We start from the raw sequence: 113329 nt of genomic DNA, 5'->3' as shown, positions 1-113329 counted from the left end.
ACGAGGGAACGGAGTTCCTGATTCACGTTCGTAACCTTGTCCGATCATGTCAATCAGGTAGCCCATAGGTCTGGTCTCGATACAGTTTCAGAGGGAGAAGTGCATGGGCCAACGCTTTTCTCACCGTAAATGCTTCTGGGGCCTCTGCCAGATATTGGGTGCTCCCGGTTTCCCGTGAATAGACGCCTGCCAAAGGCTCTTGGTCAGGGCGTAACACGGTCACGTTGTAACGGTCATCCATCCAGGCGTAGTAATCGTTAAACTGCATGATAGCCCGACCGGGTTCGTCCGGAAATATCACCAGATCACGGCCCACCATGGGGTGCTCACTGGCAATGCCCATGAGTGAAAGCAGCGTTGGTGCAAGGTCGATCTGGCTTGTAACCGTTTCAATGCGCCGGCTTTCAATATCTGCTCCGAGTATAAGCCCCGGAATCTGGAAATTCTTGACGGGAACCAGCTCATCGCCCCACACCCTGGCGTCATGATCCGCAACAATAAGGAACACGGTGTCTTTCCAATAGGCGCTGTTCTGCGCGGTGTCTATGAACTCGCCCAAGGCGTGATCTGCGTATTTGACGACGTTGTTGACGGTGTTTTTCTCTTCGTCGTACTGCTCAATTCTGTTGTCAGGATATTCAAACGGGGTGTGATTGGACGACGAGAAAACCAGGCGGAAAAAGGGTTCCCCTGAGGCATGGAGCTTCTGAAGGTCTTCATGGGTCTTTGCGAACAGATCTTCATCGCTGACACCCCAGCTCCCGGTAAAAGCGGGGTTGGTGTAGTCCTGTTGATCTGCGATTCCATCAAAGCCATTGCCGGTGAAAAAACTGCGCATATTGTCAAAGTGCGCTTCTCCACCGTAAATAAAGCCTGTGTCATAGCCTTTTTGTTTCAGCAGCTCACCCAGCGTAAAGAAACCGGTTTGAGACAGTGACAGTTTCAACACGCTGCGAGCAGGAGAGGGCAGGAACCCTGATACCACAGCCTCAATGCCTCGAACGGATCTTGTACCGGTTGCATAGAGATTCTCGAACCACCAGCCAGACTCCTTCAGAGCTTCCAGGCGCGGTGTGACCGGTGTGCCACCTAATGATTCAACAAAGGTAGCGCCCAGGCTTTCCTCAAGAATGATAACCAGATTATATGGGCGGGCTCTTGCTTGCATCGGAGTTTGGTGGTGCAGCGTCGGATATTTGCTGGATTCGAACTCGTAGTTACTGAGCCATGGCGCGCTCCTGACTTCATTCAGTATCTCCGACATTTCCATCTGGCCGTAGCTTTCGCTCGCACCCTCCTCATGCTTGAGATTGTAGATCGCAAACGAGACGGACCAGATTGAGTTGATAATCAGTGAGTTCACGAGGGCATCGGAAGTCAGCGCAAACATTGCCGGGTTAGCCGGGCGATGGCCCGTCGTGGAGCGAACGCTCATAAACACGGCGAGAGCAACGATTGGCCATACCAGAACCGCTTTACGGTAACTGCCTGGATTGGTCTCCCGTGACCAGGGGCGCATCAGCCAGGCGAACAGGGCGGTTAATGAAACGCAAAGAAAGACCCCCACGGCTACAGTAGGCAGATAACCCTCCCAAAGCATGCTCAGCACTTCCTTGGGATAATTCAGATATTCGATAAACAGGCGGTTGGGCCGGGTATCGTACTCGGCAATGAAGGTTGGCGTTGACAGCTCCATGAACAGAAAGACGAAAACGACAATCAGCGACCAGAGGCCTGCCAAGCTCTTCCAGGCCGTCCAGCTGAAACGATGGCCGAGAATCGGCAGAAGCAAAACCAGTGGTGCCACGGCCATGCCAGCCATGATGAGATCCACACGTAGCCCATGGAGGAAGATGCTTGGCCATACGGATGTCTCCGCCACTCGATCGAACTGCCATGCCACCAGCAGCGCTCGGGATAGGCTGCCGATGACAAGTATTGCTAAAAACAGCATCAATATTGGTGCGTAGGCGCCGGCCCAGCTGAACCACCGATACACCCGTTCGGGCAGTGAGTGATTCTGGGAGGAAAGGGATGAAGGCATGTATGTCTGCACTCGCAGTTTGAGAATTCGCAACCGAAGCGTTCGCTCGGGCGATTCATTAACGGGAGTGCAGAATAGGGGAGTCTGCGTCAGTAGCGGATCAAGAAAGTATCAAGGAATTGTCAAAGCCGTGACGGTCATTCGAACCCCCGTCCTTCGCCCACTTCCTCGTGGGTTACGCCGTCACGGATGTGATAAATGCGTTTGAACGTAGGAATGATTTTTTCGTCATGGGTGACAACGATGATGGCAGTTTCGAACTTGCGTGCCATTTCATTGAGGATCTTTATGACTGCCATGGCGCGCGGACTGTCAAGGGCGGCAGTGGGTTCGTCGGCCAGTATCACCGGCGGCTGGTTGACCAGCCCACGTGCGATCGCTACCCGCTGCTGTTCGCCTCCCGAAAGCTTCGATGGCATGGCCCGGGCACGGTGTTGCACGTCCAGCGCTGTGAGTAGTTCCAGCGCCTTCGCACGCGCCTCGCCATTGGGTATACCTCTCAACATAGGCAGCAGTGCAACGTTATCAGTGACATCAAGAAAAGGAATCAGATACGGCGCTTGAAAAACGTAACCGATTTTGTCACGTCGCAGAGCGCGCAGGTCGCGGACTTTCCAGCCATTGTCAAAGATGACTTCATCACCCAGGGTCATGCGTCCGGCGCTCGGGTTGATCACTGCACCAAGACATTTGAGCAAGGTGCTCTTGCCGGAGCCGGAAGGCCCAACCAGGCCAACAACTTCTCCCGGTGCAACCTGCATGTCCACATGCTTTAACGCATCAACGGCAGTATCGCCCTTGCCATAACGCTTGCTTAAGCCTTCAATACGGATGCCTTTTCCGCTCATGTTGTCACCCAATCGCTTCGGCCGGATCGACCTTTAGTGCTGCATAAATGGCGATAACGCTCGACAATACACAGATCAAAATAACCGCAATGAACCCGAATATTGAATCAAGGGGTTCGAGCAATACATATTTGGGAAATATCGGCGCCATAAACAGGGTGGCGACTATTTTCCCAACTACAAACCCGATGACTCCCAGCGCAATCGCCTGCTGCAGGATCATGCCGGCGATAGTGCGGTTTCGGGTGCCGATCAGTTTGAGCACCGCGATCTCGCGGATTTTGCCGAGTGTCAGTGTGTAAATAATAAAAGCCACGATCGCCGCACTGACCATCGAAAGAATCACCAGAAACATACCAATCTGTTTTGCCGAGGTGGCGATCAACTTGCCTACAAGGATCTCTTCCATTTGTGCACGGGTGTAGACCGTCAGACGTTTCCAGCGGCGGATGGATTCGGCTACATCCTCGTGGCTATAGCCGTTTTTTATCTGCACCAAAACCGCATTGACATAGGTGTTGGTGGTTTGCGAATGAATAACGGCATCAAGTAAGCCCGGATTGCCAGGCTTATTAAATGCCGGATTAGCCTCGGTTCGACGCCGGCTTTGCAAGATGGCGTCGTTGTCTTTCAGAAACTGCGCTTCTTGCGCATCTTTTAACGGAATAAAAATCATGGGGTCGCCACCGGAGGAGACCATGCGACGGGTCAGGCCGACTACCGTATATTGGTTGCGGCGTATCTGCAGGCGATCACCAAGCTTGAAACCGCTTGCGATGTCGGCGACGGCTTCATAATGGCTACGGGTGATCTGACGGCCGGCAACCAGATACGGGGGCCAGCCTGGCGTGCCGGGTTCGCCAGCCGTTATTCCGGCAATCATTGCCCGCACATCGCGCTGGCCCTGGCGCACCTGCATAGTGAGGTAGGTAACATTGGCGGTTCGCGCCACACCAGTCATGCCACGGATGCCGCGCCAGGTATCCTGGTAAATACTGGACGGTTCAGCATAGGGTCCCAAGGTATCCTTTTGCACTACCCAGAGATCTGCACTGCTGTTGTCCAGCAACACTTTGGCGTCATCTATCATGCCACGATAGATTCCGGCCATGGAGAGCGTCACGCCGATCAACAGCCCGAGACCCACACCGGTAAAAACGAATTTCCCCCAGGCTTGAAGAATGTCGCGGCCGGCCAGGCTAATCATCTGGACACCCCTGGAATGTGGTCAACCACATCTATGCGACTGCTCGATGTCAGCGCCTGTTCGCTGTAAAGCACGATTCGGTCTCCTTCCTTGATTCCCTTTTGTACCTGTATAGAGCCATCCAGATCCGCGACACCCAAGGTGACCGGAGTTAAACGCAACTCATCGTCAACGATTTGCCAAACGCCTACGCTATTGCCATCCCGTCGAATCGCAGCGTTGGAAATGGTCGGCGCGTAGGGAAGGGCAGGGAGATCAACCGTAACTTCGGCCAGCTCACCTAGCGGCGGCAGAGGCCGAGGTAGTTCATCGAAGACCACTTTGGCGAGCATTTCCTCGGTCACCGCGTCGGCTTTCAGTTCGATTCGCAACACACTACCATTCAGCGTTTGGCCGCTACGTGAACGCAAAACAATATGAGCAGGTAACTCTTTAGCCAGTCCCGCTGCGCTGACCTGGTCGAAGCGCACATTGACCCACAAACTCTCGGGATCGATGAGTTCCAGCACAGCCTGGCCGGCGACGACCGTCGTGCCCGGCTCTGCGTCTCGCGAGGCGACCACGCCATCGTGGGGTGCGATCAACCGTAGATTTTTCTGCTGAGTCACCAGAGCCTCTTGATCTGACCGAACACGTGCGAGGTCCTCCTGCGCAGCGGATAAGCCGGCCGCGGCTACATCCAATTCCTGTTGTTTGGTGTTGAGAGCTTCATTGCTTGTCGATCCCGCAGCGAACAACTTTCTATAGCGGCCCGCCTGGGTCTGTGCAAAGGTTTGCCGAGCCTCTGCCTCGCGCAATGCAGCTTGCGCCCGCCTGAAGGCCGCTTCCTGCGAACGCAGTTTGTCATCAAGATCGACCGGATCCATCTCGCCCAGAACCTGTCCGGCCTTGACTTGGTCGCCTACATGCACCTCCAGACGTTTGACACGCCCGGCGAACGTTGGCCCGATCTTGTAGGTGTAACGCGCTTCCACCGTGCCAATACCGAACAGCGCCGGCGTGAGCGCACGCGATTCCACGGTCACGACCGTCACAGCAACGGGAGCCAGTGGACCGGAGCGCAGGCCAACATAGACGAACAGTACAAGCAAAGGAACGATAACGGCCAGGAGCGCCAAAGTACGGCCCTGAAGAGGCAAGTACTTCATAAATTACTCCCGATACCACGGCGATAAATCGCAAATACCCGCGGGGCATCGTGGCGTATGCGTTGCACATCGCCACTCAATAGCGATTGCATAATCAGACCTTGGATCGTGCCAATGAAAAGCGTGCTCGCCGCGTCGTTATCCAGAGTGGAACTCAGTTCACCTCGCGATTTCCCATCATCAATCAGCTGATTCAGACGTTGCCCATAGCGTTGAAGCAGGGTCTGCACCATGCGCTTGGCCGGCGTTGATTCTGCACGCTGAAGTTCGCCAAACATCATCCGAGGTACGCCAGGGTGATCCGCCACGAATTCGACATGGGTCATGAATATCGCCTCCATGGCTGCCAAAGGCGATTCAATGCCCTGCGCAGAGCGGTCAATCCGATCCAGCAAGCGCTCCGCCACCCATCCCATGACGGCCTCCCAAATGGCCTCTTTGTTCGGGAAATGGCGAAATAGCGCACCTTGGGTCAAATTCATGTGCTTAGCGATAGCGGCCGTTGTTATCTCGCTAGGGTTTTGCGAACCAGCAAGCTGAATCACAGATTCGACGGTAGCGGATCGGCGCGCATCGGCTGAAAGGTTCTTTGGGCGTTTGTTCACGATAGCGCTCCACAAAAGGTAGTAATTGATTACTATCTTATCTGGCGAGAGTGAAACGTGCAATACAGACAGAAGGAACTTAACCATGCAGACTACTAACTATAATCAAGCCACACATAAGGAGCCCCTATGGGCGTTCCGGAGCCGAGGCAAGGATATGGTTGATGAATTCTACGAAGAAAAGGCGTTTTTGAGGTGGAAAGAGTCGTTGGTGGCAATACAAACCGATGCTCGACTGGGCATCGCACGCGCGCAACGTTTACTGGCAATGCGCTATCTGCGCGGTCGTGGCGTGCCTAAAGATGAGGCCAACGGTTTTTATTGGATGCAGCTTGCCGCGCAACAAGATTTTGCTTTGGCACAGCGCAGTCTGGGCGAGCTTTACGAAAATGGCTCGGGTATTGAGGCGGATATTGCTTTAGCGACTCGTTGGTATCGTCTCGCAGCACAACAAGGCGACCCCATTGCGATAAAACATTTACGGCGCTTAGTACCGCCAGGCGCCGGTTAAGATTGCAATAATCGTACGCAGCAAGTACCTATATTTTTCGTTCCCGCCCTTCAAAGCGTTTTCGCGCCTGATCTGAGTTCACGTATACAGACTCTGTAAAAGCCGCGCTGGCATGTCCCAGTTCTTCACTAATATGACGAATATCCGCACCAGACTCGATTGCCTGGCTGGCTCCAGTATGGCGCAGATAGTGGGTTTCGGATTTGATCGCTTCAAACTGGCTGGCCTCTTCTATAAAGCCCTGATCCCGCATTCGACCCGCAGTTAAAATCACTGCCTGTTCGTAGATTCGCTGAACCTGTCGTTTGCCGAGTGCATTGCCATGGCTAGAGGGAATAACCGGGTTGCGTTCGTTTTGGTCCGGCATGGTTCCGGGCAAACCAAGATGCGTACGCCAGCGCCGGAGGTAGGGCAGGTAGGCATCAGGAAGGGTTACAGAGCGTGCCTTGTCGCCTTTGCCAAATACAAAATACGACCAATATTCTTCACCCTGAATCACTTTGCGCCGGAAATCTCCGAACACCGGAATGCGCTCGGCACCATCTTCCAGTGGCCGTGGAGCCAGCTCTCCGACGCGTAAAAACAGTGACTTCATGGTGACGACAACAAAGAGGTGACGTTCATACTTGGGGCTCAGCGCTGCAGCTTCCGTTAGGGTTTCTAGCAGATAGGCCCATTGCCAGTCTGTCAGGCGGCGAACATCGGCTTCGACGTCGCTAGATAGCTGTGGCTTTGCTTTACGATCACGCTTGCGTACTTCATCAAGCGGGTTCGATAACAGGTATTGCTGTGAAACCAGGAACTTGAAGAAGGTTTGTAAGGCCGTTCGACTAGCATTCAAACTGGCTTGGCTGGCGCTGTAGGTTGGGTTGTCCTCCTTCGAACGCAAGGCAAAAGGCCGCCATGCTTGATTCGGCACACGCAAGGCGCCCGAATTTGTAAAAGCCGCAAATACGCCGCGGCTTATCCAGGACTTGGGCGGGTTTTTCAGGGTTTTAAAGTAGGCTGAAACCACATCGGAATCCGTTTGCGACAGTGTCCGCCCGGACGTTACCCACAAATAGTTGAGAAATCGCTGAACTTCGCTTCGAAATCGCATAAATGTGCCGGCAACATCGGAATACCGAAGCAGAAACTGGCGGCTAATTTCATAATCCTGGCGTAGCAGGTCGGTTGCCGGGTTAAGTGTGCCTAGGAAGTGCGGTATTGAGGGGTGGCAATGAAAATCAGCAAGATCCTCTAGATAGATGGCCGTATCGAACAGTGGATGACCCGTGAATGATCTGGACACGTTGAACCTTGATTGGTTGGCGATTTACAAGCAGGGTATATTCCCGTACCTAAAATGTCCAATACTCCTAAATATTGGACATATTGTAACCGACATCAGTCGACGGCAATGCCGAGTTCTATAAGGCGGTTCCTCAGTAACTCGACCCTGCGTCGATTCACGCCTAGATCGTAGAACCCAATGAGCGATTGAGATCTCACGTCCAGGTGTTGTTTGTCTGAATCAACTAACAGTTCGAAATAGTCGGGGAAACCGAACAAAGCGCTGTGGCAGGTGATGTCCGCATATCCAAATCGAGCACTGTTGAGCGAAGCGCCAGGCAATTCCATCGCTGTAGCTCTGATAAGCTCCCAAGAAGAAAGATCTAGAGGTTCGGCTAAACGGATAGGCTCCACAGCGTAGAGGCCAACGGTGGATGTACTCGACACACAGTTTAGAAACGGAGTGCAGCCGTCTAGGCTGAACTGGGTTCCTGAAGGCGGAACGTTACCCGTGGATGCGCATCCTGTGAGTAAGAGTATTGAGAGGGCCACAAAATAACGCATAGCTATGAGATGCTCCTTTAATGCACCAACTAGGAAGAGGCGCTTATACGCGCATCTTGCACTACTGGTTCCTGAATAAACAGATTCGTCCACACAACCTATACTGCGCATAATGTATATTATGTTAAATTCAGTACAAAATATGATTGAGCTCTAGACTAGTCCCGATCTACTGTAGAAGACACCAAAGAACAAGAGGTAAGAAAATGACCCCGAAAGAACTGGAAACGTTTCGTCAGCTGCTGTTGAAACTTCGCGAAGATCTGCTCTCAACCAGCGAAGTTCGTGATGAAACAAGCGGAACCGTTCACCTTGATCAGCAAAGCGTCGGTCGGCTCTCGCGGATGGATGCCCTGCAAAGTCAGGCAATGGCGAAAGCTGGTAAGCAACGTGCAGAACACCAGTTACGATTGACCCAAGCCGCTCTGCAACGCATCGACAACGATGAATACGGGGAGTGTATGGAATGCGGTGAGCCCATCAACCCTAAGCGGCTGGAGGTTGACCCTACCAGCCTCTGCTGCATTGATTGCGCGCGGTAAGCAGCGCTCTAACTTAAGAGCGGCTTGCGCCTCCATAAATAAAACAAGACCGGAATCACCAATAGCGCCAAGATGACCGCAGTGAGCATGCCGCCCACCATAGGCGCTGCAATTCGCCCCATCACCTCAGAGCCTGTTCCAGTGCCGACCATTATCGGAACCAGGCCACCGATGATGGCTGCCGCGGTCATCATCACTGGCCGCACTCGCATACCGGCACCATGAAGCACCGCATGACGGAGTGTTTCCCGCCTTGGCGTCAGGCCTTTCTGCTCGCAGGTTTCTAGCATTGCCTGGTAGGACTGGTTGAGGTACACCAGCATGATGACACCGATCTCCACGGCTACACCCGCCAAAGCAATGAAACCAACGCCAACGGCGACGGAGAAGTTATAACCCAACAGATACATCAGCCAAACAGCTCCGATCATTGCGAACGGAAGCGTGCCCATGATGATGCCAACCTCCGTAAAGTTCCTGAAGTTCAGAAACAGCAGGATAATGATAATCGCCAGTGTCAACGGAACCACGTAGGTCAGCTTTTCTTTAGCGCGAAGCATGTATTCATATTGGCCCGACCAGGCGATGGAGTAACCCGCCGGCAGGTCTAATTCTGCTTGCACGATCGCCATCGCCTGTTCAACGTAAGTGCCCACGTCTACACCCTCGATATCCACAAAGGTCCAACCGTTAAGACGAGCGTTCTCAGTTTTGATCGCCGGCGGCCCATCTTCTATCCGGATATCGGCGACATCAGCCAGCGCAATCCTCTGGCCCGTGGTCGTCACGATGGGAAGCTGTTCCAGTTTTTCGGGAGAATCCCGGTAGTCTTCCGGATAACGAAGGTTAATGGGGTAACGCTCAAGGCCTTCGATGGTTTCGGCGACATTGATTCCACCGATTGCTGTGGCAATCACTTGCTGTACGTCAGCGATATTCAGCCCATACCGCGCAGCGCGTTCGCGATTGATATCCACCTTGATATATCGACCACCTGCTACTCGTTCTGAATAAACCGACGCCGTGCCGGGTACGTCTGCCAGAATTCCCTCCAAGCGTTTCCCAACACCCTGGATGGTTTTAAGATCCGGGCCCGCTATTTTTATGCCTACGGGTGTTTTGATACCCGTTGCCAGCATGTCGATGCGGGTGATGATCGGCATTACCCAAGCATTGGTGACACCAGGAAATTGAATCAGTGTGTCGAGTTCCTCTTTGAGCTTGTCTGTGGTCATGCCCTCGCGCCATTGATCGCGGGGTTTGAGCTGAATGAAGGTTTCAATCATCGTTAAAGGTGCTGGATCGGTGGCCGTATCCGCGCGCCCTACTTTGCCGAACACGGTCTTCACTTCTGGCACCGTCGCAATCAATTTGTCCGTCTGCTGAAGTAACTGACGGGCTTTGCCGATTGAGATTCCAGGATAGGTCGTTGGCATGTACATCAAGTCCCCTTCGTCCAGCGGGGGTATGAATTCACTACCGATTTTTGTTGCGGGCCATAGGCCGACAGCCAATACCAGTATGGCAGCCAGCACCGTCGACATGGGAAACCTGAGCACCAACTTCAAGACCGGTATATAGGCACCGACCAACACCCGGTTTATGGGGTTCTTATGCTCGGGTAGCACCTTGCCCCGGATAAAGTAGCCCATCAGTACCGGAACCAGCGTCACAGCAAGGAATGCACTGGCCGCCATCGCGTAGGTTTTGGTGAACGCCAGTGGCGCAAACATTCGCCCCTCCTGCGCCTCAAGCGCAAACACCGGCACAAAACTGACCGTAATGATCAACAGAGAGAAAAACAGCGCCGGGCCGACTTCAGATGCAGACTTGGCGACAATCTCCCATCGGTTCTCAGGCGTAAGCGGCGTTCGCTCCATATGCTTGTGCATGTTTTCTATCATAACGATGGCGCCATCGATCATGGCGCCGATAGCAATGGCGATACCGCCGAGAGACATAATGTTGGCGTTGATGCCTTGCCAGTACATGACCGTAAATGCAGCCAGAATGCCCACAGGCAAGCTGATGATGGCCACCAACGAAGAGCGGACGTGAAACAGAAAGACCATACACACCAGGCCGACGACCAGAAACTCTTCCAGCAGCTTAAAAAAGAGATTGTTGACGGCGCGCTCAATCAGGCCCGAGCGATCGTAAACCGTGACCACTTCAACGCCATCGGGCAGGCTCGATTGCAATTCGCCCAGCTTGGCCTTCACGCCGTTAATTGTTTCCTGGGCATTTTCACCGAAGCGCATCACCACGATGCCACCAACGGCCTCCCCTTCCCCGTTAAGTTCGGCAATACCGCGCCTCATCTGTGGCCCGACTTCTACACTGGCCACATCTTTGAGCAGAACCGGTGTGCCGTTCACATCCAGGCCCAGCGGAATCACCATCAGGTCTTCCCGGGATTCAATGTAGCCGGAGGTACGTACCATGTATTCCGCTTCGGCCATTTCGATGACCGAAGCTCCGACTTCCTGATTACCCCGCTGAATCGCTGTTTGGATAAGAGACAGCGGGATTCCCAAGGCGCGGAGCTTTTCCGGGCTGACCTTGACCTGGTATTGCTTCACCATACCGCCGAGCGCAGCCACCTCCGATACCCCGGGCACGGTTTGTAATTCGTACTTGAGAAACCAGTCCTGGAGACTGCGCAACTGACTCAGGTCGTTCTGCCCTGTGCGATCAACCAACGCATAGAGATAAACCCAGCCGACACCGGTGGCGTCCGGACCCAATTGAGGCCGCGCTGAATCTGGCAGGTTGGGTGCCACTTGGGATAGGTACTCCAGAACTCTGGAACGAGCCCAATACATATCGGTATCTTCATCGAAAATCACGTAAACGTAAGAGTCGCCAAAAAACGAATAGCCACGCACGGTTTCCGCACCGGGAACCGACAGCATGGCGGTCGTCAACGGATAGGTGACTTGGTCTTCTACCACTTGTGGGGCTTGTCCCGGGAAGCTGGTTTTAATGATAACTTGCACATCGGACAGATCCGGAAGCGCATCGACCGGGGTTTTACTGAGTGAGTACAGGCCCAGCCCTGTTATTAATAAGCTCGCCAGCAACACCAGAAAACGGTTTCGAATGGACCAATAAATAATAGACGTAATCATCAGTTGACCCCCTCATGATCCATTTCTCCACGGTCCATTTTTGCGTGATCCATCGAACCAGAGGGCATGGCCGACATGCGTTGAAAATCCGAGGTCTTACTGGATTCGGAATCAATCAAGAACTGGGCGGATGTAACCACCGTATCGCCCGATACGACACCTCCGAGAATCTCGGCGTACTGATCGCCCATCCGTCCAACATCCACATTGACGGATTTGAATGCCCCGCCATCCAACGCAAGCACCAGTCGATCGCTCTGGCCCGTTCGAATAACCGATTCGCGAGGCACCAGCAGCTGCCGGTCTGCCCGTGCCCCCTGAATGTTTAACGCTACAAACATGCCCGGCAGCAAGGTGCCGTCGGCGTTGTCAAAACGCATTCTCACCCGGGCCGTACGGGTCTTGGGATTCACTTCCGGGTACACATAATCCACTTCGCCCGTCCATTGACGTCCGGGCATGTAGTCCAGAGTCATAACCACTCGATTTTTGGATGCCACGGTAGACAACTGACGTTCAAATACCTCCCCAATCACCCACACCTCATCCAGTGCTGCAATGGAGAGCACTCGATCCCCGGGTTTGATGAACATGCCTTCACGAACGTTGAGGTTGTTGATAACACCCGAGGTAGGCGCATACACCGTCAACGTGCGCTGTGTTTCGCGGGTTTTGGTTAGCTGACGTATGACGCTTTCCGGCACATTGAGAGCCGCGAGTCGCTCCTTGGCGGCATTGATCAAGCGCTCATTATCTCGGTTTAAAGCCAGTACTAACTCATCCTGAGCATTAACCAATGTGGGTGAGTAGAGTGTATACAGTGGCTTGCCCTTCTCGACCGGTTCGCCCTCTGCCTTCACATAGAGCGTCTCGATCCAGCCTTCAACCCGTGGATGGACATGGGCCATATCGTCTTCGTTGTATTGAACGTAGCCCACCGTTGTTATGTTATTCGGCAGCCGCCCCTGGACGACCGTGCCCGTTCTCACACCCAGGTTGTTAACCACGCTCGGTGATATGCGCACCGTTCCTGGCGCATCCTTACCGGATCCACTTTCTGCATAGACAGGGACCAGATCCATCCCCATGGGTGATTTACCCGGTTTGTCACTTTTGTAATTGGGATCCATGGGCGCTACCCAATGCGAGGGTTCCCTACTGACACTGCTCGTGGCCTCGGACAACGAGTCCTTTGTCGTGTCAGGGACAAGCCAATAGGTCGCTGCCGCTCCGGCTACGCTACCTAACAACAAAAAGCCCAATGGGCGCATAACATTTGCCATGAGTGTTAATCCTGGAAATTGTTCAGTGAAAACGAAGGGGAGCCAGAGGTACCAGCCGTGAGATAACGAAAGGTCGCCCAATTTTTGGCTCGTTCAGCCGTCATCTGTATATAGTCGACGTGTGCGTTGAGCTCTGCGATGCGCGCACGGACGGCTTCGGCAAAATCGCCATCATCGTTGTTGTAAGCTGAGAGCGCTGCATTGGCCTGCTCCGCTATTTGCGGAAGCAGCGTCTGTTGGTAAAGCATGATGCGGTCATCGAGCCGGTTAATTCGGGCGGCCGCTGCGCGAGCTTCGGCTTTTAGTCGCCGAACCTGCAGCATCCGATCAGACTTCGCCGCTTCCACGCGCGCGATTGCCGCGCTCACGGTGCGGTCTTGGCGATTGCCGGTAAAAAAAGGCAGGTCAAACCCGATCCCGATTGAAAAGAGATCCGCCCGATCCTGCCCGTTCGGGGCTTGATCCCGATACCCATACTGCGCGGACACAGTCCATTCAGGCTTATAAGCCTGACGAGCCAGCTCAACATCGATAGACCCGGCATCAATCAACTGGTCTGTGGCGCGAATTGAAGAGTGAGTGACTGCGGAGTTGTCGCTGGTATAAGGCGGCGTATCGATAAGCCTGGCTAGCAGATTCAGGGGGATACGTTCGCTTACCCGTAAACGAAACGTATCAGTACCTACCCACTCTCCCAGCTCTTCTTGGGCTGTTTCCAGCTGGGAGTGCAGCCCCGTTAAACGATCATCAAGACGAGTCAACTCCAGAGACGCACGGATGATGTCCTGCTGCCGTGAACCGGTCACAGCTGAGGTGTACCCGGCTTCAGCAACATCTGCCAGCTGCTCAAAAAGCCCTCGGTTGCTGTCAATCAATCGAATACTCTCTTGAGCTTTCCAAAGCTCAAGCCACAGGTAAGTTACCGATCTAACCACCCGTTCCTGTCGATTCTCCCGCTGAAACGACTGGGATTCCGCGAGCTCTTTCATTTTATCGCGGGCGAGAGACCGACTATCACCACGAGGAAACCGCTGGCTGAGGCCAATAGTGGCTTGCGTCATGCCCTCCTGGCCGGTATCGAATGTATCTGTGGGAAGGTTTGCGGCGCCTAGCGTAATACGTGGATCCGGTAAGGCCCCTGCTGCAACAGACTCGTCGAGAAGCGCGCTCTGCAGGTGAATGCTTTGCGCTGACCAGGGATCTTCTCGAATCGCAATATCAATGGCGTCTTCAAGGGCAAGTATCGGTTCCGCAGAAATACCAAGACTCGTCAGAAACAAGGCGCCTACTGCCGCTGTTTTACATACACGAAAAAAATCACTCACGTTTTGTTCTCCACTGAATTAGTCCGCAGTGAAGAATCATAGAGGCGCTATCTGAACTCAGGCTGAAATTTCATAACCTATTAGGTTATTTTGATCTGAGTCAATCGTTATTAATGACTGATAAATATCAATAAAAATTATTACGTTTATTTTATTACTTCTTTCAGGGTGAGTTCAGGAAGGGATGTTTAAATCGTTTCATCAACCAACCAGGAGGTACATTATGAAAACACCAATCGTATTTTTAACCGCAATCACTTTATCTACCGCAGTCTTTGCCGGCAACATGCAGCAAGACACTAAGAGCAGCGGTTCGATGCACGGCGATATGAGCTCAATGCACAGCAATATGACGTCAATGCACAAAAATATGAATTCGATGCACAGCGGCATGGATAAAGAAGCGACGCAGACCGAGGTGCTCAAGAACAAAGACATGCAACGCCTTCATAGAGAAATGACACGCAACGGAATGTCTGAAGGTGGTATGGAAGCTCGGCGGGATATGATGACGGAAAAAGGTAGAGCCTTCCATCAAGCGTTGGAGCAGGATCAAAAAAATACCGCAGGGTAAACCCCTGCGGTCAAATTAACTCGCAAAAGCCCAAGGGTCGTTGGCACTATTATTTCGCGCTAGCGGCACCTCGAGTAACGAGCAGTAAAACACACAAACCTGAAACCAAACTGAATTACGACGCGATTAACAGTAATTCAGAGCAAGGAGTTCAACATGAAAAAGATCATTATCGCGACTGCAATTACAGTTTTGTTCTCAATGGCCGCAAATGCCAACTCTGGTTTGGCAGATCGAATAAATGAGGCGCGAAGCTATCCAAACAAAACTGCTGACAACGTATTGGATGCGAGGACGTTAAGTAATCATCATAAACAGATGCACATGAAAATGAGTAAAGCTGAACTAAAGGACCATAAGGATTCGTCAAGCTAAAATATTTGAAACCCACGCCCTAAGATACAATGAGCACTGATACCATAAAATATATTAAGCCACGCTCCCCGGAACGGGGCTTAATATTTGTCTCTGAATATACTCTCAATGTACTTTTCCTCACGTTTCTAAACCAACCGCCCATCAGTGATCCCTCTTGAATCCTGAGTTCAAGTAATAAGTGCAGCACCACTTGTTTTGAGGGCGCCTGAGTACTCGCCCCAAAATATCTCTGCCGGTGTTCGATACCCCAGTCGTTTTCTGGGGCGATTATTGAGCGCTTCAACAACCTGATTGAGCTCTCGCTGACTGACCTTCGTGAAGTCCGTGCCCTTTGGGTAGTACTGGCGTATCAACCCGTTGGTGTTCTCATTGGTGCCGCGCTGGCCAGAGCAGTATGGATCACAAAAGTAGGCCTTCATACTAAGCGCCTCAGTCATTCTTTGGTGATCGGCGAACTCACTGCCGTTATCCAATGTCAGCGTCTTGACGGCGCCTCTGATCGGTCTCAGCAAACGAATCATGGCATTGGACGTCAATACGGCCTTTACCTTCGGTAGCTGACCCGCTAGGAGGTAGCCACTTCGGCGCTCAACCAAGGTCGCAATGCCGGATTGCTTATGGCCGTGGAGCACGGTGTCACCCTCCCAGTGGCCGATTGTAAGCCAGGTTTCAACCTCCGCCGGACGCTGCTCGATCCCGGTGCGGTTCGGGATTTTGCCGAGACCTGCACACTTCGCTTGTTGACGTTGATCTCGGCGCCGCTTCGGCTGGCGACAATAGGTCCAAAGGTCACCGCCGGCCATCCGATTACGTTGAATCAGCGCGTAGATCCACTGGCGGCTGACTCGAATGCGGCGGCCAATGCGCGCCATCACGCCCGCGATTTGATCTGGACTCCAGTACTTGCGGATCAGGTCACTGACCCAATGAATCAGTGATGACGCTCACTTATGCGCCTTGTAGGCTGACGTGCGCCGCCGTTCGCTACGGCGATGAGCCTGATCGGGGTCATACCCCATCGCATCGCTATTGCGCCGTATTTCTCGATTAATCGTCGTGTTGTGACAGCCCAGCGTGTCTGCAATCTGGCGCTGGCTTCGGCCTACGGTCAATAGAGCCGAAATCTGGTATCGTTGTGCCTGGGTCAGTTGTCGGGGTATCCCATGATTCTCTTAACTTTGGTCGGTAAAGCGAATGAGGGTACCGGCAACGACCCTCCTGCTTCTACCTCGTCATGCCAAAGTGCTGCGGTTATTATCTGAATTCAGGATAGGCGACAGCGTAAGAGCACGGCTTTAATAAGCCTTAATCGATATCTGATGACCTATACCTTCTAGCGGAATCTCATCAATCACTTTGAGGGACTCTGAGTCGAGCACCCAAAGCTTGCTCTTGGTGCGACTGGTAATCAGCAGCTGGCCATTCCGGGGGGATACAGCGAGGTGATAAGGTGCCGGCGCCAATGCCGCGCTTTGGCGCGTTCCGCTGGCCAGATCAATCCGAACGACCCGATTACTTCCCTTACTGGTTGCGTAAAGTACCTGGCCGTCTTCGCTCAAACCAACGCCATGAGGTTCCTCCCCCACTTCGTACGTTGCCGCCACCGTGCCGCTCGAAAGCTCGACGACAACAACTTGGCCGGATGTAACATTGTTGACATAAAGCCGCTCGTTGTCGGGGGCGAGCACCATATGTTCCGGACCACCACCAACCCGAAGGTTACGCTTGACGAACCAGTGCCCGGTGTCCACTTCGCTGATTGTGTCATTACCGCTATTGCTGACCAGAAGAGACTGACCGTCGTCCGTTTCCACCATGTAATTAGGGGCAGGTCCTGTCGCCACCGTTTTAACCAGCTCTCCGGAATCCAGATCAACAACACTGATACCGCCACCCACGGGATGAGTGGAAACGACATAGCGACCATCCGAGGTCACCAGAACATGATGCACCGGCCCTGGAACCTCCAGTTTGCGAACAATCGCATTCGTTTCAGTGTCCACCACATAGAGCAGTCCGGCATTCGATTCTTCCGATGTCGCAGCAGCGCCACCGCCATGATGGGACCAACTCACGAAACGGAAAAAATCGTACGCTAAGACCCTTGCCGGAGCCGTAATGGTCGGTACTTTCCTTGTTCGACCTGTTTGTCCTGCTGCCAGATATAGTCGCCGGTCAGATTGATGTGCTCCCACCCCAAGGGTGAAAGACGCAGCAGAAGCGTATCGTCCACATCCCGCCCGTCTTCGCAGCGCTTGAACAGCCCGCTCCATATAAACCGTATTCCAAAGGATAATGGCGCTGACGACGAGATTGTGTCCGCTCGCGCAATGCGATCGCGAGGCCGTTCTGACGCGGATAGCTCCCGAGCTTGCGCAGCATCAGTGATGCAGTCACGGTGCCTTGCTTGATTGATGCCGCCAAACGAAGGATTTCATCCCAATGCGTCCGAATGTATTTTACGTTGACGCGACCGCTGGCTTTGAAGTTCTGGCCATCCGATGATGACGTGGTGCCATCACCCCAGTATGTGGCGAACGGTTGGCGAGAATGGGCGTTGACCAAACTCCCCAAGCGAATCGCCAGCAGTTGCTCGAAGGCGCGGCGATGCTGATTGGTCAGTAGCGCGGTTAACGCTTCATGCACGTGCCGGGTGCCGCGCGTGAGCGCTTCGCTGCACATGCGTTCGATGACATCCAGCGGCGGCAAAATGATGCGCTGTTGTCTAAGCAACTTGACCAGCGCTTCAGCCAAAACGATGCCGCGATCCGTTTGTTGGGCCAGGTCCACGATCGAGTCAATGAACCGCCGGTAATCAGCGCCGCTGAGTGAAGACAGGTTCAACCAGGCCTGCAATTCGGCCAAGTGTTCACGTCGCGTTTCAGGCCTCTTGGCATAGCGCGGCCAAATCTCAGGCCCAGTGCCCAACTGTTGGCCGATGAGAGTTAGTAAGGAGACTGGTGGCTCGGATATAACCGATGCGGTGACCTTTCCCAATGCCTAACGTCCATTTAGGGTGTAGTCCAAACTGACATAAATTGCTGTCATCCGATCTGGAATAGAAGAATTGGTGTCGCGATGCACAGGAGAGCACTCACTCAGAATATCGCGCCGAAAAACAATACAATTGTCCGACGACAAGCCGCTGACTATTTAAGAACCGCCGTTCGGGCGTTACCTTCCCTACCTGTTGCACTAAAGTTACCGGTAGGTTTGCCGATAAACAAAAAACAAAGGCATTCGGAGATTCAAAGGATGAAAATCGACACACTGAACGCCCTTCAGGGACAGCAAAAAATCTTTGACAATGGCTCAGCCCGGGTCACGGAGGCCAAAGTCAATCCTAGCGAAAAAATCGCACAAGAGGTTATTTCTGCGATCTATCATAAAGACGATCCCGTGCTTCCCGCCAACCATGGCACTTATAACATACAAGGTGTCATCGATAAGAACATCGAGGATCCTGAAGTGATGACGGCCCGCTATAATCGCGTAATGGATCTCTTTGCCTTTGGCATTGGGGAGCGCGCCGTTGACTTGGAACTGGGCTATCAATCCGGTATTGAAAGTCTGTCCCCCGAGCTTAAAAATAAGGACTGGGGATTCTCCATCCAGGATGGCGAACTTGCAGTCATTGAAGGCTTTGACGAACTAACTAGCGATGAACGCTCTCAGATTGCCGGGACGCTCAAAGAGCGCGGGGTGGAATTTGCCGCGCAGTCCGTGGCCGATGCCGTGATTGAAATGATTGAACTTGAACGCGGTCCAAATGGCCTTAGCCGCAGCATCGGGCGGTTTGATGTTAACCAGTCCAATTTTGCGGATATCGTAGATTTGCGCGCGTTCATTGAGGACTATCAGCCAGGCGCTAAATACGCGAAAGGCCTAATTAATCCCAGCGATATCGAGAGTCGATATTCTTTTGCGGGTAGAGGGATAATAGATCAGGTGGCCGCCAAAGCCGATGAGGCATTTCTCTATAAGGGTTGATAGCTTTCAGACCTAGACGGGCCCGGCATGGCCGGGCCCGTGATGCACTTATTGAAGCGTCTGCTTACAGATGTGGCCTATGGCAACATTGGGATAGTGCTGCCCCCCCACCCCGACTTCATCAGGATTGGTGCCGTCTACTTTTATGTCCCAGGCTCCTTCATCAAACTTAGTGAACCAGGTATTTCCACCGCTAGTGTGAGTTACCCCATATTTGCCGCTGCAGTCCGGGAGGTTGACCGTTCCAGAGGCAATGCCCGTGGCTCCACTGATGGCTGTATCGGTCTGTGTGGGAATATTATCTGTTGCGTACCGGAAATTCACTACGGCCCCCTGCACTGGGTTGCCGTTTGAATCGAGCACGCGTAGCTGCCAGTTCATTTCGTTGTGGACTTGAGTTACCAGGAAAGGACTCCAATCACTCGATCCGATTCTGACTATGTTCTCGGTGGTATCGGCGTCAGACATATCCGAAGATGTCACTTGGGAACCTGCGGTTAATGCAAAGAAGTGGTCAGGGTTCACAGCAACGCTAGGATTCGGGGAGACTCGAACATGCAGCGTGAACGGCGTCGGTAAGCCTGAGAAGGTGTAGGTCTGATTTGCAGCGAAGGTAACCCAAGCTGTGCCAGTGAAATACTCTGCGCTCCATTCACCCTGACCGTACTCATCGTCCAGTCGCAACATCAGGTCTTGACCGTCAGTCGCCTCATAATGGAAATAGTCGATGTCTTGGGCGCTATCCATATTACCCTCAAGGCTAGACTGCCCCGCCGGAAAAGCTGTGGAAAGCCCCACGGTGTCATTGAGTTCGTTTGTATCAGCATTAGTATTTACGATTGCGCCAAACTGGAAGGCGGAACCATCCGAAGCATTGGCGTCCATTGACCAGTAGTAGTCACCGGGTTCGGTGAGTGCCAAGAGTCCTTCATCGGCATTCCCGGGTTGGTCCGATGTTCCCAGTGACGTTAGCGTACCGTCTGCCTCATGTCTCACCAGCGTCAACGCAAAGTCCGTATTGGCATTTTGTCCGATCAAGAACACCTGGGTTTTGGCGCGCTGCGTTATCTCGAAGTGATAGCAGTAAGAACCGCCCGTCTCGGTGCTGTCCAATGTATACGTGGTATCCGTGCTGAGCGTTGTACAGAGCGGAGTTATGGCGTTGGTCGTTACTTTTGCTTGAGTTTTTGAGACTGTCGCCGGTGAGTTACCAACGCGAGGTTGGTGCTCGGGGGAATTAACTGATCGGACTGGCACCCCTTCGAAATTGTAGTAGCTTTTTTCTAATTGGGTAGCCTTGTCGATTGTGTTCGCTGGCGCTTCGACCTTGGACAGCGCCTCTGGGGCCGGTGAAAGTGGAACAGGTGTCGCTGCCATGAGCGACGGCGAGGCAATGGCGCAAGCCACAACCCAGGCAAAGGAAATTGTTCTGTTTTTCTGCACGGTGTTCTCCTTTATCAATTACCGCATTCTCGTTAGCGCGACCGCCTAAATTATAGTAAGTCTTGAATGAAACTGTGTAACAATTTGTTTCGATTGTTTATTTTGTGAAAGCGCCGCAGGCAAGCGCTTCGCTGCAGCGGTCGGCGGAGGTTAGGCGATTTTTAACAGGGAACATGGAGGCGACACGGGCACATGAGTTAATGGAGCAAATGCGGGATGTCGGGCTGCCGATCTAGCCGAGGGCTTTATTCTCAAATAATGTGGGCCGAAGCGGGTGTTTGCAGTCTCATTGGCAGTTCCTGTGGTCTCATTCGCACGCAATATGGTCCCGGTTCAACGCTCATTGTCACGGAATGTGGTCTGGTGAAGCCAGATGTTTGCGGGTCCGAGGGATTATGTTTGCGGGCCGCTACAGCTACTCGTCGCAGATCAGCGCACTTCTATTCGCGCTTCACGAATTTTGTCTGCGGAGGCTTGGGGGCAATGTCATCAACGGTACCGGGAGTTTCTGACTAACGGAGAGAGATGATGAACGAATTGGCGTATTTCATGCTTTGGGCAGGAATCATCTTCCTGATGATGCGTTTTGGCTGTGGTGCTCACGTAATGGGCCATGGGCACGGTAAGGCCAAGCATGGCGAGGGAGCGCCAAAGGGACAGGCCACCGATGGTCTGCGCTGGATTCCGCCTGCCGACGACGTGGATCCTGTATGTGGCAAGACCGTCGACACTGAAAAGGCAAAGTCGAGTGTCCATGACGGCCATGTCTACTACTTTTGCTCGCGTGACTGCCGGGAAGGCTTCGAGGCCTCACCCGAGCAATACCTTTCCGGTGATGATGCCAAACACCCGTCCACTCAATCGGAGAACGAACATGACTGACGCCGAGACCGTTTCGAACACCAAATCTAAGCTGCGCTGTGGCACACCCCTACCGGTTCAGGCCGTGCCTCGAATACCCGTGATCGCCTTCGGGATGAGCCTCGGTCTGTTCCTTGCCGTGACCTTCATTCTTTGCGTCGGTTTCGACCTGTTGTTTCCAGACCACGCGATGTATGAGAGCTGGTTGCGTCTGCTGCCTGGCGTCACTTGGTTGAGCTGGTCAAGTTTTTTCCTGGGTCTGGCAGAAAGCTTTGGCTACGGCTGGTACGTGGCGTTAATTTTCGCCCCGCTCTACAACTTCTTTGCCGCTCGTATCAATCAGCGGAAATGAGCGGGGAACACGGTTAGCACGCAGCGGGTATCGTGCTGCCTCACGACTCAAGCAATACGCTTTCCTGCTTTGGAACTATGATAATCACCAGCAGCCCCACAACCGTGATCGCAATTCCGGTCATTTCCACGGTACTGAATGTCTCATCAAAAAATAGAGTTCCGATAAGTAAACCAAAGATCGGTGTCAGAAAAGTAAAAGGATTGAGCTTATTCAACGGTGCTCTGGCAAGAAGTGCATACCAGAGCACTACCATTAACGCCGTTGCGGGGACTGCAAGCACGAAGACAGCGCCGGCAAATGACCATGTCCAGTCAACCTCAAAGCCTTCACCCGCCAACAAAGAAGCCAGAAACAGAAATACCGCCCCCATTACGAGCTGGATCCCCATAGGCCAATACACATCCCCGTCGCCGGCCTGAAGTTTCAACAGAACATTCCCAATGGCCGTCCCAACGGCCCCGCCAAGTACATAGAGCGCGCCGATCGAACGATCTGCACCAACGTCAAAACCGGGTAGAGCGAGAATAACGACCCCGACAAAGCCAATGAACAAACCCAAATACAAACGAACAGTAATGACTTCCTTGAGCACAAAAAGCGACAGTATCGCGGCGAAAAGAGGTTGCGCATTCGCCAGTACAGTTGCGACCCCTGGCCCTACATCACTTGCTCCGAGGAACATACCGCCAAGCCCCATTCCGGTGTAACTGAAACCGATCAGCGCAAGCATCATCAAACCCCGAAACGAATAATGGGGCATTCGCCCCATTTTCATTCCTACAACAATTAAACACCCTCCCGCCAAAAGGGCTCTTATAGACGCGAACAGCAAGGGGGGCGCATCCGGTAAACCAACCGTTATGAACGGAAAGCAGATGGCCCAAAGAATCGCAACGACCACCATTCCGATGATGGTCTGTAATGAAAGTGATTGGTTTGCCATTGCGCTATTTTTTACCCTTAATCGATATCTGATGGCCTATACCTTCTAACGGAATCTCATCAATCACTTTGAGGGACTCTGAGTCGAGCACCCAAAGCTTGCTCTTGGTGCGACTGGTAATCAGCAGCTGGCCATTCCGGGGGGATACAGCGAGGTGATAAGGTGCCGGCGCCAATGCCGCGCTTTGGCGCGTTCCGCTGGCCAGATCAATCCGAACGACCCGATTACTTCCCTTACTGGTTGCGTAAAGTACCTGGCCGTCTTCGCTCAAACCAACGCCATGAGGTTCCTCCCCCACTTCGTACGTTGCCGCCACCGTGCCGCTCGAAAGCTCGACGACAACAACTTGGCCGGATGTAACATTGTTGACATAAAGCCGCTCGTTGTCGGGGGCGAGCACCATATGTTCCGGACCACCACCAACCCGAAGGTTACGCTTGACGAACCAGTGCCCGGTGTCCACTTCGCTGATTGTGTCATTACCGCTATTGCTGACCAGAAGCGACTGACCGTCGTCCGTTTCCACCATGTAATTGGGGGCAGGTCCCGTTGCTACCGTTTTAACCACCTTTCCGGAATCCAGATCAACAACACTGATACCGCCACCCATGGGGTGGGTGGAAACGGCATAGCGACCATCCGAGGTCACCAGAACATGATGCACCGGCCCTGGAACCTCCAGTTTGCGAACAATCGCATTCGTTTCAGTGTCCACCACATAGAGCAGTCCGGCATTCGATTCTTCCGATGTCGCAGCAGCGCCACCGCCATGATGGGCGGCGTGTTCGTCTTCGGTTACACCTTCCGGCCGGCTGACAGGCTCCTCGCTTTCATGGGCGGTCAGACTGCCTACAATCAGGTACCGCCCGTCTGGGGTCAGTGCGGAGCCATGGGTATTCACCGTTCCGGCAATTGACGACGTCATCTGACGACTTTCCAGATCAATAACGCCCACCGAATCGGCCACCCCCATGGGAACAAATGCCCGGCTAGTACCCGCAGCCGCCATCAGCGACAAACTCATCGTAATACTGGCGGCAAGCCCTACAAGCCAACGTTTGTAAAAATGATGTTTCATCGCGTCACCTTTCAGATTGGAAGATTTCAGTACAATTTCCCCGCCCGGCTGGCAAGGGTTCCGACCGTGCGTGGCCATTACCTGGCAGTCCAACACACAAAACTGATACAGGCCTGAAACAACTTTTTTTGTTTAGGGGATTCGGACAACCGCGTACCCCTGCATCTGATAGCCGATGACCGAGACGAAACCATTATCTACCGGGTCGATCTCCGGAATGATCGTCGCCTCATCTACACCCATCCCTTTCAAAGCGAAACGGCAAACTTCCAGCGTCACCCCGTCCTTCTTCATTTGTTTAAGAGTCGCCTGGAATTTCTGTACCTCGACCAGTTCTGCCTTATTAAACGGTGCGCTGTCAGTCGAGAGCAGTTTCACCACCGGCCCGTGAAAAACGATGGCGATGTTGGGATCTTTCGCAAGCGCCTGCACTTCAGGTGCTTCGTAGGAGTTCTTTATTACCATGAAAACGGGGTTAACGACCTTGGGATCACCTTGGCTCACCTCGTAAACAGCGTCATAGTTTTTAACGCCCTTCAGAGCATTGTCGTACCCGGCTGCTCCTGCAGGTAGAGACATCAGGGCCATATAGACGGCCGCAAAGAAGATGCGGGGAATTCGGCGAAATATGCTTCTATAATTGATGATCATGACAAATCTCCTTGAGGGATAGGAACTTGTTTTTTGTTAACCAACTCATAAAAATCCTCCAAAATCTAAAATACTTTCTCCAAACTAATACAGGTACGATATATCTTAAATGGTTCAGTTTAGAGCAAGTTGGGTTCTAGCAGTCCAACACACGAAGCTGAAATAGACCTGAAAAAAGTTGCCAAATATCTACTTGTTTGACGAGGATCAAGGCCGAAACTACAGTCCGAACAACTTACTTACACTACGGGCTCCAAATGGAAGACGTGACTCAGGAAAACCAACGAATCACCAATACTCGCGCAGACCAGCTCAACCGACAGTGCTACTGCGTCACTCTTGACCGCAAAGCTCTCAACGAGAATCTCCAAAATCAATTTGTGGGCGCTGGAAACGATCTATCAGCGGTTCCCGAACTCCAGCATCTTTTTTCAAACACGCCCGTTTTCATCCCCCAGACCGACGTAGAGACGATGGAACGGATCGTTCAGGCGATCGAATCAGCCACCGAACTTCCGTTGTATCGGGAGCGCGCACTGTCCTGGGCGCCGGAAATCGCCAGCTTCGATCCAGGCCCCATAGGGGCCTTCATGGGCTATGACTTTCACCTGGGCCCAGACGGCCCTCAGCTGATTGAGATCAATACCAATGCCGGCGGTGCGTTTCTCAACGTTGTGCTGGCTCGGGCTCAACATCGATGCTGTGACCCATCGCAACAGACCGCAGCGACCAAGCAGGCGCTGGATGGGTTTGAGGACGCGGTGTTAGATATGTTTCAACAGGAGTGGCAGAGGCAACGCACTGACTCGATGCCCAGCCGCTTGGCCATTGTGGACGATGCCCCGGAGACCCAGTTCATGTTCCCTGAATTCCAGCTGGCCCAACAGCTACTTCAGGCCAGAGGCATTGATACCTTGATACTCGACCCGTCAGAGCTTGAATACGTCGGTGGTGCCTTGACCGCAAAGGGCAAACGCATCGATATGGTGTACAACCGACTGGTGGACTTCGCACTGGACGCCCCGACTCATGAGGCGCTAAGGCGCGCGTATCTCGACGGCGCGGTGGTGGTAACCCCCAACCCCCGTGTGCATGCGCTCATGGCCGACAAACGAAACCTGATTCTACTGTCCGACCCCCAGACCCTGCGCGACTGGGGGCTGAATGAAGTTGAAGCCGGATATCTGGCGAGTGCCGTGCCCAAGACCCGCCTGGTTGAAGCAAGCGACGCGGCAGAACTGTGGAGTGCTCGGCGTGAACTGTTCTTCAAGCCCGTTGCTGGTCACGGCAGCAAAGGCGTCTACCGGGGCAGCAAGTTGACCCGGCGCGTTTTCGAAAACATTCTTAAAGGCGACTATATTGCACAGAACTTCGTTCCTGCGGGGGAACGAACCATGAGAATTGACGGCACCTTAACCGCGAGAAAGGTCGACATTCGCCTTTACACCTACGCGGGGAAACGTTTGCTCGCCGCAGCCCGTGTATACCAGGGCCAGACCACCAACTTTCGCACGCCTGGTGGTGGTTTCGCGCCTGTGTTTCAGGTGTGATTGTCTACCTCTAACCCATCACATCAGGTGATTGATCTATGAAAAAGGGTGTCTATACTTGTTATACTGAAACCGGCAGGACTCCTCGATCATAAAATCGTTGGAACCCTACCGGAACATTCCGGCGCAGGCACGTTGTTTGCCGACGTTATCAAAGGAGATACCGCATGTCATATTGGCGCTTACGGACAACCGATGATTTTGGCGATTGCACTGGCGGCGGCCCTGATCGGCGTCTGTACTGCGATGCATTACGGCGCGCTGCGGTTCGCGTCACAGTTCGTGACGCCGTCTCGCCACCCGGGGCACTGCCTTGCCATCGCGGTCGCCGCGATCGTGCTTGCCCACACGTCCGAGGCGCTGCTCTATGCGGCAGGCTTCTGGGTCGCCGTACATGAACTGCAGATTGGCGACCTTGTGTCGTCTGTATCTGGTAACGGCAGAGCCCTCATCTTCATGGACTATTATTACTTCTCGCTGGTCAACTTCACGACGCTCGGGCGGGGCGACCTCATGCCTGACGGACACCTTCGATTCATGACCGCAATGGCGGCCTTTCACGGCTTCCTGTTAATTACAGCATCCGGCACCTTTGTTCTGCAGATCATGAGCGGTAAAAAACCCTTTCCAAGTTAGCCAAGCGCTGTCTCGATTATGTGTCTGCGCGCAGCGCTTCATAGACCCGTGTCACGACACCGACGTTGACCTTTTCGAAAACGTTCCAGACGAACGTGGTTGTTGCTTTGTACGGTCTACTCGCGTTCAGTGCGCCTCAAAACCAGCCACCCAAGAAACATCCATTTGGTGGAATAGGCCAGCAACATTGGCAAGACTACCCACTGGACGAGCGGCAATATTCCTGTGCCGGTCACAGCAAGTTCGGGCATCCGTTCGCTGTAGCTCCATCGCTGCCCGTCTCCGGTCGCCCAATACTCAAAAACGATCGTCACGATCAGCCCGACACAGAGATAGATCAACAGAGTCGACCGGCTCCAGGATTTCGCCACCCAAAACCAATCCCTGGATAAACCTGCCGCCATCGTGTAAGCACCAAAAGCTATATTCGCGTCTCCAAGGGTCGCACGTGTACAGAGCCAGACTACATCCCAGTGACGCGCTTCGGCCATACCAACGAAAAACGGTACTTGTGCCATTTCCCAGAAAAAATGCAGAAAGAAGCTTACGCTCCAGACCATTAGAGCGAGCACGGCTGCGGCCCCTGGCCTGCGCGAAATGTTTAGACAAACCATTGCACCTCCAACAGGACCAGGGGCTTCAGTCTCCCCAACTCGCTGTCATCGTCGCCCAACCACTGTGCCCCAACGGCAAGATAAGTTTCCTGGGCAACGGCTAGAGCCCACCAAGTTGGACGGGGATAGAGCACCCAGCTGACATCATCAGCATTGCGTATCACGACCATCCGATACTTCCAAGCGACTACATCGCACAGAACTTCGTTCCTGCGGGGGAGCAAATCATAAGAATTGATAACACCGTAACCACGAGAAAGGTCGACATTCGTCTTTACACCTACGCAGGAAAACGTTTGCTTGCCACTGCGCGTGTATGCCAAGGCCAAACCACCAACTGTCGCACGCCTGGCGGTGGCTTTGCGCCGGTGTTTCAGACGTGAATATTTTCGTCCCAGTCACGTGTTCATGCCTGATCAATTCATGGCTCGAAGGCCAGTTGGTTGTACCTGGCCGAGCTCTCATAACGGATTTGAAAGCGCTCTAAAACCACCAGCGAACACCGGCCACAAAACTTGAGGACTCGACATCCTCACCTTCACTTTCGCGAAGATCCTTGGTATTACCCAAGTAGCGCGTATAGGCAACACCGATGTAGGGTGCAAACTCCCGCGAAAACTCGTATCTCAGCCGAAGTCCAAGGCCAATATTGTTGATCCCGGTGCCCACTCCCCATTCTTCTACGTCACTGAATGCAATCAGGGTTTCCCCGCGGCCTTGAAGAATGAGCCTTTGGGTCAGCAACCAGTCATATTCAGCCTCAAGGTCGTACGATGCATCGCCGTCGTCTGTCACCCTGAGGTTGGTATCTACCTCAAACCAATAGGGGGCGAGGCCCTGCAACCCAATGATCGCCGAGTAGCGCTCATTGTCGGGACCTGGACCAAAGGTCGACTGAATACCCACCCCCGTTTGAATGTCCCAAAAGGGATCGAGACGATAGCTGTACTGAACATCAAAGTTTTCAATGTCGCCCCTTTCGCTGGACAGATCCGTCTCACCCTCCGTCTCTATCCAGAGCCGCTTGCGATCCTTGCCGACCCAGGCCTGGGCATCCCACAGGGCGATCTCGTCATTACCGTCGCGCTGATATTCCAGTCGATCAAACAGTATCTGACCAAATACCTTGTCGTCGTGAACAGGCAACGTCCAGTCCGGTTCTGCCTGCACACCGGTGCCGACGGCTGAGGCACCCGCTGCAAACGTAAAAAGAGAAATGCCCATAACCAGTTTTATTCGATTCATCATAGCAATCACACCCTAAACTCGTTAGACAACCGACACGACACGAAACATCCCTGCATCCATGTGGTAGAGCAGGTGGCAGTGGAATGCCCAATCACCCGGTGCATCTGCCGTTATCAAGGCAGACACTCGCTCACCGGGTTTAACAGCAATCGTGTGTTTACGCGGGCGGTACTCATCTGCACCGGTCTCCAACTCCATCCACATACCATGCAAATGAATGGGGTGATCCATCATCGAATCGTTGACCAGGATCAACCGCAAGCGCTCGCCATGATAGAACTTGACCGGGCCATCCACTTCAGAGAACTTCTTGCCATCGAATGACCACATGTAGCGCTCCATGTTGCCGGTAAGGTGGAGCTCCACCTCACGCTCGGCGGGGCGCTTATCAGGCCAGCCATCGATACTCTGAAGCTGGGAGTAAGTCAGCACCCGATGGTCCGCTGTTTCAAAGCCAACACCGGGATCATCCAGGCGCGATTGCGGACTGGAGGCGACCATGGCCGCTCCCGGGCCATGATTGTCCGGGCCGTGGGATATCGGACGCCCGGCGGTCGGGACAGCGTCCAGACTTACTGCGTCAGACGGCCCATTCATTTTGGCCATTTTGGCGCCGGAACCATTCATCTCCATTTGACCGTGGCCTTTGTCCATACCGTCACTCATGTCCATCGCGCCCATGCCCATGGCCGCCATACCCCGCTCAGTGCGCGGGTACATGGGCGGCACCGGCGCCTCCAGGCCCTTACGGCTGGCCAACGTGCCACGCACGAACCCAGACCGGTCCTGCGACTGCGCAAACACCGTATGCGCCCTGTTTGTTGGCTCAACGATGACGTCGTAGGTTTCGGCCACGCCAATGCGGAACTCATCCGTCTCAACCGGTCGCACCGGCTGGCCGTCAGCGGAAATCACCGTCATCGGCAGCCCTGGAATACGCACATCAAAGAAGGTCATTGCCGAGGCATTGATGAACCTGAGACGAATTTTTTCACCCGGACGGAACAGTCCTGTCCAATTCGATACTGAGGGCGAGCCATTCATCAGGTAGGTGTATTCAGAGCCGGTTACATCCAGAATATCCCGGGGGCTCATTCGCATCTGGCCCCACATGCCGGCTTTGCTCCACGCGGCATCCCAACCCGTGGTTTCTACATCTTTAAAGAAATCGCCAACAGTGCGCTGGTTGTAGTTATAGTAGCCTTCAGCCACCTTGAGGTGGCGAAATACATCGCTGGGAGAATCAAAGGTCCAGTCAGAGAGCACAACAACGTATTCACGGTCATAGGCGACCGGTTCCGGCTCAGCGGGATCAATAATAATCGGCCCGTAATGGCCAAGCTGCTCCTGAAACCCGGAGTGGCTGTGATACCAGTAGGTGCCGCTTTGCTCGACCGGAAAACGGTACTCGAATGTTTCGCCCGGCATGATGCCCGGAAAACTGACCCCTGGGACACCGTCCATCTGAAACGGCAGCAACACACCGTGCCAGTGAATCGACGTTGGCTCAGCCAATGTATTGGTGACGCGCATGATCGCGTCGCGACCTTGCTTAAGCCGAACCAGCGGGGCAGGCAAGGTGCCATTGATGGTGATGGGCTGCGCTGAGACTTTAGACCCAATTGTGAGAGGCGTTCGTGCAATCGTCATATCGTAGATATCAGCACCGTCACGCACGGTATGATAGACATTGGAGTTATCCAGTCTGCCCTTGGCAAAAGCCGGCATCATGCTGTCAAAACCGGCAAGAAGCCCCATTGCAGTAGCTCCCTGGATCAGCCGCCGCCTGGACACTCCTCCATCACTATTTTTCTGACTCATACATCACTCCTATTTTTTCGCCTTATCCAAATAACAATGGGCGGGTTGCCGCAGCTTGATAAGCCGCATTAAGCTCCCTTTCTTCTCTGGCATTTGGCATTTAACTTCGGCCAGTAACGCCCACTGAGTCCGTCGTTCCCATGGGTACGAACGCCCGGCTACTGTCCCCGATAGCCGTCATCTATACGCTCATCATGACACTGGAGACAAGTCCGACAAGCCATCGTTTGCTCAGCTGATATTTCATAACGTTACCTTTTGGATGTTAGGACTGCGGTATTATTTGCTCACCCGATTGGCGAGCTTCCCAAAGAACAGTGTTCACTGTCTAGCAGTCCAACACGCAAAGCTGAAACAAACCTGAACACAGTTGCCAAACATGTATTTGTTTGACGAGGATCAAGTCTGAACAACTTACTTACGTTACGGGCTCCAAATGCAAGACGTGACCCAGGATAACCAACAAACACCCAATACCCGCGCAGATCGGCTCAACCGACAGTGCTACTGCGTCACTCTTGACCGCAAAGCCCTCAACGAGAGTCTTCGGAATCAATTCGAGGACGCAGGAAACGAAGCATCAGCGGCCCCGGAGCTTGATCATCTTTTTTCAAATACACCGGTTTTCGTCCCCCAAGCTGACATTGAGACGATGGAACGGATCGTTCAGGCGATCGAATCAGCCGCCAAGCAGGCTCTGGATGGATTTGAGGACGCGGTGTTAGACATGTTTCAACAGGAGTGGCAAAAGCAGCGTACTGACTCGATGCCCAGCCGCTTGGCCATTGTGGACGATGCCCCGGAGACCCAGTTCATGTTCCCTGAATTCCAGCTGGCCCAACAGCTACTTCAGGCCAGAGGCATTGATACCTTGATACTCGACCCGTCAGAGCTTGAATACGTCGGTGGTGCCTTGACCGCAAAGGGCAAACGCATCGATATGGTGTACAACCGACTGGTGGACTTCGCACTGGACGCCCCGACTCATGAGGCTCTAAGAGGCGCGTATCTCGACGGCGCGGTGGTGGTGACACCCAGCCCCCGTGTGCATGCGCTCATGGCCGACAAACGAAACCTGATCCTGCTGTCCGATCCCCAGAGCCTGCGCGACTGGGGGCTGAGTGATGCTGATGCAGGCTATCTGGAGCAAGCCGTGCCAAGGACCCGGCGCGTTTTCGAAAACATTATTAAAGGCGACTATATCGCACAGAACTTCGTTCCTGCGGGGGAACGAACCATGAGAATTGACGGCACCTTCACCACGAGAAAGGTCGACATTCGCCTTTACACCTACGCGGGGAAACGTTTGCTTGCCGCAGCCCGTGTATACCAAGGCCAGGCCACCAACTTTCGCACGCCCGGTGGTGGATTCGCGCCCGTGTTTCAGGTGTGATTGCCTGCCTATCACCCATCACTGCTGTCTCGTGAAGCGGCGGCGAGCTGACGCCAGCGGCCCCAACGCGGGATGAACATGGGCACCTGCCGCTGATAGGCGCGGTAAGCCTCACCGAACTGCTTGAATACCTGCTGTTCCTCACGCCGTGCCAGCCAGGCGTATACCAGCACAATCACTGGAAAAAGGCCCACCGAGAACAGCGTTGGCCAATGCACCACGCCTTCTCCGAACAGGGCGATGAATAACCCTGTGTACTGCGGGTGCCGCACATACGCATACAGCCCGTCGGTTACCAGACGGTTGTCACCTCGTGCCTTGTGGACCTGACGCCATCCTTGCATAAAGAGCCCGATCCCAATAAAGGCGAGCGCATAGCCGAGAAGCATTGAGATCAACATGCCGGTTTCGCCGAGCCCAACCAGGGTCGACCATAGACTGGCGCTGACATACTCGCTGTCCAGACCGAAAAAGCGTACCAACAAATAGATGGTGAGCGGAAAGCCGTACATTTCGGCATAAAGCGCGATAATAAAGGCCTGCACCACCCCGGCACCAGCCCATTCCCGCCAGTTCTTCGGTGCGAAATAACGGTAGAAAAACCACGACACCAAAACGATAACGATCAGTGTTATGCCCCAGGCGCCAGCGTGGTTGAACGATTCATTCATGATTTGTTATACCTGTATCGCGCACGATTATTGGCACCTGTACGGGCCCTGAATGCCTGGTGTGTGAAGCTCGAATCGCGAGGCCAGATGCCAGAAAAGCCCCAGCAGCTAAAATCAACTTTCATACTGAGTGAACCACAACGACCTGAATTCAAACTGAATGCGCTGGTCTTTAAATATCTTACTTGATCCGAATCAATTCGGTGATGATCCTGAAAAAGCAGCCCCAGCTGTTCGTGCTGCAAAGGCTGGGCAGAACATCTTGAGCGCAACGGTTTTGAAGATCGGAAGGCTAGAGCCCACTCCTTTCAAACCATGCTTCATATATCCGCTTGTCCCATTTGCTCTGAACGTAGGCGATAGCGGCTTTTTGGTCGTCCTTGGAGAGTTCGTCTCCGAAGGCCGGCATTTGCCCACCCATGGGGGCGCCACCTTGATTGATTGTGCGCATCAACATATCGAGTGGATGGTGCCAGGCGTGGCCCGTTCCGTTGAGCGGGGGCGGCGGATAGGAGCCATCCTTCAGGGATTTTCTCCAATTGAAGGAGCCTTGAGCGTTGCCGCCATGGCAGCTTGCGCAGTTGTCGTCGAATACAGTTGCGCCGCGCTCGATCTGGGCTTGAGTGTACCAGCGACCGTCTACCGTCTGTTCGCCGCAGCCGCTGATTAATGCCACCAAAAGAACGCCTAAAGAGGCTTTTTTCCTACCCATGCTGTTTTTCCTCGATTTCGTACCATTCGAATATACTCTCCTTGACACTCGCTTGTTTACGCCGTGTTTCATACCGCCATTCAGCTTCAATTAAGCTTCGTAGTATAGGCTGTGGTTAGTTGATGGATCGATGGCTAAAGGAGAGATGCGATGAACGAACTGGCGTACTTCATGTTTTGGGCAGTAATCCTCTTCCTGATGATGCGTTTTGGCTGCGGTGCTCATGTGATGGGCCATGGACGTAGTAAGACCGTTAGCACCGAAACAGCCAAACCAAGCGTCCATGACGGCCATGTCTATTACTTCTGCTCGCGTGACTGCCGGGAACGCTTCGAGGCTGCACCCGAGCAATATCTCGCCGGTGATGATGCCAAGCACCCACACGCCCAACCGGAGAACGAACATGTCTGACGTCGAGACCGCTTCGAGCACCAAGCTTAAATTGCGTTATGGCACACCCTTGCCGGTTCAAGCCGTGCCACGGATCCCGGTGATCGCCCTGGGGATGAGCCTCGGTCTGTTCCTGGCCGTGACCTTCATTCTTTGCGTCGGTTTCGACCTGCTATTTCCCGACCGGGCGATGTATGAGAGTTGGTTGCGCCTGCTGCCTGGCTTCACTTGGTTGAGCTGGCCAAGTTTTTTCCTGGGCCTGGCGGAAAGCTTCGGCTACGGCTGGTACGTGGCGCTAATCTTCGGCCCCCTCTACAACTTCTTTGCCGCTCGTATCAATCAGCGAAGATGAGCTTGAGGCCACCTCGCCTGCATGTCTCCCACGGCGCCAAGCAGCTCTCGAAGGCGTGTGCGGCACTATCAATTCTGTTTCAAGACAAGGATAAGTCGTATGAATCCTAAAAGCAGCAGTCACGGCCAGCGAGGGCTGAATATGAAGACCTTGCTCCTACTGGCGCTGATTACGATCTCCGAGGCGACCATCGGGGTATTCGTCAAGCTCACGGACGGGCTGATTGCCGTTCACACGCTAACGTTCTATGCGATGGCTTTCGCGGCCGGCTTTCTGTTCATCGCGCGTGCTCTGGCGAGCGGCGAATGGCCGCGATTCCCCAAAGGCAATGTGCGTGACACGGCCCTCATTGGAGTATTGATCGCCGCTCAGGGCGGCGCCTTCAACTTCGCCATGACATTGGTGCCAATTGCCAACGCGGTGATCTTCTGGAGCATCGCACCATTTTTCGTATTCATTTTTTCGGCGCTGTTTTTGGGCGAGAAGGCGCGCAGGAGTTATCTCCTTATCTTCGCAATCGCCCTGATCGGCATTGTCATTGCCAATCCACTTGGCAGTGGCAATATGCTGGGTAATTTCGTGGCACTGGCGACCGGTGCTATCTATGCCGCGATGGTGACCTATATGCGCTATGAGGGTAAGACCGAGACGGGTAACGATATTGCCTGGTCGCTGCTGGTCGCCGCGCTGGTGCTCTCGCCCGCCCTGATACTTGCCGGCCCTGGCAAGGTGGCGGCAACCATCCCGTATACGATGCTTGGGATAGAGGTGCCAGTCATGATCTGGGCGGCTGGCTTGGGCATCATCTCTACCGGGTTTGCCTACTTCGGTATCTCCATTGTGTTGAAGACAATCAACGCCAATGTCTATGCACTCACCGATATCATTGTCTCGCCCGTTGTGGCCTCGACATTGGGCTATCTGATCTTTGCCGAAGTGCCCGGAGAAGGGATGCTTTATGGCGGTGCGATGCTGCTCAGTGCCGGGTTCTGGCTGTCATGGGAGATGTCGAAAACGGCGAAGAATCCTGCCGTTCATCCATGTCAGGGTTCATAGTAATGTTTTCTATGCCAACACGACATCAATCGTTCGCACTCTGACAGCTCTAAAACGCCGAGGCTTACTTCTTCGTGCCAGAGGCACACTGTTACGCAGGGCAACGGATCCGTGGGAAAGCCATCTCCATGGCCGGTGTTTGATCGCTCATGACCTTCTCCCTGAGATTTGTTCATCTGAACTGGCAACGTTGCCTCGTTGAACAACTCTTCCAGAGACAATTCCGGTAGCCACCAGCATCGCCCCTGTGATCCAGTAGGCGGCGTTCATGTTCAACGCAAAGAGCAGGCCGCCAAGTCCCGCTCCTGTGGCTTGACCCAAACTGTTGGCGGCATTTATCAAACCGAGCGCCGCTCCGGTTTGTTGCCTTTGCCCCTTGGATGTAAGCGCAGTAAGGTTTGGCGTGATCACCGCCATGCCGAACGCCAGTAGTGCTACAATGGTCAGGATCATGGTAGTTCCACGAGCGAACAGGAGGATCGCCAGAGCGAGTCCCATCAGGACAAACCCCCCTGCAATCTGATACCCCGCCCTCACCCTCGGCGCAAGATAGCCAACAGCCCCACCTTGAAATACAGCCATCACCAGAGCGCAGATCGTGAAAATAACACCGACCATTTCAGGTCCGTACTGCAACATTTCCCGTGCGTGGAGCGCAAAGGTTGCCTCGAACATCGTCAATCCGAATTGCGCCGCCAGCGCAAGGGCCAGAAGCGGCCAGAGCTGAATACCCAGATCACGCCAATTGGTAGCCGACTGCTTCCCGGGGGTGAACGCGTTGGCGCAAGGCAGCGTTTCGGGCAGCCACAGAACAACCACCGGAAGCGTGAGTAAAGCCAGGAGGGCGGCCGCAAAGAACGGGAGCGAGAAGGCAGGGATAATGAACGGATCGGGTCCCATGCCGAGTTGCAGATCGCTACCAGCCAGCAAACCGCCAAAGGCCGGACCAAACATGACGCCCAAGCTCATCGCGGTGCCTTCCCATGCCATGCCACGGCTTCGTTCATCCTCGGATGTCAAATCGGCCACGTAAGCTGTTACTGCGGGGAACATTGCCGCGGAGAGGATGCCCCCGATGATCCGGGCACCGTAAAACAACCACAGTGAGTCCGCCAATCCAAACATCACCTGCGCGATCGCAAAACCCCCGATCCCAATCAACACCAGCGGTTTCCGTCCAACGCGGTCCGACCAGCGCCCCCAGAGCGGAGCGAAGAGAAATTGCATCAGTGCGAAGATTCCGGTCAGCAGCCCCACGTGCATCGCTGCTTCCCGCACGGATGCCCCGCCCTCAATAGCAAGACGCTCGGTATAAAATGCAAACACCGGCAGCGTCATGCCGAAGCCGATCATGACCAGGAACAAACAGAAGAACAGCACTGACAAACGTTTTATCATAATCCTATGGCTATCCGTTTGAACTCGCTTTTTTCCATCGTCAATAGTGACTCCATGTGCGCTGAATCGGCAATTCTCTATCAGGTTTTCGCCGCCTTTGTCATATTAATGGGCTGGTATCTCGACCAAACAATCAAGACAAGTCCACCAATGATCATAGGCAGAGTTAACAACTGCCCCATGGTCATCCAGCCAAAGGCGATGAACCCCAGCTGCGAGTCGGGAAGGCGAACAAACTCGACAGAAAAACGAAAAAGCCCGTAGAGCAACAAGAACAAGCCGGAGGTTGTTCCATTTCGGCGAGGATTGACCGAGAACCACCACAGCACAGCGAACAACACAACACCTTCCAGTGCAAACTCATACAGTGACGACGGGTGGCGTGGCGCCGGCCCCAGATTGGGGAACACCATGGCCCAGGGTACATCGCTGGCACGCCCCGGAAGTTCGTGATTGATAAAGTTACCGATGCGCCCTGCCCCTAGGCCAATCGGCACCAGTGGCGCGATAAAGTCCGTAAGCCGAAAAAAACGTAAGTTTTGTTTGCGGGCAAAGACCAGAGCCGCGACCAATACCCCGACAAAGCCCCCATGAAAACTCATGCCGCCTTCCCAGATTTTGAGTAACCAAAGCGGATTGTCGGCCAACTTGTCTAAACCGTAGAACAGCGCATACCCGAGGCGACCGCCCAATATGACACCCATCACGCAGTAGAAAATCAGCGTTTCGACTGCATCGGTGCTCAACCCCAATCGAAGAGCCCGGCGACGTGCCAGCCACCAGGCAGCCAGAAAGCCCACCAGGTACATCAGGCCGTACCAATGGATTTGCAACGGGCCCAATGAAATCGCTATCGGATCGATTTTTGGATAGTTAAGCATTGGTTTTCAGATCCCTGAACGAGAGAATGGATCAGTGAACCACAACGACCTGAATTCAAACCGAATGCGCAGATTGTCAAAGCATCGCATTTGATCCGAATCAATTCGGCGACAGTCCGGAAAAAGCTGCAGTCGTCTAGCTCGACATTTTAGTCCCTGACTTACAGTCCATGGCAATTTTCCATCGCTCCAGATACCCTACCCCCCTATCCTATATTCTTGACTGGTCATTAATGAGCCACATCACACATAACAAATCGAAATTGCTGGGCCGCGTGCGCCGTATACGCGGCCAAGTTGAAGCATTGGAGCGAGCCCTCGATACAGATAAAGGCTGCGCTGAAGTGTTACATCAGATCGCCGCCGTCCGCGGTGCCACGAATGGTCTTATGGCAGAAGTCATGGAAGACCATATGCAAATGCATGTCGCCAATCCCAGTATTACAAGCGACGCCGAACGCAACCAGGGTGCCAATGAGCTGATGGACGTCATTCGGACTTACCTCAAGTAGACGCACTCAACCAAAGCCAATTTTTTTCAGGACACTGACGTATGCACGACGAACATATTGCACAATGGCATCACGATCACGCCTTTGGGCAAGATCAGAAACGGTCTGGTGAAAAACGCACATTAATCGTCGTCGGACTGACTCTGGTGATGATGGTCTGGGAAATTGCAGCCGGCTTGGTCTATGGCTCCATGGCACTGCTTGCCGATGGCCTGCACATGGGCTCGCATGCGACGGCGCTGGGCATCGCTGCGTTCGCATACGCGTACGCCAGGAAGAACGCCACTAACGCCCGTTTCAGTTTTGGTACCGGCAAGGTGAATGCACTGGGAGGATTCACCGGTGCCATACTTTTAGCTGGATTCGCACTTTTTATGGTGATTGAAAGCGTCGACCGTTTTATGAATCCGGTTGTCATTTCGTTCAACGGAGCTATTTTTGTTGCGGTTATAGGTTTGATCGTAAATGGCGTATCGGCCTGGATTCTTGGCGACGATCATGATCACAGCCACGCCTATCATGAAGATGGATCACGCAACCACCATCACCACAGCCATCACGATCATAATCGCCAAGCGGCTTATTTCCACGTGCTGGCCGACGCGCTCACGTCTCTCCTAGCCATCATAGCCCTGCTTGCCGGCAAATATGCGGGATGGAATTGGATGGACCCGGTTATGGGCATTGTTGGAGCCATACTTATCACCCGCTGGTCTTGGACCCTACTGCGGACCACGGCGAGTGTATTACTCGACGAACAGCAGGCAAGTATCGTCCAAGACATCAAACGTACGGTGGAATGTGAGGATACGCATGTGAGTGACCTCCATGTCTGGTCGATTGGACCCAATCTGTACGCCGCTATTGTCGCGATCGTTGCCCATTATCCGCAGTCTCCCGGCCATTACCGTGACCGAATCCAAACCGGCCACTCGTCCCTCGTACACGTGACAGTGGAAGTCGAAAGCTGCCCATCGCATTCCTAACGGAGCTGCCACTCAAGGGCGTGGGATAGATCAATTGCTGAGAGTTAAAGATTGCCTGACAAGATCCATGCACCAACGGCAATCAGTGTCAGGCCGCCCATAATTTCAGCCTTCTGGCCGATCAGTGAACCCACGACTCGTCCCAACATGACGCCTAGCGTAACCATTACCGTTGTGGCCAGGCCAATGAGCCCAGCAGCCAGAAATATGTTCACCTCTACAAATGCCAAGCTTACACCCACTGCCATTGCATCAATACTGGTGCCAAATGCGGTCAAAACGATCTTGAGAAAAGAATGTCTAGAGGGCTTTTCTATCGCTTCCCTACATGGTTTCAGACCTTCATAGAGCATGTGAAAGCCAAGAGCCACCAATAACGCGAACGCTATCCAGTGACCCCAAACATCCACATAAGACGCGGCGACATTGCCGATTAACCAACCGATAAGGGGCGTGATGGCCTCAATTAATCCAAAAATGAGGCCCATTCTTAACGCTTCGAAGAACCGGGGATTTTTAAGGCTTGCTCCCTTGCATATGGCTACTGCAAACGCATCAGTAGACATTGAAAGAGCCAACAACAGAAGGGCTATGGGGTTCATTCGATGTTCTCCGGCCGGGCGTTGAGTCCACGATATATGCACACGCCCGACCATCAGGCATGGATATATCGATGGTCTCGCCAACCGAGAGGTGTTCGCACCATGGCGTTTGGCCAGGTATGTTGATACGAACTCTTCCGTGTGCCGGAAGCAGGCTACTCCCCAAAGAGCGCTAAATTTAGCACAGTCGCCTTACGAATCAAACTGGAAGGCGGTTAACTTAACCGCGAACCTCTTGCACCACCGGAAAGTGGACTCAGCCTTTGTCACGATCCTCCTGTAGCAAAAACATACCTTTGCAATGCTTGCGAGATTTAGATAATCTCCGAGCGTTAATCCCGCAACTGATGAGAGACTCCGTGTTTCTGAGCCAAACTCAATCCACCACCGGCAGAGCGATTTTGATCGTCACAGCACTGTCGTTGCTGATCCTTTTTCAAGGAGCGTGGGCCTCGGACCAGAACGCACATCAAGCCTCACAGAGGCTGTCTCTGATCGAATTTGCTGAAGATCATGGGCATTTTCACCCCTCGTCTCTCGATCACCTCCATGTCGACACAGTCGAGATGAGTGACGGCGATCACCTGCTGCTCCATGCGCTGGGCGCGTTTGAAAACCACATGCCATTGGATCTTGCAGCGGTGCCACTTCCCCCTGGGCAGGCTATGCCCGAATTGCAACGGCCGCCATCACCACTGCCTGAGCAGGCGTCCGTGTTATATCGCCCTCCAAAAGCCTGAATTCACACCTGATGTTGGCGTAATACCGCCGTTCACACGTTTTGATTCCATAATTCGGAGATCACCGAATGACGTTTTTGCCGTTACTGCGCGTTTCAGGCGTAGAAAGGTGTGTGCGTGGGCTTTTGCTTTTTGCTGGAGCCTTCGCCTGCCTGTTCTTTTCCCCTCTGCTCTTTGCTCATGGCGTTGAAGAAGGTGATGCCCTGTTCATTGAACAAGCAAGCGGGGCACAGTTGTTGCCCTTTATCTATCTGGGCGCCAAACACATGGTGACCGGTTATGACCACCTGCTGTTCCTGGCGGGGGTCATTTTCTTCCTGTACCGCATGAAGGATGTGGGCATCTATGTGACTCTGTTTGCCGTGGGCCACAGTGTCACGCTGCTGTATGGCGTGCTCAGTGAAACCAACGTTAACGCTTACATGGTCGATGCCATTATCGGTTTTTCCGTTGTCTACAAGGCGATGGATAACCTGGGGGCTTTTCGACGCTGGTTTGGGTTTCAACCCAATACCAAAGCAGCTGTTCTCATCTTCGGGTTCTTTCACGGATTTGGTCTGGCCACAAAGCTCCAGGACTTCACGTTGTCTGAAGATGGCCTGGTGGCAAATATCCTCGCGTTCAATGTAGGCGTCGAGATCGGTCAGCTGATGGCCTTGGGCGTCATTCTGATCGCCATGAATTTCTGGCGCAGAACAGACCTCTTTCCCCGCCAGGCGTTCGCCGCCAACGTCCTGTTAATGAGCACCGGTTTTATGCTGATGGGTTATCAGCTGACTGGCCTGTACTCGGTTTCCTGAGGAGATAGATCATGCAAGACATTTCAAATATGAATCGTGAAGGGCTGCCTTCGACAAAGAGCCTGATCAAGGCAACCGGCGTTGCGGCGCTCATCGGCCTGCTGGCTCTGATTACGGCTATTCTGCCTGCGGAATATGGCATTGATCCGACCGGGTTGGGCCAGAAGATGGGGCTGACTATGCTCAGCCAGGCAGAGGCTGCGGAGCCTGCATCTCCCGAAGCCGGTTCCTCCTCAGACAACCTGCTCGCGCTTTCAGCAGGTCCTGTGTGGAAGACTCAGAGCACGCTCAGCTCCGACACCACGACCGTCACGCTGAAACCGGATGAAGGCCTTGAAGTGAAGGCCACCATGAACGCCGGTGACCGTATGGTCTTCAACTGGGCCTCAGAAGGCGGCCCGGTTAATTTTGACATGCACGGTGAGCGTTTTAATGACGGCGACAATTTTACCAGCTACTGGCAGGGAAGAAATGAACCCGCCGCAAACGGTGCCTTCGAGGCGCCATTTGACGGTACCCATGGCTGGTATTGGCGTAATCGCGGCGACGAGACGGTCACCATCGTCCTCCAGACCAGCGGTTTTTATGACGGCATCAGCAAGAAGTAATCAATCAATAATCGTTAAGGAGTTATTCCATGAAAAAGTTCATTCTTTCGTTCACGACCGCTATCGTTTTGTCATTCTCGGGCCAGGCATTTGCTGGCGCAGGCCATAGCCACGGTGTTTCAGAGCCTATCTCCGAAGCACAGGCAACCCAGAAAGCTGAGGCCATAAAGCAGCAACTGGTCAGCTCGGAGCAGGTGTCCTCCGAGTGGAAGGGTGTTGAGGCTGGCAGCCCGCAGCAGCGTTCTACCTCGGCCGGTAATCTGTGGGTTATTGAGTACGCAAACCCACAGGCCGCTGATGAGAATAAGGCCAAGCTGTTCGTGTTTGTGGATGAGTTCGGTAACCCCGTTGGAGCGAACCACACCGGCGAATTGTAAAAGTCAAGAAGCATAGTTAGGGCGCGTTACTCAATGGGTAACGCGCCCTTGCCGCTTTGATCGCCGGCATCAAAGCGTCTGCTGATCGCTGTCGTCGATCGTGCCGAGAACGACCAGCACGGGTGTCTGATTCGCCAGCTTATGCAAAAACATGAATTCGATGTATAGCGGCATGGGCAAAGAAGCGGCGCAAACAGAGGTTATCAAGAATGAGAATATGCAACGCCTTCATAAAAATGAGTAAAACTGAACTAAGGGATCCTCAGGATTCGTCAAAATAAAATATTTAAAACCACGCCCTAAAACACAATGAGCACTGATACCATAAGATATATTTCAGCCACGTTCATGGTAACGTGGCTAATTATTTTACCCTGAATATACTCTGAATGTGCTCTTCCTCATGTTTCTAACCCAATTACCCAAAAACATCCATTTTGTGGAATAGGTCAGCAACACCAGCCGGATTAACCGCCGAGTGTTTGGTCCTGGTTTTTAAACCAAGAGAGGGCCTGTTCAAAATGCTGTGGCTGGTAATCTGGCCAATATTCGTCCCGGACATAAAAATCCGCGTAAACGGATTGCACCGGGAGAAAACCGCTCAAGCGCCGACCCCCGCCCCAGCGCACAATCAAATCCAGACGTGACACGTCATTTGAGCGCAAGTCACCATTTTTAAGGCCGGCCAGATCCCATTCCCAGCCATAATTGACGAGTAGATTTACTTTCATTCCACTGCCCTTGCGCTGCCGGAATTCTTTTAACTCCTCAGGGAATTGCGCCGAGGTCTCATCACCAACGACAAGCAAGGCTGCGCCACGACGCGCAATTTCACGAGCGAATGCAACGCTGGCATCGCTGAATGCCTGTTTCTGAATGACAGACCGCTTGGTATTATCTTGGGTAAAGCAATAGATGGAAGCTTCCGCGATTCGGTGTTCCTTGCATTTCTCGTACAACAACAATCCTGGATCGATACCAAAAGCATATCCAGCCTCTTTCGGCAGGCCGTGGCCTACAGCCCAGCGGCGATTTCCATCGGGAATGAAACCGATATGACGGGGCGTATTATTTGCTGCCATTGGTGATCCCTATTCAAAGATGGTCGGTGGCTATACGATATGAAGATTGCCATTGATTAGCTCTACGTTACCACAGTATGAGAGACCTTTAGACCATGTCGAAAATCAAAGTGCGCGTCTGCATACTATGACGCTGAGCAGTATCGTGGTTAACTGACTCCGGACAGTATTCGACACGAAGGCACTGAAATGTGTACGGAGGAAACGATTAAAGAAATAAAAAAGGATTCAACCAAAGACCATCAAATAGTTGAGTCACGCTCGATCGGAATAGCTGAGACTGAGCTCAGTGAGACGGAAAGATATTATCCAGCCCATCCAAATTAAATTTGGACTTACGAGCAAGTGAGAACTCCTATTACTGAGCCAGTTTAGTACCAGGCACGTATACCAACAACAAACGCCGTTGAGGACGAACTTTCTCCAGCTCTTAATGCATAGTCTTTGGTATCTCCATATTTCTGTGTGTAGCTTACACCGAGATAGGGAGCGAACTCGCGCCAGATTTCATAGCGCAATCGGAGGCCCATTTCAGTGTTGTTAAAACCCTCCCCAAGTCCGTACTCAGGCACATCCTGTGCTGAGGCATTAATTTCCAGTCGCGGTTGTAGTATCAAACGTTGAGTGAGGCGCTGGTCATACTCGAATTCTCCGCGAAAGCTGACATCCCCATCCTCGCTGACATACAGAGACGTGTCGCTCCCAAGCCGATAAGGTGCCAGGCCTTGGATGCCCAAGACACCAAAGGCGCGATCAGGATTCGGGTTAACGTCGTAGCGAATACCCGCCTGCACGCTCCAGAAAGGAGCAATAGTTCTATTGTACAGAGCCTGAAATTCGGTGCTCTCCGGCGATTTCCCATTGTTCACTCCGCCCTCGCCTTCTGTCTTCCACCAAAACTTGTTGATGTCACCACCGACCCACCCCTGACCGCTCCAGACATAGCTTTTCGAACCGTCGTTTCCATCATGGTACTCAAACCGATCAAGCAGCGAGAACTGATAAATCTTTTCATCCGTGACGGGTTTTTTCCAGCCCACCGGCGCCCCGCTTGACCGGTCGACATCCCCTTGCGGAATTACCGCGTTAAGATCACTCTTACCATCATCCGCCGCTTTGGCAACATTAACGAGGCCTCCCCCGATAAGTCCTGAGAGTGCAATAGTCAGTAATTCTTTACGCATTATCGACCCCTAATTTGTTGCTGACACGGACGACACGGAACATGCCCATTTCCATGTGATAGAGCAAATGACAATGGAAGGCCCAGCGTCCTGGTTCGTCAGCCGTAACCAATAGTGATACCCGCGACCCGCCCAGAACGCTGATGGTATGTTTGAAAGGCAGGTGATCACCCTGATTATTCTCCAACTCCATAAACATACCGTGTAGATGTATAGGGTGCTCCATCATGGTGTCGTTCACCATAACCAGGCGAATACGCTCACCGTATGGAAACTCGATGGGGGTCGAATCAGAATATTTCACGCCGTCGAACGACCACATATAACGGTCCATATTTCCCGTTAGATGAACCTCGATAGTTCGCGACGGCGGGCGTTTGTCCGCCATCGGTTTGACGTTACGCAACTGGCTGTAGGTCAGTACCCGGTGATCCACCTCTTCCAACCCGGTACCTCGCTCGTCCAGTCGATAGCGCTGAACGTCCGCCACCGTCAGATTACCCGGTCCATGCTCACCGGGGCCGTGTCGGGCTATGACAGGTCCCGATTTTTCCATCATGGCACCAGTGCCACCGCCCTTTGCCATCCCGCCCATGCTACTTGAGCCGTGCTTCATGCCAGTCATGTCCTTCACCGCAGCTTGATCGCCAGACATGTCCATTCCGCTCATGTCCATGCCCATGTCCACCATAGTACGCTGGGGCTGGGACCTCAGTGGCGGAACTGCGGCGCTCAGACCTTGCCGGGGGGCCAGAGTCCCGCGAGCATAGCCAGAGCGATCCATAGACTCGACCATCAGAGTGTAGGCTTTGCTGTCTTTTGGTTCGACGATGACATCGTAGGTTTCGGCAACGCCAATCTGGAACTCGTCGGTCTCCACTGGCTGGACGTTCTGCCCATCCGAGCTGACAACCGTCATGGGAAGGCCTGGAATACGGAAGTTGAAATAGCTCATCGCGGATGCATTGATTACCCGCAGCCTCACTCTCTCTCCGGGTTCAAAAGTACCGGTCCAGTTGGCGTCCGGGTGCACACCATTGATCAGATAAGTGTAGGTATGACCGGTAACATCCGCGATGTCACGCGGACTCATCCGCATTCTGCCCCAGGCAAGACGATCCTGGATGGTTTTGGACCAACCTGCTTTCTCAACGTCTTCAACGAAGTCGACCGCTGTCCGCCGACTGAAATTATAGTAGTCACTCATTTCTTTCAGCTTGGCGAGCAAGCGATGGGGATCTTCAAAGGTCCAGTCATTCAGCACGACCACATATTCGCGGTCCGATTTGACTGGTTCCGGCTTCGCCGGATGAATCACAATAGGGCCGGTCTGACCAACCTGTTCCTGAAGCCCTGAGTGGCTATGATACCAATAGGTGCCAGCCTGACGGACCGGGAAGTTCGCTTCGAAGGTTTCGCCGGGTTTGATCCCGGGAAACGCGACCCCAGGGACGCCGTCCATCTGAAACGGCAGGAGAATTCCGTGCCAGTGGATGGACGTATCCTCAGCCGTCAAATGATTATGAACACGTAAAAGGGCGCTGTATCCCTCCCAAAGCTCTACCAGTGGGCCCGGAACCGAATGGTTAATGGTAATAGCTGAGGTCTGGCCTCCGGCAATATCAATCGTCTCACGGCGAATATGAAGGTCCATTTCTACTGACCGCGGCTGGCCCCCGGGAACCCTGGCTCCATTTTCAAGCAATCGACGGTTAACCCCTGCCCGGGCATAGCCAGGAAGCAACGCCTCAAAACCCGCAAGCATTCCTGTGGCAGCCATTGCCTTCAGCAGTTGCCGCCGATTTTTGCTGTAACTGTGACTCATAGTACTAACCTCAAATAAATAGCCTATTGGCCTGACTCATAGAGATCCGGCTGATGAGCCAGACCGCGATAGTCCTCTGATTCCGTTCGGCCTCTCAGGTACACCACCACCGGGATACTCCAAATGTGCTCTTCCTCATGTTTCTAAACCAACTGCCCAAAAAACATCCATTTTGTGGAATAGGTAAGCAACACCAGCAGGATTCAGAAAAACCATTGCACCTCCAACAGGGCCAGAGGCTTCAGCCTCCCGAACTCGCTGTCGTCGTCACCACCGAACCATTGTGCCCCGGCTGTAAGATAAGTTTCCCGGGCCACCGGCAGAGCCCACGTTGAACGGGGATAGAACACCCAGCTGGCGTCATCAGCATTGCGTATCATCACTATCCGATAATCCCAAAGTGGATTGATGTCCTGCGATACAAGCATGCCGGTATAGTGACGGCCTGCATCAAGGGGTTCGCTGGTCGTCAAGCGACTCAAGTCAAGCGCTCTTGGCTGCACCGTCTGACCATTGTAATAGTATTCCAGGGCCAGGTTGACACCGTTGCGCAGAGACCAGTTGAGGTTGGTTACAGCCTGCCAGTAGTCATCCGCCTCATCACGGTCGCTCCAGACCATCTCGTTTCCCCGGCCGGCTGGCAAGGGCTCCAACCGTGCGTGGTCATTACCTGGCAGTCCAACACACAAAACTGAAACAGGCCTGAAACAACCTTTTTTGTTTAGGGGATTCGGACAACCGCGTACCCCTGCATCTGATAGCCGATGACCGAGACGAAACCATTATCTACCGGGTCGATCTCCGGAATGATCGTCGCCTCATCTACACCCATCCCTTTCAAAGCGTAACGGCAAACTTCCAGCGTCACCCCGTCCTTCTTCATTTGTTTAAGAGTCGCCTGGAATTTCTGTACCTCGACCAGTTCTGCCTCATTAAAGGGTGCGCTGTCAGTCGAGAGCAGTTTCACCACCGGCCCGTGAAAAACGATGGCGATGTTGGGATCTTTCGCAAGTGCCTGCACTTCAGGTGCTTCGTAGGAGTTCTTTATTACCATGAAAACGGGGTTGACGACCTTGGGATCACCTTGGCTCACCTCGTAGACAGCGTCATAGTTTTTAACGCTCTTCAGAGCATTATCGTACCCGGCTGCTCCTGCAGGTACAGACATCAGGACCATATAGACGGCCGCAAAGAAGATGCGGGGAATTCGGCGAAATATGCTTCTATAATTGATGATCATGACAAATCTCCTTGTGGGATAGGAACTTGTTTTTTGTTAACCAACCCATAAAAATCCTCCAAAATCTAAAATGCTTTCTCCAAACTAATACAGGTACGATATATCTTAAATGTATCAGTTTAGAGCAAGTTGGGTTCTAGTAGTCCAACACACGAAGCTGAATTAGACCTGAAAAAAGTTGCCAAATATGTACTTGTTTGACGAGGATCAAGGCCGAAACTACAGTCCGAACAACTTACTTACACTACGGGCTCCAAATGGAAGACGTGACTCAGAAAAACCAACGAATCACCAATACTCGCGCAGACCAGCTCAACCGGCAGTGCTACTGCGTCACTCTTGACCGCAAAGCCCTCAACGAGAGTCTCAGGAAACAATTTGTGGACGCAGGAAACGAAGTATCAGCGACCCCTGAGCTCGATCATCTTTTTTCAAACACACCGGTTTTCGTCCCCCAAGCTGACATTGAGACGATGGAACGGATCGTTCAGGCGATCGAATCAGCCGCCAAGCAGGCTCTGGATGGATTTAAGGACGCGGTGTTCGACATGTTTCAACAGGAGTGGCAGAAACAGCGCACTGACTCGATGCCCAGCCGCTTGGCCATTGTGGACGATGCCCCGGAGACCCAATTTATGTTTCCCGAATTCCAGCTGGCCCAACAGCTACTCCAGGCCAGAGGAATTGATACTTTGATACTCGACCCATCAGAGCTTGAATACGTCGATGGTGCATTGATAGCAGAGGGCAAGCCCATCGACATGGTGTACAACCGGCTGGTGGACTTCGCACTGGACGCCCCGGCTCATGACGCGCTAAGGCGCGCGTATCTCGACCGCGCGGTGGTGGTAACACCCAACCCCCGTGTGCATGCGCTCATGGCCGACAAACGGAACCTCGCTCTGCTGTCCGATCCCCAGACCCTGCGCGACTGGGGGCTGAGTGATGCTGATGCAGGCTATCTGGAGCAAGCCGTGCCAAGGACCCGGCGCGTTTTCGAAAACATTGTGAACGGCGACTATATCGCGCAGGAATTCGTTCCTGCGGGGGAACGAAGTCTGAGAATTGATGGCATCGTGACAAAGAGAAAGGTCGACATTCGCCTTTACACCTACGCGGGGAAACTTCTTCTTACCGCTGCTCGCGTGTACCAGGGCCAGACCACCAACTTTCGTACGCCTGGTGGTGGTTTCGCGCCTGTGTTTCAGGTGTGATTGTCTACCTCTCACACATCACGTCAGCTGGTTGAACTATCAAAAAGGTTACCTACACTTTTTATCTTGAACCTGCCGCCCCCCCCCGAGACCGATGCGGGCGAAGGCGCCGGTCTAATTTTTGATCTGATGATCGAGCCGCTGCGCGCAGATTTGGACGGCTACTGGACCTGCAGCTGAAGGAGGCTTTATGCCAAGCGATACTCAGATGAAGAAGGCCGTCCTGTACCGGATGGTTATGCCTGAGCATACCTGCCCTTTTGGCCTGAAGTCCAAGGACTTGCTGGAGCGTGAGGGCTTCGAGGTTGAGGATCACTACCTGGAGACCCGCGAAGATACGGACGCCTTCATGCGCGAGCATGACGTTAAGACTACGCCACAGACTTTCATCGATGATGAGCGGATCGGCGGCTATGACGACCTTCAGGTCCATTTCGGCAAGAAGAACCCGGACGCCGACGACACAACCTATCAGCCGATTATCGCGCTGTTCTCGATCACGGTATTGCTTGCACTGGCTTTCGCCTGGGTCGCGCTACCATCGGTGTTCGCATGGCAGACGCTGGGTTGGTTCATCTCAATATCCATGGTCCTGCTGGGTCTGCAGAAGTTGAAGGACATCGAGAGCTTCTCGACCATGTTCCTGAACTACGATTTACTGGCGAAGCGCTGGGTGCGTTATGGCTATGTCTATCCTTTGTCATCCGGGCGCTGGGCGGCGAAATCTATGCCACGTACTGACGTGCTCGTATTGCAATCCTGTCGCCATGCTCTCGTTTATTTATGCCTGATCAACTCAAGGAAAACCAAATCATGAAATTTATCGACACTATTTTGCTGATGTTGCTCACGGTCGCGCCGGCCGCGGCCCTTGCGCAGGGGCCCGGCAGAATGGATGACACCAGCATGATGGGAGACTGGATGACGCAAGGCAGCATGATGGGCGGCCCGATGATGTTTGTCTGCATGCTGTTCCTCTTGCTGATCATTGTCTTGCTAGTGCTAGCCGTCTTGTCGTTGATCAAGTACCTGCGTGGTGGGGATCGGTGAGTCATATTCATGTCTGGAGTATCTCTGGCCAAGGGTTTCCGTATGAAGCGTATTGATCAAAGGCGCCGAAGTCTGTTGGGTGGTATCGGCGGTGTTGCAGGTGTTGCTGCCTTGTCGCCGTCGCTGCTACTTAGTGCCTGCGGAAACGACTTGTCAGCAGATAGTAGTACGGGTGTGGTATCGGCGTCCGAGGCTGACAAAGACGAGGTTGATGTCGATTTTCGACTGCGTGCCCGCCGCGATACCGTGCCGATACTGCCCGGCGCGCCAAGCGAGGTCTGGCGTTATGAAGCCGCTATGTTCCACGGCCCCGCGAATACGCTAACGCCGGTGAGCGAGAGCTACCCCGGGCCACTGATTCGACTACGCCGCGGACAGCGCGTACGTGCAAGGCTGGAAAACCGGTTGCCCGAGGACACCACGATACACTGGCACGGCTTACACGTGCCGCCTGACGTGGATGGTCAGCCGCGCCTGCCGATCAAACCTGGCGATGACATGACGGTCACGTTCGACGTGCGCGACCGCGCGGGCTTGTACTGGTATCACCCGCACCCCCACGGCGCGGATGGCGGTCGCGTGGGCTTTCAAAGCTATGCGGGGCTGGCCGGCCCACTGGTGATCGAGGACGACATCGAAAGCGCGCTTGGCCTGCCCGACGGCGAGCAGGAACTGATCCTGATACTGCAGGATCGCAGTTTCGCCGGTGACAACGAATTGACCTATCTCGGCGGCATGGGATCGATGATGACCCGCATGCAGGGGTTTCTCGGCGACCGTGTTCTGGTCAACGGCCGCCCGCCGGAAACCCGTGATGTCGGCACCCGGGCCTATCGCCTGCGGATTCTCAACGGTTCCAATGCGCGTATTTACAAGCTGGCCTGGAGCGACGGTCAGCCGGTGACGGTTATCGGCACGGACGGCGGACTGCTCGCAAAACCGCGGCAATTGCCATACGTGACCTTGGCGCCGGCGCAGCGCGTGGATGTGTGGATCGACCTGTCTCAGGCGGATGTCGGTCAGCAACTAAGCCTTGTCAGCGAGCAATACCGCGGTGGGATGATGGGCGGCATGATGGGCAGGTCGGCGTTGCCTGCAGGCGCGCGATTCGATCTGCTGGGCCTGCGCGTAACAGATCGTGCGCGCGATGGGCGTTCGCTACCCCAGAGCCTGGATCCTGAGCTTGCGACACCACCTGTAACAGCGGCTACGCCAATACGCCGTTTCGAACTCGGGATGCGGATGATGCGCGGCTTTTCCATCAACGGGCGCCAATTCGAAGGCGCGAAGGTTGCCGATGACGAAATCGTAGCGTTGGGCGACACCGAAATCTGGGAATTCGCCAATGACACCAGGATGCCGCATCCGATGCATGTGCACGGCCTGCAGTTCGCGGTGATCGGACGCCAGACTTTTAGCGGTCGGCGCGGCTGGTCGGGCCTGGACGCAGGGCTGGTGGATGCCGGCCTGCACGACACGGTGCTGGTGCTTCCGGGCGAACGTGTACGTGTGGCGCTGACCTTCAACGATTTCAAAGGCCTCTATATCTACCACTGCCACAACATGGAGCACGAGGACAACGGTATGATGCGCTATTACAGAGTGCGCGCATGATGGCCCGGGGCCGCCTGCGCGAACCACGATACGAAGCTGATCCGCAGTGAAGACACAAAATCAGGTCGTCACGGAATACAGGAGGCTCGCGAACGCTTATGACAGGAAGTGGTCGTTCTATATCGAAGCGACCACGCGCGAAACGATCGCGCGCCTGTCATTACATGCCGAGGGTCGATTGCTCGATATCGGCTGTGGTACCGGCGCCTTGCTGCATCGCCTCGCCGCGGTGCATCCGGTCTCCCGACTGGCCGGGGTGGATCCCGTGCCCGAGATGCTGGAAGTTGCGCGTGACAAGCTCTCGCCGGCGATCGAGCTTCGTCAAGGCTGGGCCGAACAGTTGCCGTTTGCCGATTCGCAGTTCGACATCGTTGTTTCCTGCAGCATGTTCCATTATATCGACCGGCCTAGCGATGCATTAGGCGAGATACAGCGCGTTTTGCGGCCCGGCGGGCAACTCGTCGTCACGGATTGGTGCGGGGACTACCTGACGTGCCGGCTGTTTGAGCGATATCAGCGCCTGCGCGGTCGCGCGCACGCCCGGATCTATCGAGCGCGTGACTGCAAGCGACTGCTCGAACAGGCCGGTTTCGCAGCAGTGGAAATCGACGCCTACAAAATCAACTGGCGATGGGGGCTCATGACCGCCCGGTGCACCCGTGTTCCCGCTTAGATCAAACACGAAGACGCATCGCCGAGATACGCCACGATGACGATGGCTGCCGGCACGTTGTCCCTTTGCCCAAAATCCGCGATTGCCCTGGCGGCAGTGCCGATGATCGATGCCGAAGCCGGCGTTTTGCGTAATTTATCGGTTGTGGGCTCGCCTTACGGGCGCAACCCAGGCCGAAGGCAATGAAAATCGCAGGCATTTGTGCTTTGATCGCGCACGGGCTCGATATTGGCGCAGAGCAACCCCTGCACCGTTTTCAGGTGCGGGTTTGGCGTGTCGATCACGCGCCTGGGGTTACGTCGCGCCACGCACGGCCAATTCCCAGCAGCGATGTCGGATGGTATTGAACAGCGCCACGGCTTCGCGGTTGACCTTCAGACACAGTTGCCCCGCGTGACGCACCACCTTGCCGGCGGTCTGGTAGACCCGCCAGCGTAGTGTCTGGATCTGATGCCGATGCCAGGTGCTGTCCAAAGTCCATTGCGTGAAGCCTTTGAACAGGTTGTAGGCGAGCCCACCCAGACGAAAGAACACCGCGTTGGCAGCGAACTGGCCGCAGGGCATGCGTTCCATGCCAAAGCCGATCTTGAGTTCCTTGATCCGATTCTCGCTGGCTTCGCCGTTGTGGGCCGTACCAGGCCATGGTGGCCACCGCACTTTCTTCGCGATTGCTGGCCACCGCGGCATGGTCGATGGCGCGGCGTGGCTGGTCGATCAGGTGCTGCCCGAGCGGCCGATCCGACAATGGGTGTTGAGCCTCCCTTTTCCAATGCGGTTTCTGTTGGCCACCCATCCGACATTGATTGGCCGGGTGCTTGGTATCGTGTATCGCGTCATCGCCGCGCACCTGATCAAACAGGCCGGCTACACGCAACAGTCAGCCCGCACTGGCGCGGTCACGTTGATTCAGCGCTTCGGTTCGGCCCTGAACCTCAACGTCCACTTCCACATGCTCTTTCTCGACGGCGTCTACCAGGTGGCGCCTGACGGCACCCGCCTGCGTTTCCAGTGGGTGCGCAGGCCGACGTTTCCGCAACTGACGCAACTGGCCCACACCATCGCCCGCCGGGTGGGCCAGCTGCTCGAACGCGACACCGAACAGCTTGACCTGGGCAAGGTGCTGGACGAAGACGACCCGATGCCCGATCTGGTGGGCCACTCCATCACCTACTGCATTGCTGTGGGCCCGCACCGGGGTCGCAAGGTGTTTACGCTCCAGACTATGCCGACCTGTGATGAGGAGGATTGGGCGACTGGCGATCCCGGTAACGTGGCCGGCTTTTCCTTGCATGCCGGGGTGGCGGTGAAAGTCTGCCAGCGATCTTCGGTTTACTTATCGGGACTCTATTTTTTGATGAGACATTCAGTACCGTGAAAATTACGGGAATTGCGATCACGGTTGTGGGGCTACTGGTGATAATCGTAGTTCCAAATCAGGAAAAACGTATCATTTAGGATATTAGGAGCTGTAATCGAGAGGTGCAGGTGGTCTACGAAACTTATTTTACCGCTGGGGCGCAATGGTTCGATGGTGGCGACAGGCGCGGCACTGGAATAGCGTGTGGTGCCGCCGACGCACCCGAGAATAGGCCGTGCCCTCGCAGCGTGGGCAGCGAAAGCCGTTCGGCCAGCGCGTCTGCTCTAACGCCGCCGCACACTGCGTTTCGCTCCCATAGCGCTCGAAAAACTCGGGCATCGACAGGCCGGGCTGGAACTGGATGGGGTTCATCGCCATGGTGTCATCCTCCATCGGTCAGCTATACGTATATACAGTATAGCGCTTGTCGTCATGAAGGAAAGCTGGGCTGACGATCGTTGCTAATCAGGAAAAACAATTATCGCAGCAGCAATCACAGCCATGCTCTCTACTATGGCAAATGCCAATTCTGGTTTGGCGGATCGAATAAACGAGGCGCGAACCTACCCGAACAAAACGGTCGAGAAAGTAGATACGAGGGCGTTGACTATTCACCATAAACAGATGCATATGAAAATGAGTAAATCTGAACTAAGGGATCATCAGGATTCGTCAAACTAAAAATATTTTTAAACCCACGCGCTCACATACAATGAGCGCTAATACCATAAGATATTTTCCAGCCACGCTAAGAAGAGCGTGGCTGATTATTTTACTCTGAATATACTCTAAATGTGCTCTTCCTCACGCTTCGAAACCAACCACCCAAGAAACATCCATCTTGTGGAATAAGCTAGCAACATTGGCAAGACCACCCACTGGGCTAGAGGCAATATTCCTGTGCCGGTCACAGCAAGTTCGGGCATCCGTTCACTGTAACTCCATCTTTGTCCGTCTCCCGTTGCCCAATACTCAAAAATAATCGTCACGATCAGTCCGACACAGAGATAGACCAACAGAGTCGACCGGCTCCAGGATTTCGCCACCCAGAACCAATCCCGGGATAAACATGCCGCCATCGTGTAAGCGCCAAAGGCTATATTCGCGTCTCCGAGGGTCGCACGTGTACAGAGCCAGACTACATCCCAGTGACGCGCTTCGGCCATACCAAGGAAAAACGGTACTTGTGCCATTTCCCAGAAAAAATGCAGAAAGAAGCTTACACCCCAGACCATTAGAGCGAGCACGGCTGCGGCCCTTGGTCTACGCGAAACATTCAGAGAACCCATTTCATCTCCAACGAGGCCAAGCGCTCCAGCCTTCCAAATTTGCTGTCGCTATTATTAGCATTGCGTATGTTTTCCTGATTTGGAATTATGATGATTACCATTAACCCTAAAACAGTGACCGCGATCCCGGCGAGCTCCACCACCGAAACGTTTCATTGAAAAATAGAGTCCCGATAAGTAAACCGAACACCGGTGTTAGAAAAGTAAAAGAGTTGAGTTTATTTAACGGTGCTCTGGCCAGAAGCTCATACCAGAGCACAACCATTAACGCGGTCGCCGGAGCTGCAAGCACGAAGACCGCTCCGGCAAATGACCATGTCCAGTCAACTTCAAAGCCTTCACCCGCTAACAATGAAGTGACAAAAAGAAATGCTGCCCCAAGAATGAGCTGAATCCCCATCGGCCAGTACACATCTCCCTCGCCGGCCTGAAGTTTCAACAGAACATTACCAATTGCCGTCCCAACGGCCCCACCAAGTACATACAGCGCGCCGATAGAACGATCTGCACCAAAGTCAAAACCGGGTAGAGCGAGAATAACAACCCCGACAAAGCCGATGAACAAGCCCAAATACAAACAAACGGTAATTACTTCCTTAAGTATAAAAAGCGACAGTATCGCGGCGAACAGAGGTTGCGCATTCGCCAGCACAGTTGCGACGCCTGGCCCTACGTTACTCGCCCCGAGAAACATGCCGCCGAGGCCCCTTCCGGTGTAACTGAAACCAATCAGCGCAAGCATCATCAAACCCCGAAACGAGTAATGGGGCCTCGCCCCATTTTCATTCCTACAACAATTAAACATCCTCCCGCCAACAGTGCCCTCAGAGACGCGAACAGTAAGGGAGGCGATCCGGTAACCCAACGGTTATGAACGGAAAGCTGATGGCCCAAAGAATCGCGACAACCACCATTCGGGGTCTGCCCTTCCCGGCCTTGATGTCGACAATGGCTCGGCGTTCATCAACGACGCACTCGTGCAGTATTGCGCGAGTCACGACATCAAGTTCACACGCTCGCGACCCTATCACAAGAACGATCAGGCGTGGATTGAGCAGAAAAACGGATCCGTGGTCAGGCGCCTGGTCGGTTACCGCCGACTCAAGGGCCAAATCGCCGTCGATACCTTCGCGCAGCTTTATGCGTTTGCCCGATTATTTGTCAACTTTTTCCAACCGTCGTTCAAGCTCAAAGAAAAAGTCCGCCGCAGCAGGCGCATCGTCAAGCACTACGATGCACCGCAGACCCCTTGCGCAAGACTGTTGTCATCGAACGATATTTCCGAGCAGGTGAAGGCCCGTCTACACGACATGACTGAAACCCTCGATCCGTTGCTGCTGCTCGACCCAATCCGCGATCGACAGCGCTAGCTCGCGTTACTGGCGGATGGCGGCCAACCGTCAGTACCCGCGCCGCCCAAGGACGACCTCACCCGATTCCTCGCTGGCCTGTCGAGCGCGTGGCACGAGGGTGAGGTGCGACCGACACACCAAGCCAAACTCAGCGCTTGCCAATACGGGCGCACGCGCAAAGATCCCTTCGAAACCGTCTGGCCGACAATCTGACAATGGCTGGATAAAGAGCCCGATCGAACGGGCAGAGACCTGTTCACGCGACTGCAGAGTGACTACCCCGGGATCTTTCCAGATGACCAGCTGCGCACGTTACAGCGCCGGATCAGGGCATGGCGCCGACAGATGGCGCACCAACTCGTGTTCGGCGAGCAACTTATTGGTTCGCATTTCTTCCGTCAGTCGACGACCAGTTCGATTTCGAGGTTCACGGCGTTGGTGATGTTGTCCACCAACGGAGACGTCGCTTCGACTCGTCTTCGGAGTTCGGCGAGCTCTTTCTCCGAGGCGTCCGTATCGACGTGTGCGACACATCGGATGGACCCGTAGCCGGGACGGACGTCTTGGGATATCCCGAGAAATCCCCGTAGGTCCAGGTCGCCTTCGAGGTCGAACCGCAGGTGGTCCAGTTTGATGCCCATGGCGGCGGCGTTCGCCGCGTACCCAACGCTTAGACATGAACCCAGCGCCGCGAGAAGAAGTTCGACCGCGTTCGGCGCAGCGCGCTGGCCAAGAATCTGTTCCGGTTCGTCGCCTTCGATTTCGAATTGCCGTGTAGTGACGTGTTCACCGGCTTGATCGAAGCCGTCGATGGTCGTCACACTCTGCAGGGCGCCAGTCCAGTTCGTGCGGGCACGAAACGTGAACTGCCCGGCGTTCGGTGCTTGCGTGATCGCTTGGGTCGCTTGGCCGAGTTGCTCGACGTCGACTCCGTTCGTCGTTGACATAGCTTTGTTCTCCTGAAATCGTTGTTCGAATGAGAAATCCGCGCCCGAAAGCACCGACATCATTATCCCGTGCTGGTGACGCCTTGAGCTTAAGCATTACAACATACAAACCTGAAACCAAACTGAATTACTAAACTAATTTCGGTAATTTGGAAACTAGTATTAAATATGGAAAACAATTATCGCAGCAGCAACCACAGAGATGTTCTCTACTATGGAAAATGCCAATTCTGTCTTGGCGGATCGAATGAACGAGGCGCGAAGCTATCCGAACAAAACGGTCGAGAAAGTAGATACGAGGGCGCTGAATATTCATCATAAACAGATACACATGAAAATGAGCAAATCTGAACGATGGATTCCTCAGGATTCGTCAAACTAAATCCATCAAAAAGTTCATGCTCTCAAACACAATAAGCGCTAATACCATAAGATGTTTTCCAGTCACGCCTGAGTTCAAGTAATAAGTGCAGCACTGCTCGTATTCCTAAGTTCAAGTAATAGGTGCAACACCACTTGTTTTGAGGCCGCCCGAGCACGGCGGTTTTCACAAATGAAGCCGTTATTTTACTGACCTATCAGTCAGCGGAGGCATTCAAGTGATTGCCTGACATCAGCAAAAAGATAAATGAGGTAGAACAGGAAATGAGTAGAAATCCATTGAGCGATTCAACACCAGCCAGAAATATCAGATGACGGGGCAACACCCTTCCTCTAGAGCGAATGCCTGTCTTAGGTGGACGAAGTGGCTCGCCAATTTGCCAAACGACTCTCAAAAACAGCGCATTGCTGTTCCGGAATTGTTTTCCGAACAAGAGCCAGACTGCTGGCGATTGTTCAGCGTTTCGTCAGGACGTAGGAAATTGAAGGGTTACGGTTGAAGGCATTCAGACAGGGTTCAGTTTCACAGTATAGACTAGGATAGGAGCAAGGTTACCTCGCTGCCATCGATTCACGCGACCAAGCGGAGAAGTTACATGACACAGCAGCCGACACTGCGAGTATCAATCAATGGTTATGGTGTTATCGGGAAACGGTCGAGGCTACCGAATATATCTCAGGCCCATCCGTGACAACGATTTGGAAGAAGAAGTCATTCTTTCAACAGCTGAGAAACCATAACGACGAGGAAAAACGATGTGGACAAGATTGCTCTCTATTTTTTTGAAGCGCCTGATCAATCAGGGGGCCTTGGTCGTCGTCTACCCTGACGGGAGGTCAATACGATACGGTGATGGGTTGACACCTGCCGTCACCATGCGTTTGCACGTGCGCGCGCTGCCACGCAAACTCCTGATCAATCCCGACCTCGCATTGGGCGAGGCCTATATGGACGGCACACTCACTGTCGACCAGGATGATATCTATGATCTGGTCGAATTGTTGGTCGTCAATCTGAGACTCCAGCCCGACGTATGGCATTACCACTGGTTAGCACACCTCCGGCGGCTTTACCGCAGGCTCTCGCAGTTCAACCCTGCCGGGCGAGCTCAGCGCAACGTGGCGCATCATTATGATCTGTCCGGTGCGCTATACGACCTGTTCCTAGACGCCGACCGTCAATACTCCTGTGCCTATTTTCGAGATGCAGGTGACACTCTTGAGACAGCGCAAAGCAATAAGAAAACGCTGATCGCCGCCAAACTCCTCCTGTCGCCAGAACAACGGGTTCTTGATATCGGCTGTGGCTGGGGCGGGCTCGGGCTTCATCTCGCTCGTGACTATGGTGCCCGCGTCACCGGGGTGACCCTCTCGCATGAGCAACACAAGATCGCGGAAGAGCGTGCTCGGGCCGAAGGTTTTGGCGACCGCGTGCAATTTTGTCTGCAAGACTACCGCGACATCGACGGCACTTTTGATCGGATCGTATCAGTCGGCATGTTCGAGCATGTCGGGGTTCCACACTACAAGGAGTTCTTCGCCACCCTGCGAGACCGCCTCAAAGACGATGGTGTCGCCCTGCTGCACACGATCGGCCGGGCCGACGGACCGGGATCAACCAATCCCTGGATCGCCAATTATATTTTCCCCGGTGGCTACAGCCCTGCCCTATCGGAGGTACTTGCCATCGTGGAACAGTCCGGTCTCTATGTTACCGATGTCGAAGTGTGGCGACTTCATTATGCGGAGACGCTGAAGGAGTGGCGCAATCGGTTCGAGGCCAAACTGGATCAAGTACGGTCAATCTATGACGAGCGGTTCTGTCGCATGTGGCGGTTCTACCTTGTTGCCAGCGAAGTAGCATTCCGGCACAACGGCCATGTCGTCTTTCAAATCCAGCTTGCTAAAAAACAGGACGCGGTGCCTCTCACTCGATATTATCTGACTGCTTGCGCGACGCAACCACAATCCAGATAGCCATGAATTCGGCAGCTCTGACACGTCTCTTCCAGCCGTTTTCGCAGAGCCTCTCGCGACCGATGCAACCGCTCCCTCAAATTACCCTCGGAGATATCAAACACTACCGCGATGCTTTCGTGGGATTCACCAACCAGCTCCGCGTGCCACAAAATATTGGCGTACTCTGGTTTAAGGGTTGGCAGGAGTTTGTAAAACCACATGCAGACAACGAAGTCGAGATCGCCTAAGGTTCAGTTTCAATTTATAGGATGGTCTAACGTGTAGAGTTGAGCTCACCGCCGCCATCAAACACGTCAAGACAGAGAAGCCATGTCACGCCATACTTAACCGTATTGAATGCAACGGAATGGCTCTGTTCAACCTAGCCTCAAGGCCATTGATATGAAGGGGCACTCAGAGTCCATCCTGCAGAGTCAGCTCTCGGTGATCGATACCGGTGAACCGTTAGCGCCTGAATTCGAACTTTTCAGCGAAGGGGACGAACTCTAGGTCAATTCGTAGATTCGCCGCAGCGAGTCGACGTTTAAAACCCCGTCGGGATTGGTCTCGTTGACGACACCCACAACCACCATGTCATAAAGCGAGAACCGTGCCTTCATTTCGTCATGGAAGACTCGTACCGGCTCATCGGCGGCAAGCATGTTCTCCGGGTCGGTATCAACAGCCAGTGGATTGAGCAGGCTGAACCGCTCGAGCCAGAGGCTCGGTAGCGCCGCCAGAGCCACTAACGTCAGTGTGACGAGCACCATGGCCCATACGATCAGGCGAGGACGGTCGGTCGCGACAGATCTCCACGATCTATCAATCTTTTCAGACATTTGCGGAGCCCCCAGCGTCAGTCAAAGGCATTGCCGGGCTTCTTACCCAGTGCCTTAAGGATCTTTGCCAGTGGACAGAACCCGGTGAAGGCAGACTGCAGCATATTGGCGCCTACAAACGCGGTAAACCATAGCCAGTATGTCGAGTGAAACTGGGAAAGGGCGAGGCTCACGAGAACGAAAGTACCGGCGAATGCGAGTACGAGACGGTCGATCGACATGGGTATCTCCTGCTATATTGACGAATCTTTGGCGTTTCGGCGGTCTCCGTCACGTAGTCACGTAGTCACGTAAGAGTACCGCACGCATAGAGTTTGCAAGGTTCCGGTCGTGTACCCACCACTTACCGAAGCGGCCAAACGACGAGAGGCAAGCAAGGCCTTACGATCCAATGCTCGCTCAGCGAACCTAACATATTCACACTTGTATAGATATGAAGATATGAAGATATGAAGATATGAACCAAGATCGTATGTTGGAAGCGGCGGATCGAGCCACCAATTTGTTAAAGGCACTTTCCGGGCACAGCAGGCTGATGATTCTGTGCCAACTGGTCAACGGCGAGAGAACGGTGGGCGAGCTAGCGGAAGCGCTGGAGATGCGCCACGCGGCGATCTCCCAGCAACTCTCTCTATTGCGAAAAGACGGCTTGGTGTTTGTCCGACGTGAGGCGCGAAACATGCACTACTCCCTCGCAGGAGATGAGGCACGTCGAGTTATCGAGCTTCTCTACGAGTTGTACTGTGGTAATGAGGCAGGAACCGCCGAGTAACGAACATTCACCGACTCGGCTACGCTGACGTCTCCACTACGCAGCGCTGAAAAATGGCTTGGTCGAACCGCCTTTCGTTGACTTTTTAACACGAAAGGCGCTCTACTTTATGAATTTCGGGCAACAGGGATTTTTTGAATGCAGGGAATTGGTGTATTTACGGCGCTGCTCTTCGGTATGTTATTTTTTGGGAGCGGCACGCCGACCGCCAAGATCGTGACAGAAGGGTTCCCCATTTTCCTGGCACCGTTCTTGCGGCTGTTACTGGCCGCCCTGCTCACTACGCCGCTGCTGATTATCTACCGCCGGGAGCTACGCGGAATCAGCCAGCGCAACTGGCTGCTGATCGGTGGGATCGGAGCGATTGGCCTCGTCGCTTTCAGCTTGTTCCTACTCAGCGGCATGGCCTTGGTCAGCGGTGTCATCGGTGCGGTGGTGATGAGCACTAGCCCCGCTGCCGTCGCCGTTGGGGCGGCCTGGTTTCTGGGAGACACACTCGGTCCAGCGAAGCTGATGGCGGTTGGACTGTCGATCGCGGGTGTCTTGGTCATCAACACCTCTGGAGCCGAGGCGGGCGGCCAAGGCGTCTGGATCTCGATTCTCGGGAGTCTTCTTATGCTAGGAGCGGTGGCTAGCGCGACAGCCTACTCCCTCTTTGCCAAACGCGTCACCAGCGAGGTGAGGCCGGTTCTCTTAATCCCGCTGGCGGCGTGGATTGCCGTCGGCATCTTCGCCGCACCGGGCTTATACCAAGCGGCTAATTTCGACTTCGGCGCCCCAAGCATCGAGCAGTGGAGCGCCCTCGCCTGGTGGGGGGTCGGGCCATACGGGATCGGCACGATGCTGTGGTTCTATGGCCTAAAGTCGGTGCAGGCGAGCACAGCCGCGGGCTTCATGGGAGCGATGCCGGCCAGCGGCCTGCTAGTATCGTATGTCTGGCTCGGCGAAGCCTTCCACTGGATTCACCTGGTCGGCTTCGCCCTAGTGCTCGCGGCGATCGCCCTAGTAGCGTGGGCCCACCAACACGGCAAAGCCGCCGCTGGAGCCAAGGGGAAAGCGTTCAGGAGCTCCACCATCTATCCCTGCTAACGGTGCAGCCCGCAGCCCGGCCTTTCGGGTGGTTTGGCTCAGCTGTTTATAGGCTAACTCGAACTCGTTTTCTCATCAGCACCGATTTCAAGCATGCCGTTATCAAGATATTGGTGGGGAGGAATAATCAAATTGGTCGGTGCCGGCACACCCTTAAATACCCGTCCAGCAAGATCGAACTTTGAACCGTGACATGGACAAAAAAACAGTGCGTGTTGCACCTCTGCCCACCCTTGTGGCTCATAGTTCGGCACGCAACCTAAATGGGTGCAAATACCGACCGCAACAAACAGCTCTTATTTGATGCTTCGATAGTCATTTTTCGCGTAGTCAGGCTGGTGATTGACCTGGGAATCGGGGTCTCGCAATTCAGCTCGATGCGCTTTCGCAGTCAAATTCTTCAAATTTTCGGGCGTGGGCCGAAGTACCCATACGGGTTTGCTCTGCCACGCCACGGTAATCATGGCGCCAGGTTCAATTTTTCCTGGATTAAATTTGACTGGAGCTCCAGCAGCCTTTGCTTTGGCACTGGGATTCCACGATTGCACGAAGGGTATAGCGGCCCCAACCAAGCCCGCGCCGGCCACAAACGATGTTGCAGCAGTCAAAAAACGCCGCCGCTGTAAATTGGGTTCATTGATCTTCGTCATGGCCTTAAAACTCCATTCTGATTCTTCGCTATATTGCTTCCCTAATGGTGCGGGCGTCGGAGCCACTCGGCATAATAATCAATCAGTATCAAAGACTCTGAATCAGTTTACACAGGAACGGTTGGAGAAGGGAGTGCCCGTGCCCCCGCTCCCCTCGCCCGCTACCTGCCACCTAACAAATCGAATGCAGCGGCAGGTGCGGGATGCAGCCGGCTTTATCTCTTTAACTTTCACACCGGTTCGACTACCAATAGCCCATCCATGATGAAAGGATAGCCTCCGTAGCTCTTCAGTGGCGCATAAGTACCCGCAGTTGCATTATAAGCGGCATGAATCGGGCAGTAATAGTGGTAGACGCCAGGAGTGCCCAAGGTCACTATTCCCTTTCCTCCATTACCGGGCAGGTTGACCGGCGCAAATGCCTCCATCTGCTCCATCCAAGGTTGATTTCCCTCACCAGGACCCGCTTTTCGATCCGGCATAAGCATAGGTTCGACCGACGGCATGGCGATGTGCATGTCCATGTCTTCGTTGACAAACTGAATGGGCGCGCCGGCTTTGACCACCAGCGCCCAGGGCTCAAAGGTCAAATAGGAGTCGGGAATATCGACCTGCGCCTTTGCCGAGAAGGGAATGCCGCCGCCATGCTCATCAGTGACCACCACTGCCGCATAAGCCGGTAGCGGGAAGTAGGGTGACTCATTGCGAGCGACGACCTGCCCTACCTTGCTGTCGAACCGGGTCGTTTGGTCGTCGTAAAGCAGGTATATGCCCGGCTTAGGCCACTTGAGGTTCTTTTTTTCTCCGGGCTTGATTTGCGCCTTGATTGGCTCGGGAGCTCCGGGCGCGCTGACCAAGCTCAGACCTTGGTTACCTCGGTTGACGATCGGCAGGCTCTCACCCGCGACCAGTTTCAGGACCATAGGCTGGAAGCCCTCGCCGCGAAAGACAAGGCCTTCGTGGTCTGGCATTTTTGCCTTTGCCAAAGCCATGCTCGGCGACATCGTCGAAAGAGCGGCGGTACCGATTATGGCCGACTGGATAAGGTTGCGGCGGGAGACGTGCACCAGGGGCGGTGTGGAATCAGTCATGGGGAGGGCTCCCTGTACGTGAGCGAATGCAACCGGCGCAGAGTCTCTGGCAATATGCGGGTGGCTTTTGGATCTTTTCCGCAGGCTCGTCGGTGAACCGATTTAATTTAAAGCCATTAGGCATGGTTACTTAACAACCGCACTGATTGTCATTAAAAGATAAGCCATATCCGAAACGGTTTCCAGACAAAGATAAAAAAAGGGCGCCTCTCACCCCCGCTGCATAAAGAGACGTCATAAGTCACCTCTGCGCCGCAGATCAAAATCCCTGAAACTTTTGGGGCAATGTTATGGCCTTCGACAATGTGGAGGGAGCGAGGCCCACAGAGGCAAAGAGCAGAAAATCACTGGCGTTTTTTCTAGTAAAAGCCACCGAGAAAGTCATGCCACCGGTTATTAACCTGGGCGGCCTGGTGCTGTCCACAACACGATTGGCCTTCGTCGTCACGATCATCAAGCGTATCAACCTGACGCACGGTCTGGATGGTGGGTCAGTTTTATTGGCCAAAGCGGCCAACAGGCAGGAGTACGTGCAATATCGGCACCCGGGGTCAACGGGGTCAAGACCCCGTTAGATCCCGTTTCTTCTTCTCGAATTCATCTCGGTCGATTTCACCACGGGCATAACGTGCGGCTAGGATATCCAGCGCTTCTTGGTGCGGAGCCTCTATCCGCTTTTCCCCACTGCTCGAAGCCGACGGCCGAAAAATGAAGTAGAAAACCGCGATAACAAGCAGTATCCCCAGTAGCCACATCACAATACCCCCTCCTATGCCCATCATGTCTGTTGGTCCTCCTTTCAGGAAACATGGAATTAAATCAAAACGAGAGCGGACAGTTTACTACCTTAATTAATCCAGCATTCAGTCCCATCAAGGGGAGTCGGGCTCGGCGGGCTTGACGAATTTCAATGTCATGTTGTCCGCCTCACCGATCATTTGGTACCGCGCACGATTCCTGTCTCCCTGCTTCAGCGAGGGTGGCAGGTACCAGACCGGCAGTTTGTGATCGTCTTTCGGGTTGGCATTGATTTCGGAACTCGCAGCAAGGGTGAAACCGGCCCGACGAGCCTGTTCAATTACATACGATTGGGGCAGACGGCCCATTTTATCACTTTCCCCCACAGGCATATCGGGGGCGGCACGATGGGCGACAACGCCGAGCACGCCTCCCGGCTTTAATACTTGGTAGGCGCTACCGAAGAATTGTTGTATCACGGCGCTGGTAGGCTCCCCATGGGGGTTGACGAACACGAGGTCGTGGACGCTTCTGAACGTGAGGACTCTGTCAGCGGAATTGGGGGCGCCCAACGCCAGATACTCAGGTGGAGAAAACGGTTCGAGATGGACTCTGCCGTAAATCTCTGGCGCCCCGTCCAACTTGTGCTGAAAACGGTTGGCCATTTTCCGGAAGAACGGATTGTCGCTTATCTCTGGGAAACTGGCTTCAATGAGCTGACCTTGATCGTGGAGATAGGGCGCCAGTATCTCGGTATACCAGCCACCTCCTGGTAGTACCTCAATGACTCGCATCGATGGTGTTACGCCGAAGAAACTTAACGTTTGCAAAGGATGCCGGTACTGATCACGAGCCTGATGAACTTTGCTTCGCTGGTTACCCTCAATGGCGGCGCGTAACTGCGCCTGGTTTGACGCCGGGAGATCCGCTAGAACCGACGTAGAAAACATCAGTAGAATTGAAGAAAAAACGACACTTGCTTTGATGTTCATCATGCTTATCCCTTTTTTGGCTATCGTTTCCAGAAAGGTACAGTGCATCACCTGGGTCGTCCAATAGCCAGGATGACCATAGTGTTCGTGGATGCCCATTGCCTGCGTTCGATCTAATTGCGCCGTCGAGTAGTACGGCGGGGCGTCTTTCACTGCCTGCCGGATCAGATCGATCGAGACGGTGGCCTCGGACCAGCTGACGCTCTTGATCCATTGCGGCGCAATCAGCACTTGATGACCAAGTCATCAGTTGCTGGTATTCACAATTATGTACCGGATGACCCACGCTTCGTCATCGAAATAGAAATCCTTCACGTGACCAATGACGCCGTCAGTCGCATGGATGGCGTAGTCCTGAATATCATGCACGCTGCGTAACATGTGCTCATCTCCTCTCCGGCGGTAATCCAAATGGGTTTCACCGCGGGATTTATTAGTACGCCGAACGGGCGGCTCGATCGGTGCGATGGCGTACATAGTACCCTTAAGGGTAACTATTCAGCTCAAAAAATCTGTGAAAGTTCTTGACAGGGTTTTTGCTTGAATCTCTTCACCTTATCGGCATACGCACCGATGCTACTAGACAGGCCATAAACGACGACATGAGAGCGATTGGAGGGCTTCAATGACCGATGGCGATCACGGGGCAGCCCCGGTTTTTTAATCGCCGTATAAGGGCGCTCAGAGCCAAAAATGTCGCCCTGAAAACCCGTGCGATAATGGCTGTCTTACAAAGCCATCCCGGTGCGAGCAGACATTGAAAATAGACAATATCGACATTGATTCGGCAATCGCCTCCGTCAAGAACCTTCTTGAGAAAGAGCGTGACCTGTCGCCTTCACTCAAGGCCGCTCTGGAAGTGCTGCTCGTTTTGGTGGCGCTACTGCTCAACCGCACGACGCTCAATAGCAAAAATAGTAGTAAGCCGCCCTCAACGGATCCGAACCGTGACAAATCTTCCAGAAAGGGTTCCAGCAATAGCAAGCCTGGCGGACAGAAGGGGCGTATCGGAACCACCTTGCGGCCAGTCGATGATCCTGATGCCGTGAAAGAGCTGAAAGTCGATCGACGCTCTCTGCCAAAAGGACGGCGGTATCAAGAGGACGGTTATGAAACACGGCAGGTCATCGATATTGATATCGCGCGATTCGTGACTGAATACCGAGCACAGGTTATTAAAGACGACCAGGGGAATCGATTTGTTGCTGCCTTTCCGGACAGGGTCAGTCGGTCGGTTCAGTATGGCATCGGCATCAAGGCCAATGCAGTCTATATGTCGCAGTTTCAGCTACTGCCCTATGACCGAATCCGTGACCACTTTCAGGAGCAGATGGGTATTCCGGTCAGTGCCGGCTCTGTCTTCAATTTCGACAAAGAGGCTTACGAGAAGCTGGATCATTTTGAGCAGTGGGCGAAAGCTCAGCTCGCCAAATCTGAGCTCATGCATGTTGATGAGACCGGCATCAACCTGGACGGGAAGCGCCACTGGTTGCACTGCGCGTCCAATAGCGCATTGACGCTGCTCTATCCCCACACCAAGCGTGGCACCGAGGCCATGGACGAGATGGGCGCTTTACCCTTCTTCAGCGGGGTGCTGTGTCACGATCATTGGAAGCCGTACTACCGTTACGCGTGCACCCATTCCCTGTGCAATGCGCACCATCTTCGGGAGCTGGAGAGGGCATGGGAGCAGGACGATCAACACTGGGCCAAGGCGATGAAAGCACTGCTGATCGATATGAACACAACGGTAGCGGATGCCGGTGGCCGCTTGCCAGCCACTGACGCTGAACGGTGGCGACAGCGCTATCGACAACTTCTCGAAGAGGCAGATAGTGAATGTCCACCACCCGATGAGAGCCTGCGAGAGGCAGGGAAACGAGGCAGGCTAAAACGATCAAAAGCCCGAAACTTGCTGGAAAGGTTGCGCAACTTTGAGCACGACGTTCTGCGTTTTATGGATGTCGAGTACGTCCCCTTCACTAACAATCAGGGGGAGAACGACCTGTGCATGACGAAAGTGCAGCAGAAAATATCCGGTTGTTTTCGATCCACGACGGGGGCGAAGATCTTTTGTCGCGTTCGCAGTTACCTGTCAACGTGCCGTAAGCAGGGGATGTCAGCCACAGAGGCTCTGGCTTTACTCTTTCAGGGAAAAACCCTGCGTTTATGGATACCGATGAGACTCAATTTTAATGATCGTTGCAGATGTGAGCTGAATAGTTACTCGAATTTTATTACGTTTCAGTTTCGGAGAGTTAACCGCACAGATTGAGGACATCTGCGCACGCGTCGGGATTGAACCTGATGGTGAACAAGCCGATCGGTTTATCTCTGACGGCTGACAATAGCGGCGAATTTCCGGTGCGCACCATGTGTAATCTGCTTTAAGCATCGCAAGCGATCCATAAAGCCTAGAACATTCTATAATCGAAACCGGCGCCACAGCCATCTGGGCCGATTAAGCCCAGAGGCTTTCGAGACAGCTTCAGCGTGAGGCTTCGAAGTGTCCAGAAAGCTCGGGCATTCCAGATGATCGTCAATGTCAGAGAATTATTTCGAGCGGCCTTGCAACTCCTGCTGATGCTCCAGCATTTGCTCCATCATCAACTGCATCTGATCCATGCGTTTTTCCATAAACTGGAAGCGATCCTCCGGTTTAATTGCAGGTTGGGCCTGGCTGGGATTCCCCTGCATACCTTGATCATTCATCATTCCCTCGCCTTTCATCATTCCTTGGCCATCCATCATGCCCCGGTTGCCCATCATACCGTCCCGCATCATGCGCATCTGCTCTTGCATGCGCTCCATATGCTCCTGCATGAGCCCTTGATGGTCTTGTCCGGGATTTTGCCGCATCTGGCCGGTCATATTCTGCATGCGGGACATATTCTGCTGCATTTCCTGCGTTTGTTCTGAGGACATCATCATGCCACCGGACCTCTGCTGGTTACCTGAACCCTGCGCCCAGACAACCGGTGTGGCCATAATCAACGAGATTGCGATTACTTTGGTGAAACTCTTCATAGCGAAGCTCCTTAACGAGGTCGATTTGCGACATATCCAGTTAACTGCATCCACCTGAATCGGACCTGAATTTATGCTCAAATCAACCTCTCGATTGCTGTACATCAATTTCTTTGGCTGGTCGATTCAGCCGTCAGATTGCGTTGATAACTTCAGACAGCGTATCTCTCACCTCACCCGCAACCTGCTTGAGCTGCTCATTGTCGATTGCGCTCATGGATGAAACGGGATCAACCGCACTGACTTCAACACCCTCGGTTGTCTCGCGAAGAATAACGTTGCATGGCAACATTGCTCCTACCCGAGGTTCTACGCCGATCGCTTCCCAAGCCATGTCTGGATTACATGCCCCGAGAATTGTGTAGGCGAGCATATCCTTGTCCAGTTTCTTTTTCATGGTCGCCTTGACGTCTATTTCCGTCAAAATCCCAAAGCCCCGATCGGCAAGGGCCTTACGGGTTCGTTCGTCCACTTCAGCAAAATCGGCATCCTGAATAACGCGATCCATTGTATAAGACATACACATCTCCTTTTTCCGGGGGAGGCTCCATCAGCCTAGTCGTCTGATAGTTTCACTACCCTCAATCGTAGGGCATTCGTAATGACGCTTACCGAAGACAACGACATTGCCGCAGCCGCAATGATGGGCGACAGCAGGATGCCGGCAACTGGATACAAGACCCCCGCCGCAATCGGCACGCCAGCGGTGTTGTAAACAAACGCGAAAAACAGGTTCTGCCGGATATTGCGCATAGTTGCCTTTGACAACTTCCGTGCTTCAACAATACCCATCAGATCGCCGCGCAACAGCGTAATACCCGCGCTTTCAATGGCCACGTCCGTCCCGGTTCCCATGGCAATACCGACGTCTGCAGTGGCCAGGGCTGGTGCATCGTTCACACCATCGCCGGCCATAACCACAATGCGACCCTCATCCTTCAGACGCTGAATGATTTTGCCCTTGTCTTCCGGCAGTACTTCCGCTTCCACCTCATCAATATGGAGCTTGCGGGCCACGGCTTCGGCGGAGGTTCGGTTGTCTCCGGTCAGCATCACCACCCGAATCCCTTCCTTTTGCAGAGCCGTTATTGCCGCTGCCGTGGTCTCCTTGACCGGGTCCGCAATCGCTAGCAAACCACATATTTTTCCATCCACGGACGCAAAGATCACGGTAGCGCCGTCTTTTCTCAGCTGGTCCGCTTCTTCATCGAAGTCGGAGGTATCGACGCTTTCTGCCTCCATCAGCAACCGATTGCCAAGCAGAACCTTTTTTCCATCGATCTTGCCGGTGACGCCTTTACCGTTCGGGGAGTCGAAATCCTCAGCGTCCGGCAATTTCAACTCCATGGTTTTGGCTTTTTCGAGAATGGCATGAGCCAAAGGATGCTCACTGCCCTTTTCGAGACCACCGGCGTATCGCATCAGGTCATCATCGCTGAAACCGTTTGCCGGAACCAACCTCGTCACCTGAGGTTTGCCCTCGGTCAGGGTGCCGGTTTTATCCACCACCACAGTATCGACTTTCTCCATGCGCTCCAAAGCTTCCGCATCTCTGATCAGAACACCGCTCTGGGCGCCGCGTCCAACGCCGACCATGATGGACATGGGGGTTGCCAGACCGAGTGCGCAGGGGCAGGCAATGATCAACACACTGACCGCTGCAATAAGCCCGAACGCCATTGATGGTGGCGGCCCGAAAATGGACCAGACAATAAACGCAATAGCAGCGATGACGATGACCACAGGAACAAACCAGCCGGCAACTTTGTCCGCCAGGCCCTGAATCGGCGCACGACTACGTTGTGCGCTGGCCACCATCTGCACGATCTGCGACAGCATGGTGTCGCGCCCCACTTTGTCGGCGCGCATGATGAAGCTGCCCTGCTGATTGATGCTGCCACCAACCACCTGGTCGCCCGTCTTTTTGCTGACCGCCAAAGGCTCTCCGGTCACCATGGATTCATCCACATTCGAGCTACCTTCAAGGACTTCGCCATCCAATGGCACCTTGTCGCCGGGGCGAACCCGGAGGCGGTCGCCGACTTTTACCTGGTCGAGGGAAACATCGGACTCGTCGCCTTCATCGCCCAGCTTTCTCGCGGTTGCTGGTGCGAGATCGAGCAGGGCCTTGATGGCGCCGGAGGTCTTCTCCCGGGCCCGCAGTTCCAGTACCTGCCCGAGCAAAACCAGCACCACAATGACGGCAGCGGCCTCGAAATACACCGCAACCGAACCATCCGCCTGCCGGAAGGCATCCGGAAAGATTTGCGGCACCAAGGTAGCGACAAGGCTATAAATCAACGCGACGCCAGTGCCAATGGCAATCAATGTGAACATATTCAAGTTGCGGCTGAGGACTGATTTCCAGCCACGAACGAAGAATGGCGCGCCACACCAGACGACCACTGGCGTGGCCAGAATCAACTGAATCCAATTGGAGATTTGTGGCGACACAATCTGGTCAATCCCAAAAAAGTGACCACCCATTTCAAGCAAAAAAACAGGAAGCGCCAGGGCCAGACCGATCCAGAAACGACGAGTCATGTCAGTGAGTTCTTCGGAGGGTCCGTCATCAAGACTCACCTCCTCCGGCTCAAGCGCCATCCCACAAATAGGGCAATCGCCTGGCCCCTGCTGACGAATCTCCGGATGCATCGGGCAGGTGTACATGGTGCCGGGCGCTACCGGCTCTGCCGGTTCACTCTTGTCACCGAGGTACTTCTGTGGATCGCCTTCGAACTTCGACTGGCATCCGGACGAACAGAAATACCAGGTCTTGCCCGCATGCTTGCTGCGATGCTCTGCGGTATGGGGATCGACGGACATCCCGCACACGGGGTCTTTTACAGAATGCTCACCCATTTCGTGCTCCTGTCTTATCAGCGGGCCAGTTGGCAAAAGCGATGAAATACAACAACGCCAGATTGACCATCGGAACCAGCATCAGGAATCCCAGCCAGCCTGGATATCCCGCACGCTGACAGATTCGCCATACCGGTATAACGACTACAATCGCAATCACCAGCATCCACAGCCAATGCCCGGCCCACATGGTGTTCCCAAACATGTTCTCGTCCATCATGAGATTGCCCTTTCCCTTTTTTTGAAGATATTAATGGTGATGCGCGTGAGAATCTTCATCGTCCATCGCTTTTTTTCTTGCTGAAGATTTCAAAAAAATCTGTTCGCCAATCGCGATCACGATCATGGTGGCAATTGCTACACCAAGCACGAAGGGATCTGAACTCAGCTTTACCCAGACAAAACCACCCAGCACCATCAGATCCAGAACGATCGCCACAGATGGCACCCATATCGTCGCCTTCACATCCTCACGCAGGTAACGCAACACCCCCCAATGAATGGCGATATCCATAATCAGATAGAAGATAATCCCGAGCGCTGCAATCCGTGAAAGATCGAAAAAGGCGGTTAGAATCAGGCCCAGCACCACCGTGTAGACAAGTGTGTGTTTCTGAATGCTTCCGGACATGCCGAAGTGGCTGTGGGGGACCAGTTTCATTTCGGTCAGCATGGCCAACATGCGAGACACCGCAAATATGCTGGCAAGAATGCCACCCGCCGTTGCCATCATGGCAATGGCTACCGTGAACCACACACCATACTCGCCCAGCGCCGGGCGTGCGGCGGCCGCCAAGGAGTAATCCCGGCTCTCAATAATTTCGGCGAGGGAAAGATTGCTTGAAACGGCGAAACCAACCAAGGTGTAAATTACCACGCAGGCGGCAATTGAAATCACGATGGCGCGGCCAACATTGCGATGCGGGTCTTTAACTTCGGAGCCGCTGTTTGTAATCGTGGTAAAACCCTTAAACGCCAGTATGCCCAACGCCGTTGCGCCCAGGAAATTGCCAACGGCACCGGCCTCTCCCGTATTGGAAAAGTCGACGGCAAGGCTGTCGGCCAACCAGACACCGACCAGTCCAATAATCAGAATGCCGCCGATCTTTAACACACCAATGAAGGACGCCACCCCCTGAACCATCCGGTTGCCCAACAGGTTGATCACAAACGCTACCAAAATGAGTGACACCCCGAGAATGGGCACCATAAGCCCACTATCATCGCCGCCGAACAGCTGCATGGTGTAGGAGCCGAAGGTACGAGCCAGAAAGCTCTGGGCGATCACCATCGAGAAATACATGAGCAGGGCGTGGAAGGCTGTGGGTAAGCGATCGCCGTAAGCTTTATGCAGGTACATGCCAATACCGCCGGCTGACGGATAAGCATTGGAGATTTTGATGTAGGAATACGAACTAAAGGAAACGATCACCGCCGCAGCCAGAAACGCCAGCGGGAACAGCGCTCCTGTCATTTCGGCCATCTGCCCGGTAAGCGCAAAGATGCCGGCGCCGATCATGACGCCGGTGCCCAGCATAACTGTGCCGGATAACGTCAAACTGCCCTCTTTGTAGCGGGACTTCCTATCCTGCTCCTTGCTAACTCCCATGTAGCCTCCCGTTACTTTTTCATCGGTGGAATTTTTGAACAGCAGAAGGGATCAAGGTTGGCGTTGGCCCGAATGTTTTCATCACCGAATCGGTACCGCGCCAGTTTTTGACGCTCCCACCAGCCGCCTTCCAAATGACCGCCATTCGCCCCAACAAGCTCAATCAGAGCGTCGGTAGACCAATGGGTGGCGTCAAAAGTGGCAATCAACCGATTTTTCGATTTGCGCTCGGCAAAATCAACGCACGGATGATGGTTCAGCTCCTGAATCAAGTCCTCCCACTGGCTGTCGATCATTCCGTCAACAGTCAGTTTACGTCGAAGCAGAAATTGCGCCTGGTTTGTTGCTTTATGAGCATGGATCATGGCTTTGCACCTCTTAGCCAATTTGCAATGCCCCTATCACAACATCTCAACCTGAACTGATACTGAAAATCGGTGAGCAACGCCGGTTTTTAAATGGCTATTTGATATGAATCATAAATTGCGCCTGCGGGTCAGGACTATTGGCAGTGAAGGTCGAACTCATTGCGCCTTGGTCTGAGTTATCCCCAACTGCTTGTTAGCTGCATCGCGAATCTCCCGGTAACGATCAGGATTACTGATCAATGTATCCAGATCATCCTCAGGAAAAATCTCATTCTTCTTTTTCTTAGCTTCCTCTTTATAAAAGATAGACGGTATCAATTGTTCCAGACAGCGCAACATAACCTCAGGCGAAACCGACGCCCCGGGCGATGCCCCCAGTAAGGTCCCGTAAGTTTTGTCCTTGGACACAATGATTTCTGTGCCCATCTGCAAACCACGGTCTTTGATGATTTGCACTCGCTGGCCGGCTTGAATCGGTTTCCAGTCAAATCGTTTACTCAAGCCCGGAGCAAAGCTATCAAGCTCCTCGAACATGCTCTTTTCGCCTTTGAACGTCTCTGAAACCAGATATTTAACCAAGGGGAAATTCTCTAAGGCTACATTCAGCAAACCCGGGATGTCGTGCGGCCGAATGGATCTGAGGTAATCAAAAAACCCACGGCCTCTCTCAAGCAGAGGTTTGAATGAGGCGAAAGGACCAAACAATAAGTAATGCTTACCGTCAACCACCCGCAAATCCAGATGCGGCACGGACATGGGAGGCGCGCCCACTTTCGCTTTGCCATAGGTTTTAGCCTGGTAATACCCGGCCTGCTCTTCACTGATCGGCGCCCGAAGAAAGCGCCCACCCACAGGAAAGCCGGTGAAGCGGTTTCGAAACGGCAAGTGGCTTTTTTTCAGAAGGGGAAATGCGCCCCCACCGGCACCGACAAAAAGCACATCCGCTTTGTACTGAACCGGTTTCCCTTTGCATTCAGCCTCGATAACCCACCGCTCGGTCGGGCTCCTGTGCACGCGCTTAACGTGGGTGCCATACTCAAACTTTACACCCAAGTCCTGCATTGCGTGGGCCGCCATTTGCTCCGTTAACGCACCAAAATTAACATCCGTACCTGTCTCAATGACGGTAGCCGCCATTTTTTCATGGCGTGGGCGCTCGTCCATGGTGTAAGGAATCCAGCTCTTGATTTCATCAAAGTCTTCGGAGTACCGCATGTGCTCAAAAAAATGATGAGCCGACATTTCCTTGAACCGTAATCGCAGTTCTTCAATAGCGGATTCGGAAACAATGGTGCAATGCTTGGTTTGATTAATAAACGTTTTAGGGTCTTTGATGGCCCCTTTTTCGATCAAATATGCCCAAAACTGCTTGGCAACATTGAACTGGGCATGAATCTTATAAGCTTTTTCAATCGAAATGGCCTCTCCATCCACTGGAGTATAATTAAGCTCACAGTTAGCTTCATGTCCCGTACCGGCGTTCCAGAATGGAGAGGAGTTTCCTCCGCCGGCACTGTCCAGTCTCTCTAAAATGGTGATATCCAGATCCGGTGCTATCTCTTTTGCCAAGGTGGCAAAAGTGGTTCCCATAATCCCCGCGCCTATAATGACTACGTTCATAAAGTCTACTCGCTCGCGTCAAGTTTTTAGACATTCGTCAAAATGGCAGTGTCACCATATTTGCACTCATAGACTACGCCCACATAGGGCGGGAAGGAACGGTCAATCAGGTCAGCAGCTCCTTGGTGTCATCAAAGCCACTGCGACGCTGACAACAGCGGAGGCGCATAACGCCCCCAGGAAAGGCACCAGTGTGGGAATGCCGCCGGGGAAGCTGGCGGCTTCAAAACCGGCCATTACGCTGCCAGTGCTCACGGCACCGGGCAGCACCGCGCCCACAATTCCTGCCATCGCACCGGCAACGGCGGCCGATGTTGTCATCCGCGACCAGAGCCCCAGAAATACCGGAATAACCGAGGTTGCGCACAACAGGTCCGCGATCAGGAATAGCCGGAGCACCGAGTAACCCTGCAAGGCAACCAGCACGACCGGAACCATCAACAAGCAGGTAATCCAGCGGGCGGATGTCAGTGAAAGGCCCTTCTTTTCTGTAACGGCCATTGAAGCCAGAGCGTTCTGGAGGGTATCCACCGACGACGCTACCAGACAGAGCGCCAGTACCAGCGCGACAATCCCGAGCCAGGCCGGTGCCTGTGTCAGCAAGGCAAAGAACGGGATCGGCGGAGTGCCGATATCGTCCAGGCTCAGTGATGCCGCAATACCCAGTGCGCCAACCAGCCCAACTACCAGTACGGTAATACCGCCACCCAGAATGGCCCCCCGGCCCAGCGCGCCATCATCCTCGGCTGCCCAGAGTCTTTGCCAGTAGCCCTGATGGAATAAATTAGCGGCGGTTACGGCAATCACCAGCGTCAGCGCAACGCTCAGTGAGGCGGACAACGGAATATCGGGCAGTTTGGCCGTATCGAGTGCATTCGGCAGTTGCGGCAAGGCCACGACGGCTACGACGATTAGCAGCGCCAGCAACAGCAATGCCTGCCAGCGGTCGGTTTCAAGACTGGCCCGCAGACCGCCCCATGCGGTGTAGATCAGCGTGGTCACGGCGACAGCGACAATAGCGATACTACCGTCAAGCTCGGACAACAGATTGGTGATGGCACCGATTGCGGTCAGTTCCGCAGTCAGGAAACACAGCATGTAGAGTACGGAGATAGTCGTTACCCAGCGGCGTACGCCGTTGCCGTAACAGGCCTGGGCAAACTCGCCAATGCTGCGCCCTTCTGGCAAGTATCGACGAATCGCGGGGCCACAGAAGGCGAATACAATAAACGGCAGCGCAGCACCGACAGCATAACCTGCAAGTGCGACTGGCCCGACCAGAGCGCCAACTTCCGGTGGCGCAAACAGAATCCAGGCGCCCATGCCCGAGGCACAAAAAGACAGGCCAATGGCCTGGGCACCCTGGCTGTTACGGGCGGTGATATAGTCATCAAGACCGCCGTCAGCTAAACGGGCTCGCAGACCCAGCCAGGCAAACAGAATGAGGGCGCCTGAAAGCGCCAGAGAAGCAGGTACTAACATGTCGCACTTCCTCCGCCGGTATTAACCGGATCAGGTTCCAGGGTTTAGCATTCTCAGTCCTGCTGTGGGCAGGACTCCCCTGGCGACGTAAATGGGATTGTTCTGGTGCGGGCGCTATTAGCGCGCGTATCACGACGAGCAGCTATAATGCGACGATCCACCGACCTCAAAGAACTCCGACGGCTTCAGCCTATAGTACTGCTCCTCCACGGTCTTCGATTGCTCGGCGTATGGCTGCGTCATGACTTCCTGCAGCTCTCGAATTAAAGAATAGTTCCCCCCAGCCGCCTGTTGATACGCAGGCACAACAAACCACTCCCGCAAACTGTATTTTGGATTGACGAGCTTCATCTGTCGAGAAAGCTCCTCACGAGAGCGCGGTCGAGTGAGCGATTTCCATTTTGTGAGCCACTCAGACCAGCGCTTGTCCATGCCTTCTGGGTCTGTATCGTACGTCGAGCCCTCGTAGAAGCTCGTTTTGAGTAAGCCAATATCGTCAGGCACCCTCGAGAGCTCGCGGAAGAAAATGGTGTAATCAACAGACGTTTGCTCCATCAGCGTTGCGAGCTCGCTGAACAGCGCCGGGTGAAAAGCATCAAGCCCAAGTTTGGCAGCCCACATCTTCTCCATTTGCGTTTGCATCACCTTTGGAAAATCACTTTGAATCTCGTCGAGCTGTTGCAAGCAATCCTGATGCGACGTCAGCAACGGCCGCAGCGCTGAACAAAACATGTGGAAGTTGCGCTTTGCTGCCTCTGGTTGATTCAGGAACGCGAAATGATGTCCGCCACCGGTCCATGGCTGGTAATGCGGATCAAACACATCGCAAAATCCGAATGGCCCGTAGTCGAGTGTGAAGCCGCCGGCGGCACAGTTGTCGCTGTTGAAGTTGCCTTGGCAGTAGCCAACGCGGATCCAGTTCGCCACAAGCGACGTGAGTCGGCCGAGGAACTCGCGGGCAAGCAACACCACTTTTTCGGCGGTGGCTAGTGTCTGGTCGATTGCGTCTGCGTACTCACGATCGATCAAGTGTAACACAATCTTCTCGAGCTCCTCCATCGCGTGCGGGTGTTCCTTCTTGCGGGCGCGACGACTGAAGAGCTCAAGTTGGCCAACCCGAAGGAACGACGGTGCGACGCGCGTTGAGATGGCGACTGGCTCAGATATAAGTATGTCTGGATCCTTCGAATGTGAGCCCTGTGAGTACCACGGCCGCCTGACCTTCTCCGTTTTCGAGACGTACAAGCTTAGGGAACGTGACGTTGGCACCCCGAGTGCGTGCATGTGCTCCTGTGCCAGAAACTCCCGGACACTCGAGCGTAGAACGGCCCGACCGTCGGCCCCACGGCAGTATGGCGTCCGGCCACCGCCTTTTAATTGCATTTCCCAGCGTCGACCACTGATGACGGCCTCTAGCACTGAAATTGCGCGCCCGTCGCCGTATCCGTTGCCGGTTTGGAACGGACATTGCTGGTTGTATTCGGTTCCGTAGATAGACAGTGCGTAGCCACACGCCCAACCGACCTTACGCATCGGCTCTGGAACGCCCGTAAGGTCGCCGGAGAACACACGTACGAAGTCAGCCGACTGCGCCATGCTGTCGGCAAAGCCCAGTTCGCGAAATAAGTCTTTGCTATGGGCGACGTACTCCGGGTTTTCGATTGGCGTGGGATTAACGGGAACATAGTGACCCGTGAACACTTGTCGCGGTTCATGGTCGCGCCCGTTTGCTTTCGCGTCAGGGTCGCAGTTGAGAGAATCCATGAGCGAATAGTTTGCCAACTTTGCGAGATCATCGAGGGTCGCGACCATAGCGGGTGGGACTCCTAATGCGTGGGTTTGATTATGTTTTCTGCGCCTTTCTCATAGCTCGCGGCCCAACTGTCGCGGCCGAGTTCTGTGGCGCATGCAACGTCTGCTTCGGGAACCATCGACATGTCTCCCAGTTCTCTCGCGTCGTAATGAAATACGCACAAGCGTGAAGCAAATTCAGCGAACGGTAGCGACGCTTCGCCGTAGCGTTCTCCATTACTCTGGGTCGAGCAATTAATACCCTGGCCCCAATCCTGGCCGCTGTCGTTGTTGGGATTGAAAAAATAGATGCGTATTTCGCCATGTCGATCAAGGTTCACCCGGATGATGGTTATGGCATGGCGTCCAACTAGGCGCCCTCCACTGTCGGTAACTGCGATGCCGGCTGGTTGTGGATGGATAACCGGTATGTTGCCATTGTAATATGGGTGATAGCAGGCATAAAAGTGGCGTATAAAGTACTGATAGTCGTGGATTTTCCCTGTCTCCCGGCTTATGACACTAAGAAACCCATGCCCTACCCACCAGCCATACATTTCAGGGTTTATCCAGCGGTGCAGGTCGTCGTCCCGCACGCCGCACAAGCGCCCCATCTCGCCATAAATCCGATCAAGGTGGGGCACCAGAACCAGTGAAACCGGGTCCACATCTGTTGGAGGTTCTTTCGCAAGGCCGGCTTCCAGGTGTTGAGAGGTTATTTGGTGACCCTCGAAACGCATAACGACATCATCATCACGGGCGGCCCAGGCCACCAACTGCAACAGATAATCAGCGTTGTTGAAGGCCCACATTGAAAGGCCGATAACCGACTGACACGTCGGGTTGTTACCCTGGCCAACACCCAAAGGTTGCCCTAGCAGGCTCAATACACCGGCGAGTAAATACACCCGCGGAGGGTGTGCATTGCCGAAAACTTCGCTCAGTTGTTCAGATGCCGCCGAGCACAGCTTCATTTCGACGTGCCGCCATAAGCCCGAAGCCACTGGTGGGGTGAATAGAGAGCCGCGTTCAAGAAGCATGGCCAGCCCGTATACAGCCTGACTGGTTTCCGGGTGTACAACTTCGTCTATCAGTTTGAGGACAATCTGGCGGTAGCATTGAAGGGCGTCGTTGCCGGTGATGCTCAGGCCCAGTGCCAAAGGTATCAGATGATCCCAGTGAGCGAGCAGGTGTCGTAACAACATGGGATGGTAGGGAGAAACCATGCCCGTTTCGTGCATTGCACTGGCAAAGCCCTGGGCCTCTTTAGATAGCGCGAGTTCGTCCATGGCCGCCAGGCGCTCGCTATAGACTGCAAAGCCCGGGTCATCGCGGCAGCCTGCAGCTGGGCCGAATAAAGCGCTCACAAGGCGCGCTGCTTTATCCATACCCGACGTCTCTATTGCCGGATCAAACAGACATTTGGCAATTTGGCTGACCATCTGCTTAATGCTGTCTGTTTGTATTGGTCGCTGGGCCAGCAAACGGCGCACTTCATCCACCAAGCTGTCGAGAATACTCTCGTAGCCCAGCCTGCTGAGCAGATACTGATAGAGCGAGTTGACGATTTGTCCTAGCCCCTGTGGCCGCTCCCGATCCGCTTCGCTCATCTGGCCTGACAGCAGATCCAGATTCAATGCCGTCACCTGAGTCAAAAACCGCTTGGCCTGCTCTGCTGAAATTCCGGGATGGCGAAAATCACCCATAGCTACAGCAAGCAGCCTAAGCTCACTCAGGGCTTCGATGGCCGTGAAGTCTGGCGCACCCTGGCGTAACGTGCGCACGGCGAGCGCGGGCCTCAGGATAGCGGGTTGGCCCCAATCACCGTTGGTAAATATGCCCTTGGCCTCCATTGCCGGTACTCGGGCGTACAGCGCGTCCAGCCCGCCCGGAGCTTCCATAACGAGGAGTGCTGCGTCCAGTACTTCCCTGTTAGACGCCATGGGAGCGGTCTTTCGGGCAAGCGCAAGCTGTTCCAGCGCCCCGTCAAAGGTTGCAAGCAAAACATTAGTATCTGATTCAGAACTGGAAATAGTCACAATAATGTCCTTGCCTAAGCAATTGGCTGCTTCGAATCGCCCAAAGATGCTCTTAAGGCGTTTCGGAAGCAAACTATTCTGAGACTTTTGTTTCCAATTGTAACCACGACGACTATATTGAGGTAAACGTCGGAGCCAAATCACCCAATTTATCGGGTGTGTTTAAATATCCACGCCGTTTGTCTGTGCTAATCAGTAAGGAGAACCACGAATGTCGATAACACCAGAAACTCAATTACGCAAAGAAGTAGCAGCTTGGCTCGATCCCAACATGGACTCAGTCAAAGGAACCGAGACTCCCAAGGATCCGAACAAAGGCTACATCGCCCTGCTTGGCTGGAGCGTCAATGCGATCAAGGCGGCACAAAAGTTTGACCGCCGCTATATAGTGGTTGCCCCCGAGTGGGCTGCTGATTTCTGTACTGCAAACAAGATACCTTTCATCCCATGGGATTTTCTCCGTCTGAACGATCGGTCCCTGGAGATTGCAAAAAGGCTTAAGGCGGAAGGTGTTGATGTGGCGATACCGCTGTTCGAGGAAACCGTCGAGTGGTCGGGGGCGATCAACTCTGTCCTCCTCGATAGCCCTCGTATGTTCGGGCAGTCTATTCTGTTCCGCGACAAGGCTCTGATGAAGCGCCGTGCACAGCTTGGCGGAATTCGTGTGGGTATCTTCGAGGAAGCGCACGAGAAAGAAGACATCGTGCGCTTTATGAAGCGAGTCAACCAGACGCTGCTCAAGCTGGATGGTGACCCGGACGACCCGATACACGTTAAAGCATTCGACAAGGCCGGTTGCCTTGGCCACCGAATGATCCGAAAAGTAGAAGAAATCGACAACATTCCGGCGGAAGAATATCCGCTACTGATGGAAAGTCACCTAGATGGCTGGGAGTTTGCCGTTGAGGCGTGGATCCACGATGGTAAAATCCAGTTTCTCAATATTTCCGAATATGTAACCTTGGGCTATTCGGTATTTGTACCCGCTACCGCGCAACTCGAGAGCTGGCGCAACGCGATCACCAAGCAGATCGAGTTGTTGATCAAAACGTTCGAGATAAAATTCGGTTTGATTCATCCCGAGTACTTCGTCACTGCAGATGGTGAGATGTACTTTGGCGAGGTTGCGTATCGCCCGCCCGGATTCAAAGCGTTCGAGCTTATAGAGAGAGCTTACGGGTTCAGCGCATACCAGGCCTCAATGTTGGTGTTTGATCCGAAGAGCACGAAAGAGGAAGTGGCTGCCTTCTTCCCACGGGAAGTGGTTGATGCGAAATGCTACGCAGGTTGCTTTGGCGTGTACCCAAGACGTCGTGTGGTCAGCAAGCTGGAAATGCCCAGTGAAACCGTTGATCACCCTTACTTTGAGTCTCACGAATTGGTCGCGCCGACAGAAGAGACGGTTCCTGACCGGGCAGCTTTCGGCACTCATTGGGGCCTGATCTTCTTCTTTGGTGACGACCCCATCAAGATGCGGGATCTGTTGAAAGCCCAGGAAGAGCTGGATTTCTATGTTTAACGATTTGGTCCACTGCGCCTGATTATCACTTTATACTGGCCCAGCACCCCCGTGCTGGGCTTTATTACAACTACTCTTTAAACGCCTCACCGTCTGCCTAGCCAAACGCTAACCAAGCACCCACCAGTACCATCAAACTGCCAGAAACCCGATTGGCCAACCGAACACTGCCACCTTTGCTTAGCGCCCGGCGTAGTGTGCGTCCGCCATGGGCGTATAACTGCAGACACAAAAACTCCAAGGTGAGAATAATCAATACCAATGCCGCCAGTTGCGGTGTCATCGGCAGGGTGCTATCAATAAACGGTGGTAGTAGCACAACAAAAAATGCCCAACCTTTCGGATTGGCTATGGCTGTGACAAACCCCTGGGCTGCCAATTCCCAGCGTGACGCCGTAACCGGCTCTGCATCCGCTTCGGGCATAGCCATCTTGCCTCGAGAGCGCCACATCTGAATTCCTAACCAAGCCAGGTAAGCGCCACCGGCGTACTTGAAGAGCTCAAATGCGGTCGGATACTGCAGCATAAACGTAGCTACGCCCACGGCGGAGGTGGCTGCCACAATCCCCACCCCTAATAGCTCCCCTGCCATCATCCACATCGCGCGACGCACACCGATAGTAATGCCCAAAGACAGTGCCAGCGTCATGCACATGCCGGGGGTAATAGACACGACAAAAAAGGTCGGAATAAAGGCGGATAACAAAGAAATATTCAAAAAAGACACGTGAAGGATACCCATTAAAAATTAGGCGAGTGGCAGTGAATCATTGCAGATGGATGCTGGCGACGCTAGTGAATCAATAATATTGTGTAGCTACCTCAGAAGATGAGGCCGTGTTTATTGACTTGGATCTCTGATTCTCATACCGAACTGTAGAGTTGCCGCTGCGCCTCGCGCAGCGGCCCGTTAAGATGGGCGCAAATAGTCCAACAAGGACTATCAGCGCTTAACCGTCACACTCACCACCTTGCTGTACTGCCGATAATCGAATTCGCCGGTAACGTCCCCTGCTTCGTTCATCAGCGGAAAGACATAGCGCGGGGTCATCACTACCTCGTAGTCGTAATCACCCATGGGGCGCACGTCCACCTCAACAAAACCGTAGTGCTTGCCACCGTCGATAAGCTGGTTCCCACTCCATATTTCAGGTGCATCACTGTGAGCACTCCAGTGTGTTGCCTGGGCCTCGGCTGGCAGCAGGTCAAAGGGAACGTAGGTTGTCGTTGGCGGGTAGCCCGAGCCACGCAGGCCGTCGCCGGAAAATCCAACATCCCAGTAGTGCACGCCATTCATTTCTACGTATTCGAGCAGTTCATCATGCCCTGAAAGTACCGCCGTTACGGCATACCGTTCGAACAGGTCTCGATAGATTCGCATGGGCATGCCAGACTGATTGTCTTCGCCATTGGCAATGCCAGCAGAGCCTGGGGTCATGCTGTGAACACCGGTGCCAAAGGCAGTATGGTGAAATTGCACAAAGATGATTTGTCCCGTGGCCTGAGCGTTGGCCAGTTCCCGCACTGCCCAATTCCACTGTTCACTACCTTTGTTAAAATCCGGAATTCTGGATTCTGTCCCGTTAATCATCAGATTGGTGTCTTTTGACGGATCGCTGTCATCACCGTTTGATGAGTCCAGTATAATCAGGGTCACCGGGCCGTAATCAGCACGGTAATAACGCTTTTCATAGCGCTCATCGGTTCCAAAATTTCGGGGCAGCTCCCAATAGGTATTCCATTTGTCATAGGAAAGCATGGATGCGGCGGCGTTGTAGCCGGGGCTTTCCGGGTGCCAATAGTTCTCATGGTTGCCCAGCGCCGGGAAGATAGGCGTTGTGGAGGCTAAGGTGCTCCACTCACCTGCGGTATGGCGCCAGAATTCGTCCCAGTCGAGCTGGCGCCCGCCCTTTTCAACCAGATCGCCCGCGATTACCAAAAAGTCAGGGTTACGTTCCGTTGCGTATTGAATATTGGCTTTAAAGCCTGTGGTCTGGTCGACCGGATACTGCCGGGTGTAAGTTGAAGGATCTGTGCCCAGCTTGCCGCCATCAGCCATCAGCCGTAAGCCCATTAGCCGTCCAGCGAACCGTTTTTTGGGTGGACTCGGGTTCTGTTTCCATATCAGACATAGTGATGAAGCGAACCGGTGTGCGGCTGCCCGTTACTGCGGCCGTTTTAAATTCTGAGGTGAAGTCGGCGTCAGCCCCAGGCTGAATGACCGTGTATGGGTAGGGTGTTACCGTAGTTTTTATCGCCGTGGATGTAGTCTACTTCAGAGGCACCATAACTCAGGTGCTCAGCCAGTACCGGGCGAGAATCGAATGAGCCAATCCCCTCTACCTCGATGCTGCCAGACACATCGGTGTCAGTAAACCAAACAACGGTTGTGCCGGTTGCGGATGGGTTTTGCAGATAAGGCAAAACCCGAAAACGGGTGGCTTGCGCTTCAACCAGTGGTGGGACTACTTCCGGGTTACCCGCCGTCGTGCCATTGCCTGACGAGCCGGAGTCATTAAAGCATGCTGCCAGCGGCAAAACGCTGGCAGCAACCATGGACACAAAAAACAAGCGCTTCATATAAACCTTTCCCATTGAGTGTGATCGTGGAAAAGAGTCTAAGTTTTTATTATTTCAGGAATATTAAAGCTTTAGTCTCGATAACGTTTTCAGGTTGTTTCATCGCCCGTAACAATTTTTGCCTGCTGCTTGTCTACAAGCTCTTCCAAGCTCATGTACTCACACTCTTTGCTGGCAATAAAGCTGTCGGCAGAGTCGATCAATATGTTGTCGTCCCTCATAAACCGACGCCCGAGTAGAACTGGGTATGAGAAATTGCCGCGATCCGTCAGTGAAAACTGGGTTTCATGGCGAATGCCAGAAATACAAAAATCCATCATCACAACGTAGCGTCTTTGGGATGGCGCGCCTTTGCGTTTTATAAGTACGGTGCGCTCAACTGGCAGCTCCAGTTCTAGAATGATCTCTTCATGGTTAATATCACCTTCGGCAGGGTGATCCTTGTGATCTGCTAATGGAATCTGGAATTTCACCCATTTCTGATCGTCTTGCTTGAACTCTTCCACATTCACTGCGTGTAGCGATGAGGTTTTTGCACCGGTATCCAGCCGAGCTTTAAGCCTAAGACCGGTGTCGTGCATTACCACCCACTCTACAAACCCGAGAGTCTCGGGAACCGTCGCTTCGCTTTTTGACGTTGTGTCTGCCAAGGCTGCGGTCGGGATAATAAGCGCCGTAGCGAGTGAAAAGGGGATCAGAAATCTCATTCAATTCCTCCTGCAAATGACTGTAAATCTGGGAAAAATGATAAAAATCGTTCTTCAAGCTCTGAATGCAGCGGCCGGATCTCGTGAATGATTCCGGCAAACGCATTTTGGAAGCGGATGCGCTCTGTCACCCTGTCCAGGGCATAACCTATGTTGTCGAGATCGCGATAGGATCCAAACCAGTCGTGGGACACCATATGGCGGGTGGTCCTGCTCATGCCGGGCGACATCAGGTTTTCGTTATCCTGAAGCTGTGCATACACGGTGCGTATAAAGGTGTTTTGGTCGGCATCGGTAAATTTGGCCCAATGGCGTAAGAGAAAGTAGTCGTAAAGAACATCCAGAGCTACTCCTGCAAACCTGCGTCGCTGTGTGGAAAAAAGCCGCTTACTGGCCAGCACATCGGGGTGTTTATCGGTAAAGCTGTCCACGGCGAGGTGATGGCGAACGCCCAGCCTTACAGCATATGGGAGTGCCGCTACGTCCACGCCCCGGGTGAAATCCCCAAGAACGCTGCCCACCCGCGCCTCTGGCGAGTCTGGGGCAAGAAAAAGATGGGCGAGGTGGTTCAAAGTTGGCTTCCTGGGGCGGTCGTGTGACTGTCAGTTATTGAGGTTGCATTAATCTGCTCTGCTTTTCTATATCCAGAACTGATTACTGACGGCGTTTTAATACCTAGGTAATCAACCCGCAAGCCGCGAGTTACCTTGCGGATGAGTTTCCCCACAGGTATTCTGACGCCCTCTCTCGGTTCAGCTAGCTCGGGCATCCATTGAGAAACCTCTATCCTGTAATTTTTATTGTAAGCATCATGTTTGTGCTGTTAAGCATATTCATGACACTACCGATATTTCTCCTGATCGGCTCGGGCGCGCCCAATGCGGTGTCGTTTGTGGAATCTGCTGCCATCGTCTTCGGCATTGGTATGCTGGGCATTGCTTCCACGTACCGAAAGCCCCGTGATTTGAAACCACGGTATATGTTCGTACTTACCGTCTCGTCCTGGTTCATCATCGCGCTGCTCTCTGCGCTTCCTTTTTACCTCAGTGATGATGGTATTTCTGCCACGGACGCTTTTTTTGAAGGTGCTTCAGGCATAACCACCACAGGCGCAACGGTGTTCAGTGGCCTGGACACCATGGATAGAGACCTTCTGCTCTGGCGCTCAATCCTGCAGTGGATAGGCGGCATCGGCATAATTGGCATGTTCGTAGCCGTACTTCCGTTTCTCCGTGTTGGTGGTATGCGGTTGTTTGCCACAGAGTCCTCAGAATGGACGGACAAAGCGCTTCCCCGGATGAAATCACTGAGCCGTGGGCTGCTCCTTGTTTACCTTATTTTTTCCACCACAGCGGTCGTCACTTATTGGCTGTCGGGTATGACGCTGTTTGATGCCTTCAACCATGGGTTAACGAGTATCGCAACGGGTGGGTTTTCCACCTCGGACCAAAGCATGGGCCAGTTCAATGATCTGATTCTGGTAGAAGCTTCGTTTTTCATGATGCTTGGCAGTTTGCCGTTCTTTCTCTTTGTAAGGGAGCTTCATGGCCAGCGTGGTGTGCTTTTCAAGGATCAGCAGGTCAGGCTGTTTCTTACCATACTGCTTGTTGTGCCAGCGCTTCTCGCGCTTTACAGGTGGGCAGTGTCTCCGGTGCCTTTCGACCCGATTCACAACTACATAGCCACGTTATTTAACGTTACGTCTGTGGTGACAACGACTGGTTACGCGTCAGAGGATTATTCGGCCTGGGGCCCATTGGCGTTTGTGCTGTTTTTCTTTCTGATGTTTATTGGCGGGTGTTCTGGCTCAACGTCCGGGGGCATGAAGATTTTCCGTTTTCAGCTTTCACTGATCATACTACGTGAGCAATTGATCCGTTTATTGCACCCACGCGCCGTGCTAACCCGTAACTACAACGGTCGGGCGGTTAGTGACGACATTATTGCGTCGATGATCGCCTACACCTTTATCTTTCTGCTGTGTTTGTTTCTGATTACCGTGTCGCTTGCCGCTATGCAGCTCGACTTTGTCACGTCTTTATCTGGCGCACTTACCGCGCTTACCAACGTAGGCCCAGGCCTGGGTGACATCATCGGTCCCGCGGGGAACTTCGGCCCCCTGCCAGATCCCGCTAAGTGGATTTTGGCCGTGGGCATGCTGATGGGGCGTTTGGAGATTTTGAGCGTGGTGATCGTGTTTTCACCGGCATTCTGGCGTAGCTGAATGCCGGTGTGTTTTCATTGATGCTTATAGAGCGTGCTTGCGGATAAAGCGCCCGATCTCCTGAATTTCCTCAAGGCACACGCTGTGCTCCATGGGGAATGTCATATAGGCTGGCTCGTAGCCCATTCCCTTGAGTGCTTCCACGCTTCGAACACCAAGTGCTTCCGGAACCATGGGGTCAGCTGTTCCGTGGTACACGTTGATGGGGATACCTGCGTTTGCTTCTGAAGGCTGCACCGTTTTCGCCGTGGCGAAGTAGGTGGATAGTGCCAGAATGCCCGCCAGTCGCTTCGGGTATGTTAAACCAAGTTCGTAAGCAACCGCCCCACCCTGTGAAAACCCGGCAATAACGATGTTCGCGGCAGGAATGCCACGCTCGATTTCCCGGTCAACCAGTTTGCCCACGGCCCGAGACGAATCCATCAACTGGTCAGTGTCCACAACCCGATCGATATCCATCGCTTTTATGTCATACCAGGCAGGCATGCTCATGCCCCCGTTGATAGTTACCGGCAGATTAGGGGCGTGCGGGAATATAAAACGTACGGCAGCGTCGTCCGGTAAACCGAGCTCCGGCACTACGGGTTCAAAATCGTGGCCACTGGCACCGAGCCCATGCAGCCAGATGACGGCGGCTGTTGGGTTGGCTCGGGTTTCTAGCTCAATATACTGAAGATCCTGCACGCAGTACCTCGTTGTTGAAAAGAATTATTGTCCGGATTTCTCCGAAATGTTTAGACGGGCATTTGCATCCAACGCGGTTTGAACCGGGTTGGCATACATGTTCAATAGGTAGGGGCGACTAGCGGTATCACAAGCCTCCAACCTTTTGTCCATTTCTGAACGGGCGGCCCGCATGTCTTCTTCAGACCAGTTCCCGGCGGTTACAACGGAATCACGAACAGCGTCCAAATCCTTAACATCCTGGGAATGAAGCCCGCGACTCTCGTAGGCCACAAGGTTAGATGCGTGCAAGTGGTAATTGGCGTGTATTTCCCGATCAATTAACGCAGCAAGCTCTTTGGCGTTTTCCGGCGCATCTATGATGGGAGTGCCAAAGTGAACGTGCACATGGCCCTTGAACTCAGTCAGGCCTTTCATAATCTGTTCTGTGTCTTCACCTTCTGCTTTTTTATAGCTGCCGGCGCGGGCCTTGGTTTCCAGCTCGCGGGCTTTGTCGCCGTCGCAGGGGTCGTATTCGTAGGATATGGACACAGGAACGATTCGGAGCTTGTTCATTGCCTCAGCAAAGCTCAGGCCGTCCTTCTTGCTGCTCATGTAAAACATCTTGATGATCGCCGGATCGGTAAAATCCAGACCATCTTTAGCACGCCCTTCCCGTTGGGCGATCCAGATATTCTCATTGCTAGCGATGCTGTGGTTAATAAAACCAGAAAGCGTGATGTAGGCGTCGCGCATTTCACGGGGGCTGGTCATATCACGGCGAACAATAAAACTTTTGTTCAACCGCATCATTTCAGCGAATACGCGGTTGGCCAGCAGGTTGTCGCCAATAGCGATCCGTGTGGTGCGCAAATCGTTTCGGAACAACAGATAGTTGATCACCATGGGATCAAACACTATGTCCCGATGGTTGGATATAAACAGGTAAGCGCCCTGCTTACTGAGATTTTCTAAGCCGCTGGTGGTCACACAGGTGGTGGTGCCTTCAATCAGATCACCGATATAGCCGGAAAGCGCTGTCTGTAGGTCGTCCACCTGTGTGAAATGGCCAAAGCGGCTTGCCAGCCAGCGACGCGTGAAAAACCGCAGAGGTGCTGGGGCCCAGCGAGCCAGTGCCGGCGACTTGAAGCGCCCGACCATGTCCAGAAATTCTTGGTCGTTGACCAACCGTTGAATTGCCGGGCCGGTTTCTTCGTCCGAATAGGGACGGATGGCGTCAAATTCCTGCATGGATGCCCTGTTCTTGTCTGTATCGATGATGATCAGCCGTGAAGCGGTAGTTTAAAGCCGCCGTATTGTACCGTTTCTTCCTTGGCTTTGCCTCCCAATAGACTGTCTGTTCGGCCATTCCTTGTGCTGAATCTGATATGATCCGCTACCAGATTTCACCTCCGCTTCGCGATTAACCGGTTATCCTATGTATCCCGACCAGGACTTTGAACAGCTTTCTGCAGAGCGACCCACTACTTCAGGCAGAAGCCCCGAGCAGGTTTTGCACGAGGTTTTCGGATATGAAACCTTCCGCCCGCTGCAGGGAGAGATTATCCGTGAATTAGTCTCCGGCGGTAATGCCCTGGTACTGATGCCTACTGGTGGAGGTAAATCCCTCTGTTATCAGGTCCCCGCCCTTGTTCGTTCCGGTACAGCCATTGTTATCTCGCCATTGATCGCGTTGATGCAAGATCAGGTTGCGGCACTTCGTGAGGTGGGTGTGCGGGCGGCATTCCTAAACTCCACTATGGATTTTGAACAGGCCCGCGCCACGGAATATGCGCTGAGTACAGGCGAATTGGATCTTCTCTATTGCGCACCAGAGCGGCTGATACAACCCCGTACTCTGGAGTTGCTACACGATGCGTCTATCTCGTTGTTTGCCATCGACGAAGCTCACTGCGTGTCCCAGTGGGGGCATGACTTTCGTTCCGATTACCTGCAGCTCGCAGTGCTGGCTAACGAATTCCCGGCAATTCCCCGGATTGCGCTAACGGCGACCGCCGACGAGCGCACCCGCAAGGAGATTGCCGAACGGCTCTCTCTCACCGAAGCACGGCATTTTATAAGCGGCTTTGATCGCCCGAATATTCAATACCGCATAGCGCCTAAAACGAATGCAAACAAGCAGTTGCTGGAATTTATTAAAGCGGAACATGAAGAAGATTGCGGCATCGTTTATTGCATGTCACGCAACAAAGTTGATGCCACAGCAAAGATGCTGGCGCAGAAAGGTTATACAGCACTGCCATACCACGCCGGGCTGCCCGCCAACGACCGAGCCCATAATCAAGAACGCTTTCTTAGGGAAGACGGGGTGATTATCGTAGCAACCATCGCCTTTGGCATGGGCATTGATAAGCCCGATGTGCGATTTGTCGCGCATCTTGATCTCCCCAAAAGTTTGGAAGCGTATTACCAGGAAACAGGCCGTGCCGGGCGTGATAGCAAACCCTCCACTGCTTGGATGGTTTATGGCCTGCAGGATGTGATTAAACTGCGGCAGATGCTGGAAACTTCCCAGGGTAACGACCACTTCAAGCGGGTAGAAAGGCAGAAGCTAGATGCCATGCTGGGCCTTTGTGAAGTTACAAAATGTCGCCGGCAAGTTCTGCTGAACTATTTTGGTGACGAACTTGAAACGCCCTGCGGTAACTGCGACACCTGCATTAACCCACCAGAAACCTGGGATGGCACGGTTGCCGTGCAAAAGGCGCTGTCTTGTGTGTATCGCACCGGGCAAAGATTCGGAGTTGCCTACCTTATTGATGTGTTGCGCGGCTCAGAAAATGCGCGAATCCAACAATCCGGGCACCATCAAGTTTCTACCTACGGCATTGGAACCGAACTGTCTGCCAGCGAATGGAAATCCGTTTTCCGGCAATTGGTGGCTAACGGCTACTTGCGGGCAGATCCGGAAGGCTACGGCGCCCTGCAACTGACAGACGAATGCCGGCCGTTGTTGAAAGGCGAAAATAAGGTGGAATTGCGCAAAGACCCCGTGGTTAAAAAATCAACAAGCCGCTCTTCCAGCGGAAGATCAGGCAGCGCTGTTAAAGACCAGGTTACGGACCACGTTGGTTGGGAGGCCCTTAGAGCCTGCCGTAAAGAACTGGCTGAAAAGCAGGGAGTGCCGCCCTACGTTATTTTCCACGACACTACCCTGTTTGACATGCTTGAGCGCAAGCCGCAAACCCTTGATGAACTTGCCGGCGTTAGCGGCGTGGGAGCCGCCAAGCTGGAAAAGTATGGCGCGATCTTTCTGGCCGCTGTTGCCGAACTGGCCCCAGCCTGAAGAGCGGCTTCCAGCTAACGGTTATGCGGCTGGCTTGAAGCCTTTCTTACGAACCCGATACTGCGCGATGGAGGTGGCAACGTGGTTGCCCTCCATGTCTCGCAGCTGCCCTTCTAACGCGAACTTCGCACGGCCCGTGGCATCGGCATCCTTGAGAATCCCCGCGACGTCTTCTGGTGACAACGAAAACTCTACGGTGACATCCGAATTGGCCGGCAGTAGGAACTGAAGGGTCATTTCCTTCAGGATCGGTGTGTAGGCTGGGCCAAGATCAAACAGCGCTAGCACCCCACCAGGAATTTCCGCCACAAGAAAATAAGCTCCCGCATACAGGCTGCCAAAGTGGTTCTTGTTCCCTTTGAGTTTGATGCGTGCACGCACGTATCCCGGGCGAACTTCTTCAACACTGAACCGGTTACGGGGCGCAAACGGAATAGAAAGGCCGATAATGCGGTTTACGGCTGCATAGCCTCCCGTTTTCTTCAACCATTCTAGGGGTTGGGCCAGGGTCGCTTTGGGGTTAGTTGTGGAAACCCATTGCCCAGTTGCGCCGATAATACTGTCGATTAACGCCATTATTCAGCTCCTACCTAAGTGTTGCTTGAGCCGGATCATTACAATGCCCCGGACACATCGCAACACTCTTTTACAATATTTTTGAAGGGTTCGCCGTTCCCTCGCCTGTTTCTGATCTAAAGTGTGGGTGCCTTAAATAGATTGTTAGCGCTATGTGGCCGGTTCTTTGGTTGCAGAATCGGGTTGCAGGACCGGGTTGCAGGAACGGATTCGGAAAAGACTCCCAAAAGGATTCAGACATTGCGATATGCCCACTGTTCTTTACCTTATGGCCGTGAACGCGGCGGTATGCTTGCAAATACTGCGCTCTGTCTAGGGCTCCTTTTTGCCTCGCTTTGGGGTGGCGCGGCTCAAGCAAACACGAACGGCAGCGTTAAGGACTATGTACTCTGGTACCGCAACTACGACAGCCCTGCAATCTACGCCTTGGTCAATCTCGCGCTGAATAAAACACCCGAATACGGGGAGTTCCGAATCCTCCGCAGCAGTGAGTTGAGCCAGGGGCGAGCGCTACTTGAGTTGGCGCAAGGTGACCATCGCTTGTTGGATATCGCGAATGTTGCAACGACATCAAACCGAGAGCTTTTTCTGATGCCCATCCCGATTCCCGTGGATGGTGGGTTGCTTGGCTTTCGCGTGTGCGTTGTAACGCCAAAGAGCCTCCCTGAGTTCAAAGGCATACATTCTCTGGCAGACCTTCGGGACAAGGGTATAAGCATTGGCCAGGGAACCCACTGGCCAGATACCTCGATTCTTCGGGAAAACGGCATTCCGGTTATAACCCACACGCGCTATGAAATCCTGTTTGGAATGTTAAGGAAAGATCGTTTTGACTGTTTTGCCCGGGGAGTCAGTGAGGTTTTGAATGATCTGGAGATTGAGAACGACCCAAATTTGGTTATAGAACCAGGGCTGCTGTTGGCCTACCCCATGCCGTCATATCTTTTTGTGGCGCGTGATGACCAGCCAACGGCTCACCGGTTAGAACTGGGCATGGAGAGAGCCATCCGGGATGGCAGCTTTGGAGAATTCCTGAAGCAATATTACGGTGCTGCTATTGAGGCGCTTGATCTAGATAAGCGCACGATGATCATTCTGACCAACCCGTTCCTAAGTGAGGAGTCGGAAAACATCGGGCGTCACACGCTGGATAACCTGCGCCGGCGCCTCGAATTGCTTAACCGCTGAATCAAACCCGAAAGCGGGAAACGTTGCCGTCGAGCGTCTGGCCAATCCGCTCGATATGGCCACTATAGACATCGTTTTCACTTGCGGCCGCTGCCGCTTCTTGGCCCTGATCCGCAATGCGAGTAATCGAAGCGTTCAGCTCTTCGGTTACGGACGTTTGCTCTTCCGAAGCCGTCGCAATTTGTGATGTCATTTGGCTTATTGAAGTGATGGCATCGGCGATTCTGTTCAGAGAATCCATGGCATCCTGAGCCTTCTCCATACTCACGTTAGAGACAGCCGTTGAAGCCTTCATAACCTCTACCGCATCGTTAGCGCCCTTTTGCAACCGCACGATCATGTTATTGATCTCTTCGGTGCTGGCTTGGGTGCGTTGAGCAAGGTTTCTTACCTCATCTGCAACCACCGCAAAACCGCGCCCGGCGTCTCCCGCACGTGCTGCCTCAATCGCCGCATTCAATGCCAATAAGTTCGTCTGTTCAGCAATGCCCTGGATAACCTCCAGTACAGACGTTATAGATGTAACGTCCCTGCCCAGCGCATCAATAACGTCTGCTGCGGCACTGACTTCACGAGACAGTTTTTGTACAGCATCCCGAGAAGCAGATACGGTTTCCAGCGAAGCCCGGCTGTCGTCATCGGCAGTGTTGGCGGCATCGGCTGTCTGCTGTGCGTTTTGAGCAATCTCTCCGGCAGCTGCGGACATTTCATTAATTGCTGCCGCAACCATATCCACTTCAGCCTGCTGGTTATCAACGCTGCTCCGGCTGGTCTTTGCGGTCTCTCTTAGGGAGGTTACGTTAGTGGCCAGTTCGGTACTCCCCTGCTGTACTTCCTTAACCACCTCGTGGATTTTCTCCACAAACAAGTTAAAGCTGGCGGCCAGCTGGCCAAACTCATCACGGGCGCTGTCGTCGAGGCGCTGGGTGAGATCCGCATCGTTTGAGCCAATATCAGCCATTGCTGCGTTCAGCCTACGAACCGGGCTCATCAGGGCGCGGATGCCGAAGTGAAGAACAACCAAGGAAACCAGAAGGCCGATCACAGCCATGATCACGCCAGTCAAGATGGCGCTGCGTACTGGGCCGTGTATTTTATCTTCGTTCACGAAAGTACCTAGGTACCAGTCCACACCCCGGGCTTGGCTGATGTTGTGAAAGCTGGCACTCCAAGGGACATCGTCCTGCTGGTAGCTATGTTCGCCCCCGTTCAGCTTCGGGGCTTCGCCGAGCAATGAATGGATGTTCTGCCCAATCAAGCTCTTTTGCGGGTGATAAAGCACAGTGCCTTTGTCACTAATAAGCGCTGCATAGCCGGTGCCAGCTAGATTAATCACAGACAGCATGTCATCGATGGTTTTCAGGGTGATATCAGCCCCTGCGACACCTAGGTATGAGCCACGCTTAATAGGTGCGAGAGTAGAAATGACGATCTTGCCGGTGCTGGCATCAAGGTAAGGCTCGGTAAAAGATGAGCGGCCGAGATCCATGGCCTTCTTGTACCAGGGGCGGCTGCGAGGGTCGTAATCCGATGGCAGGGAGGCTTCGTCGGCTTCTGTTTTCATGAGCATGTCGCCATTGTCGCGGCCGACATACACATCTTTAAAGCTACCGCCGGTCGAAATTGCCTGCAATAGTGTGCGCGCCTGCTCTTCGTCGGTGGTTGTTGTCAGTGCTTTGGCGGTGGCCTCGGTCATCATCAAGCGCGTATTGAGCCAATCGGCAATACTGGCCGTATTCTGTTCCGCAGTATTTTCAATCAACGCATCCACATACGTTTCTGTTGTGTTCTGCAAGCGCAGGTTGCCGGAAATGGTAAAGGCAGCCATCACCAGAATGAGCAGAACGCTGAAAGCGACCAACAGTTTTTTACCGAATGTAAGATGCACGACGAACCCCCGATTGTGATTTAATTGGTTTTCGGCTGCTTGTGCGAACTCTTTAATGCCTTCTGATAAACTTGAACGTATAAATTCATCTCACCGCCAAACAGGAGTCCGTTGAATGGCACATGAAGAACTGCATCTCAATCTACGCAACCTAACGCTTGATGATTACGAGCAGCTTCAAGTACTCATGGATCGCGTTTATGACGACATTGGCGGCGCCTGGCCGAGGGATACCATCAAGGCATTGGTTGAACAGTTCCCCGATGGACAGATCTGCATTGAGGATAAAGGCCAACTGGTTGCGGTAGCCCTCACCGTATCGGTCAAATATGAGCGGTTTAGTAACCCCCACACCTATGACGATCTAATTAAACGGAACGAACAAATTCGGCACAATCTAAAAGGTGACTCCCTCTATGGGTTGGATGTATTTATTCATCCCGATTATCGAGGCTACCGGCTTGGACGACGTTTGTATGAGGCCCGCAAGGAACTCTGTCGCTCGTTAAACCTGCGAGCCATCCTCGCGGGTGGTCGTATACCCGGCTACTTCAAGTATTCAGACCAGTATTCACCTGCCGAGTACATTGACCGGGTTGACCGCAGAGATATTTACGATCCGATTCTGAGCTTTCAACTCTCGAACGACTTTCAGGTCACCCGGCTGATGCACAAATACCTCCCGGAGGATGAAAAATCCCAGGGGTACGCAACTTTGCTGGAATGGCGGAATATTCTTTACACCCCGCCCTCCTCAGTCCTGAATGAAAAGAAAACCCAAGTTCGTATGGGCGCTGTTCAGTGGCAAATGCGTGAGTTTTCCTCCGTCGAAGAGGTGCTTGAACAAGTCGAGTATTTCGTTGACGCACTGTCTGATTACAAGAGCGATTTCGCCCTCTTTCCCGAGTTTTTCAACGCGCCGTTGATGGGCCTCACCGATCAGGTGGATCAAACTCGCGCCATTCGCTTCCTTGCCGGGTTTACCCAGCAATTCCGGGATCGCATGTCTGACATGGCCGTTAGCTACAATATCAACATCATAACCGGCTCCATGCCTCTACTTGAGAACGACCGAGTCTACAATGTGTCTTACCTGTGCCATCGCGATGGCCGTGTGGACGAACAGCGTAAGATCCACATTACGCCCCACGAGCGCCGTGACTGGGTGGTAGAAGGCGGCAACAAATTTGAAGTCTTTGAAACAGATGCGGGACGCGTCGCAATTCTTATCTGCTACGACATCGAATTTCCCGAACTGGGGCGGATTGCGGCCAGTAAAGGTGTGGATATCATTTGTGTGCCCTTCTGGACCGACACCAAAAACAGTTATTTGCGGGTTCGTCACTGTGCCCAAGCACGTGCCATTGAAAACGAATGCTACGTGGTGATCACCGGCAGCGTAGGGAACTTACCGAAAGTAGAAAACCTCGACATACAATACGCTCAATCATCAGCGTTCTCACCGTCTGACTTTTCGTTCCCCCACGATGCCGTGCTGGCAGAAACAACGCCTAACACAGAGATGATCATGTTCTCGGATATGGATCTGGAAAAACTCACGTTGGTTCGCAACGAAGGCTCCGTAACCAACCTAAAAGACCGTCGAATTGATATGTACCAAATTATCACTACATAGACATTGAAGAGCTGCCTCAAAAAGTTACCGTATGGCACTGATGGCGTTGCGGAACTTTTAATCAGCGTCTATTGTTTAACCAATAGCTCAATGAGTAGCTTAATCAATATCAAGCCAGCCCAAGCAGAGACTTTGTATTCATGAAGGAAGCGTTACCCGATCTTGTAGCCCGTTTCAAAGTTCGGCAGGGCCTGTTCCGTAAGGAGCGGGTTCATGCCGAAATTTTTGAGCTGGACTCCTACGGTTGCGTTATGAAAACGGACAAAATGTTCAATCCTGGCGATACCATCGTTCTGGATCTGATCATGGATATGCCGTTCGATAAAATTCGTGCCGAGAACCTGACTGGGCTGGTCACCGAACGTAGAAAGCACTGTAGCAACTTCTTCTACTCCATTGATTTTGCAGATCTTAAATCTGATGGCGATACAGATTTAGAAGAAAAACTACGCCGTATCAGAGAAGTACTTTCCAAAAAGCAGTCGCTAAAATCCCGTCGTTCCTCAGGTTCCATGCCGGGTTTCCGGCAGATTGCCTGATCACTATTTTCCGTTCTATTTGCCTGCAAGGAGACAATTCCATGGCGAAAAAACCTAACTCGAACGTTGATAAGATCGTAAAAAAGGTCAACAAGGAATTTGAGAAAACGTCATCTCAGATCGAAAGCCTGATCAATGATGCGATGAAACAATTTGATACCTTGCAACACCAGGTTCAAGACCCGGTTCGCAAGCTTCTGAAAGAAATCGATGAGCTCCGCGAGCGTGAAATGAAACGCTTTACCGACGAGTTTGAGCGCCGCTTGGATGAGTTCCACGAACTGCAATCCAGCATACTTGAACGCTTGGGTGTAGCCTCTAGGGAAGACATTCGTAAAGCGGAAAAGGAAAGCAAAAAAGAACTCAAAAAATCGCCTGCACCTGCTGCAAGTAAATCTGCCAAGAAGCCTGCCGCAAAAAAAGCAGCACCCAAGAAAGCAGCTGCCAAAAAGCCTGCAACAAAGAAAGTACCTGCTGCTAAGGCAAAAAATGCCGTCGACAGAAGTGATCTTACTTCAGTGAAAGGCATAGGGCCGGCTACGGCTAAAAAGATGAAGGATGCAGGGATTGCTTCCATCGATCAGATTGCCAACCCGTCGGCAGAAGATCAGGAAAAACTGAATGCTTTCTCTAACATCAAGGGATTTGACCAACTCACAGCCGAAGCTAAGAAAATTAACTGATGCGAACGCCTGACCAGCCTGTTTTACGGGACATTGTTCTGATCGGCGGCGGGCACAGCCACGTTGGGGTACTCAAACGGTTTGCAATGAAACCGGTGCCCGGCGTGCGTCTGACCCTCATCTGCCGCGATACACACACACCCTACTCCGGAATGCTGCCAGGCTATGTGGCAGGACATTACAGCTACGATGATGTGCACATCGACCTGAGCCGCCTGGCGGAGTTTGCCGGCGCGCGCTTTTACCGTGCTGAAGCCACAGGCATTGATCGCGACAACAAGCGCGTGACCTGCAAAGGCCGGCCGGATGTGCCCTACGACATACTGTCGATCAATATCGGTTCATCTCCCAGAGTAAATGACGTTGAAGGTGCCGCACAATTTGCGGTGCCGGTAAAGCCAATTACGGGTTTCAATAACCGGTGGCTTGCCCTGCTCTCACGTATTGAGAATCACGAAGGGCCACTCACCGTGGGCGTTGTAGGCGCTGGTGCGGGCGGTGTAGAGCTTACGCTGGCTATGCAGTATCGCCTTAAAAACGAGCTGGAGCAGCGTGGCCGGGATTCCGACCAGCTGCACTTCCACTTGTTTGATGCTGCCGATGAAATTCTTCCCACTCACAACGCCAAGGTGCGGGAAGTTTTCCAGAAAACGCTTTCTGAGCGCGGGGTAAAACTTCATCTTGGCTCGCCGGTAGAAAAAGTCGGTGAAGGGCTGTTGCGCACGGCTTCTGGAGACACGCTGCAAGCGGACGAAGTTCTTTGGGTAACCAGAGCGGGTGGCCCAGCCTGGCTGGAGGAAACCGGCCTGGCGTTGGATGACGGGCTGTTCCTGCGGGTGCGGGACACGCTGCAGGTTGAAAACGACGACAGTATTTTTGCTGCGGGCGATATTGCCAACGTAACCAATCACCCCCGGGAAAAAGCCGGTGTGTTTGCGGTGCGCCAAGGGCCACCTTTGGCGGATAACCTCAAGCGCATGGCTTTAGGCAAAGCGCCGAAAGATTTCCACCCCCAGAAAAAATGGCTGGCGTTGATCAGTACTGGTGATAAATACGCTGTCGCCTCTCGCGGCGATGTGCAGTTTGATGGCGCCATAGTTTGGCGCTGGAAGGACTGGATCGACCGCCGGTTTATGGATAGATTCACCGACCTACCGCCCATGGACGATGGGGCTGCCCTACCCGATACAGCGGCAGCACAGAATCCAGAGGAAGCGTCTCAGGCCATTTCTGCCGTTGCCATGCGCTGCGGTGGCTGTGGCGCCAAGGTGGGCAGTACCGTGCTTTCACGAGCCTTGGGAGAACTAAGGCCCATTGAACGGGACGACATTCTTATCGGCCTGCACGCGCCCGATGACGCTGCTGTTTTGCGGGTGCCACCCGGAAAGGCTGTGGTGCATACCGTCGACTTCTTTCGGGCGTTTATTGATGACCCCTATACGTTTGGCCGAGTTGCGGCTAACCACAGCCTAGGCGATGTTTTCGCCATGGGCGCTGAAGCACAAAGTGCGACCGCTGTGGCTACGATTCCTTACGGTATCGAATCCAAAGTGGAAGACGTGCTTTACCAGATGATGTCTGGTGCAGTAGACGTGCTAAATGAAGCTGGTTGCGCGCTGGTGGGTGGCCATACGGGCGAAGGCAAAGAGCTTGCGTTAGGTTTTGCGGTTAATGGCCTGATCGATCCTGATCAAGTGATGAGCAAAGGTGGCCTGCGGGCCGGCGATGTACTTATCCTCACTAAGCCGATCGGTACCGGAACGCTGTTTGCCGCGCACGCGCGCTTGGCTGCCAAAGGCCGCTGGATTGATTCCGCTCTGGCCTCCATGGTTCAGTCGAACAAGGCGGCGGCGGACTGCCTGCGGCGCTTTGAATCCAAAGCCTGTACAGATGTAACCGGGTTTGGGTTGCTGGGCCACTTGGTTGAGATGACGCGGCCCTCCGGTGTGGATGCCGAGTTGGATCTCTCTGCGATTCCCATTCTACCGGGTGCGGAAGAAACTGCAGCGGCGGGCATTCTAAGCTCATTGCAGCCGGCCAATATACGTCTTCGCCGTGGTATTCGAGATCAGGAAAAGTGGGTGAAGCACCCGCGCTACGCTCTGATCTTTGATCCACAAACTGCAGGTGGCTTACTGGCTAGCGTGTCTGCAGACAAAGCGGAAGAGTGTGTACGGGAGCTCAAAGTTCTTGGTTACCCGCACACCGCTATCATCGGGCGGGTAACACCCCAAGATGAAAGCGGGCCTATTGAGCCTATTACGTTAAGAGAGTGAGTGTTAAGAGTTAGTCCTGGAGCGGCGCTGCACCGCGAGTGCAAGCGCCTGCTCTAGGGATTCCTGCTCTTTTTCCGGTGTAAACCGGCTGGCCAGTTGGCCGACCTGCTCTCGCAATTGCTCCAGAAATCCCGCATCACTTTCTGCACGCTCAAGCACATTCGCGAGTGCTTGGGTGTCACCTACCGGATAGTAACCGGCGTAATCCTCACCAAGCAGTCCAGTATTCCCCGAAATGTCCGAAGCAATAACAGGCAGGCCGGCACGGCAAGCTTCTGAGACTGCGTTTGCCCCACCTTCCATCACAGAACTCATTACCATTAATTGGCTGTTTGCCATCAACTTAGCGATATCGGTTTTCTCTAACTCCCCGAGCCATCTGAATCGAGGATTCTCCTTTAACTCGTGCTTCGCGAGGCTTTCCCAATGATCATTGTGTGCCATGCCTGCGCAGGAGATGCGAATGCGGGAGTCGGCGGGTAACAGTCTGGCCGCGAAGGCTGCTCGAAGTGAGTCTTTTTCCTCCCGCAGGTGGCCAATCACGCAGACATCAAAATAAGGCGACTTAGAGGCCGATTTACGGGCAACCCCAGCAGACTGAAAAAGCGTAACCACCTTGTCCCCAAAACTCTCCGGAATGTCGTCGCTAACGTTTGCGTGCAAGCCTATCAGTACATCGGCCGCCTGCAGGGAACACAGTGTTTGCTCCGGGTATTCGTACTGGTGCCGGTAGATATCCGTGCCCGTTAACGCCACGATCAAAGGCTTGCCAGGCCAGGTTTTCTTGAAGAAGCTTACAGCCTCATGGCTGCGCCAGGCATGAAGAGCAACGAAGAGATCACAAGGCTCACCGTGATACGCTGTAACAACAGTTACCGCATGCCCCGCTTGTCCTAGAAGCGTTTGCCAGCGCTCTGCGGTTGCTCTGTTGCCAGCTTTTGAGCCCGGACTTGCCGGCGTGATCATGATGATATTCATAGAGCTCTTCGGTATAAGAAGCCGGTTTCAGGGCCCGGATTGAATTTTGATAAGCTTGCGTGGAATTTTATGAGAATAGTGCCCTTATACTTGACCTATTTAAACCCGTAATCCGTATAGCTGTTCAGGGTTAAAGGGAATCAGAGTATCCTTCACCCCGCAGACGCCACTGGTGAAACTGCTGTGGCATTTTTGCGTTATCAATCAGACAACCGATTAAGGAGTTCAAATGGCTTTGAATATTATACGGAAATTGATGCTTTCTAGTTTTCTATGTTTCACCGCCACCGCCACCGCCACCGCCACCGCGGCAACGGCTGAGACTTTTGTGTTCACGGCAATCCCAGATGAAGACGAAACCAAACTGGTTGAACGTTTTCGCGGTGTAGCGGATTACCTCTCTGAGCAACTGGATGTTGATGTTCGCTATATCCCGGTGAAGTCCTACGCGGCTGCCATTTCAGCGTTCCGTAACAACCAGGTTCAGCTGGCATGGTTCGGTGGTCTTTCCGGCGTACAGGCGCGCAGGCTGGTATCTGGCTCAGAAGCTGTTGCACAGGGTGTAGAGGACCAAGCGTTCCACACCTATTTTATCGCCAACACCAACGCAAACATTGAGCCTGCCGATGAATTGTCAGAACTGAAAGATCAGCTACAAGGTAAAACCTTTACCTTCGGCTCCAAAGGTTCAACGTCTGGCCGCCTCATGCCTGAATTTTATGTGCGCGACACATTTGATTCAAAGCCGGAAGATTTTTTCTCCCGCGTTGGCTTCAGTGGCAACCACACGCGCACTCTGCGTTTGGTAGAGTCTGGTACCTACGATGTAGGCGCGCTTAACTTCCAGGTTTGGGAGAAAGAGCTGGCTGATGGAAACATTGATACAGATGCGGTTCAGGTAATCTGGAAAACACCTGCCTACCCTGATTATCAGTGGACGATTCGTGGTGATGTGGACGAGCGTTTTGGTGAGGGTTTCAAGCAGCGCGTTACCGAAGCTCTGCTGAATCTCGACAACCCGGAACTTCTTGAAAGCTTTCCTCGTTCAGGCTTTATTCCTGCCTCCAACGACGACTACGAGCCAATTCGTAAAACAGCCAAAGAGATCGGAATCCTAGATTGATGTCAGGCTTCGACCTAACCGGCCTAACGGCTTCATTCAGCGGTAAGCGGGTCATTGGCCCGCTGTCGCTGCAGGTTAATCCGGGCGACAAAATCGCGCTTGTGGGTAAAAGCGGCGCGGGGAAATCCACCCTGATCCGCCTGATTCACGAACGGATTAATCGGGATTCTTCCCTGATTCCTCAGGATCTGGGATTGGTGAATGCTCTTTCGGTGTTCCATAACGTATTTATGGGGCAGCTGGACAAGCACTCCACTTGGTACAATACGGTAACGCTCGCTCGCCCGTTCGCAAAAGATCGGGATGAGGTGCTCACTCTGCTGCAATCGCTGGGTATGACTGAAAAACTCTGGACACCCGCAGCCTCGCTTTCTGGTGGGCAGCGTCAGCGTGTTGCTATTGCGCGTGCACTGTACCGCAACGCACCGGTTCTGCTGGCCGATGAGCCGGTTTCCGCTCTCGATGGCCCCATGGCGAACTCGGTAATGACACATCTGCGAGACCGCTTCACAACCAGCATTATTGCGTTGCACGATGTGGATCTAGCCCTGAAGTACTGCACCAGAATCGTTGGCATACAGCAGGGCCAGATTGCCTTGGATCAGCCCAGCGAAAATCTCGCAGCTTCAGACATTATGTCTCTTTACTAGGTAACGCGGCCCGTTCCATGTTCTCTTCCCCAACGGTTCGTACCAGCCTTATTTTCCTTGCCATTGCTTTGGTCGGGTTACTATTTGCTGATCTCGCCATTACCGCATCCAATCCTTGGCAGGATCTGGGTAACTTCTTCCTAGGGATCGTGACCCCCAATTTTTTCAGTAGCGAAGGGCTGATGACCGCGTTGTTGAGAACGGTCGCCTTTGCGTTTGTCGGGGTTGCGCTTGGCAGCATCTCTGGATTCTTGCTTGCACTGGTTTATCAGTCTTTACCTGTGCGGATGTTCTGTGCCTTTATCCGCGCTATTCATGAGCTTTTTTGGGCGCTGATTTTTCTGCAGTTCTTCGGGTTTCATCCACTCACCGGTGTACTGGCCATCGCCATTCCCTATGCAGGGATCTTCGCCAAAGTGTATTCAGAAATTCTCGAAGAGGCCGATCCTGAGCCCGGTCGAGTTCTGCCCCCTGGCACCGGAAACATCACCGCGTTTCTTTACGCCCGCATCCCAGACTGCTGGGTGAAAATGCGCACCTATACCGCTTATCGGCTGGAATGCGGCTTACGCTCTAGCGCAATTCTTGGCTTTGTTGGCCTGCCTACACTTGGTTTTTATCTTGAAGCCTCGTTTTCACAAGGGCTGTATTCCGACGCCGGCGCAATGCTGATTCTGTTTTACGTTCTGATTGCCACCATGCCGCTTTGGGTACGGCCAAAGCTTTTGCCGGTATATGTGCTCGGCGCACCCTTCTTTCTTGGCGAGGGCCTGCCGATTGTATGGGGTAACGTGCAGCGCTTTTTCACCGAAGACATAGTGCCGGCACCGTTGCGTAACGGGGAAGGTTTAGCGGGGCTTACGCCTTGGCTGAGTGATCTAATGATCAACGAGGCCATGCCGGGCATCTGGAATACCATTGTGCTTACCCAGATTGCATTGGTGGCTACGGGGATTCTCTCGTTGCTGGCATTTCCGCTGATCTCCAACCATTTTGGTGGGCCCATACGGCGCAGCGCCGGCCACGTGGTTCTGGTGATCGCACGGTCCACGCCAGAGTACATTCTGGCGTATATTCTGCTGCAACTCTGGGGACCTTCAATGCTGCCTGCGGTTGTTGCCTTAGCGCTGCACAACGGCGGCATTATCGGACACCTGATTGGCCGTCAAACCAATTCCCTCAAGCTCCGTGCGGACGCACCAACCGGGTTTGACCGATATAGCTGGGAGCTGGTACCCCGAGTGTATCGCTCATTTCTGGCGTTTCTGTTCTATCGCTGGGAAATCATCATGCGGGAAACGGCTATTCTGGGAATTCTGGGCATCTACACGCTTGGGTTCTATGTAGACAGCGCCATTCAAAACATACGGTTCGACCGTGCCATGGTGCTGATACTGATAACCGCCCTGCTCAACATTGGGGTTGACACTCTTGGGCGGTATATTCGCCGCAAGCTCGCCCTGCAAACCATGCCGACTTGCTAGAACCTGCTTTCAGGGGTCGACCTTTAATACCTGCCACCATCTGCCTATAAAACGGGACCAATAGTTGCGATAACGTTGTGCCATATCCGGCTGTGATAGTGCCAAGCAAGAACAGTGGGCAAATCGACCACTTCAGAGCGGCTGATGTAACTCTGCTGGCGTTTCTCAACTGCCTGAGTCGTGGTTTCGTCTTGCAGTAAAATGTTGTTTTCGTAGTTCAGGTCAAAACTGCGTAAATCGAGATTTGATGAGCCAATCAGGCTGATCTTGCCGTCTATGGTGAGGGTTTTAGCATGAAGAAGCCCTCCCTTGAACTCGTGAATGATACAACCCGCATCTAGCAGCCTATGGTAATAGCTGCGGCTGGCCGCCGCCACAATCCAGCTATCATTTACTTTGGGAAAAATCAGCGAAACGAAAACGCCTCTGTGGGCTGCTGCGCACAGGGCTTCCAGAACCGTTGCATCTGGAACAAAGTAAGGTGTGGACAGTGTCAGCTCGCTCTGAGCGCAGGCAATCAGGTTGGCAAACAGCTGCGGCGTGGCGCCGTGGCGCTCGGTTGGCCCAACACCCATCACCTGCGCAGGGAAGCCGTCTTCGACGGGCTGTGAAGATAACGCGATGCGATCCAGAGATTGGTTAGTGGCCTGCATCCAATCGCTGGCAAACAGCAACTGGTTCTGAACCACAACCGGCCCGGTAAACCGAAGCATAATATCCACCCAGGGGGCGTACTTGGCTTTAACCAGAAACTCAGGATCGGCGGAATTACGGCTACCGCAATAGGTAATGCGTGAATCAATCACAGTGATCTTACGGTGGTTCCGAAGATCAAGCCGGCTGGTCAGAATGGTGTGGATGGGATGTTTCAGCGACAGCGCCACAGCAAGGCGAACCCCCGCCTCTTCCATGCTCTGCCAAAGTGCAGAATTAATCATCGCGCGAGACCCCAGCCCATCTGCCATGGCGCGGCAGGTAATCCCTCTGTGTGCTGCGCGTATGAGCGCCTCGGCGATGGCATGGCCGGTGTTGTCATCAAGCCAGATGTAATACAACACATGAACGTGATCCATGGCAGCATCAATGTCTGCGACCATTCGGGTAAGCGTTTCGTCGCCATCACTCATCAACTCGGCGGTGTTTCCTGCTGATGGATGGAAACCGTTAATCGAGCCCGCGTAGCGAAATGCTGGCCGATATGCAGGTTCAATCAGCTTATCGGTACTCGCGGCCTCGCCCATAAACCAGGAGGCTTTGGCTCGTATTTCCTCGAATACCTCTCTGTGTCGCTTGCTTGCTCGATTACCAATATCTGTTTCGCCGAATAGGAAATAAATGCCACTGCCAAAGTAAGGCAGAAGATTGAGCACAACAAACCAAGCCAATCGGCCGGGAGGCGACAGGTCATCACGGAGCAGGATCCGGATGGTGAAGGTAAGAACCAGAAGGGTGTGGAGTACCAAAATAACAGTCATCAGGCTCACTTTAAGGATACTAAACTCATTGTTCTTTCATTAACCTCTGCGACCTTTGTCACAATTCCTATAACCCGGCCGGTTTTAAAGACGTTAATGCCAGAGAGTTAGCGGCAACTGCAGGATACAATCCGTTACACTCCTGACACGCTCTGCAATACTTAAGGTAGCACGACTCATGATCTATGGACTTGTTGCACTCACCCAAGCCGGCCTGCTTGTGTTGCTTGTGGCCTTGGTGTGGCGAATGCTGGTGCTGGCGCGCTCAGAACCTTTGCTCACGCGCCCCGAACCTCTGGTAGCCGGCGCTGGACATCAATCAGTACAGGTAGCACGCACGGAAAAACCAGTGTTACGGCAACAGAAGCGTCAAACCTCCACGGATCGTACAGAGTTGCTTACCCACCTGCACATCCTTGCAGGGCTTCAGGAGCGGGATTGCCGGATAAGCGGGCTGGAACTCAGCCAAGCGCCCGAGGCGGTTCGTGCATACGCTGCTGTTTGGTTGTATGGCGCAGGCTGCGCATTGTGCGGGCAATCAGAGCGGCACAGTGATGCACTCGCGGGCCTAGTAGCGCAGATCGCTAACCGGAAAACCGGAATCCGGCAGGCTGAAGCGGTACAGGCCATAGCAACACTGACATCGTGTGGGGTATTGCTTGCATGCTTTCGCGCCGGGCTGGAAGGCGCGGAATACTGGCAGGGCCATCAGTACGTTCAGCCTGAAAACAGCCTTTACGCAGCGATTACCGCAAACGCACTGATCTGACTTTTCCTCAATTCTTGCTGCGTTGCTCCAGTGCCCAGTCTGTTCCCAGCTGAACAGTCTCCGCCTGATCCGGTTTGCCTGCTGGCACTCCCGCAACGGCCGGGCGGGTATACGCGCCCTCCTCCGTAGAAGCCATAGACTCCACATCAACAGAGAGAACCAGATAGGTTGCTCCGCCTGAAACGACCTTGGCTCGATGAGTGAGACCGAAAACAAAACGGCAGTAATCCAGCTTCAACTGCATCAGACTCTGTTCTGCTTTGCGGATCTTCCGTAGCAGTACTTTCTGTACACCTTCTCCGTATTCCATCACGTTTTCTCTGAAGTTAGCCCAGTTTTTGCACGAAGTTACACTTTTCTGAGATTTTGTCAGCCGGCATATCGATTGAAATAGAGTCTCTTTAACGACTCGAGTGATCCCGGGCCTGAAATACCAGCTTCAGGGGAACCGTTTCTGAAAGTGGCTGTTGTCCTTTTTGCAGATCAACGCGCCAAGCCATCTCCGAGCCCGTAATACACAGAGGCGCTGTAAAGTGTGCTGAATATTGGCCATCCTCTTCCTTGCGCAGTGGTACCGGGTACTCACCCATATACATGGATTCGCCGCGCAATACTGCCAAAAATCGCTCCGGTGCCGTCGGTGCTTGAACCGTTAACTGGTATTCTATGCCCTGCTCCTCGCCGCCCATAACGTGTAGGTCGACTTGCCAGAGCCCGGCCTCTGTTTCCCACTCACAAGGCCCTGCCAGCAGATCACAGGCCGGCTGATTCGTCTCTGGCGCATCGTTGCCAGAGGTTTGCAGCCAGCGGGAACCGAACACTGCCGCTGAAATTAAGCCCAAAAGGAAACCCACAACAACAATCGCTCGTAACATACTCAAACCTAGATAAAACCTGTTTTGAAAACCGTGTTGAGACCCAAGAGGCATTATGGACACTATCCACCTTGACGCAAAGATTTCTAAACCGGCGCCAGACATGAGAAAATGCTGCGCTTTCATCTCTGACCCACTTTCAGGAACAGGACACGCCCGTGCAGCCGGAAATTTCCGTTAAAAACCTCAACAAGGTTTATGAGGGCGGTTTTCATGCCCTAAAAAACATCAATTTGGAAATCAACCGCGGCGAGATTTTTGCCCTGCTCGGCCCAAACGGGGCGGGCAAAACCACGATGATCAGCATCATTTGCGGCATTGCCAACATGTCATCCGGCGAAGTGACTGCCGGAGGCCACGACATCGTCAAGGATTATCGCAAAGCCCGCGAATCCATTGGCTTGGTGCCGCAGGAACTCAGCACCGATTCGTTTGAAACCGTATGGAAAGCTGTATCCTTCAGCCGCGGTTTGTTCGGAAAAGCGCCCAACCCTGCCCACATTGAAAAGGTTTTGAGGGATCTGTCGCTATGGGACAAGCGCAATAGTCGCATCATGACCCTCTCTGGCGGCATGAAGCGCCGGCTGATGATTGCCAAGGCACTCTCTCACGAGCCACGGATACTGTTTTTGGATGAGCCCACGGCAGGCGTAGACGTAGAGTTGCGCAGAGACATGTGGGAGATGGTTCGTAAACTCCGGGAAGACGAAGTAACCATCATCCTAACGACCCATTACATCGAAGAAGCCGAAGAAATGGCGGATCGCATTGGGATTATCCGCCAGGGCGAGATCATTTTGGTGGAAAACAAGAGCCAGTTAATGAGTAAGCTCGGCAAAAAGGAGCTCCGCCTGCAACTGCAGAACAAGCTCGACAAGATACCTGGCGAGCTAACGCTGGAACCGGTGGAGCTTTCAGAAGATGGCTACGAGTTGATATACACCTTCGATTCCCAGCAGGAACAGGCCGGCGTGGCGCGGTTACTGCAAACCCTCGGAGACATAGGGATTGATTACCGCGACCTGCGCACCCGGGAGAGCTCCCTGGAAGAGATTTTTGTCGGCCTGGTGCACGAATAAGCCCACGGGCTAACTGGAGAAAGGCATGAATTTTTACGGTGTTAAAGCCATCTACAATTTTGAAATGTCCCGCATGAGACGCACGTTGATGCAAAGCGTGCTCTCGCCGGTCATTTCTACCTGTTTGTATTTCGTTGTTTTCGGCTCGGCCATTGGTTCGCGCATGGGCAATATCGACAACATTGAATACGCCGCTTACATCATTCCCGGGCTGGTGATGCTTTCATTGCTGATGCAAAGCATATCCAACGCTTCGTTTGGCATCTACATGCCAAAGTTCTCGGGCACGATTTACGAGGTGCTGTCAGCGCCCGTGTCTTACGTTGAAGTGGTTCTGGGCTATGTGGGCGCTGCGGCGACCAAATCGGTGATACTGGGCCTGATCATACTGGCCACCGCGCGGCTGTTTGTGGACTACAGCGTACTGCACCCGTTCTGGATGCTCTCGTTCCTCATACTGACCGCGGTAACCTTCAGCCTGTTCGGTTTCATCATCGGTATATGGGCCGACGGTTTCGAAAAACTTCAGATTGTCCCCATGATGATTGTGACCCCGTTGACCTTTCTCGGCGGCACCTTCTATTCCATCGATATGCTTCCGGAAGTCTGGCAGACAATCAGCTTGTTTAACCCGGTGGTGTACCTGATCAGCGCCTTCCGGTGGGCATTCTATGGCGTTTCGGATGTGAACGTGGGAGTGAGCGTAGGCATGACCCTGCTCTTCCTGGTGGCTTGTATGACGGGCATTTGGTGGATTTTCAAAACCGGTTACCGGCTGCGCACATGATGTCTGTTCGCTGCGCCCCGCTCTGTTTTTCGGCCATGCTGGTGGGCTGTTCTTCCGGCTCCGGCGCGGTAGAGCCTTCCGCCGGCTTGCCGGTTGTGGCCGGTTGCTTCGTAACGGGCGCCAGCACAGTCAATGTTAGCCTAGAGCTGGCACAGGCGCCGCAGGAGCGTCGCAAAGGCCTGATGGGCAGAGAATCTTTAGCCGCTAGCTCGGGCATGCTGTTCCAGTACCAGGAGCAGCAAGGCTCGGATCACGGCTTCTGGATGTACCAAACCCTCATCCCGCTAGATATTGCTTACCTGGATGAGAACGGCGTAATCGGCAGCATTCAACAGATGGAGCCATGCGTATCAACCAGCGGCGCAAGGTGCCCAAGCTACCCTGCGGGGGTTGAGTTTGTATCCGCCGTGGAAATGAACGTTGGGTTTTTTGAAGCGAATGAAATTAGAACCGGGCACAGCCTCAAACTGGGAAAGCAGAACTGCAAAACCCGTTAACTGTCCTTCCATTCCGGCTTGCGCTTATCCAAAAACGCACAGATTCCTTCCCGCGCATCGTCCGCACATAGATTTTCCGCCATTACCTTGGCCGTATACTCATAGGCCTCAGCCAGAGGCATCTCGAGTTGCTTGTAGAAGGCGCCCTTGCCGATCTTAAGGGTATGCCCGGATTTTTCAGCAATCATGCGGGCCATAGCGTACACCGTTTCGTCCAGCAACGACTCATCAACAATCCGATTGACCAGCCCAAGCTGCTCCGCACGCGATGCGCTAATCAACTCACCGGTAAGCAGCATTTCCATGGCATGCTTGCGTGAAACGTTGCGTGACAGCGCCACCATAGGCGTTGAGCAGAAAAGCCCAATGTTCACACCCGGTGTGGCGAAACGTGCTGAGTCTGCCGCTACGGCCAAATCACAACTGGCCACCAACTGACACCCTGCCGCAGTCGCGACACCGGCCACCCTAGCAATTACCGGCTTTGGCAGATTCACGATCTGCTGCATCACTTCGCTGCATCGGTTAAACAGCGCCAGTTGGAACTCCTGGCTATCAAGCTGACCGCGAATCTCCTTGAGATCGTGCCCGGCGCAAAAAACCTTGCCTGCAGCGGCGATAACCACTACCCGTGTAGCATCATCCGTTGCAATATCCGCAAGTGCTTCTGCCAAAGCATCAAGCATCCCCATGGAAAGGCTGTTACGCCGTTCTGGCTGATTCAGGGTGAGTGTGGTAATGCCGTTATCGTCGGTGTTTCGTGCCAGTAGATCGGTCATAACTAACTACCTCATATTTCTCGAAGCCGGGGCTACTTGATGGCAATCAGTATCGGCCAGTAACCGCCTGATGTCGAAGCGACTTTTGTAGAGCGCAAAGTGCTGAGTTGTTATAACCGGGCTGTGCCCATAAGCTTTGTACCAGAACCGACAAATTCGGAAGCAGGAGAAGCCCATGTTTAACTCTAATATAGTCAAAGCGATTATTTTGATCGCAATTATCGCAGGCGGAATTTACGTGATCATAATCAATGATCCTGCTGTGCCTACCGGCGACATCAATAGCATTCAACTGCCGCAAAACCAGGATTAGACGGGTAATCCGGGAATGATTTTGAAGCGACAGCAACAAAACACACCAAAATACAATTAAGGCCTACACTTGCACACTACTCGAATGAAAGGCCTGATGATTGCGGCACTGGGCGTATTATTTATTACACCAGACGCCCTGCTAGTCAAAATTACCTCTGTTGAGCCCGTTGTGTTCCTGTTCTGGCGCGGGCTCTTGCTCGCTATGAGTTTTCTTGCCATAGGTTTGATCAGATACGGTGGAAGTCTTGGTCAGGAAGTAAGGCGCTGCGGTTGGAAGGGCTGGTTTTGCGCGGGTGCATTTGCAATGAGTTCGCTTGGGTTCGTAATGGGTATGAAGAACACTTCGGCTGGAAATGTTCTTGTAATCCTCAACACAGCCCCGGTGATTGCTGCACTGATTGCCTGGTTGTTCTGGAGAGAAACCCTGCCGCGCAGAACCTGGGCAGTCATCCTGACCTGCATAACCGGAGCAACCATCATAGCCGCCGGTGAATGGGGCCAGGGAAATCCCTTGGGGTTAATTATGGCGGCCGTAGCGGCCATAGCCCTCGCCTCAAATCTCACCGTTGCGCGCTCAAAACCGGACGCAGACATGAGTGTAATGCTGATGTTCGGTGCGCTACTCGTGGCAATTGCCGCGGCCGCCGCTGGTGGTGCCGTGATTCCTTCGCTCCACGATAGTTTATTCATCGCCTTGCTTTGCCTGTTCTTCCTGCCGGTTGCGAGCACACTGATCCAAATCGGACCACGCTATATCCCGGCTGCTGAAGTCAGTTTAATGCTGCTTCTGGAAACTGTAATTGGTTCATTTCTCGTGTGGCTGTTTCTGGACGAAGTTCCGCCAAAACTCAGTTTGATCGGAGGTGCTATCGTATTGTCGGCACTCGCATGTCACGGGTGGCTAGAGGTGCGCAGGTATCGTTACTGATAGTGGTAGCAAATTCATCAATCTTGCAAAATATCGCCACCCCATCAGTAGACTTTTATCTTGAATTGAGACGGGTACAAAAGCACCTCAATACGTCTGTTTTTCTGACGACTGACGGCATCGATTTACTTAACCAGCGGTCGTGTATCCGCAAAACCCACTGCCTGCATCCGGCTAGAGTCGATACCAACCTCTCTGTGCTTTATGACGACATATAGGGTAGGTCTAGCAGAGTCTATTGAACAGCAATGAGGGCCGTTGCCAAGTCATGCAGCTGGAACATGTTAAGCGCTTGCTCACAATTGCGTGTTGAAAACGAGTTGACATGAATTTTAGTGCGGAGGGTTTACTAACTTATTGAAAATATATGGTGCTCCGGGCCGGAATTGAACCGGCACGACCCAGGGGTCGAGAGATTTTAAGTTCTTTGACCATATAGAACGATTTTGGTCAATATTTGCACAATAACCACCTAACTCATTGAAATATAAATTTTTATATAGTGAATTTGTAAACCTTTCGAGATTAAACGATTCCAAGAAGTTGGTCAAAAAGTGCATACCCCCAAAAAACATGCCAACTATATCTGTAAGATTGGTAGCAATGTGGTAGCAATGAAACAACCCAAAAAGGCTGCCGAGCTTCCTGACGTTTCCGTCGAGTGTTATTCTCTTGATCCCACGCGATCAGAATCAGAGACAGAATGACACAGCAAAAGAAAGCCCCCAAGAACCCAATGCAGCCCAGACGATTCTCCAAGGCATTCATCAAGGAGCTGCGCGCAGATATCGAAACCGGCGAGCATGGCAAGCATATCCTGCCCGACTGTGATTTTGTTGTGATGAAGGACACCCGCACGAAAGAAAGCGGCGCAAGGTTAATGCTAAGGCTGAGCAAAACGGGCACTGCGAGCTTTTTCATAAAAGAGCGATATCTCGGGAGCCGCTCACCCAAAACTGTCAGGATCGCTGGCATTGATGCGGACCTGGACTCCGTAACGGAACGGGGCCATCAGATGCAGTCCAATATTGTCAAAGGGCTGGATCCAGAGCATTCCGAAATTATCAACTACCGAGATAAATTCAAAAGCCAATCCCCCACCCTGCGGCAAATATATAACGAACGACTAAAATACCCAGGGAACGCAAAGCCGGGAACCATAGGGGACTGGGAGAAGCATTTCAAAAAGCTCGGGAGCTGGAAGGATAAAAGGATTAGCGAGATCACTCGTCAGCAAGTGCTCAACAAAATCGACAATCTGGCAGATCAATACACTCCCGAGGTCGCTGACCGCGTGATCAAGTTTATCAGCATGCTAGTAAATCTTGCCGTGAATCACCCACAGCCGAGCTATGAGCAGCCGACCAAAAACATCGTGTCTCAGACTTTGAAGCATGACAAGCCATTCAAAGTGAACGGCGGAAAGAGCAGGCGGATATCTAAAATGTTCCCTGTGCATACATGGCCTGCCATTTGGGAAGCAATCAGCGAACTCAAGGACCGAGTCCCGAATCGAGCAAACAAAAGCGCACCGACCCTGGCGAGAACAGCTCACTATTATTTCAAGT

At 53.4% G+C, this 113329-nt stretch carries 115 protein-coding genes, 1 tRNA gene, 6 pseudogenes and 2 riboswitches (2 of these 124 cut by a window edge); of the genes and pseudogenes, 51 read left to right on the top strand and 71 right to left on the bottom strand.

Translation table 11 applies throughout. The features are described from left to right. Positions 1 to 68 carry the final stretch of a sensor histidine kinase gene (locus CPH80_RS05240; RefSeq protein WP_096275926.1) on the top strand. It extends 1246 nt beyond the left edge of the window, so only the last 68 of its 1314 coding nucleotides appear in the window; its start codon lies beyond the left edge, outside the window; its stop codon occupies positions 66 to 68. Here CPH80_RS05240 and CPH80_RS05235 read toward each other — a convergent pair. From CPH80_RS05235 to CPH80_RS05215, 5 genes are all read right to left on the bottom strand, one after another. Then, on the bottom strand, positions 50 to 2044 hold the full coding sequence (locus CPH80_RS05235; RefSeq protein WP_197703611.1) for an LTA synthase family protein: 1995 nt from the start codon (positions 2042 to 2044) through the stop codon (positions 50 to 52). The two genes, CPH80_RS05240 and CPH80_RS05235, sit on opposite strands and share 19 nt — an antisense overlap. A gap of 137 nt (positions 2045 to 2181) precedes the next feature. Then, entirely contained in the window at positions 2182 to 2892 is a 711-nt protein-coding gene (locus CPH80_RS05230; protein ID WP_096281424.1) for an ABC transporter ATP-binding protein, read from the bottom strand. Positions 2893 to 2896: 4 nt separating this feature from the next. Further along, on the bottom strand, positions 2897 to 4099 hold the full coding sequence (locus tag CPH80_RS05225) for an ABC transporter permease (RefSeq protein WP_096275924.1): 1203 nt from the start codon (positions 4097 to 4099) through the stop codon (positions 2897 to 2899). Beyond that, positions 4096 to 5247 carry an efflux RND transporter periplasmic adaptor subunit gene (locus CPH80_RS05220; RefSeq protein ID WP_096275923.1) on the bottom strand — a complete coding sequence of 384 codons (1152 nt, stop codon included), beginning with the start codon at positions 5245 to 5247 and terminating at the stop codon, positions 4096 to 4098. Before CPH80_RS05220 ends, CPH80_RS05225 begins: the two co-directional genes overlap by 4 nt. Continuing rightward, positions 5244 to 5852, bottom strand: coding sequence for a TetR/AcrR family transcriptional regulator (locus tag CPH80_RS05215; protein WP_096275922.1), 609 nt, complete (start codon positions 5850 to 5852; stop codon positions 5244 to 5246). The genes CPH80_RS05220 and CPH80_RS05215 overlap by 4 nt, the downstream gene beginning before the upstream one ends. 157 nt (positions 5853 to 6009) lie before the next feature. Between CPH80_RS05215 and CPH80_RS05210 the strand changes: the two genes are divergently transcribed. Then, positions 6010 to 6363: a tetratricopeptide repeat protein gene (locus CPH80_RS05210; RefSeq protein ID WP_096281422.1), complete on the top strand. Its 354-nt coding sequence runs from the start codon at positions 6010 to 6012 to the stop codon at positions 6361 to 6363. 28 nt (positions 6364 to 6391) lie between these two features. Here CPH80_RS05210 and CPH80_RS05205 read toward each other — a convergent pair whose 3' ends face one another. Both CPH80_RS05205 and CPH80_RS05200 read right to left on the bottom strand, forming a co-directional pair. After that, positions 6392 to 7654, bottom strand: a complete 1263-nt coding sequence (locus CPH80_RS05205) for a tyrosine-type recombinase/integrase (RefSeq protein WP_096275921.1) — start codon at positions 7652 to 7654, stop codon at positions 6392 to 6394. Positions 7655 to 7749: 95 nt separating this feature from the next. Then, on the bottom strand, positions 7750 to 8199 hold the full coding sequence (locus CPH80_RS05200) for a DUF1499 domain-containing protein (protein WP_096275920.1): 450 nt from the start codon (positions 8197 to 8199) through the stop codon (positions 7750 to 7752). A 206-nt stretch (positions 8200 to 8405) separates the two neighbouring features. Between CPH80_RS05200 and CPH80_RS05195 the strand changes: the two genes are divergently transcribed. After that, positions 8406 to 8741 (top strand): TraR/DksA family transcriptional regulator, encoded by a 336-nt coding sequence (locus CPH80_RS05195; protein ID WP_096275919.1) that lies wholly within the window; start codon positions 8406 to 8408, stop codon positions 8739 to 8741. 8 nt (positions 8742 to 8749) lie between these two features. On the opposite strand, the gene CPH80_RS05190 is transcribed toward CPH80_RS05195, so the two are convergent. The 3 genes from CPH80_RS05190 to CPH80_RS05180 are packed head-to-tail and all read right to left on the bottom strand — an operon-like array spanning position 8750 to position 14480. Next, the gene (locus CPH80_RS05190) at positions 8750 to 11872 is read right to left on the bottom strand and encodes an efflux RND transporter permease subunit (protein WP_096275918.1); all 3123 of its coding nucleotides are present in this window, start codon (positions 11870 to 11872) and stop codon (positions 8750 to 8752) included. Further along, positions 11872 to 13155: an efflux RND transporter periplasmic adaptor subunit gene (locus tag CPH80_RS05185; protein WP_096275917.1), complete on the bottom strand. Its 1284-nt coding sequence runs from the start codon at positions 13153 to 13155 to the stop codon at positions 11872 to 11874. The genes CPH80_RS05190 and CPH80_RS05185 overlap by 1 nt, the downstream gene beginning before the upstream one ends. Before the next feature lie 5 nt (positions 13156 to 13160). Continuing rightward, a complete protein-coding gene (locus CPH80_RS05180) occupies positions 13161 to 14480 on the bottom strand; it encodes a TolC family protein (RefSeq protein WP_096275916.1) in 1320 nt (439 codons plus the stop codon). Positions 14481 to 14703: 223 nt separating this feature from the next. Between CPH80_RS05180 and CPH80_RS05175 the strand changes: the two genes are divergently transcribed. After that, a complete protein-coding gene (locus tag CPH80_RS05175) occupies positions 14704 to 15054 on the top strand; it encodes a hypothetical protein (RefSeq protein WP_096275915.1) in 351 nt (116 codons plus the stop codon). 156 nt (positions 15055 to 15210) lie between these two features. After that, on the top strand, positions 15211 to 15429 hold the full coding sequence (locus tag CPH80_RS05170) for a hypothetical protein (protein WP_096275914.1): 219 nt from the start codon (positions 15211 to 15213) through the stop codon (positions 15427 to 15429). A 170-nt stretch (positions 15430 to 15599) separates the two neighbouring features. Here the strand turns inward: CPH80_RS05170 and CPH80_RS05165 are convergent, their stop codons facing one another. The 5 genes and pseudogenes from CPH80_RS05165 to CPH80_RS23270 form a co-directional block, all read right to left on the bottom strand. Next, positions 15600 to 16364, bottom strand: coding sequence for an IS30 family transposase (locus tag CPH80_RS05165; protein WP_227520448.1), 765 nt, complete (start codon positions 16362 to 16364; stop codon positions 15600 to 15602). A 12-nt stretch (positions 16365 to 16376) separates the two neighbouring features. After that, a complete protein-coding gene (locus CPH80_RS21545) occupies positions 16377 to 16580 on the bottom strand; it encodes a helix-turn-helix domain-containing protein (RefSeq protein WP_227520447.1) in 204 nt (67 codons plus the stop codon). A gap of 147 nt (positions 16581 to 16727) precedes the next feature. Next, complete coding sequence (locus tag CPH80_RS05160) at positions 16728 to 17507, bottom strand: YncE family protein (protein WP_227520361.1); 780 nt, start codon at positions 17505 to 17507, stop codon at positions 16728 to 16730. 20 nt (positions 17508 to 17527) lie between these two features. Further along, positions 17528 to 18006 (bottom strand): annotated as a pseudogene (locus CPH80_RS23275) (Tn3 family transposase); the annotation flags it as partial. A gap of 105 nt (positions 18007 to 18111) precedes the next feature. After that, positions 18112 to 18429: pseudogene (locus tag CPH80_RS23270) on the bottom strand (DUF4158 domain-containing protein); the annotation flags it as partial. Positions 18430 to 18687: 258 nt separating this feature from the next. Here CPH80_RS23270 and CPH80_RS05145 point away from each other — a divergent pair. Continuing rightward, entirely contained in the window at positions 18688 to 19422 is a 735-nt protein-coding gene (locus tag CPH80_RS05145) for a hypothetical protein (RefSeq protein WP_096275913.1), read from the top strand. A 48-nt stretch (positions 19423 to 19470) separates the two neighbouring features. Here the strand turns inward: CPH80_RS05145 and CPH80_RS05140 are convergent, their stop codons facing one another. Next, positions 19471 to 20865 (bottom strand): Ig-like domain-containing protein, encoded by a 1395-nt coding sequence (locus CPH80_RS05140; RefSeq protein ID WP_143752964.1) that lies wholly within the window; start codon positions 20863 to 20865, stop codon positions 19471 to 19473. A gap of 549 nt (positions 20866 to 21414) precedes the next feature. Between CPH80_RS05140 and CPH80_RS05135 the strand changes: the two genes are divergently transcribed. Beyond that, a complete protein-coding gene (locus CPH80_RS05135; RefSeq protein WP_227520360.1) occupies positions 21415 to 21747 on the top strand; it encodes a YHS domain-containing protein in 333 nt (110 codons plus the stop codon). Then, the gene (locus tag CPH80_RS05130) at positions 21740 to 22078 is read left to right on the top strand and encodes a DUF5676 family membrane protein (RefSeq protein ID WP_096275910.1); all 339 of its coding nucleotides are present in this window, start codon (positions 21740 to 21742) and stop codon (positions 22076 to 22078) included. The genes CPH80_RS05135 and CPH80_RS05130 overlap by 8 nt, the downstream gene beginning before the upstream one ends. Before the next feature lie 40 nt (positions 22079 to 22118). On the opposite strand, the gene CPH80_RS05125 is transcribed toward CPH80_RS05130, so the two are convergent. From CPH80_RS05125 to CPH80_RS05115, 3 genes are all read right to left on the bottom strand, one after another. Next, positions 22119 to 23024: a DMT family transporter gene (locus tag CPH80_RS05125; RefSeq protein ID WP_096275909.1), complete on the bottom strand. Its 906-nt coding sequence runs from the start codon at positions 23022 to 23024 to the stop codon at positions 22119 to 22121. 4 nt (positions 23025 to 23028) lie between these two features. Further along, positions 23029 to 24102: a YncE family protein gene (locus CPH80_RS05120; protein WP_096281420.1), complete on the bottom strand. Its 1074-nt coding sequence runs from the start codon at positions 24100 to 24102 to the stop codon at positions 23029 to 23031. A 132-nt stretch (positions 24103 to 24234) separates the two neighbouring features. Beyond that, a complete protein-coding gene (locus CPH80_RS05115) occupies positions 24235 to 24753 on the bottom strand; it encodes a DsrE family protein (protein ID WP_096275908.1) in 519 nt (172 codons plus the stop codon). A gap of 257 nt (positions 24754 to 25010) precedes the next feature. Between CPH80_RS05115 and CPH80_RS05110 the strand changes: the two genes are divergently transcribed. Together CPH80_RS05110 and CPH80_RS05105 are read left to right on the top strand one after the other, a co-directional pair. Then, entirely contained in the window at positions 25011 to 26303 is a 1293-nt protein-coding gene (locus CPH80_RS05110) for a hypothetical protein (protein ID WP_096275907.1), read from the top strand. Between the two features lie 48 nt (positions 26304 to 26351). Next, complete coding sequence (locus CPH80_RS05105) at positions 26352 to 26939, top strand: ion channel (RefSeq protein WP_197703610.1); 588 nt, start codon at positions 26352 to 26354, stop codon at positions 26937 to 26939. 116 nt (positions 26940 to 27055) lie between these two features. Here CPH80_RS05105 and CPH80_RS05100 read toward each other — a convergent pair whose 3' ends face one another. The 4 genes from CPH80_RS05100 to CPH80_RS05085 all read right to left on the bottom strand — a co-directional run bounded on the left by CPH80_RS05100 (position 27056) and on the right by CPH80_RS05085 (position 30622). Beyond that, complete coding sequence (locus CPH80_RS05100; protein WP_227520358.1) at positions 27056 to 27511, bottom strand: hypothetical protein; 456 nt, start codon at positions 27509 to 27511, stop codon at positions 27056 to 27058. A gap of 29 nt (positions 27512 to 27540) precedes the next feature. Beyond that, positions 27541 to 27876, bottom strand: a complete 336-nt coding sequence (locus CPH80_RS21835) for a hypothetical protein (protein ID WP_172898585.1) — start codon at positions 27874 to 27876, stop codon at positions 27541 to 27543. 160 nt (positions 27877 to 28036) lie between these two features. Beyond that, entirely contained in the window at positions 28037 to 28801 is a 765-nt protein-coding gene (locus CPH80_RS05090) for a copper resistance protein B (protein ID WP_096275904.1), read from the bottom strand. Between the two features lie 21 nt (positions 28802 to 28822). Then, the gene (locus CPH80_RS05085) at positions 28823 to 30622 is read right to left on the bottom strand and encodes a copper resistance system multicopper oxidase (protein WP_096275903.1); all 1800 of its coding nucleotides are present in this window, start codon (positions 30620 to 30622) and stop codon (positions 28823 to 28825) included. 436 nt (positions 30623 to 31058) lie between these two features. Here CPH80_RS05085 and CPH80_RS05080 point away from each other — a divergent pair, with 436 nt between their 5' ends. Then, positions 31059 to 32015 carry a hypothetical protein gene (locus tag CPH80_RS05080; protein ID WP_096275902.1) on the top strand — a complete coding sequence of 319 codons (957 nt, stop codon included), beginning with the start codon at positions 31059 to 31061 and terminating at the stop codon, positions 32013 to 32015. An 11-nt stretch (positions 32016 to 32026) separates the two neighbouring features. Here CPH80_RS05080 and CPH80_RS05075 read toward each other — a convergent pair whose 3' ends face one another. Together CPH80_RS05075 and CPH80_RS05070 are read right to left on the bottom strand one after the other, a co-directional pair. Further along, on the bottom strand, positions 32027 to 32686 hold the full coding sequence (locus CPH80_RS05075; RefSeq protein WP_096275901.1) for a methyltransferase family protein: 660 nt from the start codon (positions 32684 to 32686) through the stop codon (positions 32027 to 32029). Between the two features lie 292 nt (positions 32687 to 32978). Next, positions 32979 to 33398: a c-type cytochrome gene (locus tag CPH80_RS05070; RefSeq protein ID WP_096275900.1), complete on the bottom strand. Its 420-nt coding sequence runs from the start codon at positions 33396 to 33398 to the stop codon at positions 32979 to 32981. Between the two features lie 150 nt (positions 33399 to 33548). On the opposite strand from CPH80_RS05070, the gene CPH80_RS05065 reads away from it, so the two are divergent. The 3 genes from CPH80_RS05065 (at position 33549) to CPH80_RS05055 (ending at position 35196) form a co-directional block, all read left to right on the top strand. Further along, positions 33549 to 33809, top strand: a complete 261-nt coding sequence (locus CPH80_RS05065; protein ID WP_096275899.1) for a YHS domain-containing protein — start codon at positions 33549 to 33551, stop codon at positions 33807 to 33809. Beyond that, entirely contained in the window at positions 33802 to 34140 is a 339-nt protein-coding gene (locus tag CPH80_RS05060) for a DUF5676 family membrane protein (RefSeq protein WP_096275898.1), read from the top strand. Before CPH80_RS05065 ends, CPH80_RS05060 begins: the two co-directional genes overlap by 8 nt. 99 nt (positions 34141 to 34239) lie before the next feature. Continuing rightward, positions 34240 to 35196 (top strand): DMT family transporter, encoded by a 957-nt coding sequence (locus CPH80_RS05055; RefSeq protein ID WP_197703609.1) that lies wholly within the window; start codon positions 34240 to 34242, stop codon positions 35194 to 35196. A 147-nt stretch (positions 35197 to 35343) separates the two neighbouring features. Here CPH80_RS05055 and CPH80_RS05045 read toward each other — a convergent pair whose 3' ends face one another. Beyond that, positions 35344 to 36594 carry an MFS transporter gene (locus tag CPH80_RS05045; RefSeq protein WP_096275897.1) on the bottom strand — a complete coding sequence of 417 codons (1251 nt, stop codon included), beginning with the start codon at positions 36592 to 36594 and terminating at the stop codon, positions 35344 to 35346. Between the two features lie 80 nt (positions 36595 to 36674). Next, positions 36675 to 37475, bottom strand: coding sequence for a prolipoprotein diacylglyceryl transferase (gene lgt / locus CPH80_RS05040; RefSeq protein ID WP_096275896.1), 801 nt, complete (start codon positions 37473 to 37475; stop codon positions 36675 to 36677). 233 nt (positions 37476 to 37708) lie between these two features. On the opposite strand from lgt, the gene CPH80_RS05035 reads away from it, so the two are divergent. Together CPH80_RS05035 and dmeF are read left to right on the top strand one after the other, a co-directional pair. Beyond that, positions 37709 to 37987, top strand: a complete 279-nt coding sequence (locus CPH80_RS05035; protein ID WP_096275895.1) for a metal/formaldehyde-sensitive transcriptional repressor — start codon at positions 37709 to 37711, stop codon at positions 37985 to 37987. Between the two features lie 41 nt (positions 37988 to 38028). After that, positions 38029 to 38973 (top strand): CDF family Co(II)/Ni(II) efflux transporter DmeF, encoded by a 945-nt coding sequence (gene dmeF, locus CPH80_RS05030; protein ID WP_096275894.1) that lies wholly within the window; start codon positions 38029 to 38031, stop codon positions 38971 to 38973. 44 nt (positions 38974 to 39017) lie between these two features. On the opposite strand, the gene CPH80_RS05025 is transcribed toward dmeF, so the two are convergent. Then, positions 39018 to 39575: a manganese efflux pump MntP family protein gene (locus CPH80_RS05025; protein WP_096275893.1), complete on the bottom strand. Its 558-nt coding sequence runs from the start codon at positions 39573 to 39575 to the stop codon at positions 39018 to 39020. A gap of 14 nt (positions 39576 to 39589) precedes the next feature. Continuing rightward, positions 39590 to 39751, bottom strand: a riboswitch (yybP-ykoY riboswitch). A 183-nt stretch (positions 39752 to 39934) separates the two neighbouring features. Between CPH80_RS05025 and CPH80_RS05020 the strand changes: the two genes are divergently transcribed. From CPH80_RS05020 to CPH80_RS05005, 4 genes are all read left to right on the top strand, one after another. Then, a complete protein-coding gene (locus CPH80_RS05020; RefSeq protein ID WP_096275892.1) occupies positions 39935 to 40315 on the top strand; it encodes a hypothetical protein in 381 nt (126 codons plus the stop codon). Between the two features lie 68 nt (positions 40316 to 40383). Next, positions 40384 to 41115: a HupE/UreJ family protein gene (locus CPH80_RS05015; protein ID WP_096275891.1), complete on the top strand. Its 732-nt coding sequence runs from the start codon at positions 40384 to 40386 to the stop codon at positions 41113 to 41115. 11 nt (positions 41116 to 41126) lie between these two features. Continuing rightward, the gene (locus CPH80_RS05010; protein ID WP_096275890.1) at positions 41127 to 41723 is read left to right on the top strand and encodes a hypothetical protein; all 597 of its coding nucleotides are present in this window, start codon (positions 41127 to 41129) and stop codon (positions 41721 to 41723) included. A 29-nt stretch (positions 41724 to 41752) separates the two neighbouring features. After that, positions 41753 to 42100 (top strand): DUF6488 family protein, encoded by a 348-nt coding sequence (locus CPH80_RS05005; protein ID WP_096275889.1) that lies wholly within the window; start codon positions 41753 to 41755, stop codon positions 42098 to 42100. A gap of 467 nt (positions 42101 to 42567) precedes the next feature. Here CPH80_RS05005 and CPH80_RS05000 read toward each other — a convergent pair whose 3' ends face one another. The 5 genes from CPH80_RS05000 to CPH80_RS04980 form a co-directional block, all read right to left on the bottom strand. Further along, positions 42568 to 43182: an undecaprenyl diphosphate synthase family protein gene (locus tag CPH80_RS05000; protein ID WP_096275888.1), complete on the bottom strand. Its 615-nt coding sequence runs from the start codon at positions 43180 to 43182 to the stop codon at positions 42568 to 42570. 371 nt (positions 43183 to 43553) lie between these two features. Further along, on the bottom strand, positions 43554 to 44366 hold the full coding sequence (locus tag CPH80_RS04995) for a copper resistance protein B (protein ID WP_096275887.1): 813 nt from the start codon (positions 44364 to 44366) through the stop codon (positions 43554 to 43556). After that, positions 44359 to 46191: a copper resistance system multicopper oxidase gene (locus CPH80_RS04990; RefSeq protein WP_096275886.1), complete on the bottom strand. Its 1833-nt coding sequence runs from the start codon at positions 46189 to 46191 to the stop codon at positions 44359 to 44361. Before CPH80_RS04990 ends, CPH80_RS04995 begins: the two co-directional genes overlap by 8 nt. 203 nt (positions 46192 to 46394) lie before the next feature. Further along, positions 46395 to 46811, bottom strand: coding sequence for a hypothetical protein (locus tag CPH80_RS04985; protein ID WP_096275885.1), 417 nt, complete (start codon positions 46809 to 46811; stop codon positions 46395 to 46397). Positions 46812 to 46912: 101 nt separating this feature from the next. After that, the gene (locus CPH80_RS04980) at positions 46913 to 47431 is read right to left on the bottom strand and encodes a DsrE family protein (RefSeq protein WP_096275884.1); all 519 of its coding nucleotides are present in this window, start codon (positions 47429 to 47431) and stop codon (positions 46913 to 46915) included. Positions 47432 to 47688: 257 nt separating this feature from the next. Between CPH80_RS04980 and CPH80_RS04975 the strand changes: the two genes are divergently transcribed. The 6 genes from CPH80_RS04975 (at position 47689) to CPH80_RS21535 (ending at position 52168) form a co-directional block, all read left to right on the top strand. Next, on the top strand, positions 47689 to 48645 hold the full coding sequence (locus CPH80_RS04975; RefSeq protein ID WP_096275883.1) for a hypothetical protein: 957 nt from the start codon (positions 47689 to 47691) through the stop codon (positions 48643 to 48645). A gap of 190 nt (positions 48646 to 48835) precedes the next feature. After that, positions 48836 to 49462, top strand: coding sequence for a glutaredoxin domain-containing protein (locus tag CPH80_RS04965; protein ID WP_096275881.1), 627 nt, complete (start codon positions 48836 to 48838; stop codon positions 49460 to 49462). Continuing rightward, a complete protein-coding gene (locus tag CPH80_RS04960) occupies positions 49459 to 49695 on the top strand; it encodes a hypothetical protein (protein ID WP_096275880.1) in 237 nt (78 codons plus the stop codon). The genes CPH80_RS04965 and CPH80_RS04960 overlap by 4 nt, the downstream gene beginning before the upstream one ends. 42 nt (positions 49696 to 49737) lie before the next feature. After that, a complete protein-coding gene (locus CPH80_RS04955; RefSeq protein WP_096275879.1) occupies positions 49738 to 51309 on the top strand; it encodes a multicopper oxidase family protein in 1572 nt (523 codons plus the stop codon). Positions 51310 to 51355: 46 nt separating this feature from the next. Beyond that, complete coding sequence (locus tag CPH80_RS04950) at positions 51356 to 51982, top strand: class I SAM-dependent methyltransferase (RefSeq protein ID WP_096275878.1); 627 nt, start codon at positions 51356 to 51358, stop codon at positions 51980 to 51982. A 36-nt stretch (positions 51983 to 52018) separates the two neighbouring features. Continuing rightward, positions 52019 to 52168: a hypothetical protein gene (locus CPH80_RS21535; RefSeq protein ID WP_157746854.1), complete on the top strand. Its 150-nt coding sequence runs from the start codon at positions 52019 to 52021 to the stop codon at positions 52166 to 52168. A 108-nt stretch (positions 52169 to 52276) separates the two neighbouring features. On the opposite strand, the gene CPH80_RS04945 is transcribed toward CPH80_RS21535, so the two are convergent. After that, positions 52277 to 52555, bottom strand: coding sequence for a transposase (locus CPH80_RS04945; protein WP_157746853.1), 279 nt, complete (start codon positions 52553 to 52555; stop codon positions 52277 to 52279). A gap of 79 nt (positions 52556 to 52634) precedes the next feature. Here CPH80_RS04945 and CPH80_RS04940 point away from each other — a divergent pair. Beyond that, positions 52635 to 53312, top strand: a pseudogene (locus CPH80_RS04940) (transposase); the annotation flags it as partial. A gap of 189 nt (positions 53313 to 53501) precedes the next feature. Here the strand turns inward: CPH80_RS04940 and CPH80_RS04935 are convergent. The 3 genes and pseudogenes from CPH80_RS04935 to CPH80_RS04920 all read right to left on the bottom strand — a co-directional run. Further along, positions 53502 to 53717 (bottom strand): annotated as a pseudogene (locus CPH80_RS04935) (transposase); the annotation flags it as partial. A 410-nt stretch (positions 53718 to 54127) separates the two neighbouring features. Next, positions 54128 to 54628: a hypothetical protein gene (locus CPH80_RS04925; protein ID WP_096275874.1), complete on the bottom strand. Its 501-nt coding sequence runs from the start codon at positions 54626 to 54628 to the stop codon at positions 54128 to 54130. Between the two features lie 106 nt (positions 54629 to 54734). Next, on the bottom strand, positions 54735 to 55373 hold the full coding sequence (locus CPH80_RS04920; RefSeq protein WP_264754819.1) for a DMT family transporter: 639 nt from the start codon (positions 55371 to 55373) through the stop codon (positions 54735 to 54737). 232 nt (positions 55374 to 55605) lie between these two features. On the opposite strand from CPH80_RS04920, the gene CPH80_RS04915 reads away from it, so the two are divergent. Continuing rightward, entirely contained in the window at positions 55606 to 55998 is a 393-nt protein-coding gene (locus CPH80_RS04915) for a hypothetical protein (protein WP_227520356.1), read from the top strand. Positions 55999 to 56378: 380 nt separating this feature from the next. On the opposite strand, the gene CPH80_RS04910 is transcribed toward CPH80_RS04915, so the two are convergent. After that, complete coding sequence (locus CPH80_RS04910) at positions 56379 to 56927, bottom strand: OsmC family protein (RefSeq protein WP_096281413.1); 549 nt, start codon at positions 56925 to 56927, stop codon at positions 56379 to 56381. 1137 nt (positions 56928 to 58064) lie between these two features. On the opposite strand from CPH80_RS04910, the gene CPH80_RS04905 reads away from it, so the two are divergent. Next, on the top strand, positions 58065 to 59285 hold the full coding sequence (locus CPH80_RS04905; RefSeq protein WP_096275872.1) for an SAM-dependent methyltransferase: 1221 nt from the start codon (positions 58065 to 58067) through the stop codon (positions 59283 to 59285). On the opposite strand, the gene CPH80_RS04900 is transcribed toward CPH80_RS04905, so the two are convergent. From CPH80_RS04900 to CPH80_RS04890, 3 genes are all read right to left on the bottom strand, one after another. Then, a complete protein-coding gene (locus tag CPH80_RS04900) occupies positions 59246 to 59488 on the bottom strand; it encodes an RNA polymerase sigma factor (protein ID WP_096275871.1) in 243 nt (80 codons plus the stop codon). The genes CPH80_RS04905 and CPH80_RS04900 overlap by 40 nt on opposite strands. A gap of 285 nt (positions 59489 to 59773) precedes the next feature. Then, on the bottom strand, positions 59774 to 60106 hold the full coding sequence (locus tag CPH80_RS04895; RefSeq protein WP_180326148.1) for a hypothetical protein: 333 nt from the start codon (positions 60104 to 60106) through the stop codon (positions 59774 to 59776). A 17-nt stretch (positions 60107 to 60123) separates the two neighbouring features. Beyond that, positions 60124 to 60327, bottom strand: a complete 204-nt coding sequence (locus CPH80_RS04890; protein WP_096275870.1) for a DUF2892 domain-containing protein — start codon at positions 60325 to 60327, stop codon at positions 60124 to 60126. Positions 60328 to 60563: 236 nt separating this feature from the next. Between CPH80_RS04890 and CPH80_RS04885 the strand changes: the two genes are divergently transcribed. Further along, the gene (locus CPH80_RS04885) at positions 60564 to 60878 is read left to right on the top strand and encodes an ArsR/SmtB family transcription factor (protein WP_096275869.1); all 315 of its coding nucleotides are present in this window, start codon (positions 60564 to 60566) and stop codon (positions 60876 to 60878) included. A 138-nt stretch (positions 60879 to 61016) separates the two neighbouring features. Then, positions 61017 to 61967, top strand: coding sequence for a DMT family transporter (locus CPH80_RS04880; RefSeq protein WP_096275868.1), 951 nt, complete (start codon positions 61017 to 61019; stop codon positions 61965 to 61967). A gap of 53 nt (positions 61968 to 62020) precedes the next feature. On the opposite strand, the pseudogene petA reads toward CPH80_RS04880, so the two are convergent. Then, positions 62021 to 62617: pseudogene (petA, locus tag CPH80_RS04875) on the bottom strand (ubiquinol-cytochrome c reductase iron-sulfur subunit). Positions 62618 to 62847: 230 nt separating this feature from the next. After that, positions 62848 to 63708, bottom strand: a complete 861-nt coding sequence (locus CPH80_RS04870; protein WP_096275867.1) for a hypothetical protein — start codon at positions 63706 to 63708, stop codon at positions 62848 to 62850. A gap of 290 nt (positions 63709 to 63998) precedes the next feature. Here CPH80_RS04870 and CPH80_RS04865 point away from each other — a divergent pair, with 290 nt between their 5' ends. After that, complete coding sequence (locus tag CPH80_RS04865; protein WP_096275866.1) at positions 63999 to 64283, top strand: hypothetical protein; 285 nt, start codon at positions 63999 to 64001, stop codon at positions 64281 to 64283. Here the strand turns inward: CPH80_RS04865 and CPH80_RS04860 are convergent. The 3 genes from CPH80_RS04860 to CPH80_RS22900 all read right to left on the bottom strand — a co-directional run bounded on the left by CPH80_RS04860 (position 64269) and on the right by CPH80_RS22900 (position 65819). Beyond that, on the bottom strand, positions 64269 to 64490 hold the full coding sequence (locus CPH80_RS04860) for an SHOCT domain-containing protein (RefSeq protein ID WP_096275865.1): 222 nt from the start codon (positions 64488 to 64490) through the stop codon (positions 64269 to 64271). The two genes, CPH80_RS04865 and CPH80_RS04860, sit on opposite strands and share 15 nt — an antisense overlap. A 90-nt stretch (positions 64491 to 64580) precedes the next feature. Further along, positions 64581 to 65669, bottom strand: a complete 1089-nt coding sequence (locus CPH80_RS04855; RefSeq protein ID WP_197703608.1) for a class I SAM-dependent methyltransferase — start codon at positions 65667 to 65669, stop codon at positions 64581 to 64583. Positions 65670 to 65684: 15 nt separating this feature from the next. After that, complete coding sequence (locus CPH80_RS22900) at positions 65685 to 65819, bottom strand: hypothetical protein (protein WP_264754818.1); 135 nt, start codon at positions 65817 to 65819, stop codon at positions 65685 to 65687. Between the two features lie 376 nt (positions 65820 to 66195). Between CPH80_RS22900 and tnpC the strand changes: the two are divergent. After that, positions 66196 to 67634 (top strand): annotated as a pseudogene (gene tnpC / locus CPH80_RS04850) (IS66 family transposase). Between the two features lie 357 nt (positions 67635 to 67991). Here the strand turns inward: tnpC and CPH80_RS04845 are convergent. The 10 genes from CPH80_RS04845 to CPH80_RS04800 form a co-directional block, all read right to left on the bottom strand. Beyond that, a complete protein-coding gene (locus CPH80_RS04845) occupies positions 67992 to 68465 on the bottom strand; it encodes a hypothetical protein (protein ID WP_096275864.1) in 474 nt (157 codons plus the stop codon). 133 nt (positions 68466 to 68598) lie between these two features. Next, positions 68599 to 68985: a DUF302 domain-containing protein gene (locus CPH80_RS04840; RefSeq protein WP_096275863.1), complete on the bottom strand. Its 387-nt coding sequence runs from the start codon at positions 68983 to 68985 to the stop codon at positions 68599 to 68601. A 35-nt stretch (positions 68986 to 69020) separates the two neighbouring features. Further along, complete coding sequence (locus tag CPH80_RS04835; RefSeq protein ID WP_096275862.1) at positions 69021 to 71327, bottom strand: heavy metal translocating P-type ATPase; 2307 nt, start codon at positions 71325 to 71327, stop codon at positions 69021 to 69023. Next, complete coding sequence (locus CPH80_RS04830) at positions 71320 to 71547, bottom strand: hypothetical protein (RefSeq protein ID WP_096275861.1); 228 nt, start codon at positions 71545 to 71547, stop codon at positions 71320 to 71322. The genes CPH80_RS04835 and CPH80_RS04830 overlap by 8 nt, the downstream gene beginning before the upstream one ends. Before the next feature lie 30 nt (positions 71548 to 71577). Then, the gene (locus tag CPH80_RS04825; protein WP_096275860.1) at positions 71578 to 72936 is read right to left on the bottom strand and encodes an APC family permease; all 1359 of its coding nucleotides are present in this window, start codon (positions 72934 to 72936) and stop codon (positions 71578 to 71580) included. An 11-nt stretch (positions 72937 to 72947) separates the two neighbouring features. After that, positions 72948 to 73301 carry a hypothetical protein gene (locus CPH80_RS04820; protein WP_096275859.1) on the bottom strand — a complete coding sequence of 118 codons (354 nt, stop codon included), beginning with the start codon at positions 73299 to 73301 and terminating at the stop codon, positions 72948 to 72950. Positions 73302 to 73460: 159 nt separating this feature from the next. Continuing rightward, on the bottom strand, positions 73461 to 74924 hold the full coding sequence (locus tag CPH80_RS04815; protein WP_096275858.1) for a malate:quinone oxidoreductase: 1464 nt from the start codon (positions 74922 to 74924) through the stop codon (positions 73461 to 73463). A gap of 111 nt (positions 74925 to 75035) precedes the next feature. Beyond that, on the bottom strand, positions 75036 to 76406 hold the full coding sequence (locus CPH80_RS04810) for a sodium:solute symporter family transporter (protein ID WP_096275857.1): 1371 nt from the start codon (positions 76404 to 76406) through the stop codon (positions 75036 to 75038). Next, positions 76396 to 76497: riboswitch (TPP riboswitch) on the bottom strand. Its footprint overlaps the gene before it by 11 nt. Before the next feature lie 38 nt (positions 76498 to 76535). After that, on the bottom strand, positions 76536 to 78218 hold the full coding sequence (locus CPH80_RS04805) for a protein adenylyltransferase SelO (RefSeq protein ID WP_096275856.1): 1683 nt from the start codon (positions 78216 to 78218) through the stop codon (positions 76536 to 76538). A 14-nt stretch (positions 78219 to 78232) separates the two neighbouring features. Further along, positions 78233 to 80236, bottom strand: a complete 2004-nt coding sequence (locus CPH80_RS04800; protein ID WP_096275855.1) for a hypothetical protein — start codon at positions 80234 to 80236, stop codon at positions 78233 to 78235. A 211-nt stretch (positions 80237 to 80447) separates the two neighbouring features. On the opposite strand from CPH80_RS04800, the gene CPH80_RS04795 reads away from it, so the two are divergent. After that, positions 80448 to 81755 (top strand): carboxylate--amine ligase, encoded by a 1308-nt coding sequence (locus CPH80_RS04795; RefSeq protein WP_096275854.1) that lies wholly within the window; start codon positions 80448 to 80450, stop codon positions 81753 to 81755. 97 nt (positions 81756 to 81852) lie between these two features. Here CPH80_RS04795 and CPH80_RS04790 read toward each other — a convergent pair whose 3' ends face one another. From CPH80_RS04790 to CPH80_RS04770, 5 genes are all read right to left on the bottom strand, one after another. Beyond that, on the bottom strand, positions 81853 to 82482 hold the full coding sequence (locus CPH80_RS04790; RefSeq protein ID WP_096281409.1) for a LysE family translocator: 630 nt from the start codon (positions 82480 to 82482) through the stop codon (positions 81853 to 81855). A gap of 216 nt (positions 82483 to 82698) precedes the next feature. Continuing rightward, positions 82699 to 83829 (bottom strand): metallophosphoesterase family protein, encoded by a 1131-nt coding sequence (locus CPH80_RS04785; protein WP_096275853.1) that lies wholly within the window; start codon positions 83827 to 83829, stop codon positions 82699 to 82701. 128 nt (positions 83830 to 83957) lie between these two features. Further along, the gene (locus CPH80_RS04780; RefSeq protein ID WP_096275852.1) at positions 83958 to 84335 is read right to left on the bottom strand and encodes a hypothetical protein; all 378 of its coding nucleotides are present in this window, start codon (positions 84333 to 84335) and stop codon (positions 83958 to 83960) included. An 89-nt stretch (positions 84336 to 84424) separates the two neighbouring features. Then, positions 84425 to 85042 (bottom strand): ATP-dependent zinc protease, encoded by a 618-nt coding sequence (locus CPH80_RS04775; RefSeq protein WP_096275851.1) that lies wholly within the window; start codon positions 85040 to 85042, stop codon positions 84425 to 84427. Continuing rightward, entirely contained in the window at positions 85039 to 85614 is a 576-nt protein-coding gene (locus tag CPH80_RS04770) for an ACP phosphodiesterase (RefSeq protein WP_096275850.1), read from the bottom strand. Before CPH80_RS04770 ends, CPH80_RS04775 begins: the two co-directional genes overlap by 4 nt. A 239-nt stretch (positions 85615 to 85853) precedes the next feature. On the opposite strand from CPH80_RS04770, the gene CPH80_RS04765 reads away from it, so the two are divergent. Continuing rightward, a complete protein-coding gene (locus CPH80_RS04765) occupies positions 85854 to 87266 on the top strand; it encodes a TrkH family potassium uptake protein (RefSeq protein ID WP_096275849.1) in 1413 nt (470 codons plus the stop codon). Positions 87267 to 87290: 24 nt separating this feature from the next. Here CPH80_RS04765 and CPH80_RS04760 read toward each other — a convergent pair whose 3' ends face one another. Both CPH80_RS04760 and CPH80_RS04755 read right to left on the bottom strand, forming a co-directional pair. Continuing rightward, a complete protein-coding gene (locus CPH80_RS04760; protein WP_096275848.1) occupies positions 87291 to 87950 on the bottom strand; it encodes an alpha/beta hydrolase in 660 nt (219 codons plus the stop codon). Positions 87951 to 87974: 24 nt separating this feature from the next. After that, entirely contained in the window at positions 87975 to 89180 is a 1206-nt protein-coding gene (locus tag CPH80_RS04755; RefSeq protein ID WP_096275847.1) for a 1-acyl-sn-glycerol-3-phosphate acyltransferase, read from the bottom strand. Between the two features lie 187 nt (positions 89181 to 89367). Between CPH80_RS04755 and recQ the strand changes: the two genes are divergently transcribed. Beyond that, positions 89368 to 91236, top strand: coding sequence for a DNA helicase RecQ (recQ, locus tag CPH80_RS04750; protein ID WP_096275846.1), 1869 nt, complete (start codon positions 89368 to 89370; stop codon positions 91234 to 91236). Positions 91237 to 91257: 21 nt separating this feature from the next. Here the strand turns inward: recQ and CPH80_RS04745 are convergent, their stop codons facing one another. Further along, a complete protein-coding gene (locus tag CPH80_RS04745) occupies positions 91258 to 91812 on the bottom strand; it encodes a DUF4442 domain-containing protein (RefSeq protein ID WP_096275845.1) in 555 nt (184 codons plus the stop codon). Between the two features lie 288 nt (positions 91813 to 92100). Between CPH80_RS04745 and CPH80_RS04740 the strand changes: the two genes are divergently transcribed. Next, the gene (locus tag CPH80_RS04740; protein ID WP_143752963.1) at positions 92101 to 93000 is read left to right on the top strand and encodes a transporter substrate-binding domain-containing protein; all 900 of its coding nucleotides are present in this window, start codon (positions 92101 to 92103) and stop codon (positions 92998 to 93000) included. Between the two features lies 1 nt (position 93001). On the opposite strand, the gene CPH80_RS04735 is transcribed toward CPH80_RS04740, so the two are convergent. Continuing rightward, complete coding sequence (locus tag CPH80_RS04735; protein ID WP_096275844.1) at positions 93002 to 94888, bottom strand: methyl-accepting chemotaxis protein; 1887 nt, start codon at positions 94886 to 94888, stop codon at positions 93002 to 93004. Between the two features lie 115 nt (positions 94889 to 95003). Between CPH80_RS04735 and CPH80_RS04730 the strand changes: the two genes are divergently transcribed. The 4 genes from CPH80_RS04730 to selD all read left to right on the top strand — a co-directional run bounded on the left by CPH80_RS04730 (position 95004) and on the right by selD (position 100022). After that, the gene (locus CPH80_RS04730) at positions 95004 to 96524 is read left to right on the top strand and encodes a bifunctional GNAT family N-acetyltransferase/carbon-nitrogen hydrolase family protein (RefSeq protein WP_096275843.1); all 1521 of its coding nucleotides are present in this window, start codon (positions 95004 to 95006) and stop codon (positions 96522 to 96524) included. A 140-nt stretch (positions 96525 to 96664) separates the two neighbouring features. Then, on the top strand, positions 96665 to 97063 hold the full coding sequence (locus CPH80_RS04725) for a hypothetical protein (protein WP_096275842.1): 399 nt from the start codon (positions 96665 to 96667) through the stop codon (positions 97061 to 97063). Between the two features lie 41 nt (positions 97064 to 97104). Then, complete coding sequence (locus CPH80_RS04720; protein WP_096275841.1) at positions 97105 to 97746, top strand: helix-hairpin-helix domain-containing protein; 642 nt, start codon at positions 97105 to 97107, stop codon at positions 97744 to 97746. After that, a complete protein-coding gene (gene selD, locus CPH80_RS04715; protein WP_096275840.1) occupies positions 97746 to 100022 on the top strand; it encodes a selenide, water dikinase SelD in 2277 nt (758 codons plus the stop codon). The genes CPH80_RS04720 and selD overlap by 1 nt, the downstream gene beginning before the upstream one ends. Positions 100023 to 100025: 3 nt before the next feature. On the opposite strand, the gene senB is transcribed toward selD, so the two are convergent. Continuing rightward, entirely contained in the window at positions 100026 to 101000 is a 975-nt protein-coding gene (senB, locus tag CPH80_RS04710; RefSeq protein WP_096275839.1) for a selenoneine biosynthesis selenosugar synthase SenB, read from the bottom strand. A gap of 229 nt (positions 101001 to 101229) precedes the next feature. Here senB and CPH80_RS04705 point away from each other — a divergent pair, with 229 nt between their 5' ends. The 3 genes from CPH80_RS04705 to CPH80_RS04695 are packed head-to-tail and all read left to right on the top strand — an operon-like array spanning position 101230 to position 104257. Then, positions 101230 to 102123: a putative selenate ABC transporter substrate-binding protein gene (locus CPH80_RS04705; RefSeq protein ID WP_197703607.1), complete on the top strand. Its 894-nt coding sequence runs from the start codon at positions 101230 to 101232 to the stop codon at positions 102121 to 102123. Beyond that, positions 102123 to 102773 carry a phosphonate ABC transporter ATP-binding protein gene (locus CPH80_RS04700; protein ID WP_096275838.1) on the top strand — a complete coding sequence of 217 codons (651 nt, stop codon included), beginning with the start codon at positions 102123 to 102125 and terminating at the stop codon, positions 102771 to 102773. The genes CPH80_RS04705 and CPH80_RS04700 overlap by 1 nt, the downstream gene beginning before the upstream one ends. A 17-nt stretch (positions 102774 to 102790) precedes the next feature. Then, complete coding sequence (locus CPH80_RS04695) at positions 102791 to 104257, top strand: PhnE/PtxC family ABC transporter permease (RefSeq protein WP_096275837.1); 1467 nt, start codon at positions 102791 to 102793, stop codon at positions 104255 to 104257. Between the two features lie 44 nt (positions 104258 to 104301). On the opposite strand, the gene cls is transcribed toward CPH80_RS04695, so the two are convergent. Then, entirely contained in the window at positions 104302 to 105732 is a 1431-nt protein-coding gene (gene cls / locus CPH80_RS04690; protein WP_096275836.1) for a cardiolipin synthase, read from the bottom strand. 178 nt (positions 105733 to 105910) lie between these two features. Between cls and CPH80_RS04685 the strand changes: the two genes are divergently transcribed. After that, positions 105911 to 106501, top strand: coding sequence for a hypothetical protein (locus CPH80_RS04685; RefSeq protein ID WP_096275835.1), 591 nt, complete (start codon positions 105911 to 105913; stop codon positions 106499 to 106501). 7 nt (positions 106502 to 106508) lie between these two features. On the opposite strand, the gene CPH80_RS04680 is transcribed toward CPH80_RS04685, so the two are convergent. Continuing rightward, complete coding sequence (locus tag CPH80_RS04680; RefSeq protein ID WP_096275834.1) at positions 106509 to 106811, bottom strand: hypothetical protein; 303 nt, start codon at positions 106809 to 106811, stop codon at positions 106509 to 106511. A gap of 91 nt (positions 106812 to 106902) precedes the next feature. Continuing rightward, positions 106903 to 107376, bottom strand: a complete 474-nt coding sequence (locus tag CPH80_RS04675; RefSeq protein ID WP_096281405.1) for a hypothetical protein — start codon at positions 107374 to 107376, stop codon at positions 106903 to 106905. A gap of 158 nt (positions 107377 to 107534) precedes the next feature. Here CPH80_RS04675 and CPH80_RS04670 point away from each other — a divergent pair, with 158 nt between their 5' ends. From CPH80_RS04670 to CPH80_RS04660, 3 genes are read left to right on the top strand one after another with little or no spacing between them, the layout of a single operon-like run. Next, positions 107535 to 108455 carry an ABC transporter ATP-binding protein gene (locus CPH80_RS04670; protein WP_096275833.1) on the top strand — a complete coding sequence of 307 codons (921 nt, stop codon included), beginning with the start codon at positions 107535 to 107537 and terminating at the stop codon, positions 108453 to 108455. A 25-nt stretch (positions 108456 to 108480) separates the two neighbouring features. Further along, positions 108481 to 109242 carry an ABC transporter permease gene (locus CPH80_RS04665; protein ID WP_096275832.1) on the top strand — a complete coding sequence of 254 codons (762 nt, stop codon included), beginning with the start codon at positions 108481 to 108483 and terminating at the stop codon, positions 109240 to 109242. Beyond that, complete coding sequence (locus CPH80_RS04660) at positions 109239 to 109739, top strand: DUF192 domain-containing protein (protein WP_227520353.1); 501 nt, start codon at positions 109239 to 109241, stop codon at positions 109737 to 109739. The genes CPH80_RS04665 and CPH80_RS04660 overlap by 4 nt, the downstream gene beginning before the upstream one ends. Here the strand turns inward: CPH80_RS04660 and CPH80_RS04655 are convergent. Then, entirely contained in the window at positions 109736 to 110518 is a 783-nt protein-coding gene (locus tag CPH80_RS04655) for an enoyl-CoA hydratase (protein WP_096275831.1), read from the bottom strand. The two genes, CPH80_RS04660 and CPH80_RS04655, sit on opposite strands and share 4 nt — an antisense overlap. Before the next feature lie 175 nt (positions 110519 to 110693). Here CPH80_RS04655 and CPH80_RS21830 point away from each other — a divergent pair, with 175 nt between their 5' ends. After that, on the top strand, positions 110694 to 110831 hold the full coding sequence (locus tag CPH80_RS21830; protein ID WP_172898584.1) for a hypothetical protein: 138 nt from the start codon (positions 110694 to 110696) through the stop codon (positions 110829 to 110831). Between the two features lie 84 nt (positions 110832 to 110915). Then, entirely contained in the window at positions 110916 to 111761 is an 846-nt protein-coding gene (locus tag CPH80_RS04650) for a DMT family transporter (RefSeq protein ID WP_227520446.1), read from the top strand. Positions 111762 to 112129: 368 nt separating this feature from the next. Here CPH80_RS04650 and CPH80_RS21530 read toward each other — a convergent pair. After that, positions 112130 to 112203, bottom strand: a tRNA-OTHER gene (locus CPH80_RS21530). A 573-nt stretch (positions 112204 to 112776) separates the two neighbouring features. Here CPH80_RS21530 and CPH80_RS04640 point away from each other — a divergent pair. Next, positions 112777 to 113329, top strand: the 5' portion of a protein-coding gene (locus tag CPH80_RS04640; RefSeq protein WP_134035122.1) for a site-specific integrase. It continues 683 nt past the right edge of the window; 553 of the gene's 1236 nt are visible here — the first part of the coding sequence; the start codon lies at positions 112777 to 112779; its stop codon lies beyond the right edge, outside the window.

Origin of the sequence: Marinobacter sp. LV10R510-11A (assembly GCF_900215155.1) — a bacterium.
Classification (GTDB): domain Bacteria; phylum Pseudomonadota; class Gammaproteobacteria; order Pseudomonadales; family Oleiphilaceae; genus Marinobacter.
The sequence above is the reverse complement of the archived record's forward strand: the minus strand, read 5'-3'. Positions and strand labels throughout refer to the sequence as shown.

Excerpts from the sequence above, each read along its gene's own strand:
- CPH80_RS05235 (WP_197703611.1), bottom strand. The coding sequence starts at position 2,044 with ATGCCTTCATCCCTTTCCTCCCAGAATCACTCACTGCCCGAACGGGTG.
- CPH80_RS05230 (WP_096281424.1), bottom strand. The coding sequence starts at position 2,892 with ATGAGCGGAAAAGGCATCCGTATTGAAGGCTTAAGCAAGCGTTATGGC.
- CPH80_RS05225 (WP_096275924.1), bottom strand. The coding sequence starts at position 4,099 with ATGATTAGCCTGGCCGGCCGCGACATTCTTCAAGCCTGGGGGAAATTC.
- CPH80_RS05220 (WP_096275923.1), bottom strand. The coding sequence starts at position 5,247 with ATGAAGTACTTGCCTCTTCAGGGCCGTACTTTGGCGCTCCTGGCCGTT.
- CPH80_RS05210 (WP_096281422.1), top strand. The coding sequence starts at position 6,010 with ATGGTTGATGAATTCTACGAAGAAAAGGCGTTTTTGAGGTGGAAAGAG.
- CPH80_RS05200 (WP_096275920.1), bottom strand. The coding sequence starts at position 8,199 with ATGCGTTATTTTGTGGCCCTCTCAATACTCTTACTCACAGGATGCGCA.
- CPH80_RS05195 (WP_096275919.1), top strand. The coding sequence starts at position 8,406 with ATGACCCCGAAAGAACTGGAAACGTTTCGTCAGCTGCTGTTGAAACTT.
- CPH80_RS05190 (WP_096275918.1), bottom strand. The coding sequence starts at position 11,872 with ATGATTACGTCTATTATTTATTGGTCCATTCGAAACCGTTTTCTGGTG.
- CPH80_RS05185 (WP_096275917.1), bottom strand. The coding sequence starts at position 13,155 with ATGGCAAATGTTATGCGCCCATTGGGCTTTTTGTTGTTAGGTAGCGTA.
- CPH80_RS05175 (WP_096275915.1), top strand. The coding sequence starts at position 14,704 with ATGAAAACACCAATCGTATTTTTAACCGCAATCACTTTATCTACCGCA.
- CPH80_RS05170 (WP_096275914.1), top strand. The coding sequence starts at position 15,211 with ATGAAAAAGATCATTATCGCGACTGCAATTACAGTTTTGTTCTCAATG.
- CPH80_RS05145 (WP_096275913.1), top strand. The coding sequence starts at position 18,688 with ATGAAAATCGACACACTGAACGCCCTTCAGGGACAGCAAAAAATCTTT.
- CPH80_RS05135 (WP_227520360.1), top strand. The coding sequence starts at position 21,415 with ATGCTTTGGGCAGGAATCATCTTCCTGATGATGCGTTTTGGCTGTGGT.
- CPH80_RS05130 (WP_096275910.1), top strand. The coding sequence starts at position 21,740 with ATGACTGACGCCGAGACCGTTTCGAACACCAAATCTAAGCTGCGCTGT.
- CPH80_RS05125 (WP_096275909.1), bottom strand. The coding sequence starts at position 23,024 with ATGGCAAACCAATCACTTTCATTACAGACCATCATCGGAATGGTGGTC.
- CPH80_RS05120 (WP_096281420.1), bottom strand. The coding sequence starts at position 24,102 with ATGAAACATCATTTTTACAAACGTTGGCTTGTAGGGCTTGCCGCCAGT.
- CPH80_RS05115 (WP_096275908.1), bottom strand. The coding sequence starts at position 24,753 with ATGATCATCAATTATAGAAGCATATTTCGCCGAATTCCCCGCATCTTC.
- CPH80_RS05110 (WP_096275907.1), top strand. The coding sequence starts at position 25,011 with ATGGAAGACGTGACTCAGGAAAACCAACGAATCACCAATACTCGCGCA.
- CPH80_RS05090 (WP_096275904.1), bottom strand. The coding sequence starts at position 28,801 with ATGATGAATCGAATAAAACTGGTTATGGGCATTTCTCTTTTTACGTTT.
- CPH80_RS05085 (WP_096275903.1), bottom strand. The coding sequence starts at position 30,622 with ATGAGTCAGAAAAATAGTGATGGAGGAGTGTCCAGGCGGCGGCTGATC.
- CPH80_RS05080 (WP_096275902.1), top strand. The coding sequence starts at position 31,059 with ATGCAAGACGTGACCCAGGATAACCAACAAACACCCAATACCCGCGCA.
- CPH80_RS05075 (WP_096275901.1), bottom strand. The coding sequence starts at position 32,686 with ATGAATGAATCGTTCAACCACGCTGGCGCCTGGGGCATAACACTGATC.
- CPH80_RS05070 (WP_096275900.1), bottom strand. The coding sequence starts at position 33,398 with ATGGGTAGGAAAAAAGCCTCTTTAGGCGTTCTTTTGGTGGCATTAATC.
- CPH80_RS05065 (WP_096275899.1), top strand. The coding sequence starts at position 33,549 with ATGAACGAACTGGCGTACTTCATGTTTTGGGCAGTAATCCTCTTCCTG.
- CPH80_RS05060 (WP_096275898.1), top strand. The coding sequence starts at position 33,802 with ATGTCTGACGTCGAGACCGCTTCGAGCACCAAGCTTAAATTGCGTTAT.
- CPH80_RS05055 (WP_197703609.1), top strand. The coding sequence starts at position 34,240 with ATGAATCCTAAAAGCAGCAGTCACGGCCAGCGAGGGCTGAATATGAAG.
- CPH80_RS05045 (WP_096275897.1), bottom strand. The coding sequence starts at position 36,594 with ATGATAAAACGTTTGTCAGTGCTGTTCTTCTGTTTGTTCCTGGTCATG.
- lgt (WP_096275896.1), bottom strand. The coding sequence starts at position 37,475 with ATGCTTAACTATCCAAAAATCGATCCGATAGCGATTTCATTGGGCCCG.
- CPH80_RS05035 (WP_096275895.1), top strand. The coding sequence starts at position 37,709 with ATGAGCCACATCACACATAACAAATCGAAATTGCTGGGCCGCGTGCGC.
- dmeF (WP_096275894.1), top strand. The coding sequence starts at position 38,029 with ATGCACGACGAACATATTGCACAATGGCATCACGATCACGCCTTTGGG.
- CPH80_RS05025 (WP_096275893.1), bottom strand. The coding sequence starts at position 39,575 with ATGAACCCCATAGCCCTTCTGTTGTTGGCTCTTTCAATGTCTACTGAT.
- CPH80_RS05015 (WP_096275891.1), top strand. The coding sequence starts at position 40,384 with ATGACGTTTTTGCCGTTACTGCGCGTTTCAGGCGTAGAAAGGTGTGTG.
- CPH80_RS05010 (WP_096275890.1), top strand. The coding sequence starts at position 41,127 with ATGCAAGACATTTCAAATATGAATCGTGAAGGGCTGCCTTCGACAAAG.
- CPH80_RS05005 (WP_096275889.1), top strand. The coding sequence starts at position 41,753 with ATGAAAAAGTTCATTCTTTCGTTCACGACCGCTATCGTTTTGTCATTC.
- CPH80_RS05000 (WP_096275888.1), bottom strand. The coding sequence starts at position 43,182 with ATGGCAGCAAATAATACGCCCCGTCATATCGGTTTCATTCCCGATGGA.
- CPH80_RS04995 (WP_096275887.1), bottom strand. The coding sequence starts at position 44,366 with ATGCGTAAAGAATTACTGACTATTGCACTCTCAGGACTTATCGGGGGA.
- CPH80_RS04990 (WP_096275886.1), bottom strand. The coding sequence starts at position 46,191 with ATGAGTCACAGTTACAGCAAAAATCGGCGGCAACTGCTGAAGGCAATG.
- CPH80_RS04985 (WP_096275885.1), bottom strand. The coding sequence starts at position 46,811 with ATGGTCTGGAGCGACCGTGATGAGGCGGATGACTACTGGCAGGCTGTA.
- CPH80_RS04980 (WP_096275884.1), bottom strand. The coding sequence starts at position 47,431 with ATGATCATCAATTATAGAAGCATATTTCGCCGAATTCCCCGCATCTTC.
- CPH80_RS04975 (WP_096275883.1), top strand. The coding sequence starts at position 47,689 with ATGGAAGACGTGACTCAGAAAAACCAACGAATCACCAATACTCGCGCA.
- CPH80_RS04965 (WP_096275881.1), top strand. The coding sequence starts at position 48,836 with ATGCCAAGCGATACTCAGATGAAGAAGGCCGTCCTGTACCGGATGGTT.
- CPH80_RS04960 (WP_096275880.1), top strand. The coding sequence starts at position 49,459 with ATGAAATTTATCGACACTATTTTGCTGATGTTGCTCACGGTCGCGCCG.
- CPH80_RS04955 (WP_096275879.1), top strand. The coding sequence starts at position 49,738 with ATGAAGCGTATTGATCAAAGGCGCCGAAGTCTGTTGGGTGGTATCGGC.
- CPH80_RS21535 (WP_157746854.1), top strand. The coding sequence starts at position 52,019 with ATGACGATGGCTGCCGGCACGTTGTCCCTTTGCCCAAAATCCGCGATT.
- CPH80_RS04945 (WP_157746853.1), bottom strand. The coding sequence starts at position 52,555 with ATGGAACGCATGCCCTGCGGCCAGTTCGCTGCCAACGCGGTGTTCTTT.
- CPH80_RS04925 (WP_096275874.1), bottom strand. The coding sequence starts at position 54,628 with ATGGGTTCTCTGAATGTTTCGCGTAGACCAAGGGCCGCAGCCGTGCTC.
- CPH80_RS04920 (WP_264754819.1), bottom strand. The coding sequence starts at position 55,373 with ATGATGCTTGCGCTGATTGGTTTCAGTTACACCGGAAGGGGCCTCGGC.
- CPH80_RS04910 (WP_096281413.1), bottom strand. The coding sequence starts at position 56,927 with ATGTCAACGACGAACGGAGTCGACGTCGAGCAACTCGGCCAAGCGACC.
- CPH80_RS04905 (WP_096275872.1), top strand. The coding sequence starts at position 58,065 with ATGTGGACAAGATTGCTCTCTATTTTTTTGAAGCGCCTGATCAATCAG.
- CPH80_RS04900 (WP_096275871.1), bottom strand. The coding sequence starts at position 59,488 with ATGTGGTTTTACAAACTCCTGCCAACCCTTAAACCAGAGTACGCCAAT.
- CPH80_RS04895 (WP_180326148.1), bottom strand. The coding sequence starts at position 60,106 with ATGTCTGAAAAGATTGATAGATCGTGGAGATCTGTCGCGACCGACCGT.
- CPH80_RS04890 (WP_096275870.1), bottom strand. The coding sequence starts at position 60,327 with ATGTCGATCGACCGTCTCGTACTCGCATTCGCCGGTACTTTCGTTCTC.
- CPH80_RS04885 (WP_096275869.1), top strand. The coding sequence starts at position 60,564 with ATGAACCAAGATCGTATGTTGGAAGCGGCGGATCGAGCCACCAATTTG.
- CPH80_RS04880 (WP_096275868.1), top strand. The coding sequence starts at position 61,017 with ATGCAGGGAATTGGTGTATTTACGGCGCTGCTCTTCGGTATGTTATTT.
- CPH80_RS04870 (WP_096275867.1), bottom strand. The coding sequence starts at position 63,708 with ATGACTGATTCCACACCGCCCCTGGTGCACGTCTCCCGCCGCAACCTT.
- CPH80_RS04865 (WP_096275866.1), top strand. The coding sequence starts at position 63,999 with ATGGCCTTCGACAATGTGGAGGGAGCGAGGCCCACAGAGGCAAAGAGC.
- CPH80_RS04860 (WP_096275865.1), bottom strand. The coding sequence starts at position 64,490 with ATGATGGGCATAGGAGGGGGTATTGTGATGTGGCTACTGGGGATACTG.
- CPH80_RS22900 (WP_264754818.1), bottom strand. The coding sequence starts at position 65,819 with ATGTTACGCAGCGTGCATGATATTCAGGACTACGCCATCCATGCGACT.
- CPH80_RS04845 (WP_096275864.1), bottom strand. The coding sequence starts at position 68,465 with ATGAAGAGTTTCACCAAAGTAATCGCAATCTCGTTGATTATGGCCACA.
- CPH80_RS04840 (WP_096275863.1), bottom strand. The coding sequence starts at position 68,985 with ATGTCTTATACAATGGATCGCGTTATTCAGGATGCCGATTTTGCTGAA.
- CPH80_RS04835 (WP_096275862.1), bottom strand. The coding sequence starts at position 71,327 with ATGGGTGAGCATTCTGTAAAAGACCCCGTGTGCGGGATGTCCGTCGAT.
- CPH80_RS04830 (WP_096275861.1), bottom strand. The coding sequence starts at position 71,547 with ATGATGGACGAGAACATGTTTGGGAACACCATGTGGGCCGGGCATTGG.
- CPH80_RS04825 (WP_096275860.1), bottom strand. The coding sequence starts at position 72,936 with ATGGGAGTTAGCAAGGAGCAGGATAGGAAGTCCCGCTACAAAGAGGGC.
- CPH80_RS04820 (WP_096275859.1), bottom strand. The coding sequence starts at position 73,301 with ATGATCCATGCTCATAAAGCAACAAACCAGGCGCAATTTCTGCTTCGA.
- CPH80_RS04815 (WP_096275858.1), bottom strand. The coding sequence starts at position 74,924 with ATGAACGTAGTCATTATAGGCGCGGGGATTATGGGAACCACTTTTGCC.
- CPH80_RS04810 (WP_096275857.1), bottom strand. The coding sequence starts at position 76,406 with ATGTTAGTACCTGCTTCTCTGGCGCTTTCAGGCGCCCTCATTCTGTTT.
- CPH80_RS04805 (WP_096275856.1), bottom strand. The coding sequence starts at position 78,218 with ATGGTCGCGACCCTCGATGATCTCGCAAAGTTGGCAAACTATTCGCTC.
- CPH80_RS04795 (WP_096275854.1), top strand. The coding sequence starts at position 80,448 with ATGTCGATAACACCAGAAACTCAATTACGCAAAGAAGTAGCAGCTTGG.
- CPH80_RS04785 (WP_096275853.1), bottom strand. The coding sequence starts at position 83,829 with ATGGGCTTACGGCTGATGGCTGATGGCGGCAAGCTGGGCACAGATCCT.
- CPH80_RS04780 (WP_096275852.1), bottom strand. The coding sequence starts at position 84,335 with ATGAAGCGCTTGTTTTTTGTGTCCATGGTTGCTGCCAGCGTTTTGCCG.
- CPH80_RS04775 (WP_096275851.1), bottom strand. The coding sequence starts at position 85,042 with ATGAGATTTCTGATCCCCTTTTCACTCGCTACGGCGCTTATTATCCCG.
- CPH80_RS04765 (WP_096275849.1), top strand. The coding sequence starts at position 85,854 with ATGTTTGTGCTGTTAAGCATATTCATGACACTACCGATATTTCTCCTG.
- CPH80_RS04755 (WP_096275847.1), bottom strand. The coding sequence starts at position 89,180 with ATGCAGGAATTTGACGCCATCCGTCCCTATTCGGACGAAGAAACCGGC.
- recQ (WP_096275846.1), top strand. The coding sequence starts at position 89,368 with ATGTATCCCGACCAGGACTTTGAACAGCTTTCTGCAGAGCGACCCACT.
- CPH80_RS04745 (WP_096275845.1), bottom strand. The coding sequence starts at position 91,812 with ATGGCGTTAATCGACAGTATTATCGGCGCAACTGGGCAATGGGTTTCC.
- CPH80_RS04740 (WP_143752963.1), top strand. The coding sequence starts at position 92,101 with ATGCTTGCAAATACTGCGCTCTGTCTAGGGCTCCTTTTTGCCTCGCTT.
- CPH80_RS04730 (WP_096275843.1), top strand. The coding sequence starts at position 95,004 with ATGGCACATGAAGAACTGCATCTCAATCTACGCAACCTAACGCTTGAT.
- CPH80_RS04725 (WP_096275842.1), top strand. The coding sequence starts at position 96,665 with ATGAAGGAAGCGTTACCCGATCTTGTAGCCCGTTTCAAAGTTCGGCAG.
- CPH80_RS04720 (WP_096275841.1), top strand. The coding sequence starts at position 97,105 with ATGGCGAAAAAACCTAACTCGAACGTTGATAAGATCGTAAAAAAGGTC.
- selD (WP_096275840.1), top strand. The coding sequence starts at position 97,746 with ATGCGAACGCCTGACCAGCCTGTTTTACGGGACATTGTTCTGATCGGC.
- senB (WP_096275839.1), bottom strand. The coding sequence starts at position 101,000 with ATGAATATCATCATGATCACGCCGGCAAGTCCGGGCTCAAAAGCTGGC.
- CPH80_RS04705 (WP_197703607.1), top strand. The coding sequence starts at position 101,230 with ATGGCTTTGAATATTATACGGAAATTGATGCTTTCTAGTTTTCTATGT.
- CPH80_RS04700 (WP_096275838.1), top strand. The coding sequence starts at position 102,123 with ATGTCAGGCTTCGACCTAACCGGCCTAACGGCTTCATTCAGCGGTAAG.
- CPH80_RS04695 (WP_096275837.1), top strand. The coding sequence starts at position 102,791 with ATGTTCTCTTCCCCAACGGTTCGTACCAGCCTTATTTTCCTTGCCATT.
- cls (WP_096275836.1), bottom strand. The coding sequence starts at position 105,732 with ATGACTGTTATTTTGGTACTCCACACCCTTCTGGTTCTTACCTTCACC.
- CPH80_RS04685 (WP_096275835.1), top strand. The coding sequence starts at position 105,911 with ATGATCTATGGACTTGTTGCACTCACCCAAGCCGGCCTGCTTGTGTTG.
- CPH80_RS04680 (WP_096275834.1), bottom strand. The coding sequence starts at position 106,811 with ATGGAATACGGAGAAGGTGTACAGAAAGTACTGCTACGGAAGATCCGC.
- CPH80_RS04675 (WP_096281405.1), bottom strand. The coding sequence starts at position 107,376 with ATGTTACGAGCGATTGTTGTTGTGGGTTTCCTTTTGGGCTTAATTTCA.
- CPH80_RS04665 (WP_096275832.1), top strand. The coding sequence starts at position 108,481 with ATGAATTTTTACGGTGTTAAAGCCATCTACAATTTTGAAATGTCCCGC.
- CPH80_RS04660 (WP_227520353.1), top strand. The coding sequence starts at position 109,239 with ATGATGTCTGTTCGCTGCGCCCCGCTCTGTTTTTCGGCCATGCTGGTG.
- CPH80_RS04655 (WP_096275831.1), bottom strand. The coding sequence starts at position 110,518 with ATGACCGATCTACTGGCACGAAACACCGACGATAACGGCATTACCACA.
- CPH80_RS21830 (WP_172898584.1), top strand. The coding sequence starts at position 110,694 with ATGTTTAACTCTAATATAGTCAAAGCGATTATTTTGATCGCAATTATC.
- CPH80_RS04650 (WP_227520446.1), top strand. The coding sequence starts at position 110,916 with ATGAAAGGCCTGATGATTGCGGCACTGGGCGTATTATTTATTACACCA.